The sequence below is a fragment of the Ponticoccus sp. (in: a-proteobacteria) genome (assembly GCF_048381735.1).
Genome location: NZ_JBLXGL010000007.1, coordinates 107179 through 189196, shown reverse-complemented (window position 1 = coordinate 189196; position 82018 = coordinate 107179). Strand labels below are relative to the sequence as shown.

The window sequence follows — 82018 nt, the reverse complement described above, 5'->3', positions numbered from 1 at the left end:
GACCCGAACCTGTCCTCCGTCTACGGCCTGCCGGTCACGGTTGAAACCACCTCTTCGGGCCGCAGGGTCTGCCTGCCGTCGCTGTCTCAGTCCGCGCCGACCATGACGTCCGACGCCTTCACGATGGCGTAGGCCGTCTTGCCGATCTCAAGCCCCATCTCCTCGACCGAGGCATTGGTGATCATCGCCGTGACGATCACCGCCCCGCCAAGATCGATCTGGACGGTGGAATTGACCGAGTCCTTCTCGATGCCGACAACGGTTCCGGCCAGCTTGTTGCGCGCGCTGATTTTCATGGGCTTTCCTCTGTTGCTGAAATTGTCTTGCCTTCAGGGTATGATGCGGCGACGCGATTTCAACGGGGCAAATGGCCATGGGTGATCCGCGAGGACATGCATTCCGCCTCGGCCTGCGCGAGGCCAACGGGGCCCTGGGCGACATCGGTACGCTGCTGCCGCTGGGCCTTGGCGCCATCGCGCTTGCCGGGCTGTCGCCGCAGATGGTGCTGCTGGGCTTTGGCCTGTTCTACATCGCCACGGGGCTTGTCTACCGCCTGCCGATCCCGGTGCAGCCGATGAAGGCGATTGCGGCGGTGGCGCTGCTGGGGGTCGCCTCGCCGACCGAGATCGCCCTGAGCGGGGTGCTGATCGGGCTGGTCTTGCTGGGGCTGGGTGGCACCGGGCTGATCGACCGGATCAGGCGGCTGGTGCCGCAATCGGTGCTGTCGGGTCTGCAACTGGGGCTGGGGCTGTCGCTGGCCTGGGTCGCGGTCGGGCTGATGCGGGAACACTGGCTGACCGGCGCGCTGTCGCTTGGGGTCGCTCTGGTTGCGCTGCGGGTCGGAACCCATGCGGCCATGCTGACAATTGCCACCGGCGTCGGTGCCGGGATGATGCTGGGCCTGCCCGAGGCGCCCGCGCTGGCCGCCGCGCCCTGGCCCATGGGCATCCCCGATGCGCAGGAACTGCGCCGCGCGGTCACCGACATGGCCCTGCCGCAGCTGGCCCTGACCCTGACCAATGCGGTCTTCCTGACCTCGCTGGTCGCGGGCGATCTGTTCGGCGCGCGCGCGGCCCATGTCACCCCGCGCCGGCTGTGCCTGACCTCGGGGCTGGCCAATCTGCTGCTGGCGCCGCTGGGGGCCCTGCCCATGTGCCACGGCGCGGGCGGTGTCGCGGCGCATCACCGCTTCGGTGCCCGCAGCGGCGCGGCGCCCTGCCTGATCGGGGGCCTGCTGCTGGTCGTCGCGCTGCTGCCCGCCCAGATGCAGGGGGCGGTCCTGTCCGCCATTCCCACCGCGACGCTTGGCGCCCTGCTGCTGATCGCGGCATGGGATCTTGCCGTCAGCCGCCGCCTGATCGACGCGCGGCCCTCCTGCCGCCCGGTCATCGCGGCGACGGCTATGGCCACGGTCATGGTGAACCCGATGCTGGGGCTTGTCGCCGGCACCCTGGCCGAGCTGATCCGAAAGGCCCTGCTTTCGAGGCGCATCGCGCGACAGGGATAGGCCGGGCCGCCCCATCGCGGCAAAAAAGGGGGCAGGGCGTTCAGGGACCGATTTCGGGCCAATAGGCAGCCCTCGCAGGTCGGATGCCCCGGCTCAACCGTATTGATCCAAAAGAAAAAGGCCCGCAGGGGGCCTTGTCTTTGTGTCGCCAGAAGTATGGCGGAGAGGAAGGGATTCGAACCCTCGAGACGGTTCCCCGCCTACACACTTTCCAGGCGTGCGCCTTCGACCACTCGGCCACCTCTCCGTCGACGCGTTTAGCAAAACGTCGCAGGAAGGTGCAAGCAGATTTCCGAACATCCTTTCCACCGGCGCATTTATCGCAGTCGTCAGCACCGTGGGCGCTGCGCGGGCGGCGGCGTCCCCCATGCGGCAGGACGGGTCAGGGCCGCCGCACCGACGGGATACCGGCGGTGCCGGGCGTCAGCTGGCGACCTGTTCGCGCAGGATCGAGGCGGTCAGCGAGATCATCAGGTAGATGCCGCCGAAGATCAGGAAGGCGAGGATCGTGTTCTCGAACTTGCGCGGGTAGCTCGGGTCTTCCGAGGCCACCGGCACCACCGAGGTGGTCAGGTAGCGGGCCTGGCTGTCGGCGTCGCGGCGGGCCTGCTCCAGCCGTTCCAGCGCGGTCTGCAGCATCAGGTCGCGGGTGGCGAGATCGGCCTCGGCCAGCTTGATCTGGATCGCCTTCTCGGCCAGCGACCCTTCGCCCTCGGCGGCCTGCGTCATCTGCGCGTTCAGGTCCGCAAGCAGGGCCTCCAGTCGCCGGACGTCGCCGCTGGTGCCGTCGACCTTGGCCCGGTTCGGGCGCGCGTTGTCCAGCAGGGCCTGCAACTGCAACCGCTTTTCCTGCAACTGCAATTCATAGGTGCTGATCTGCTGCCGCAGCGAGGCGATGCGCGCCTCGGGGTCGACGATATTGCCCTCTTGCTGCATGCGCACCAGAAGCTCCTGCGCGGCGCGGCGGTCCTCTTCGGCGGCGATCAGCCCGGCCTCTGCGTCCTCGACCGCGTTCGACCGCTTGCGCAGCGACAGGGTATCGACCCGCTCTTCGGCGTAGCCGATCAGGGCGCGGCTGAATTCGGCGGCGGTTTCGGGGTCGGCGGCCATGATCTCCATCTTGATCACGCCCTCGGTCGGATCATAGCCGATCTCGATGTTCTTCTTGTAAACCTTGTAGGCCGCTTCGTTGGTGGGCTCCTCGGACAGGCGCTGGATCGGGTCGATCCAGGCCTGCGTGTAGTGCGATTTGAAGCCCACGTCCTGATCCAGCCGCAGCATCGCGTCCTTCGAGGTCAGGTAGGATTGCACCGCGATGGCGTCCTGGTTGGTGGCGAACTGGGTGCCCGAGAACAGAGAGCCCATGGCGCCGCCCGAACTTTCCGCCTTGAGGATCAGGAACTCGGACTTCGTCGAATACATCGGCGTGGCGACGGCGTAGTAGTAGTACCCGGCCAGCACCGTCGGCAGCAGCACGAAGGCGGCCAGACGCACCAGCAGCAGCAGGCTTTTCCTGCGGCGGCGCGCGGCAAGGTCGCGCTGGATGCGCTGGATTTCCGCGGCGCGGCGTTCGGCAGGAGAGACCGTCTCTGTCGAGGGCAGCTGGTCCTTCTTGACGGCGATGGTCTGCGGCAGCTGCACCCTGGGCTCGGGGCGCTTGTCCGGGTCCGGCGCCTGCTCGGGCTGGACGAGTTCCAGCGTGTTGGCGCGCTGGAACGGGTCGATGCCACGGGCGCGCAACAGGCGCACCGCGTCGAAATCCGAGGTCGGCGCAAGGCCGTGCTTCTGCGCCACGCGGCGCGCCATGCGCAGCTGGCGGCCGGTCAGCCCCTCCTTGCGGATTGCGTCCATGTCGGTTTCCCCGGCGACCTGCCGGGCGGTGTCCACCGCGCCGCTGCGGGGCGCGGTCTCGGGCGTGGGCGCGGCCTTCGGCGGCGCGGCGCGGGAGCCCGCAGGCGCCGCATCCGGCGCGGCAGGGGGCGGCTGGTTCGCGGCAACACCGGCGGGCGCCGCCTTGGCAAAACTGGGGCGGGGGCGGGGCGTCTCGTCCCCGGACGGACGGCGGATGCGGAATTTCTTAGCCTTGGGTTTCGTAGTCATAGAGCCGTTTCGCTTCTTCCAAGGTGTCGAACATATGCAGCTTGCCATCCATCAGGACGGCGGCCTTGCGGGCGAATTTCTCGAGGATCTGCGGCTGGTGGCTGACGATGATGATCGTTGTCGTGCGCAGCCGTTCCGCCAGCAGGTCGCCGGCCTTCTTGTTGAAATTCGCGTCGGTGGAATTCGGCATGCCCTCGTCGATCAGGTACATGTCGAAGTCCAGCGCCAGCATCAGCGCAAAGGTAAAGCGCGCCCGCATGCCGGAGGAATAGGTACCGATGGGCTGGTCGAAATATTCCTTCAGGTCGCAGAGCCAGCGACAGAAGCTTTCGACGTAATCGGGGTCAAGCCCGTAGAGCCGCGCGATGAAGCGCGCGTTCTCCTTGGCCGAGATCTTCGACACCACCCCACCCATGAAGCCCAGCGGGAAGGAGATGCGGCAGCCGCGCCGGATCTCGCCCTCGTCGGGTTTTTCCAGTCCGGCCATCATCTTGATCACGGTGGTCTTGCCGGTGCCGTTGGGGGCAAGGATGCCCAGCGACTCGCCCAGGTCCACGCGGAACGACACACGGTCAAGGATCACCTTGCGCTGGGTGCCGGTCCAGAAGGACTTGCTGACCATGTCGAATTCCAACATCCGGGGTGCCCCTTGGTGTTCGTGTTCCCCGTATTTGGGAACCGGGCCGGTCTAGAAAAGAACTTGGGCCACATTATGACCCGGGGGGGCAACAAAGACAACGCGCGCCCCCGGTTGGGGACGCGCGCTCGACAATGCGGATTTTGCCCGAATTGTTCGTTAAAGCTCGTGTTTTTCGACGCGGGTGATCTTGCCCGCGGCGATGGCGGCCACGGCGGCAAAGAAGGACAGAAGGGCGCCCATCTTGGCGGCATCCTGCACCTCACCCGGCCCGAAGGCGACAGAGGCCACGAAAAGCGAGACGGTGAAGCCGATGGCCGCGACGAAGCCGATCACCACGAGGTCGACCAGCCGCATGCCCTGCGGCATGCCCAGTTTCAGCGGCACGGCGGCGATCCAGCCGAAGAGGAAGATCCCGATGGGCTTGCCGATCAGCAGGCCCGCCAGAACCAGCCAGGTGGCGGCGCCCATCGAAGAGAACTGCACCCCCGCGTTGAGCAGGCCGAAGAAGAACAGCACCACCTCGACAGGGTATTTCAGCCCGTGTTCGATGTGGTTCAGCAGGTCGGTCAGGTGTTCCTCGGCGGCGGCGAAGATGCCGAAGGCGCGGTCGGCATGGGGGATGGCCGGGACCACCGGCAGCAGGCCCAGGGCCGGGTGCAGGCCCGACATCATGAAGCCGTACCACGACAGGGCGCCCGCCAGCGCATAGGGCCAGAAGCCCAGGACCTCGCGCACCCAAGTCGAATTCGGGCGGTCCTGCTTGCCCCGGTCCATGCGGCGCGGCAGCCAGTTGGCCAGCAGGAACACCCCCACGGCGGCGCCCACCGACAGCAGCAGCCATTCCGGCGCCAGCTCCCCGGAGGGGTAGAAGATCGCAAGGATGATCAGCCCCGCCGCGTCGTCGGCGATGGCCAGAAGCAGCAGGAAGCGCACCGCCGGGTGACCGGCGCCAAAGACGATGCGCCCGACGAGGTAGGAGAACGCGATGTCGGTGGCGGTGGGGATGGCCCAGCCGTTGGCGACCGCGTTGTAGGTTTCCGAGCCCAGAACGGCGGCGAGGCCCAGGTAGACCGCGATCGGGCCGAACATGCCACCGGCGGTGGCGAACAGCGGTGTCGCCGCCTTCTTGCCGCGCAGCGACCCGTTTTCAAGGATGACCGCCTCCCAGACTTCCTTGGCGGCGATGCCGAAGAAGAAGGCCATGAGGATGTCGTTGACGAGATAGTGGAAGGTCAGCGTGCGGTAGCCTTCGCCCAGCACGTATTCGTGCCCCTCGGCGTCAGTCAGAACCTCCGCCCCGCCCGCGACCAGGTCGGCGAAGGTCGGGTCAGAGGCGGCGATATGCGCGGCATGCCAGTGCCCGATGGGGGCGTGGTCCCAGATCACGAACTCGACGAAGTTGTGATAGGTGTCGGCCCAGTAATGCGGATTCCCGGCGACCGGGGCGATCACGTCCAGATTGGCCCAGACCAGCGCCGCGAGGGCGCCGAAGATAAGCAGCAAAGAGTAGCTGGCCAGAAAGTTCCAGACGCGATACATAAGCCCCCCTGTCGGAAAATAGTCTCTTGTTCTTCCGTTCTTCCCTCAGGTGTAACGGATGGAAACCTGCCGGGCAACGCGCCAGAGCGGGGGATGGCGCTGCCTTTTTGTCGGTTTGGGGCGCAGGGTGGCGGTGTTCGGCCCTTGGGGGCGCCTCGGGTCACCGTTCAGGGCGCGTGGGGTCGCCACGGTCCAGAGGGGGGAGGCGCCCCTTGCGGGACGCCCGGTGCCGCCGCGCATTACCGCGCCGGACACTGTCGGTCACTGCCGGGCAAGGGCGGCGGCGGTCAGGCCACGGCGCCCCAGGCCAGCCCGGCGATCAGCGCCCCGGTCAGCGCGAAGCCTGCGTAGGCCGCGAAGATCCGGGGCTTGACCAGTGCCCAGACCGCGACGGCGGCGGGGATGCAGCTGACGCCGCCCGCGATGACAAAGCTCATGGCCGCCCCCGGAGCCATGCCCTGTTGCAGCAGGGCGTCGACCAGCGGCACGGCGGCATAGCCGTTCAGGTAGGCCGGCGCCCCGACAAGGGCCCCCATGAGCACCGGCCACAGCCCGGTGCCGCCCAGCACCCCGGCGATGGTCTCTGCCGGGATATAGCGCAGCATCACCGCTTCGATGACATAGGCCAGCGTCAGCCACTTCAGCAGGAACAGGCCATTGGTCAGCGCCGTTTCGCGGAAGGTCTCGCGCCGGGCCGGATCCTGCCAGAAGCGCCAGACCGGCTGCCCGCCGAAGGGTTTCTGCACCGCGCAGCAGCCGCCGACCTTGGGCTGCGCGCGCAGCGGGTCGCGGAAGACCACGGTGCCCGCGAAGGCCCGGGTGCCGAAGCCGCCCAGCAGCCCCAGCCCGATGGCGGCCAGCGCCTTGGCCAGCGCGAAGTCCAGCCCCAGCGTTCCGGCGGTGATCGTGAACATCGCCGGGTCCATCAGCGGCGAGGCCAGCCAGAAGGCCATGACCGCGCTCAGCGGCGCCCCCACCGCCAGCAGGGCCGCGATGAAGGGGATGACCTCGCAGGAACAGAAGGGCGACAGCCCGCCCAGGGCCGCGGCCATCACGATCATCCGCGTTTCGCGCCCCTCGAAGGCGCGCGCCAGCAGGGATTCCGCCCCCGAGGCTTTCAGGAAGGCGACGGCGAAGACGGCGAAAAGGATGAAGGGCGCGGTATGCAGCAGGGCGTTCGCGGTGAAGGTGACTGTCGGCCAGGCCTGCGGCGGGTCCAGCAGCGCAACCGCGCCAAGGATCAGGGCCGAGGTAAGCCAGGCCTTGGGCAACCGGGGCAGGCGGGACGCGGTGGCGGCGGATGTCTCAGCCATGATCGTGAACTCCGGAGGGGCGGCCGATATCGGCGCAGCAATGTTGCAGAAGGTAATCGGAGAGCGCCCGGACTTCCTCAAAATCGGCGCCCGCGCAGATGGTGGACCGGCCCTGCCGCTCTTGCCGGACCAGACCGGCGGCGGCGAGGATCTTCAGGTGATGGGTCAGCGTCGAGCCGGTGATGCCGCAGCGCTGCCCGAGGTCGCCGATGCTCAGCCCCTCGGGGCCGGACCGGACAAGGGCGTGCAGGACGGCAAGACGTTGTTCGGACCCAAGCGCCGCGAATTTCGAGGCGGCGGTCGACAGGGTCAGCAGGGCGGGGGGCGAGTCATTCATTTTCATGATTCTAGATTTCTAGAAATGTGGCTGCGTGTCAACTCTCGTTTCAAGGTTTGTCGAAGTATCGGCCTTTCACCGGCGCGCGCCTTGCCCTACCTTCTGGCCGATGACGGATCTTGCCACACGCATCCGCGCCTGCACCCTTTGTGCCGAGCGCTTTGCCGCAACCGAGACGGCCCACCACCCGCGCCCGGTGCTGCGGGTCGCGCCGACGGCGCGGCTGCTGATCGCCGGGCAGGCGCCGGGCGCGCGGGTCCATGCCTCTGGCACACCCTTCACAGACCCCTCGGGCGACCGCCTGCGCGACTGGCTGGGGCTGGACGAGGCCGCCTTCTACGACAGCAGCCGCGTCGCCATCCTGCCCATGGCTTTCTGCTTTCCCGGCTACCGCAGGGGCGCCGACCTGCCGCCGCCGCCGATCTGCGCGCGGACCTGGCGGGCGTCGGTGATGCAGGGCCTGCCCAACCTGCGCCTGATCCTGCCGATCGGCGGCCCGGCGCAACGCTGGCATCTTGGCACCCGCGAGGGCGTCACCGCCACCGTCCTGCGCTGGCGCGACTTTCTGCCCGGGGCGATCCCCTTGCCGCATCCGTCCTGGCGCAATACCGGGTGGCTGAAGCGAAACCCCTGGTTCGCGGCAGAGCTTCTGCCGGTGCTCCGGGCGCGCGTGGCAGAGGTGCTTTCATGACGACGACCCCGCTCGATACGGCGCATGCCGCGATGGAAACCACGGGCAGCGATGCCGCCCGCTTGCGGTTCTACGATACGCTCGCGGGCGCGGAGCTCTTCCTGATGCTGACGACGGAGCCACAGGGCGCGGATATCGCCCCGGAGGTCTTCGAGATCGAGGGCACGCAATACGTGCTGGCCTTCGACCTAGAGGACCGCCTGGCGGGCTTTGCCGGGCGCGCCGTGCCCTATGCCGCGCTGTCCGGGCGCGCGCTGGCGGGGATGCTGGCGCCGCAGGGTTTCGGGCTGGCGCTGAATCTCGAACAGGGGGCCTCTCAGACGCTTCTGCCGCCCGAGGCGCTGGTCTGGCTGGTCGAGACGCTGGGCACCGGCCCCGAGGCTGCGGAGGCGCGCGCCGAAGAGTTTTCCGCCCCGCAGGTGCCGGAGGTGCTGGTGACGGCGCTGGATGCAAAGCTGGCCGGGGCCGCCGGGCTGGCACGGCGCGCCTACCTGGCCGCCGTGGTCTACGAAGGCGGCGGTCGCGGGCACCTGCTTGGGATCACCGGCGTGCGTGAGGGCGCCGAGCGCGCCCTTGCGGGGGCCGTCAACGAGGCGCTGGTCTTTTCCGGGCTGGACGCGGGTGTGCTGGACGTGGCCTTCTTGGCGGACAGCGATCCGCTGACCGCCGCGCTGGCGCGGGTGGCATTGCGCTTCGACCTGCCGGAACCCGAAACGCCGAAGGTCGCGGTCGAACGCGCCGCGCCGGGCAGCGACCCGGACAAGCCGCCGAAGCTGCGGTAGCCCCGGCAGGCGGCGGCCCGTGTCGCGGTCCCGTGGAAGGGGCCGGGCAAGCGCGCGCCCGGTCAACGAAATGCTGAGGAAACGTCCCTCTCCCTACCGCCCTCCATCCTGAGGCGATTCGGTTAAGCACGGGTTCATGAGTTCATGGGGGCACGCGTTCATGCGTTCTCCGTTTCCCGCAGTCCCGGCGCTGGCGAAGGTCGGTCCCAAGCGGCGCGCCTGCGCCCAGGCCGGGGTGACGCTGCGCCCAGGGCTCTCCGCTCGGCAGGGTCAGCCCGCCAGTTCATCGCGCAGGCAGGGCAGGGGGTCGCCCGGGGCGGGCGTCGCCTCCCACACGGCGCGGGCGATGGCGCGGGCAAGGCACAGGCTGGCCGCATGGCCCGCCTGCGCCAGTTGCGCCGCCGGGTCTTCCAGCCTGCGCGACCCCGTGCCAAGCGCGAAGACCAGGTCCCCGTCCATCGGCGTATGCGAGGGCACGATGGCCCGGGCCAGCCCGTCATGCGCCGCCACCGCCAGCCGGTGACACTGCGCCTTGTCCAGCGCGAGATCGCATCCCACGATGGCGATCGTCGTGTTGCCCTGCATCGCCATGGCCTGCGCCTTGCGGCTGGGCGGCATCGGGGCAAAGCCCGCCGGATCGGGGCCGAGCCCGCCGAATTCCGTGCCGAACTCGAAGGGGGCCGCCCAGAAATGCCGCCCGGAGGGCGTGGTGACGCTGCCGATGGGGTTCACCGCCACCAGCGCGCCCACCGTGGTGCCGTCGTCGAGGATCAGGCTCGCCGATCCCAGCCCGCCCTTGTGCATCGCCGTCTGCGCGCCGGTCCCGGCGCCGTGGCTGCCAAGGGCGAACCGCGTTGCCGCCTGTTGCAGCGCCGCCCGGCCAAGCGCCGGGTAGGGGTTGTCGGACCAGTCCTTGTCGCCGCCGTTGAGCAGGTCGAAGAGGATCGCGGCGGGCACCAGCGGTACCCGGGCCGACAGCACCGGGAAGCCGCGCCCCATGGCATGCAGCGCATCCATCACCCCCTGGGCCGAGGCAAGGCCGAAGGCGCTGCCGCCCGACAGCACGAGGGCATCGACGCCGGGCGCCATCTTGTCCGGCGCCAGAAGGTCGGTTTCGCGTGTGCCCGGCGCGCCGCCGTGGACCGCGACCGAGGCCACGAAGGGCGCATCGCCGAGCAGCACGGTGCAGCCCGACTTCAGCGCGGCATCCTGGGCATTGCCGACGCGCAGGCCCGGAATATCGGTGATCAGGTTCTGGGGTCCGGGGTGCATGGCAGGCTCCTGTGTCGTGCGCCAGACTCGGGCGCGCGGCGGGGAAAGACAAGGGGCGCCGTGGTCCGTGCGCCGGGTGCATCCGGGATGCCTCCGCGACCGGTGTGGGCGTGCGACAGGTTCCGTCCGGGTCGGCGGGGCACCGCAGGGTCGGGGTCACGCCAGCGTGCACCGGGCGTCCCCGTGTGGGCTGGGTGGAGGCTGTCCCCGCCGGTCTTCTCCGCGCCCTGCCCCTGCCGCAAGCCCCCCACGGTGCAGACGATCAGCCCGCCCGGCGTCCCGGCAGGCGCGGCGTGGCGGCCAGAAGGGCGCGGGTGTAGGGGTGCTGCGGGTCGGAAAAGACCTGCTCTGCCGGGCCGTCCTCGACGATCTGTCCGGCCCGCATCACCAGCACCCGGTCGCAGATGGCGCGCACCACCGATAGGTCGTGGCTGATGAACAGCCAGCCCAGTCCGGTTGTCCCGGCCAGCGCCGCCAGCAGGTCGAGGATCTGCGCCCGCACCCGCACGTCCAGCGCCGAGACCGCCTCGTCGAAGACGATCATCTCGGGGCGGATCATCAGCGCGCGGGCGATGGCAAGGCGCTGCCGCTGCCCGCCCGAGAAGGCATGGATGTGGCGGCCCAGCATATCCGGCGACAGGCCCACGGCCGTCAGCGCCTCGGCCAGCGCCTGATGCCGGGCCTCGCCCCGGGGCGGGGTGCGGCGCAGGTGAAAGGGCTCGCCCAGCAGCCGCGCGACCCGGTGGCGCGGGTTGAAAGAGCCGTAGGGGTCCTGAAACACCGCCTGAATGCGCCGGTGCCGATGCGGATCGCCATCCGCCAGCGCGATCCGGCCCTCTGCCGTCGGCTCCAGCCCCAGTATGGCGCGGGCGAGGGTGGACTTGCCGCAACCGGATTCGCCCACCAGACCGACCCGCTCGCCCGCATGCAGCGTCAGCGAGACCGAACGGACCGCCTCGAACACCGGGGCGCGGGCCAGCGGGTGCGGGCGCGGCAGCCGGTAGTGGCAGGATACCCGGTCCAGCCGCAGGAAGGGCGCCCCGGGGCGCGGCGGCGGCAGCGTGGCCGTATGGGTCGAGGCCGCCAGAAGGGCCTGCGTGTAGGGATGGCGCGGCGCGGCCAGAAGCGTGGCGGCCGGTCCCTGTTCGACCACGCGCCCGGCCTGCATGACGGCGATGCGGTTGGCCATTCCGGCCACGACGGCAAGATCGTGGGTGATCATCAGAAGCGCCATGCCCTCGGAGCGGGTCAGCGACTTCAGCAGGTCGAGGATCTGCGCCTGCGTGGTGACGTCCAGGGCCGTGGTCGGCTCGTCGGCGATCAGCAGGCGCGGGCGGTTGGCCACCGCCATGGCGATGACGACGCGCTGCCGCTGACCGCCCGACAGCTCGTGCGGATAGCGCGAGGGCGGCACCGACAGGCCGACGCGGTCGAGCAGGGCGCGCACCCGGGCCCGGGCCTCGGCGCGCCGGGGCGGCACATGGCCGGGGCGGGGCAGGCGCAGCACCTCTTCGATCTGGTCGCCGATGGTCTGCACCGGGTTCAGCGCGCTCATCGGCTCCTGAAAGACCAGCCCGATCTCCGACCCGCGCAGGGCGCGCATGTGCCGGTCCGGCAGGCCGCGCAGATCGCGGCCCCGGAACAGCACCGCGCCCCCGGCCTCTGCTACCGGCGGCAGCAGGCCCATGACCGCCAGCGCCGTCAGGCTCTTGCCGGACCCGGATTCGCCGGTCAGCGCCAGCGTCTCGCCCTCGGCCAGCGTCAGGTTCACCCCGTCGACCGCCGCCGTGCCGCCAAAGCGCACCGACAGGCCCTGCACCTGCAACAGCGTCATGCCCGCAGCGCCCGCATTCGGGGGTCCAGCGCGTCGCGCAACCCGTCGCCCAAGAGGTTCAGCCCCAGCACCATGGCCATGATCGTCAGCCCCGGCACCACCGCCACATGCGGCGCCAGCGAGACCAGCGTCTGCGCATCCGCCAGCATCCGCCCCCAGCTGGGCACCGGCGGCTGCGCGCCAAGGCCGACGTAGGACAGCCCCGCTTCGGCCAGAATGCCCAGCGAGAACTGGATGGTGCCCTGCACGATCAGCAGGTTCATCAGGTTGGGCAGGATGTGCTCCGCCCCGATGCGCGCGCCGCGCTTGCCCGAGAGCCGCGCCGCCTTGACGAAGTCGCGCTGCCAAAGCCCCATGGCGGCGCCGCGCGTCAGCCGGGCAAAGACCGGCACGTTGAAGATGCCGATGGCGATGATCGCGTTGACGGCGCCGGGGCCGAAGGTGGCGGTGATCAGGATCGCGATCACGAGGCTGGGGAAGGCAAAGACCAGATCTGCCGAGCGCGAGATCACCTCGTCCAGCCAGCCGCCGGCATGGGCTGCCGCCGTCAGGCCCAAGGGCACGCCGAGGCCCATGCCGATGCCCACCGCCACCAGCGCCACGGCGATGGTGGTCCGCGCGCCGACCATCAGCATCGACAGGATGTCCCGCCCGAAATGGTCCGTGCCCAGCCAATGCGTGCCCGAGGGCGGCAGAAGCCGGTCGGGGATCGCCATGGTCGTGACGTCTCCGGGCGTCCAGACGAAGGACAACGCCGCGGCGGCAAGAAAGACCGCGGTGATCGCGGCGCCAAGGATCAGCGGGCGGTTCATCGCCGCCGCCTCAGCCGGGGATCGGCCACCGCATAGGCGAGGTCGGTCAGGAAGGTCACGGCGATGACCGCGAAGACCAGCAGCATCACGGTGCTTTCCACCACGATCAGGTCGCGCTGGCCGATGGCCTGAAAGATCAGCCGCCCGAGGCCGGGCAGGTAGAAGACCTGTTCGATGATGATGGCCCCCGCCAGCAGGAACGAGAATTGCAGGCCGATCAGCGTCAGCACCGGGATCAGGGCATTGCGCAGCCCGTGCCGCCACAGAGCCTGAAAGGGCGACAGCCCCTTGGCGCGGGCGGTGCGGATGTAATCCTCGCCCAGCGTGTCGATCAGCGAGGAGCGCAGGACGCGGGTCAGGATTGCCGCCTGCGGTAGCGCCAGCGCCACGGCGGGCAGGGTCAGGGCGCGCAGCGCCTGCAGGGGATCGTCCCAGCCCGGGAAACCGCCCGAGGGGAACAGCCGCCAGGTGATGGCGAAGCCCAGCACCAGCAGCATGGCGAACCAGAAGTTGGGCACCGCGATGCCGACCTGCGTGGCGGCGAGCACGCCCATGTCGGCGCCCCGCCCCCGGCGCGCGGCGGCAAGGATGCCCGCGGGCAGCGCCATCAGAACCGCCAGCGCCAGCGCATAAAGCGTCAGCGGCAGCGAGACCCAGAGCCGGTCCGCGATCATCCCGGCGACCGGCGTGCGGTAGGTGTAGGAGGTGCCGAAGTCTCCGCCCAGCATGCCCGTGACCCATGTGGCGTAGCGCGCCAGCCGCCCCTGATCGAGCCCCAGCTCGGCCCGCAGCGCGGCGACCGTGTCGGGCTGCGCGTTCATGCCCAGCATGTAGGCGGCGGGATCGCCCGGCACGACCTCGATGGCGAGGAAGATGACCACCGAGGCGACCGCAAGGCTGAGGATCAGCGAGACAAGACGGCGGGTCAGGTAGGTCAGCATGGCGTCCCGTTCAGGCGTTCCGATGCCGCTTGAACCACAGCCGCGCGGCGATGTCACGCATGGCTGGCGCGGGGCCGGTCGCTGCGGGTCCACGGCGGGCGGTGGGCCGCAGGCCCGCCCTGCGGGCCGTCACGCTGCCAGGATCGGGCGGCTGTCGGGCCTGCGCGCCCTTGCCGCCGTCGCGGTGCGAGAGGCGGGGGCGAGGCGCCCCGCCCCGGCAGGGCGCCGCAGGGATCGATGCGCCGGAGCGTCCGGGCCGATCACTCGGCCCAGCTGACCCCGGTCAGGTCGGTCGCCTGCGTCGGCTGGTTCTGCCAGAGGCCCTGAAGCCGCGCGTCCGCCACCGTCGGGAAGGACAGCTGGAAGAGGTAGGCGTTGACGTGGTCCTCTGCGATCATCTCCTGCGCCTGCTTCAGCAGGGCAGAGCGTTCGTCCGGGGCGGCCGTGGCGGTCAGATCGGCCATGAGCTGCCGGAACTCGGGGCGGGCGTAGGAGAAGTAATAATCCTCGCGGGCGTAGATGTTGATGTCCATCGGCTCCGTATGGCTGACGATGGTCAGGTCGAAGTCCTTGCCGCGAAACACCTCTTCCAGCCACTGCGCCCATTCGACATTGGTGATCTGCGTCTCGATCCCGACCTGCCGCAGCTGCGCGGCAATGATCTCTCCGCCCCGGCGCGCGTAGGAGGGCGGCGGCAGTTTCAGCGTCAGGGTCAGCCCCTCGGCGATCCCGGCCTCGGCCAGAAGGCGCTTTGCCTCTTCCGGGTCGTAGGCGGAGCCTGCCGTCAGGTCGACGTAATCCGGGTTGTGCGGGGCGAAATGCGTGCCGATGGGCGTGCCAAGGCCGAACATGGCGCCGTCGATGATCGCCTGCCGGTCGATGGCATGGGAAATGGCCGCGCGCACCTTGGGGTCATCCAGCGGCGCCTTGGCGTTGTTCATGGCAAGGATGGTCTCGCCCTCGGTCGAACCCAGCAGCACCTGAAAGCGCGGATCCGCCTGAAATTGCGGGATGTTCTCGGGGGCGGGGAAGCCCGCGAAGGCGTCGATGTCCTGCGCCATCATCGCGGCGAAAGCCGCCGTGGGGTCCGAGATGAACTTGAAGGTCGCCTCTGACAGGGCCGGTTTCTCGCCCCAGTAGCCCTCGTATGCGACCAGCGTGATGCTGTCGCCCTGCACCCAGTCGCGGAACAGGAAGGGGCCGGTGCCCACGGGCGTCTGCTTGATGCCGTCGATGCTTTCGGGCGCGACGATCACCGCGTCGCCCCATGCGAGGTTGAACAGCAGCGCGCCGTCGGGCTCGCGCAGCGCGATGGCCACGGTGTCGGGGCCGGTGGCGGTGACGCTGTCGATCCCCTCGTACAGCGCCTTCTGCGCGTTGGTGCTGTCCTCGGCGCGCGCGCGGTCGAGGGTGAAGACCACGTCCTCGGCGTCGAATTCGGTGCCGTCGTGGAAGGTCACGCCCTCTTGCAGGGTGAAGGTATAGGTCAGCCCGTCCTCGGAAATCTCCCAGCTCTTGGCCAGCGCGGGCACCACCTCGCCGGTTTCGGTGAAACGGGTCAGCCCCTCGAAGACATTGGCATAAAGCACCGAATCGATGGCGCCCGCGGCGGCGGAGGTCGGGTCGAGATGCGGCGGCTCCAGTTGCAGGGCGATGGTCAGGTCGGTCTGCTGGGCACTGGCTGCGGTGGCGGCAAGCGCCAGAGAGGCAAGGGCGGCACGGAGGGGCATGGCGGAACTCCTGTTGCGGTCCGCCCGACTGTCGCCGGTTTCCCGGGCCGCTTCAAGGTGCCGTGGCGGGGCGGCCACAATCGGCCACTGGCGCCGCGCCGCAGCATCTGCTATTTCCGCGCAACATTATTGCGCGGAGGAGGCGGCAATGAGTGCGACGGCAAGGAAGACGGCCCCGATGCCCATGGATATCCGGGCCCGCAAGGGGGGCGCGCCCCTCGTCAGCCTGACGGCCTATACGACGCCGATGGCACAGTTCATGGATGCCCATGTGGATTTCGTGCTGGTCGGCGACAGCGTCGGCATGGTGCTGCACGGGCTGACCTCGACGCTGGACGTGACGATGGAGATGATGATCCTGCACGGGCAGGCGGTGCGGCGCGGCCTGAGCCGGGCGATGATGGTCGTCGACCTGCCCTTCGGCGCCTACGAGGAAAGCCCCCAGCAGGCCTTTCGCAACGCCGCGCGGCTGATGCGCGAGACCGGGGCGGGCGCGGTGAAGCTGGAAGGCGGGATGCAGATGGCCGAGACCATCGGCTTTCTGACCCAGCGCGGCGTGCCGGTCATGGCGCATATCGGCCTGACGCCGCAGGCGATCCACACGCTGGGCGGCTACAGGGTGCAGGGGCGCGGCGAGGATGCCGCGCAGATGATGGCCGATGCCCGCGCGGTGGCGCAGGCCGGCGCCTTTGCCCTGGTGCTGGAGAAGGTGCCCGAGCGGCTGGCCGACCGCATCACCGCAGAGGTGGCGATCCCGACCATCGGCATCGGCGCCTCGGCGGGCTGTGACGGGCAGATCCTCGTGGTTGACGACATGCTGGGGCTGTTCACCGCCTTCAAGGCCAAGTTCGTGAAACGCTTCGCCACGCTGGGCGAGCAGGCCGAGGCGGCGATTGCCGAGTACGCGGCGGCGGTGCGGGCGCGCGAGTTCCCGGCGGCAGAGCATGTGTTCTCGGACAAGGCGCCGGAGGGCGGGGCATGATGGCAGGGGCAAGGATCGTCGGGCAGGCGCGGCCCCCGGTGCTGCGGTCGAAGGCGGCCCTGCGCGAGGCGGTGGGCCGCTGGCAGGCCGCCGGAGAGGTCGTGGGCCTGGTGCCGACCATGGGCGCCCTGCACGAGGGGCATCTGAGCCTTGTCCGCGCAGCAGAGGCCAGCTGCGACCGCGTGGTGGTGACGATCTTCGTGAACCCGGCGCAGTTCAACAGCCCCACGGACCTCGAAAACTATCCGCGCACCGAAGAGCGGGACGCCGAGACGCTGGCGCGCTGCCGGGTCGATGCGATCTATGCGCCGCCGGTGTCCGAGATCTACCCGCAGGGCTTCTGCACCACGGTCTCCGTGGCGGGGCTGACCGATGTCCTGTGCGGCGCGCACCGGCCCGGGCATTTCGACGGGGTGGCCACGGTGGTGACGAAGCTCTTCACCCAGACCCGGGCGGACCGGGCCTTCTTCGGTGAGAAGGATTTCCAGCAGTTGCAGGTGATCCGCCGGATGGTCCGCGATCTGGATCTGGAGGTCGAGGTGCTGGGCTGTCCGACAATGCGGGAAGAGGACGGCCTGGCCATGTCCTCGCGCAACCTGCTGCTGTCGGATCGTGCGCGCGCCAGGGCCCCGGCGTTGCACGCCGCCCTGCAGGAAATGGCCGAGGGGCTGCGCGCCGGAGGCAAGGCTCCGGCGCTGGCAGAGGCTGCCCGGGCGCGGATGCTGGCGGCGGGCTTCACCGAAGTCGATTACATCGACCTGCGGGCCTGCGACGACCTGTCGGTGCTGGAGAGGCCCGGGCGCGAGGCGCGGCTGCTGGCCGCGGCCTGGCTGGCGGGGGTGCGCCTGATCGACAATATCGCGGTCTGAGCGGTTTCGCCCCGCCTGCAGCGGGGCGCCCGGCCGGGGGGCCTTGCCCCCCGGACCCCCCTAACCCCTTGTCTTGTTTGTCATGCCTTGCATGACAGGGGGGCTTTGCCCCGCTCGCTGCGCTCGCCCCCCAAGGGTATTTTCGGACCAAAGAAGCCGGGGGTGGTCTGTTGCCGGGGCCCGGGACACCGGGCATGGACCGGTGCGCACCTGCGGTGGCGGGCGCGTCTCGGGTCAGTCCCGGCGCAGGCGCGGGGCGGGGCCGAGGGGGATCATGCCGAAGCGCATCTGGCCCCGGTCGATGGTCAGCGGAATGTCGAGCGTGTCGGGGCGCCCGGACAGGCCTGCGGCGAGGGACAGGGCGTCCTCGACGGCATCGGTGAAGCTGTCGGGCAGCATCCCCGCCGCGCGGGCGCGGTCGATGAGGCTGCGCCAGTTCACCGCGCGCAGCGTCATGGTGCCGTCGAGGCGGCCCGCATCGTCCACGGTGACGTGTCCGGCGGCGTGCAGTTCGAGCCCCTCGACCCGGTATTCGGCCCGGGCGAGGTCGATCGCGCGCGGCATCGGCGCAGGCCCGGCGAGGTCGGCCAGCCGCAGCGGCTCTGCGAAGCTCAGCAGGGCCTGAATCGCGACCGCCTCGAGCCTGCCGTCGGTGAGCGGGCCGTCGCGGCCTGCGACGCTTTCCACCTGGATGGCGAGGCGCTGGTCCGTCGGGCTTTCGGCCCGGTGCAGGCCGGCGGTCAGCCCGGCCAGCGCGAGTGCCGTCTCTGGCCCGGCGATGTTCAGCACCTCGGCCTCGGCATTGCTGCGCAGCAGCGCCCCGTCGGCGGGATCGTGGATCACCGAGGCGCGCAGGCCCTGGGAGGTCACCGTCACGGGGCCGTCGGGCGTCTGCCAGCGCTGTTCGTCGGCAAAGGCCAGGATGTGGTGGCCGGGCTGATAGGTCAGCCCGAGGATCTGCAGGAAGGGCGCCTGCCAGCCGAAGCCGGTTTCGGGGTTGCCCAGGCGCGGTTCCTCGATGGTCACGTCGAGGCGGCTGGGAAAGCCGCGCACGCGGATCGCGGCGTAGTCCGCCTGCCAGCCTTCTTCGGCGCGCGCCTCGAACCAGCCGCGCAGGTCGGCGCGGATCGCCGAGGCCTGCCAGAACCAGAAGCCCGCCCAGCCCAGGGCCGCCAGAAGACAAGCGCCGATCAGCCGTTTCATGCCCTGCGCCCCTTTCGCTGCCGCACGGTCTGGTGTTTACAGGCGGCACCCGGAAAGGACCAGCCATGACGCTTTGGGTGTTCGGATACGCCTCTCTCTTGTGGAACCCCGGCTTTGCCGTGGCCGAGGCCGTGCCCGCGCGGCTGCACGGCTTTCGCCGCAGTTTCTGCATGTACTCGATCCACCACCGGGGCACGGAGGCCCAGCCGGGCCTGGTGCTGGCGCTTGACCCGCACGAGGGCGAGCATTGCGACGGCCTTGCCCTGCGCGCCGAAGCCGGAACCGAGGCCGAGGCGCTGGCCTACCTGCGCGACCGCGAACTGGTTTCTTCTGCCTATCTGGAGCAAACCGTGCCGCTGGCGCTGAACGACCGGCGGCGGGTCGAGGCGGTGGCCTATGTGATCGACCCGCATCACGTGCAATATTGCGATCTGCCGCTGGAGGAACAGGCGCGGCTGATCGCGCGCGCCCACGGCGGGCGCGGGCCGAATACCGAATACCTCTACAACACCGCGCAGCACCTCGAAGAGATGGGCGTGCCGGATGCCGACCTGCGCTGGCTGGTGCGTGAGGTGCGCGCCCTGACCGCCCCGGGCTGAGCGCCGCGCGGGGGCTGTATCAAATTCGCGGCATCTGCCCGCTGGCGGGGCGGAGATCCGCATAACGCCTTGGCTCTGCGGTGCCAAACCCGTAGGGATGAGACAGCGAAACCACAGGACTAGGGACGCGATGGACCTGCCCGACCGCGAGGCCGCGCCGCATTTCAGCCAACCCGTGCGCCAGGTCGTCCTGATGCTGGCCGTGATCGGGCTGTCGGGTCTTGGCGCCTTCCTTGCCCTGCCCAGCGTGCTGCCGGTCTTTGAAGCGAACCCCTACCTGAACGGCTTCATCCTCTTCGTCTTCGCCCTGGGTGTGCTGGCCTGCTTCTGGCAGGTCGTGCAGCTGATCCATTCGGTCCGCTGGATCGAGCGCTTCACCGCCAAGGGCGATCAGGGCGTGCGGGCCGAGGCGCCGACCATGCTGGCGCCGCTGGCCGCCCTGCTGGGGCGGCGCCGCGACAAGCGGATGCAGATCAACACCACCTCGACCCGATCGATCCTCGATTCCGTCGCCACCCGCATCGACGAGGCGCGCGACGTCACGCGCTACATCGTCTCGCTGCTGATCTTCCTTGGCCTTCTGGGCACCTTCTACGGGCTGGCGACCACCGTCCCCGCGCTGGTCGAAACCATCCAGTCGCTGGCGCCGTCAGAGGGCGAAAGCGGCGTCGCGGTCTTCGGGCGCCTGATGACCGGGCTGGAAAGCCAGCTTGGCGGCATGGGCGTGGCCTTCGCCTCGTCGCTGCTGGGCCTTGCCTGTTCGCTGGTCGTGGGCCTTCTGGAGCTGTTCGCCGGTCACGGCCAGAACCGGTTTTACCGCGAGCTGGAGGAATGGCTGTCCTCGATCACCAAGCTGGGCTTTTCGTCCGACACCGAGGGGCCGGATCTTGGCGCGGCGGGCATCGTGCTGGACCAGATGGCCGAGCAGATGGAACGCCTGCAATCGCTGTTCGTCGAAAGCCAGCAGGGCCGGGCCGAGGTTGACGAACGGCTTGCCCAGCTGGCCGACAGCGTCGAGCGCCTGACCGAGCGGATCGAGGCGACCGCGCCCTCTGCCGCCTCTCTGGCGCGGATCGCGGACGGGCAGGAAAACCTTGCCGATGCCATCCGCGAGAAGGAATCGACCGAGGGGCTGGATGCGGAAAGCCGCATGCGCCTGCGGTCCATCGATGTGCAGATGCTGCGCATCCTCGAGGAAATCAGCGCCGGCCGGCAGGAAAGCATGGCCGAACTGCGCACCGACATCGCGGCGCTGACGCGCGCGCTGGGGGTCACCCGGAACACGCGTCCCCGCGGAGAGGGGTAGGCCATGGCCCTGTCCCGACGCACCGGCGCGCGCTTTCAGGCCAATATCTGGCCGGGCTTCGTCGATGCGATGACGGGGCTGCTGCTGGTCCTGACCTTCGTGCTGTCGATCTTCATGGTGATCCAGTTCGTCCTGAACGAGACGATCTCGGGGCAGGAAACCGAGCTGAATTCCCTGTCGGACGAGCTGGCCGCTCTGGCAGAGGCGCTGGGCGTGCAGGAACGGCGCAATACCGCGCTGAACTCGGAACTGGGCAGCCTGCAATCGACGCTGGACGACCGCGACACGCGGCTGACCGAGGCCGAAAGCCTGATCGCCGCGCTGACCGCGACGCGCGACCGGCAGGCGGCGGAACTGGATGCGGCCTCGGCGCGGATCGACGACTTCGAGGCCCGCGTGGCGGCCCTGCTGGTGGAACGCGACAGCGCGCAGGCCGACCTTGCCGATGCCGCCGCCGCCCACGATGCGCTGGCCGCCGAGCGCGACTCGCTGAATGCCGCGTTGGCGCAGGCACAGGGGGAAATCGACGCGCAGGAAGAGGCCGCGGCCCTTGCCGCCGCGCGCCGCAAGGCGCTGGATGCGCTGGTTGCCGACCTGCGCGCCCGGAACGCCGACCGCGAGGCCCGCATCGGGGCGTTGAGTGCAGAGGTCGATGACCTTCAGGCCGACCTGACCGAGGAGGAAGCGCAGCGGCTGGCCGAGGCCGAGGCCGCCAAGGCCCTGCGCGCAAGGCTTCAGGACGCGAATGCCGAACTGACCGCCATGACCATGGCGCTGGAGGAAGAGCGGGCGCGGGCGGAAGAGACGCTGACCCTGCTGGCCGCCGCCCGCGAGGCCGAGGACGACCTGAACGCGCAGCTGGCCGCCGCGCTTCTGGCGGGCCAGCAGGAGGGCACCGCCCTGCAATCGCGCATCGACGCGCTGGAGGCAGAGCTGGCCCAGGCCCGCCGTGCCGAGGCCGAGGCCAATGCCCGGCTGGCGGATACGCTGGAGGAGGGCGAGGCCGAGGCGCAGGATCTTCAGACGCAACTGGACGGGGCGACCGCCCGGATCATCACGCTGGAGGCCACACTGGCCGATGCCCGCTCCGAAGGGGCGGTGGCGGATGAGCGGATGTCGGACCTGCGCTCGGAACTGGAAGCGGCCCGCGCCGGACAGCGCGCCGTCGAGGCCGAGCTTGCCGCCGAGACCCGCGCGCGCGCGGCGTCAGAGCGCGATCTGGCCGCCCTGCGCACCGATGCGGAGGCACGCGAAACCCGGCTGACCGACCTTTCGGCGCAACTGGCGCAGGCCCTGGCGCGGATCGCCGAGGCAGAGGCGCTGGAGACCGAACTGGAGGCCTTGCGCGCCCGCAACGCGGCGCTTGTCACCCGCCTGTCGAACGCCGAGGGACAGGCCGCTGACCGCGCCACCCTGCTGGACGACCTGAGGGCAGAGCGCGACCGGCTGGACAGCCAGTTGGGCGTGGTGCGCGGCGCGCTGGCCGATGCCCGCGCCGAGGCCGAGACCGCGCAGGACCGGATCGCGGGGCTGAGCGCGCAGCTTTCCGCGGGTGACGACCGCGAGGGTGCGCAAAGCGACCGCATAGAGGCGCTGCGCGGCGAGGCGGCCCGTCTGCGCGCGCAGCTCGACGCCACGCAGAAGCGGGCCGAGGATCGCGGCGCGCGGATCGAACGGCTGCAGGCGCAGAACGACGCGCTGTCGGCCGATCTTGCCCGCATGGGGGGCGCCGAGGCGGAACAGGAGGCGGTGAAGTCCGCGCTGGAGGCCTCGCGCATGCGGCTGGCCGAGCTGCAGGAAGAGGTCGACGGCCTGCGCGATCGCGACGCGCGGCGCGACGGGCTGGTGGCCGACCTGCGCCAGCGCCTGGCCGAGGCCGAGGCCCGCGCCAGCGCCAATGCCGACGACAGCCGGTCATTGGAGGAACAGCTTGCCTCGGCCCTTGCGGCGCGGCTGGCCGCCGAAACCGATGCCCAGACCGTGCGCGACGACCTGACCGCCGCGCTGGCCGCGCAGAAGGCGGCAGAGGTCGCCGCCGAAGACCGGCTGGAGCGCGCCGAGGCGCGGCAGGTGTTGCTGGCAGAGGCGCGCGAGAAGCTGGCGCAATCCTCCGAACGCGCGACCAAGGCGGAGTTGCAGGTCGAGGCGCTGAACCAGAACGTGTCGGAACTGCGCCGCCAGCTTGGCCAGTTGCAGGCGCTTCTGGACGATGCGCAGGCCCGCGACGCGGCGGCCAAGGTGCGGCTGGAGAACCTCGGGTCGGAACTGAACGCGGCCATTGCCCGCGTCGCACAGGAAGAGCGCCGCCGCCGCCAGCTGGAAGAGGAACGTGCCCGGCGGCTGGAAGAGGAAAAGCGCGACCTCGAACGCTATCGCTCGGAGTTCTTCGGGCGGCTGCGCGAGGTGGTGGGCGACCGCGAGGGCCTGCAGATCCAGGGCGACCGCTTCGTGTTCTCCTCCGAGGTGCTGTTTGAGCAGGGCTCTGCCGACCTGTCCGCGGCGGGGCGGCGCGAGATTGCCAAGGTGGCGAATATCCTGCGTGCCATCGCCTCTGACATCCCCGAGGGCATTGACTGGGTGATCCGGGTGGACGGCCATACCGACGACCTTCCCCTGCGCCCCGGTGGCGATTTCCAGGACAACTGGGAGCTGTCGCAGGCGCGCGCCCTGTCGGTGGTGCGCGACATGATCGACAGCTACCGCATCGACCCGCGTCGGCTGGCGGCGAACGGCTTTGGCCAGTGGCAGCCGGTGGCCGAGGGCAGCAGTGCTGCGGCCCGCGCCCAGAACCGCAGGATCGAGTTGAAGCTGACAGAACGCTGACAGAACGCGGACCGGCCTGGGTTCTTGCCTGCCGGCGGGCAGGGCAGGGCGGCGGCGTGAGCACGGCAGGGCAGGGCGCAGGGGCCCCTGTTTTCGCGGACCTCTGCGGGCAGCGTGACAGCGGTCGCCGCAAAGGAAGTCGCCGCAAAGGAAAAGGGGCGCCCCGGAAGGCGCCCCTTTCTGAAAAGGTCGGGATCAGTCCGCCGTCAGCAGCGGCGGCTTCTTCGAGCTGAGGCGCGGGTTGTCCGGCCCTTCGAGGTTCAGCACCAGCTCGCCGTCCTTGACGGCGACCTTGACGACGCCGCCCTTGGTCAGCTTGCCGAAGAGCAGTTCCTCTGCCAGCGGCTTCTTGATGTTTTCCTGGATCACGCGGCCCAGCGGACGCGCGCCCATCTTCTCGTCGTAGCCGCGTTCCGCCAGCCATTCCGCCGCCGGTTTGGTCAGCTCGATGGTCACGTTGCGATCCATCAGCTGCGCTTCGAGTTGCAGCACGAACTTCTCGACCACCTGCAGGATCGTGTCCTTGGGCAGCGGCTGGAAGCTGATCACCGCGTCCAGGCGGTTGCGGAATTCCGGCGTGAAGGTCCGCTCGATGGCGGCGGTATCCTCGCCCTCGCGGCGGTCGCGACCGAAGCCGATGGCGGCCTTGGCCATGTCGGCGGCGCCCGCGTTCGAGGTCATGATCAGGATCACGTTGCGGAAATCCACGGACCGCCCGTTGTGGTCGGTCAGCGTGCCGTGGTCCATCACCTGCAACAGGATGTTGAACACGTCCGGGTGCGCCTTCTCGATCTCGTCGAGCAGGAGCACGCAGTGCGGATGCTGGTCCACGCCATCGGTCAGCTGGCCGCCCTGGTCGAAACCGACATAGCCCGGAGGCGCACCGATCAGGCGGCTGACGGCGTGCTTCTCCATGTACTCGGACATGTCGAAGCGCAGCAGTTCAACCCCCAGGGTGGAGGCCAGCTGCTTGGCCACCTCGGTCTTGCCGACGCCGGTCGGACCCGCAAACAGGTAGTTGCCGATGGGCTTCTCGGGCTCGCGCAGACCGGCGCGGGCCAGCTTGATCGCGCTGGACAGGGCGGTGATCGCCGGATCCTGCCCGAAGACCACGCGCTTCAGCGTGACCTCGAGATCCTTCAGCACCTCTGCGTCGTCCTTGGACACGTTCTTCGGCGGAATGCGGGCGATCTTGGCCACGACGGCCTCGATCTCCTTGGTGCCGATGGTCTTGCGGCGCTTGCTTTCGACAACCAGATGCTGGGCCGCACCGGCCTCGTCGATGACGTCGATGGCCTTGTCCGGCAGCTTGCGGTCGTTGATGTAGCGCGCCGAAAGCTCCACCGCGGTCTTCACCGCCTCGGCGGTGTATTTCACGCCGTGGTGATCCTCGAAATAGGGCTTCAGGCCCTTGAGGATCTTGATCGTGTCCTCGACCGTCGGCTCGTTCACGTCGATCTTCTGGAAACGGCGCGACAGGGCGCGGTCCTTCTCGAAGTGCTGGCGGAACTCCTTGTAGGTGGTCGAGCCCATGGTGCGCAGCTTGCCGCCCTGAAGCGCGGGCTTCAGCAGGTTCGACGCATCCATGGCGCCGCCAGAGGTCGCGCCGGCGCCGATCACGGTGTGGATCTCGTCGATGAAGAGCACCGCGTCGGGGTGTTCCTCAAGCTCTGTCACCACGGCCTTCAGCCGCTCTTCGAAGTCGCCGCGGTAGCGGGTGCCGGCCAGCAGCGCGCCCATGTCGAGCGAGTAGATCGTGGTCTGCGACAGCACCTCGGGCACCTCGCCGGTGACGATCTTGCGGGCCAGCCCCTCGGCGATGGCGGTCTTGCCGACGCCCGGGTCGCCCACCAGAAGCGGGTTGTTCTTGCGGCGGCGGCACAGCACCTGGATGCAGCGCTCGACCTCGAGCGCGCGGCCGATCAACGGATCGACCTCGCCCTTCTCCGCCTTCGCGTTCAGATCCACGCAGTACTTGCCCAGGGCCGATTCCTTGTCGCTGCCGGGGGCCGCGGCCTCTGCCGGTTGCGCGTCTTCCTCCGCGTCGGTCGAGCCCTGCACCGGGCGCGCCTCGCCATAGGCGGGGTTCTTGGCCACGCCGTGGGCGATGAAGTTCACCGCGTCGTAGCGGGTCATGTCCTGTTCCTGAAGGAAGTAGGCGGCGTTCGACTCGCGCTCGGCGAACATGGCGACCAGCACATTGGCGCCCGTCACCTCGGTCCGGCCAGAGGACTGCACGTGGATCGCGGCGCGCTGGATGACGCGCTGGAAGGCGGCGGTGGGCACCGCCTCTGACCCTTCGATGTCGGTCACGAGGTTGGACAGGTCTTCGTCGATGAAATCGACGAGGGTGCCGCGCAACTCTTCGGTGTCGACGGAACAGGCCTTCATCACCCGGGCGGCGTCCGGTTCGTCGATCAGCGCCAGAAGCAGGTGTTCCAGCGTTGCGAATTCGTGGCTGCGCGAGTTGGCCAGCGCCAGCGCAGAGTGAATGGCCTGCTCAAGAGTGTTCGAAAATGACGGCACGGGAGTGCTCCTCTTGTCTGCGCTGTTCCCTGAGGATCAGCATTGCCTCATAGGGTTAAGGTTTGGTCGATTAGGGCCAGTCTTCAAGTTTTTTCTGGAATGACCCACATCACAAATCACCAAAGCACCGCAACCTGCCGTGAGGTTGGTCAGAAGTTGTCCTTCCTTTTCCGGATTTCGGCAAACACCTGAACGTCGCTGGCATCGGGCATGCCGACGGCGGCTTTGACGTCCGGATGACCGGCGCGCAGGAAGGGGTTCGTGTCAAGTTCAAGGGACAGTGGAACCTGGGCGGTTGGCTCGCCCTTGGCGCGGGCCTTCGCGATCGCCTCTGCACGAGAGATAAGCGCATTGTTGCCGGGTTCAATGGTCAACGCGAAGGCCGCGTTCGAGGTGGTGTATTCGTGGCCCGAGTAGACCATGGTCTCGGGCGGCAGGGCGGCCAGCTTGGACAGGCTGTCCCACATCATTTCGGGCGTGCCCTCGAACAGCCGACCGCAGCCCAAAGCCATCAGGCTGTCGGCGGTAAAGACCGCCTTGGCGCGCGGAAAATGGAAGGCCATGTGCCCCAGCGTATGGCCGGGCACGTGCAGCGGCTCGGTGTAGCCCACACCCTCGCCGCCGTTCATGCCTTCCTCCAGCGCCATGTCCAGCGGCGGCAGCTTGTGTTCTTCGGCGCGCGGACCCATGACCTTGCAGCCGTATCTGGCGCGCAACTCCTCGACGCCCTGGACGTGGTCGGGGTGGTGGTGGGTGATCAGGATCGTGCCCAGCGACCAGCCGCGCCGGTCCAGCGCGTCGATGATCGGACCGGCCTCGGGGGCGTCGATCAGGCAGACACCGTCCGGGCCCTTGGCGATATAGGCGTAGTTGTCCGACAGACAGGGGACGGTGACGATCTCGAGGGCCATGGCATTTCCTTCAAGGCTTTGACAGGATGCGGCCAGACTGACGCATCCACCGGGAGACAGCAATGCATCTGGATGTGCAGGTGTTGCGCGATTTCTATTACCGCAGCGCGCTGGGGCGCGCCGCGCAGAAAATCGTGCGCGATCAGCTAGAGACCTTCTGGCCGGTGGCAAAGGGGCACACGGTGGTGGGCTACGGTTTTGCCACGCCGCTGCTGCGCCCCTACCTGACGGAATCGCGCCGGGTGATCGGGCTGATGCCCGCGCCGCAGGGGGTCATGTCCTGGCCCGCCGGTCTGCCGAACGTGTCGGTGCTCTGCGAGGAAACGCTTTGGCCGCTGGAAACCGGGCATGTGGACCGGCTGGTGGTGATGCACGGGCTGGAGACCTCGGAGCGGCCCTCGGAGCTTCTGGACGAGGCTTACCGCGTGCTGGGTCCGGGCGGCGAGGCGGTCTTTGTCGTGCCCAACCGCACCGGCCTGTGGGCGCGGGCCGACTGGACGCCCTTCGGCTACGGCAGGCCCTATTCGCTGGGCCAGCTCGAAGCGCAGCTGAAGCGCCACGACTTCGTGCCCGAAGCGCAGGTTTCGGTGCTGTTCCAGCCGCCCTCTACCCGGCGGTTCTGGATGAAGACCGGCCCGGTCTGGGAGAAGGTGGGCCGCGCGATCCCGGCGGTCATGGCGGGCGGCGTGATGATGGTGCTGGCCTCCAAGAAGCATCCGCCGACGCGGCGCGGTGTCGGACGGGCCGCCCGCGTCCTGAACCCGCTGGACGTGCTGACCCCGAAGCCCACCGCCGGCCGCGCCAAGCCGGTCTGACCGCCGAAACGGCGCGAAAACCGGCGTTCCGGGGGCCGCGCGGGCGATCCCGTGCAGGGGCCGGATCGACCCGCCCGGGGGCAAATCGGGCCGCCTTCGGCCCGCCGCGGACAGGGGAATCGCGGAAAGCTGCGGAAAAGTGACATTTTTCATGCCTTTACTTTGGGCGCAGATGGTCGCACCCGCCGCAACCCCCTGAAAATCGGACGTTTACCGCCAACGGTATTTGTTCTTGAAGATGTTGCGAGGTTCGGGAGGCTCTGCTACATCCGCCGCGATCCATAAGCCTTGGCACCAATCAAGGTCAGCACATGCCCTCGGACGCCCGGCAGCATCGCCCCGCGTCACGGGGGCCGCATATCGGAAGGGTGGACGTGTCTGAATCAGCATCGATTTCCTCTGGCATAGCCGAACGCTATGCCACTGCCGTCTTCGAGATCGTGAAAGAAAATAACGAGCTTGCCGCGCTCGAGTCCAATCTCGACGATCTTTCTGCCGCAATCGCCGACAGCCCCGAGCTGCGCGATCTGCTGGCCAACCCCGCTTACTCGCGCGCCGAGCAGCAGGCCGCCATCACCGCCGTCGCGGAGAAGATGGGCCTGACCACCGTGCTGCGGAACACGCTGGGCCTGATGGCATCCAAGCGCCGCCTCTTCGTGGTGCCGCATATGGTGACGCGCCTGCGCGCCATGATTGCCGACGCCAAGGGCGAAGTGACCGCGGAGGTGACCTCGGCGACCGAGCTGAGCGCCGCGCAGCGCCAGCAGCTGGCCGACACCATCAAGTCCAAGTTCGGCAAGGACGTGAAGATCAATACGACCGTCGATGAAAGCCTCATCGGCGGTCTTGTCGTCAAGGTGGGCTCGAAGATGATCGACACCTCGATCCGCTCGAAGCTCAACTCCCTCCAGAATGCAATGAAAGAGGTCGGATAAATGGGTATCCAAGCAGCGGAAATCTCCGCGATCCTGAAGGACCAGATCAAGAACTTCGGCGAGGAAGCCGAAGTCGCCGAGATCGGTCGCGTGCTCTCGGTGGGTGACGGCATCGCCCGCGTCCACGGCCTCGACAACATCCAGGCGGGTGAAATGGTCGAGTTCCCGGGTGGCATCATGGGGATGGCGCTGAACCTCGAGACCGACAACGTCGGTATCGTGATCTTCGGCTCCGACCGGGACATCAAGGAAGGCGACACCGTCAAGCGCACGAACTCGATCGTGGACGTTCCCGCGGGCCCCGGCCTGCTGGGTCGCGTCGTCGACGGTCTGGGCAACCCGCTGGACGGCAAGGGCCCGATCCAGTTCGAAGAGCGCCGCATCGCCGACGTCAAGGCACCGGGCATCATCCCGCGTAAATCCGTGCACGAGCCCATGGCGACCGGCCTGAAGGCCGTCGACGCCATGATCCCGGTTGGCCGCGGCCAGCGCGAGCTGATCATCGGTGACCGTCAGACCGGCAAGACCGCGCTGGCGCTGGACACCATCCTGAACCAGAAGTCCTACAACGATGCCGCCGGCGACGACGAAAGCAAGAAGCTGTTCTGCGTCTATGTCGCCATCGGCCAGAAGCGCTCGACCGTGGCGCAGCTGGTGAAGAAGCTCGAAGAAACCGGCGCCATCGAATACTCGATCGTCGTGGCGGCAACCGCCTCGGACCCGGCCCCCATGCAGTTCCTGGCGCCCTACGCCGCGACCGCCATGGCCGAGTACTTCCGCGACAACGGCAAGCACGCGCTGATCATCTACGATGACCTGTCCAAGCAGGCCGTGTCCTACCGCCAGATGTCCCTGCTGCTGCGCCGCCCGCCGGGCCGCGAAGCCTACCCGGGCGACGTTTTCTACCTTCACTCGCGCCTGCTGGAGCGTTCGGCCAAGCTGAACGAGGACAACGGTGCGGGCTCGCTGACGGCCCTGCCGATCATCGAAACGCAGGGCGGCGACGTGTCGGCCTTCATTCCGACCAACGTGATCTCGATCACCGACGGCCAGATCTTCCTTGAAACCGAACTGTTCTACCAGGGCATCCGCCCCGCCGTGAACACCGGTCTGTCGGTTTCGCGCGTGGGCTCCTCGGCCCAGACCAAGGCGATGTCCTCGGTTGCCGGTCCGGTGAAACTGTCGCTCGCCCAGTACCGCGAGATGGCGGCCTTCGCCCAGTTCGGTTCGGACCTCGACGCCGCCACCCAGCGCCTGCTGGCCCGTGGTTCGCGCCTGACCGAGCTGATGAAGCAGCCGCAGTACTCGCCGCTGACCAACGCCGAGATCGTCGTGGTCATCTTCGCGGGCACCAACGGCTTCCTCGACAAGCTGCCGCTGTCGGACGTGAAGCGCTTCGAATCCGAACTGCTGAGCTTCATGCACACCAACAAGTCCGACATCATGGACTGGATCACCAACGAAGATCCCAAGATCAAGGGTGACGCAGCCGACAAGCTCAAGGCAGCCATCGACGAATTCGCCAAGAACTTCGCGTAAGAGGGGGGAAACATGCCCAACCTCAAGGACCTGAAAAACAGGATCGCGTCGGTCAAGTCGACCCGCAAGATCACCAAGGCCATGCAGATGGTCGCGGCCGCAAAACTGCGCCGCGCCCAGGATGCGGCCGAAGCGGCCCGCCCCTACGCGGAACGCTTCAACGGTGTGATGGCGTCGCTTGCCGCCTCGGTCGGAGACAGCGCGTCGGCGCCCCGCCTTCTGGCGGGGACCGGCAAGGACGACGTGCACCTGCTGGTGGTCATGACCGCCGAACGCGGGCTGTGCGGCGGCTTCAACTCGAACATCGTGAAACTGGCCCGCGCGCGCATTGCCAAGCTGAAAGGCGAAGGCAAGACGGTGAAGATCCTCACCGTCGGCAAGAAGGGCCGCGAGCAGCTGAAGCGGGACAACGGCGACCTCTTCGTGGGTCACGTCGACCTGTCCGAGGTCAAGCGTCTGGGCTACAACAACGCGCAGGACATCGCGCGCGACGTGCTGGGCCGCTTCGATGCCGGTGAGTTCGACGTGGCGACGATCTTCTTCGCCAAGTTCAACTCGGTCATCAGCCAGGACCCGACGGCCCTGCAGATCGTGCCCGCCGCCTACGAGTCGACCGGTTCCGAGGAAGAGGGCGCATCGACGCTCTACGACTACGAACCCGACGAAGAGGCGATCCTCGCGGACCTGCTGCCGCGCGGAGTGGCAACGCAGATCTTTGCGGCTCTGCTGGAAAACGCGGCGTCCGAGCAGGGCGCGCGGATGTCCGCCATGGACAACGCGACCCGCAACGCCGGCGACATGATCGACAAGCTGACGATCGAGTACAACCGTTCGCGTCAGGCCGTCATCACCAACGAGCTGATCGAAATCATTTCGGGCGCCGAGGCGCTCTAAGGAACCGGAGACGAAACCCATGACAGCACAAGGCAAGATCACCCAGGTGATTGGCGCCGTGGTCGACGTGCAGTTCGACGACCACCTGCCGGAAATCCTCAACGCGCTGAACACCGAGAACAACGGCAAGAAGCTGGTGCTCGAAGTCGCTCAGCACCTCGGCGAGAACACCGTCCGCACCATCGCCATGGACGCGACCGAAGGTCTGGTCCGCGGTCAGGAAGTGGTCGACACCGGCGCGCCGATCTCGGTGCCGGTCGGCAACGCCACGCTGGGCCGCATTCTCAACGTCATCGGCGAGCCGGTGGACGAGGGTGAGCCGATCAGCGCGGACGAGTACCGCCCGATCCACGCACCTGCCCCCGCCTTCCAGGAGCAGTCGACCGAGTCCGAGATCCTCGTGACCGGCATCAAGGTCGTCGACCTGCTGGCCCCCTACTCGAAGGGCGGCAAGATCGGCCTCTTCGGCGGTGCCGGCGTGGGCAAGACCGTTCTCATCATGGAACTGATCAACAACATCGCAAAGGTGCACTCGGGCTTCTCCGTGTTCGCCGGTGTTGGTGAACGGACCCGTGAAGGCAACGACCTCTACCACGAGATGATTGAATCCAACGTCATCAAGCCCGACAACCTGGCGGAGAGCCAGGTGGCGCTTGTTTACGGTCAGATGAACGAGCCTCCGGGTGCGCGTGCCCGTGTCGCCCTGACCGGCCTGACGCTGGCCGAACAGTTCCGCGACCAGTCCGGCACCGACGTTCTGTTCTTCGTGGACAACATCTTCCGCTTCACGCAGGCCGGTTCCGAGGTGTCCGCACTTCTGGGCCGTATCCCTTCGGCGGTGGGCTACCAGCCGACGCTGGCCACCGACATGGGCGCGATGCAGGAACGCATCACCTCGACGAAGAACGGCTCGATCACCTCGATCCAGGCCGTCTACGTTCCTGCGGACGACCTGACCGACCCGGCGCCTGCCACGACCTTCGCCCACCTCGACGCCACGACCGTTCTGTCGCGTGCGATTTCGGAACTGGGCATCTACCCGGCCGTGGACCCGCTGGACTCGTCCTCGCGTCTCATGGACCCGCAGATCGTCGGTGAAGAGCACTATCAGGTGGCGCGTGACGTGCAGGGGATCCTGCAGCGCTACAAGTCGCTTCAGGACATCATCGCCATCCTCGGGATGGACGAACTGTCCGAAGAGGACAAGCTGACCGTGGCCCGTGCCCGCAAGATCCAGCGCTTCCTGTCGCAGCCCTTCGACGTGGCAAAGGTCTTCACCGGCTCGGACGGCGTTCAGGTCCCGCTGGAAGACACGATCTCGTCGTTCAAGGCTGTTGTGGCCGGTGAATACGACCACCTCCCCGAGGCGGCCTTCTACATGGTCGGCGGCATCGAGGAAGTGAAGGCCAAGGCCGAGAAGCTGGCCGCCGAAGCCGCGTAAACCCGGGCAGCGGGGTGGGTCACGGACCCGTCCCGCGCCTGCCATCCCGTGCGGGGCGGGCCTGACCCGCCGCGCACGACCAAGGAGTTCACATGGCAGATACGATGCAATTCGACCTCGTCTCGCCCGAGCGCAAGCTGCTCTCGGCGCAGGTCAAATCGGTGCAGATCCCCGGAGCGGCTGGCGACATGACCGCCATGCCGAACCACGCGCCGACGATCACCACGCTGCGTCCGGGCATCCTGACCGTGGAGACCGAAAACGGCACCGAAGAGTTCGTCGTGACCGGCGGTTTCGCCGAAATCGGCGACTCGCTTTCGGTTCTCGCCGAACGCGCCCTGCCGCGTGGCGACGTGGATCAGGCCACCTACGAGTCCATGGTGGACGAGGCCCACGCCGCCTACGAGAAGACCAAAGAGGCCTTCCCGAACGAGCCGGGCCCCGTCGACGAAGCGGTGAAGCTGCTGATGGACATGGTTGCCGTCGGCACGCACATCGGTCTGGATCCGAAACAGCCGTCGATCTGACGGCCCGCCGGACCAAAAGACTTTCTGAAAGCCCCGCCCCTTCGGCGGGGCTTTCGCGTTCCGGGCGGGCGTGTCCGGCTTGGTCCCCGCTGGAACGCGCCGGGGAACGCCCACCGGGGCGGCCGGCAGGCGCGCGGTTTCCCTGCGGGGCAAAACGCCCCGCGCGGCAGCGGCCCTTCGCCGCTCTTGCCAACTTTGCCGGCATAACCCATTTCATCCATAGGCGTCCCGCGTTACCACGGACGCACCCCCCTGAATCGGCCTTCTGACGCAAGGATTGCGCCCTTGGACCTCACTGCCCTTCTGCGTGAACTCGTGACGTTGTTCGTGGTCATCGACCCGATCGGCTCTTTGCCGGTGTTCTATTTCGCCACCGCCTCGGTCCCGGCGGCGCTGCACTGGAAGTTCGCCCTGCGCGCGGTGATCGTCGCGTGGATCGTGCTCATGGCCTTCCTGGTCGGGGGGCAGATCCTGCTGGAAGGGCTTGGCCTGCGCTTCGGGTCGTTCCAGATCGCGGGCGGGGTGATCCTGTTCCTCTTCGCGCTGACCATGATCTTCGGCGATAGTAAGCCCGAGCGCGAGATGGCAGAGGCGGAACGCGATCACCTTTCGGGCGCGGTCTTCCCGCTGGCGATGCCCTCGATCGCCTCGCCCGGTGCCATGCTGGCCATCGTGGTGCTGACCGACAACCACCGCCATTCCGTATCCGAGCAACTGGTCACGGCGGGCCTGCTGACGCTGGTGCTGGTCCTGACGCTGCTGCTGCTGCTGGCCGCCGCGCCGCTGAAGCGCGTGCTGGGCAATACCGGCGCGGGCGTTGTCAGCCGGGTCATGGGCATCATCCTGGCCACCGTCGCGGTCGACGCCATTCTCGGCGGCCTGAACGCGGTGGGCGTGCTGTCGGTCGACGGCAGCAGCGGGCCGCTGTAGCCACCGGGCCTGAGCCGAAGCACGATATGGCTTCCGGTGCCATGGCCTGGGCCCGCTGCTTTAAGGGCTGCACGCGCGGGTTGCATGGGCTATAGGCAGGAAAACGGCCAAGAGGGGCAGATGCGGAAATTCACGGGTGCGCTGATCGGGGTCGCACAGGGCAACGAGGAACTCTTCTCGGATTTTGCCTCTGGCGGCGAGATGTGGACCGGCTCGGGCGCCCGGGAACGGCGCAAGGCGATCCGCTTTGCAGAGCCCTTCCGCACACCGCCCGCCGTGCAGGTCGCGCTGTCGCTGTGGGACATGGATCAGGGCGCCAACGTGCGCGCCGATATCGCCGCCGAGAACGTCACCACAACCGGCTTCGACCTTGCCTTCCGCACCTGGTCCGACACCCGCGTCGCCCGGGTGCGCATGAACTGGCTGGCCATCGGGGAGGTCGCGTCAGAGGACGATTGGACGCTCTACTAGAGCATCTCAGGTCTGGCGTGCCGTTTCTTCGACTGGAAATGGCCCGGGAATGCTCGGGGGGCCGGGTCTGCGCGCCGCCCGGTGGACCCGAAGCCCCTTAAGCCGCCGCCCGCGCGTCGCGGTCACAGGTCCCAGCCATCGTTCTGCAAGACCACGCGCCAGCCTTCGGGGTCTTCGAAGGTCGCGCCCTGCCGGTCCCAATATGGGTTGAGCGCGGCGACCGGCGCAAAGCCCGCCGCCCGCATCCGCGCCACGGCGGCCTGCCATTCGGCCCCATCGGGCAGGTACAGCACCAGCAGGTTGTCGCGGCTTGGCGCGCGTGGGGCAGGGTGCTCCGAGCGGGTGAACTCCAGGTGCCAGGGCGCCTTTGCATGCCCCAGCATCAGTCCGTCAAAGCCGTCGTGCCCTGTGAAGCGCGTCAGCACCTCCAGCCCCAGCCCTTCGACGTAGAAGGGCAGCAGCGCGTCCAGATCCGCCGACGGGCGGGCGACGCGCAGCCTGGGTGTCACAGGATGCCTTCGTAGATCGGGCCCAGCGTTTCCGTCTCGAAGAGGGAAGACACGGAGGTGCCGTTCCAGATGTTCAGGATCGACTGCGCGAACATCGGCGCGGTCGGCAGCACGCGGATGTTCGGCGCGTCCGAGACTGGCCCGGTGGGCTGGATCGAATCGGTCAGCACCAACGTCTTGAGCACCGATTTCGTGATCCGCTCGACCGCAGGGCCCGACATGACCCCGTGCGAGATATAGGCATGCACCTCGGTCGCGCCGTGGTCCATGATGACCTCTGCCGCCTTGCAGAGCGTGCCCGCCGTGTCGCACATGTCGTCGACGATGATGCAGCGCTTGCCGGTCACATCGCCGATCACCGTCATCTCGGCCACTTCGCCCGGCTTCTCGCGGCGCTTGTCGACGATGGCCAGCGGCGCGTTGATCCGCTTGGCCAGTTCACGGGCGCGGGCCACGCCGCCCACGTCGGGCGAGATCACCAGCACGTCCGACAGGTCGTCGAACTGCTTCTGCACGTCCAGCGCGAAGATCGGCGAGGCGTATAGGTTGTCGACCGGGATATCGAAGAAGCCCTGGATCTGCGCCGCATGCAGGTCCAGCGTCAGTACCCGCTCGATCCCGGCGGTGACCATCATGTTGGCCACCAGCTTTGCGGAAATCGGGGTGCGCGCCTTGGTGCGGCGGTCCTGCCGGGCATAGCCGAAGTAGGGGATCACCGCGGTGATCCGCGCCGCCGAGGACCGGCGCAGCGCGTCGGCCATGATCAGCAGTTCCATCAGGTTGTCGTTGGCGGGGTTCGAGGTCGGCTGGATGATGAACATGTCCTCGCCGCGCACGTTCTCGTAGACCTCGACGAAGATCTCGCTGTCGTTGAACCGCTCGACCCGGGCGTCCACCAGACCCACGGACATGCCACGATACAGCGACATCCGCCGCGCGATGGCCTGGGCAAGCGGCTTGTTGGCATTGCCGGAAATCAGCTTCGGTTCGATGACGGTGGGCATAGGAGGGGCTCCGGTGAGTGACGGATTCGTGACGTTGCAGCCCCGTTAGCATGGCCTTAACGTGCAGACCAGCAACACAGCAGGACGCGCGACAGATGGCCCATATCGACTATTATTTCGCGACCCTGTCGCCGTTCACCTATTTTGCGGGCACCGGTCTGGAAGAGATCGCCGCCCGCCACGGCGCCACGGTCACCTACAAGCCGCTGGATATCCTCGGGCTCTTCTCGCGGACCGGCGGCACGCCCCCGGCGCAGCGCCACCCCTCGCGGATGGACTATCGTGCGCAGGAACTGACCCGGCTGGCGAAGAAGACTGGGATGCCGTTCAATCTGAAGCCCGCCTTCTGGCCCTTCAACGCCGCGCCCTCGTCCTACGCGGTGATCGCGGCGCAACAGGCGGGCGGCGGCGACATGGGCGCTCTGGTGCATGGCATCCTGCGCGCCTGCTGGGCAGAGGAAAAGGACGCCGCCGACGATGCGGTGATCCGCGCCTGCCTCGCCAGTGCCGGCTTCGATCCGTCGCTGGCCGACAGCGGCCTTCTGCTGGGCGCCGAGACCTACGCCCGCAACCTCGAAGAGGCGGTCGAGCGCGGCGTCTTCGGCGCGCCCTTCTACATCACTGACAGGGACCAGCGGTTCTGGGGGCAGGACCGGCTGGCGGATCTCGACGCGCATCTCTCCGGGGATCTCTGAATGCCGCGTGACGAGGCGGCCCTGCCGCCGATCTTCCACCGCAGCTTCGACGGCGGTGCGGCGCGGGTTCTGGCCCTGCATTGCGGACTCGGGCAGTCCGGCATGTGGAAAGCCGTGGCGGCAGAGCTGGCGCCGCTGGCGACCCTCATCGCCCCGGACCTGCCGGGCCATGGCCGCAGCGGCGCCTTCCCGGAAGGCCGCGATGTGCATGATGTCGCCACGCAGGCCCTGCGGCCTTTTCTGGCGCCTGGCATGCATCTCGTCGGGCACAGCTTCGGCGCCACCGTTGCCCTGCGCCTCGCGCTCGAGGCGCCGGAACCGCCCGCCTCGCTCACCCTGATAGAGCCTGTCTTCTTCGCCGCGGCCCGGGGCCACCCGCTGCACGACAGTCACCGGGCGCAGGAACAGGCCTTCCTCGATACCTTCGCAAGCGGTGACATGATCGAAGCGGCCCGCTGCTTCAACCACCTCTGGGGCGGCGGGATGCCCTGGTACAGCTTCCCCGAGAAGGCGCGGCAGGACATGGCCGCGCGCATGCCCTTTGTCGCCGCGACAGAGCCCAGCCTCTGGCAGGACAGCCAGGCCATGCTCGCGCCCGGGCGGCTCGAAGCCCTCAACTGCCCGGTCGCCCTGATCCGCGGCGCCGGGACCGTTCCCGTCATCGCCGCGATCCACGCGGGCCTCGCCTCCCGCCTGCCAAGGGCCCGCGATATCACGATCCCCGGCGCCGGCCATATGGTGCCCCTGACCCACCCGAAAGACGTGGCCGCCGCGATCTCCGGCATAGCGGGGTTTTCCTGACCGGTCCCTGACCGGCCCGGGACCGGCCTGCGCCGGGAACGCCGCCGAGATGAAGGCTATCCCTGCCTCTGGTTCAATCCGGAACCCCTTGGCCAGGACAGCCCCGCCCCTGAGACCCCGGCCCGTACGGCAGGCCCCGTCCGCCCTTCTTCGGTCTGGCAAATACCCTCGGGGGGTGGCCGCAGGCCGGGGGGCAGAGCCCCCCTGCGCCCGCGCCACGCAGGGCACCCGGGCGGAGAAACACCCGTCACCGCGCCCGAAGGACGCGCCGGTCGCGCGCGTCAGCGCGCGAAACCCCGCGCCATGGCCCCGCAGGGGCCGTCACAGGGCAGGCCCATCCGGCCAGCCCCGTCAAGCGAAGCCGTTACTTCTGTCCGATCCGGGGTTCCGTCCCGGCCTTCAGCCGCTTCAGGTTCTCCCGGTGCCGCCAGAAGACCAGCACCGTCAGGAGGGTGCCGGTCAGCAGCAGGTCCCAGCGCGCGAAGGCAAACATCCAGACCGTCGAAGAGGCCGCGCCCACCAGCGCTCCCACCGAGGAAATCCGCGTCACCAGCGCCGCCAGCAGCCACATCGCGCAGCAGGCCAGTCCGACGGGCCAGCTCAGCGCCAGCACGACGCCAAGGAAGGTCGCCACGCCCTTGCCGCCCCGGAAGCGCAGCCAGACCGGGTAGCAATGGCCGATGAAGGCCGCCAGTCCCGCGATCTGCATGGCGCCGCTGTCGCCGGTCACCCAGCCTGCCAGCAGCACCGCCAGCGCGCCCTTGACCCCGTCCAGCAGCAGCGTTGCCGCCGCCGCCGCCTTGTTTCCGGTGCGCAGCACATTGGTTGCGCCGATATTGCCCGACCCGATGCTGCGCAGGTCGCCCAGCCCCATGGTCCGGGTGATCAGGATGCCGAAGGGCACCGACCCCATGAGGTAGCCCAGCACCACCCAGGTTCCGGCGATCAGCAGCGGAGTGTCGAACATCCTGCCCTCCTCAGGCTTCGAAGACGCGGGTGCCGGAAACCCATGTCCCCAGCACCTTGCCCTGCAGGCGGGCATTGTCGAACGGCGTGTTCCTCGACTTCGAGCGCAGCGCGAAGCGGTCCAGCACCACCGGCTTGTCCGGGTCGAAAAGCACCAGGTCGGCGGGCGCGCCCGCGGCCATCCGCCCGGCGCCCAGCCCCAGCCGCTTCGCCGGGTTCAGCGCCAGCGCCCGGAACAGGCAGGGCAGGCTCAGCTCGTCGGCGTGATACAGGCGCAGAAGCACCGGCAGCATGGTCTCCAGCCCCACCGCGCCAGAGGCCGCCTCTTCGAAGGGCAGGCGCTTGGATTCCTCGTCCTGGGGGGTGTGAAAGCTGCCGACGATGTCGATCAGCCCGGTGCGCAGGGCTTCGACCACCGCCTTGCGGTCGTCCTCCGAGCGCAGCGGCGGCGTGACCTTGAAGAAGGTCCGGTAGTCGGCGAGATCCATCTCGTTCAGCGTCAGGTGGTGCATCGAGGTGCCCGCCGTCACGTCGAAGCCGTTGGCCTTGGCCCGCTCCAGCGCCGGAAGGGCGCGCACGGTGGTGATCTGGTCGGCGTGGTAACGCACGCCCGTCATCTCGACCAGCGCGATATCGCGGTCCAGCCCCATGCGCTCGGCCATGGGCGAGACCGCGGGCAGCCCGCGCAGCGAGGCGAACTTGCCCGAGGTCGCCGCCGCCCCCGCAGACAGCCCCGGCTCCTGCGGGTGGCCGATCACCAGCGCGCCCAGCGAGCGCGCGTAGGTCAGCGCGCGGGACAGAACCTTGGTATCGCGCACCACCCGGTCGCAATCGGTGAAGGCCACGGCGCCCGCGTCCATCAGGAAGCCCAGCTCGGTCATCTCGCGCCCGTCGCGGCCCTTGGTCAGGGCGGCCATGGGCAGCACATGCACCGGCGCCTCGTCCACCGCGCGGCGGCGGATGTAGTCCAGCGACTCGGGGGTGTCGATGCAGGGCTGGGTGTCGGGCCGCGTCACGATGGTCGTGACCCCGCCCGCCGCCGCAGCGGCCCCGGCGGTGCCATAGCTTTCCTTGTGGCGCTCTCCGGGCTCTCCGACCTTGACGCCGATATCCACGATCCCCGGGGCAAGGCACTTGCCGCCACAGTCCACGCGGATCAGCTCCGCGCGCGGTCCGCCCGCGCCCTCGGCGGCGAGCTGGCGTTCAAGCGCTGCGGCCTCTGCAAAGATCTCCCGGATCACGCCATCGGCGACAAGCACCGCCGCCCCCTCGACCACGCGATCTGCTTCGGGGTCGATCAGGCGGGCATTCAGGAAGGCTGTCTGGGTCATGTGAGGTCCGGAAATCGGCTGCGGTTCGGCGCGGTTCCCCCTTCCTCTAGGGCATAACGGCGACCGGGAAAAGCCGCAGCGCACGACCCGCGCGGGACACCGCGCCGGAAAGGCCTCGCGGGGTGGCCCGCGTGGGCCGGGGCGGGATCCTGCGCAGGTCGCCGCCAGAGTGCCGCGAGGCCGCTTCAACGCGGACAGAGGGGGCCTGCGGTGGGCTTGCCCCTGCGCCGTCCCTGTCGCCGCCCCGTCGCGGCGGCTTCGCGGGGTTTGAGCCGGGCGGCTCGCCCCTGTGTCGCCCGCGTCGTTCCGGGGGCGGCGCCGGTGGTCCATAGGCCCGTTTCGTGCCGGAGGGCCGGGAAAACCGTCAGGATCCCCCGGATGACGCCCTGTCGCGGGCGCTATGGGCGGAAGGCGGGGGCGTGGCCCGGGCGGCGCTGCCAGACCGTCGCGCCGGGATCGAGGATGCGGCTCCGGCCGGGGCGCGGTGTCATCGCAGCGCCAGCAGGACGACCAGCAGGATCAGGACCCCAAGGCCCGCCAGCAGCAGTTTCAGCAGGGTCGAGCCGCCCCGGCCCGAGGTGTCGGGGGTGCCCTGCGCAAGCTGCCCCCGGGCGGCATCGCTGCGCAGCGGGGCGCCGCGCCCCGGCGCGGGATGCGCGCCATAGGCGCCGACATGGGACAGCGGTGCGGCGGGCGACAGGCGTTGCGAGGTATTGTCGAAGGCCTGCGGCGGCAGGATCACCACGTGCCCGGTCAGCGCGTCGAGCGTCGCACGATCCGCCGCCAGCGTCTTTTCGGGCAGATTGTGCGCCTCTGCCAGGTAGCGCGACAGCGGCATCGGCCCCAGATCGCCGATGCGCAGGGTCTCGACGAAGGCAGGCCGCAGCGCCGTGGCCCCCAGCGCGTATTTCAGCGGCCATTCGCCGGTGCCGGCCATGGTGGTGAACCGCTCGACCGCCTCGGGCGGCAGGTCGAGGTGAAACAGGTGCAGGGTCTCTGTGTCCGAGCCGTTGATCTCGACCTGTGTCATGCGGTCCCTCAGGGCATTGGAAAGGGGTCTTGGTAGACTATCGTGGCAGAGCCGGGAAAGGTTCCCGCGCATGTCTTGACGCGCGGAAACGTCCTCAGGCCATGACCTCTTTGGGATGTGCGCGCAGGTTGCGGGCAAGAAGGTCCATGGCGGCCATGCGCACGGCAACACCCATTTCCACCTGGTCCTGAATGACCGAGCGGTTGATGTCGTCGGCGATGGTGCCGTCGATCTCGACCCCGCGGTTCATCGGCCCGGGGTGCATGACGATGGCGTCGGGGGCGGCGCAGGCCAGTTTCTCGGCGTCCAGCCCGTAGCGGTAGAAATACTCGCGCTCCGAGGGGATGAAGCCGCCGTCCATACGTTCCTTTTGCAGGCGCAGCATCATGACCACATCGACGCCCTCCAGCCCCTTGCGCATGTCGTCGTAGACCTCGACGCCGAAGTCGGCGATGCCCGCGGGCATCAGCGTGGCGGGGCCGACGAGGCGGATGCGGTTCTCCATCTTGCCCAGCAGCAGGATGTTCGAGCGGGCCACGCGGGAATGCGCGATGTCGCCGCAAATCGCGATGTTCAGGCGGTGCAGGCGACCCTTGGCACGGCGGATGGTCAGCGCGTCCAGCAGCGCCTGCGTGGGGTGTTCGTGCCGCCCGTCACCGGCGTTCAGCACCGCGCAGTTGACCTTTTGCGCCAGTAGATCGACTGCGCCCGAATGCGGATGACGGACCACCAGCAGGTCGGGGTGCATGGCGTTCAGCGTCATGGCGGTGTCGATCAGCGTCTCGCCCTTCTTGATGCTGCTGGCCTGCATCGACATGTTCATCACGTCCGCGCCCAGCCGCTTGCCGGCGAGTTCGAAACTGGCCTGCGTGCGGGTCGAGTTCTCGAAGAACATGTTGATCTGGGTCAGACCGGCCAGCGCGGCGCCGTGTTTCTCGCGGCGGCGGCCATGGGCGGCATAGCGGTCGGCAAGGTCGAGGACGGTGGTGATCTCGTCCGGGCGCAGGGGTTCGATCCCCAGCAGGTGGCGTTGGTCGAAGCGCATGGGCGTCCCCTTGGGTCGGTTGTGGCTTTCATAGGAAGCGGGGCTTCCGGGGGCAAGGGCGGTGCGCGCGGCGGGCGGAGCGCGCGGGTTGGTGGCGGGGCGCCTGTGGCTGCGGAGCACAGAGGTATTTGGACCAAGAAGAAGCACGGGGGGCAAGAGAAGGGCGGCGTGGGGCGTGATGTGGCGGCGGGTTCGGGGGATTTGCGCGAGGGTGGTTTTGCATCGGCGGCGCGGGGCGTAGGGTAAGGGCCATGGAATCGGAGGACGGCATGGCGCTGGACTGGCACGTGGCACGGGCTTTGCTGGAATGGCAGCTCGAGATGGGGGTGGACGAGGCGCTGGCAGAGGCGCCCGTCGACCGCTTTGCCGTCGAGGCGGCGGCGCGCGAGGCTGCGGCGCAGCGCGAGGCGGCCCCGGCGCGGGCCGCGGTGCCGGTGCGGCAGGCCGCGGTGGATCCGGTCGCCGAAGCCGAGGCGCTGGCGCGCGCGGCGGTCGATCTGCCGGCACTGCGGGCGGCGATGGAGGGTTTCGACCATTGCCAGCTGAAGCGCGGCGCGCGGCGGCTGGTCTTTGCCGATGGCGTGGCCACGGCGCGGGTCATGGTGGTGGGCGAGGCCCCGGGCCGCGACGAGGATATCGAGGGGCGGCCCTTTGTCGGGCGTGCCGGGCAGTTGCTGGACCGGATGCTGGCGGCGGTGCAGCTGTCGCGGGCCGAAAGCGTCTATATCACCAATGTCTTGCCGTGGCGGCCGCCGCAGAATCGCGACCCGCGCCCCGAGGAGATCGCGATGATGCTGCCCTTCCTCAGGCGGCATATCGCGCTGGTCGATCCGGCGCTGCTGGTGATCGTGGGCAATATTTCCTGCCAGGCGCTGCTGGGGCGGCGCGGCATCACGCGGCTGCGCGGCCAGTGGACAGAGGCCGAGGGGCGGCCCGCCCTGCCGATGCTTCATCCCGCCTACCTGTTGCGCCAGCCGCTGGCCAAGCGCGAGAGCTGGGCGGACCTTCTGTCGCTGAAGGCGCGGCTGCGCGACCTGCCCGCGCCGGGCTGACGCCCTGGGCAGCGCGCGGTGGGACCGGGCGGAGCCCCGGGCCGTGGCGGTGTTCCCTCCCCTGCGCAGGCCTGCTGGCACAGGGGGCAGGGCGGCGGCCTCTGCGGCTCTCTGTGCCCTTCCCGGGGGCGGGGCGGGGCGCTAGGCTTTGCCGAGTGACACCCGTGAGAGAGGCCCCATGTCCCGCATCGACGAAACGAGAGAGTTCATCCCGGTCCGGATCGCCGTCCTGACGGTGTCGGATACGCGCTCCATGGCGGAGGACCGGTCCGGCCAGACGCTGGTGGACCGGCTGGAGGCGGCGGGGCATCGTCTGGCCGCTCGCGAGATCGTGAAGGACGAGCGCGACGGGATCGCCGCCGTGCTGCGCCGCTGGATCGCCGATCCGGCGATCGACGTGGTGATCTCGACCGGCGGCACCGGGCTGACCGGGCGGGATGTCACCGTCGAGGCGCACCGCGACGTCTACGAGAAGGAGATCGACGCCTTCGGCACTGTCTTCACCCATGTTTCCATGCAGAAAATCGGCACCAGCGCGGTGCAGAGCCGGGCCACGGGCGGCGTCGCCGGGGGCACCTATCTCTTTGCGCTGCCCGGCTCTACCGGGGCCTGCAGGGACGCCTGGGACGAGATCCTGTCGCTGCAGCTGGACTATCGCCACCGGCCCTGCAACTTCGTCGAGATCATGCCGCGGCTTGAGGAACACAAGCGACGGAAATGATCCGCAGGCGCGTATCATCGCGTAGGTTATGGAAGAGGTCCGGTTCCCGGCGGGGGCCGGGCGGAGGATGCCGATGCGATTTCTGCGAAAGAGCCTGACCGGGCTGTTCCTGCTATCCCTGACGCTGGGCCTTCTGGTCTATGCGGGCGTCCTGGTGCGCGACGCGGTGCAGCACGCCATGACCCAGGAGCCGCGGATGCCCAACGCCCGCGAGCGGGTTTTTACCGTCAATGTCGTCGAGGCGCGGCCCGAGGCGCTGCGCCCGATCCTGCAGGCCTTCGGCGAGGTGCAAAGCCGCCGCACGCTGGAACTGCGGGCGGCGGCCTCTGGCGCGCTTGTGGATCTAGCGCCGGATTTCGTCGAGGGCGGGCAGGTCGTGGCGGGGCAGCTGCTGGCGCGCATCGATCCGGCCGGCGCGCAGCTGGCGCTGGACCGGGCCGAAAGCGACCTGCTGGACGCCCGCGCCGAGCAGCGCGAGGCCGAGCGCGCCATCGTGCTGGCCCGCGACGAGCTGACCGCCGCCGAAGAGCAGGTGGCCCTGCGGGCGCAGGCGCTGGAGCGGGCGCAGGGCCTGCTGGACCGGCGCGTCGGCACGGCGGCCACGGTGGAGGATGCGGAACTGGCGCTGTCCTCGGCGCGGCAGTCGGTGCTGACAAGGCGGCAGGCGGTGGCCACCGCCGAGGCGCGGATCGATCAGGCCGCGACGGCCCTGCGGCGCGGCGAGATCGCCGTCGCCGAGGCGCAGCGCGCGCTGGACGACACCGAGGTGCGCGCGGCCTTCGCCGGAACGCTGTCGGATGTGACGGTGGTGGCGGGGCGGCTGGTTTCGGCCAACGAGCAGCTGGCGCAGCTGGTCGACCCGCAGGCGCTGGAGGTGGCCTTTCGCGTGTCCACCCAGCAACATGCGCGGCTTCTGAGCGATGCGGGCCGGGTGCAGGAAATGCCGGTGACCGCGACGCTGGACGTCTTCGGCACCAATCTGGCGGCGACGGGCCATGTCTCGCGCGATGGGGCGGCGGTGGGCGAGGGGCAGACCGGGCGGCTGCTGTTCGCGACGCTGGACGCGCCGCGCGGTTTCAAGCCCGGCGATTTCGTCACCGTCGCCATCGAAGAGCCCGAGGTGCGCGACGTGATCCGCCTGCCTGCCACGGCGCTCAATGCCGCCAGTCAGGTGCTGGTGCTGGGCGAGGGCGCGCGGCTGGAGGCGATGACCGTCAACCTTGTGCGCAGGCAGGGCGACGCGGTGCTGGTGCGGTCCGCCGCGCTGGACGGGCGGCAGGTGGTGGCCGAGCGCACGCCGCTGCTGGGCGCGGGCATCAGGGTAGAGCCGGTGGGCGAAGCCGCCGCCGTGGCAGAGGCCCCCGCCATGGTGGCGCTGTCGGACGAGCGGCGCGCCCGGCTGGTGGCCTTCGTCGAGGCCAATAGCCGCATGCCCGAAGAGGCGCGCAGCCGTCTGCTGGCGCAACTGGCGCAGCCCGAAGTGCCCGCCGAGACGGTGGCGCGCATCGAGCAGCGGATGGGGGGCTAGGCCGTGGTGCGCCCCCTGAACCGGGCCGCCGGCGGTGTCTTCGGCTATTTCACCCGTCACCCGACACTAGCCAACCTGCTGCTGGTGATCCTTCTGACCTCTGGCGCCATGGCGATCCCCAACATGCGGGCGCAGTTCTTTCCCGACGTGGTGGTGGACGAGGTGCAGGTCTCTGTCAGCTGGGACGGCGCCGGGGCCGAGGATGTCGACAGCGCCATCGTGCAGGTGCTGGAACCGGCGCTTCTGGCGGTCGAGGGCGTCGAGGCGTCAGAGGCCACCTCGCGCGAGGGATCGGCCCGCGTGGCGCTGGAGTTCGAGCCCGGCTGGGACATCGCCCGCGCCGTGGACGACGTCCAGCAGGCGGTGGACGCGCTGACCACCTTGCCCGAAGAGGCAGACGATCCGCGCGTCAGCCGCGGCGGCTGGAGCGACCGGGTCACCGATCTGGTGATCACCGGGCCGGTGGGGGTGGACCAGCTGGCCCGCTTCTCGGACGAGCTGATCGTGCAACTGTTTGCCGAAGGCGTGACGCAGACGACGATCCGGGGCCTTGCGGCGCCGCGCACGGTGGTCGAGGTGCCCTCGCAGAACCTCGTGGGTTTCGACGTCACGCTGGCCGAGATTTCCGACGCCATCGCCGCCGAGGTCGACGCCGATCCGGCGGGCGACGTGGGCGGCGGCGGGGCGCGGGTGCGCACGGGGGTCGAGAAACGCTCTGCCGACGACATCGCGGGGATCGTGCTGCGCTCGAACCCGGACGGCTCCAAGCTGACCGTGGGCGAGGTGGCGCATATCCGGGTCGAGGGCGTCGACCGCGACCGCAGCTATTTCGTCGGCGACAATCCGGCCATCTCGATCCGGGTCGACCGCTCGGCGCGCGGCGATGCCATCGGCATCCAGCGCACCGTCGAGGAGGTCGCGCGCCGCTATCAGGCCTCGCTGCCCGAGGGGGTGACCATCGACCTGATCCGCACGCGGGCCGAGGCGATCACCGGGCGCCTGAACACGCTGCTGGACAACGCGGCCTCTGGCCTGCTGCTGGTGGTGGTGCTGCTGTTTCTCTTCCTGAACACGCGGACCGCCTTCTGGGTGGCGGCAGGCATCCCAACCGCGATGCTGGCGGCGATCGCGCTGATGTATGCCTTTGGGCTGACGATCAACATGATCTCGCTTTTTGCGCTGATCATCACGCTGGGCATCGTTGTGGACGACGCCATCGTGGTGGGCGAGCACACCGACCACCTCGCCCGCAGGGGGCTGGACAGCTACGACGCGGCGGAAACGGCGGCCCGGCGCATGGCGCTGCCGGTCTTCTCGGCCACGCTGACCACGGTGATCGCCTTCTTCGGGCTGACCGCCATCTCTGGCCGCTTCGGCGAGATGATCGCCGATATCCCCTTCACGGTGATCGTGGTCCTGCTGGCCAGCCTCGTCGAATGCTTCCTGATCCTGCCCAACCACATGGCGCACGCGGTCAGGCATTCGGCGCATGAACATTGGTACGATCTGCCCTCGCGGCTGGTGAACCGGGGTTTCGTCCGGGTGCGCGAGACGCTCTTCCGCCCCTTCATGCGGCTGGTGATCGCCGGACGTTACGTCGTGCTGGCCGGGGCGGTGGTGCTGCTGGCGGCGAATGCGGCGCTGCTGATCCGGGGCGATGTACCATGGCGCTTCTTCAACTCGCCGGAACAGCCCTCGGTCTCGGGCAACTTCGCCATGGCCCCCGGGGCCACGCGCGCGGATACCATTGCCCAGATGCGGCTGTTGCAGCAGGCGACGGACGAGCTGGCCGCCGAGTATCAGGACCGCTACGGCCTCAGCCCGCTGACCTACGTCATGGCGGAAATCGGGGGCAACTCCGGTCGCGGGCTGGCCGGGACCGACACCAAGGAAAGCTGGCAGCTGGGCGGCATCTCGATAGAGCTGATCGAGGCGGACCTGCGCCCCTATTCCTCTTTTGCCTTCGTCGGGGAGTTGCAGGAGAGGGTGGAACGGCACCCCATGGTCGAGACGATTTCCTTCCGGGTCTGGCGCGGCGGGCCGGGCGGCGACGCGCTGGACGTGCAGTTCTTCGGCGCCTCGGCAGAGGTGCTGAAACGCGCCTCGGAAGACCTGAAAGAGGCCATGGCCCGCTTCCCCGAGGTTTCGGCGGTCGAGGACAACCTGTCCTACGACAAGGACGAGATGATCCTCGAACTGACGCCGCAGGGGCAGGCGCTTGGCTTCGACACCGACGGCCTGGGCCGCGTGCTGCGCAACCGGCTGAACGGCATCGAGGCGGCGACCTATCCCGACGGACCGCGCAGCGCCGAGATCCGCGTCGAACTGCCCGAGGACGAGCTGAAGGCGGATTTCCTCGAAACCACGCTGATGCGCACGCCGGACGGGGCCTATGTGCCGCTGGCCGATATCGTCAGCGTCCAGCAGCGCACCGGTTTTTCCACCGTGCGGCGCGAGAACGGCGTGCGGCTGATCTCTGTCACCGGCGACATCTCCGAGGACGATCCGGCCCGCGCGACCGAGGTCATGACCGCCCTGCAGGAGGAAATCCTGCCCGCCATCGCCGCGCGCCGTCAGGTGGATTACCTTCTGTCGGGCCTGTCCGAGCAGGAAGACCGCTTCCTGAACGACGCGCGCATGGGGCTGACGCTGGTGCTGCTGGGCATCTACCTCGTGCTGGCCTGGGTCTTTGCCAGCTGGACGCGGCCCTTCGTGATCATGGCGATCATCCCCTTCGGGCTGGTGGGCACCATCTACGGCCATAACCTCTGGGACGTGCCGATGAGCATGTTCACGGTGGTAGGCCTGCTGGGCATGACGGGGATCATCATCAACGATTCCATCGTGCTGGTGACGCAGATCGACGAATACGCCCGCGAAAGGGGGCTGATCCCCTCGATCATCGACGGGGCGGCGGACCGGCTGAGGCCGGTCTTCCTGACCACCGCCACCACGGTGCTGGGGCTGGCGCCGCTGCTCTACGAAGGCTCTGCCGATGCGCAGTTCCTGAAGCCCACGGTGATCACGCTGGTTTACGGGCTGGGCTTCGGCATGCTGCTGGTGCTGCTGGTGGTGCCCGCGCTGGTCGCGGTGCAGCACGACCTTGCGCGCTTCGGCGCTTCGGCCCGGCGGGGCCTGCGCTTTCGCGTCGGTCGCGTGCGGGCGCTGATGGGGCTTGCGGCGCTGGCGGTGCTGGGCTGGCTGGCGGCCACCCTGGGCCATGTGGCGGTGACCGGCGCGCTGCCGCAGATGTTGCAGGGCGGTGCGCTGGCGGGGGCCGGGGCGCTGAACGCGGCGCTCTTGCTTTTTGCGGGCGGCGTCGCGGCGCTGGTGGCGGTGCTCTACGGGGCAGGGGCGCTGGCCCTGGCCCTGGGGCGCCCGCGGCGGCAGAAGGCGGCCTGAGGCTGGATTGTCCCCACGGACAGGGGCGCGGTTGTCGGCACAAAGGGGCGGAGCGGATACGCGGGGCCCGCGCGGGCGGCCTGCAACAAGGGTCAGAGACGGATCGCAAGCCGGGCCTTCAGCGCCCCGGCCCGCGCCGCGAAGGCCGGGTGATCAGCCGGTGCAGCCCTTGATCTCCACCGGCATGCTGCCGCCCAGAACGGTGATGCGCAGCGCCGAGCGGTCCAGCGCGATGGCCCCGCCAGAGGCGTGCCGCACGGTGGTCCGGGCCACAAGGCGCCCGCCGCTCCAGCCGGTATCCGGGTCGGCGACCCAAAGCGCCGGGTCCGGCGTTTCGATCACCGTTTCCTCGCGCCCGGTGCCGCGCGGCATATCGATGGCGACCTCCAGACCCACGCCCTTCTTCGCCGGGGCAATCCGGCAGGAGACGCCGCGCACCCCGGCCTCGGCGCCCGGGAAGGGCAGGTTGGCAAGGGCGGCGGCGATCACCGGGTCTGGCCGGGTCGCCTTGGCGGGCAGGTCGACGGATACGCGGACCCGGTGCGGCATGCAGACATCCTTGCAGATGCCGATATCGACCACGCCGCTCAGCCGCGCGTCGCCGCGCGCGTCCTTCAGCGAGACGCGCAGGGGCAGCACCAGCTCTCCCTTGTAGCCGATCGAGCGCATGCCGGATTGCCAGAAGACCACCGGCGCCGGCCATTGCGGCGTGATGGCCCGCGTGTTGCGGGTGCCGCGCCATTGGAATTCCGGTGGAATGCCCGCTTCTCCGGGGCTGCGCCAGTAGGTCTTCCAGCCGGGCGCAAGGCGCAGGTGCAGGGCGGCCATGTGATCGCCGTTCGGCAGGCGCCAGCCGGGGCGCAGCTCGGCCTGCACGACGTTGTCATAACTTTCGGCCCGCGCCGGGGCGGTCATGGCCGCAAGGCTCAGCAGCATTGCGAAAAGGGTCAGAAGGCGTGTCATCCCTTTCAGATGGCGAGTCGGGGCTGAAATGAAAAGTCACGCTTTGGCGATGCTGCCGTGTCCGGGCAGGGCGGTGGCATGACGGACACGGCCACCCTTGTCAGTCTGCGCGCGGGTCGCCATGTTTGAAGCATGACAAGACTGCAAGAGGCGCGGGGCAGCGCAGCCATGAAGACAACGGCGCCGACCAACCTGACCGGGCATATGCTGATCGCCATGCCGGGCATGGGAGACCCGCGTTTCGAACAGAGCGTGGTGTTTCTCTGCGACCACTCTGACGAGGGCGCGATGGGGCTGATCGTGAACAAGCCCAATACCGACATCGAGATGAAGGCCCTGCTGGAGCAGCTGGATATCGCCGTCGATGCCGACCTTGCCGGGCGGCAGGTGCATTTCGGCGGCCCGGTCGAGATGGGGCGCGGCTTCGTGCTGCACACGCCGGATTACGAATCGGTGGTGACGACGCTGGAGGTCCGCGACGACATCCACATGACCGCCACGCTCGATGTGCTCGAGGATCTGGGCCGCGGCGACGGCCCGGACAAATGGCTGATGCTGCTGGGCTACGCGGGCTGGGGCCCGGGCCAGCTGGAGCGCGAGATCGCCGAGAACGGCTGGCTGGTCTGCGAGGCCTCGACGGGGCTGGTCTTCGACGCGGGCGACATGGACAAGTGGACCGCCGCGCTGCAGTCCATCGGCGTGGCGCCGGTGGCGCTGTCCTCCGAGGGCGGCCGCGCCTGACCGGCGACGGCGCCCCGCCCGGACCGCCCATCTTCTTCTTGGATCAAATACCCTCGGGGAGCGCGAGGGGCAGCGCCCCTCGTTCCGGCCCTCTCGACGGGCGCAGCGGCTGCCGGTGCCCTAGCGGTCCGCCGCCGCCCGGCTCAGGCGGTCATTGATCGCCACGCCAAGCCCCAGATGCGGGATCGGCGCCACGGCGATCACCCGTGCGCCCTGCGCGTCCAGCCGGTGCAGGTATTCGAACAGGTTGGCCGCCGCCTCTGTCAGGTCCTCGGTTTCGGACAGGTTCAGGTCGCAGTCGGTGTCCCCGAAACCCAGCCGCGCCTCGCCCTCCTCGAAATCCACCGCGTTCAGCCGCACCCGCGCACGCGGCGCGTAATGCGAGCGCGTCTGCCCGGGGGCGCTGATGTGGTCGGTCTCGCGCCGGGTGGCGACGCGGGTGTTCAGCACCTCGGCCAGATCGTCCATCGGCACGCCGCCGGGACGCAGCAGCGTCGGCGGCCCGGCCAGCCCGAGGATCGTCGATTCCAGCCCGACCGCACAGGGGCCGCCATCCACCACCGCCTCGATCCGGCCGGTCAGCCCTTCCAGCACATGGCGGGCGCGCGTCGGGCTGATCTGTCCCGACAGGTTCGCCGAGGGCGCCGCCACCGGCCCGCCGATCTCGCGCAGCAGCGCCTGTGCGACGGGGGCCGCGGGCATCCGCACCGCCAGCGTGTCCAGCCCCGCCGTCACCAGTTTCGACACCGGCGCGCCGTCCCGCAGCGGCAGCACCAGCGTCAGGGGGCCGGGCCAGAAGGCCTCTGCCACGCGCTCGGCAAGGTGGTTCCACTTCACCAGCGCCTTGACCTCTTCCAGATCGGCCAGATGCACGATCAGCGGGTTGAAGCTGGGCCGGCTCTTGGCCTCGAAGATCCGGGCGACGGCGCGGTCGTTGCCCGCATCGGCGCCCAGCCCGTAGACGGTTTCCGTGGGAAAGGCGACAAGCCCGCCCCGTGCCAGCAGGTCGGCGGCGCGCGACAGGTCCCGCGCGCTGGCGCTCAGATGTTCGGTGGTGATCTCGACCATGTCCCCTCGTGACGCGGCGTTTCGCTGGGCAGGTTGCGGCAAGCGCTTACCCTTTCGTAAAGGTTTGCTACAAGAGACACAGTGCATTGCCAAGAACAAGGGAGGCCCCATGCCCTATCGCGCGCCTTTGGAGGATTTCCGCCGGATCCTGACGGATGTGGTGGGATACGAGCAGGTCTCCGGTACCGATCTCTACGCCGAGGCCGGGATGGAGACGGTCGAGGCCGTCCTGACCGAGGCCGGGAAGATGTGCGAAGAGGTGCTGGCGCCGCTGAACCGCAATGGCGATCTGGACCCGGCGCGGCTGGAAAACGGACGCATGCGCACGCCCAGGGGCTTTGCCGAGGGCTACAAGGCGATTGCCGAGGGCGGCTGGGTGGCAATCTCCGCCGCACCCGAAAGCGGCGGCATGGGTCTGCCCATGGCGGTCACCACCTGCGTGAACGACATGATGGGCTCTGCCTGCCTGGCGCTGCAACTGAACCCGCTGATGACCCAGGGCCAGATCGAGGCGCTGGAGCACCACGCCAGTGACGAGCTCAAGGCGCTGTACCTGCCCAAGCTGGTGACCGGCGAATGGCAGGGCACCATGAACCTGACAGAGCCGCAGGCCGGGTCGGACGTGGGCGCGCTGTCGACCCGGGCCGAACCGCTGGAGGATGGCACCTATGCCATCACCGGGCAGAAGATCTACATCACCTGGGGCGACAACGACTTTACGGAAAACGTCTGCCATCTGGTGCTGGCGCGGCTGCCCGACGCGGTGCCGGGGACCAAGGGCATCTCGCTCTTCCTCGTGCCGCGCAACATCCCCGACGCGGACGGCAACCCGGGCGTGGCGAACGACCTCAAGGTGGTCAGCCTCGAACACAAGCTGGGGATGCACGGCTCTCCGACCTGCGTGATGCAATATGACGGCGCCAGGGGCTGGCTGGTCGGCAAAGAGGGCGGGGGCATGCGCGCCATGTTCACCATGATGAACAACGCCCGCCTCGGCGTGGGCGTGCAGGGCGTGGCCATCGCAGAGGCCGCGACGCAGGCGGCGCTGGCCTATGCGCAGGAGCGCAGGCAGGGCCGCACGCCCGAGGGCACCATCATCGGCCACGCCGACGTGCGCCGGATGCTGGCCACCATGCGCGCCGATACCTTCGCCGCACGCGCCATCGCGCTGGCGCAGGCGGTGGCCATCGACATGGGCCGCGCCACCGGCGAGGCCGACTGGCAGGCCCGCGCGGCGCTCTTGACCCCGATCACCAAGGCCTTCGGCACCGACACCGGCATCGCGGTGGCGGACATGGGCGTGCAGGTGCACGGCGGCATGGGCTACATCGAGGAAACCGGCGCGGCGCAGTTCCTGCGCGACGTCCGGGTGACGGCGATCTACGAGGGCACCAACGGCATTCAGGCCATGGACCTCGTGGGCCGCAAGATGATGGACGGCGGCGAGGCGGCCTACCGCCTGCTCGACGAGATCGAGGGCTTCGCCGAAACCGCGCGCGGCCAGATGCCCGAGCTTGCCACCCGGGTCTGGGAGGCCGCCGAATCGCTGCGCGAGACCACAGAGGCGCTGGTGGCGACCGAGGTCGCGGACCGCTTCGCCGGGGCGGTGCCCTACCTGCGCGGTTTCGCCCGGGTGCTGGGCGGCTATTTCCACCTGCGCGCCGCCATGGCCCAGCCCGAGGGCGGTGCCGCGCGGCTGGCCCGCTTCTACATCGAACGCCTGCTGCCGGAACACACGGGCCTGCTGGTCCAGGCCCGGGCCGGTTCGGACGCGGTCATGCAGATCACGGCCGACGACCTGGCGGCGTGATGGACGGCGGCCGCTCTCCCATCGCCTATCCCTTCGATGCGCCTCCGGCGCCGGGCGAGGCCGTCGAAGTGGCCGAGGGCGTGCTCTGGCTGCGCCAGCCGCTGCCGATGAAGCTGGACCATGTCAATGTCTACGCGCTGGACGACGGCGACGGCTGGACGCTGGTCGACACCGGCTTTGACACCCGCAAGAGCCGCGCGATCTGGCAGCAGGCCCTCGCCGGCCCGCTGAAGGGCAAACCGGTGCGCCGCGTCATCGCCACGCATCACCACCCCGACCACATCGGCCTTGCCGGCTGGTTCCAGACCGACCACGGCGCCGAACTGGTCACCACCCGCACCGCCTGGCTCTTTGCGCGGATGCTGACGCTGGACGTGCAGGACCGGCCCGCGCCCGAAACGGTGGCCTACTGGAAGGCGGCGGGCATGGCGCCCGAGATCCTCGAGCAGCGGCTGGCAGAGCGCCCCTTCAACTTTGCCGATTGCGTGGCGCCGATGCCGCTGGGTTTCACCCGCATCCGTCAGGGCGACAGGATCCGCGCGGCGGGCCGCTCCTGGGAGGTCCATATCGGCAACGGCCACGCGCCGGACCATGCGACGCTTTGGTCCCAAGACGACAATCTCGTGCTCTCCGGCGACCAGATCATCGCCTCGATCAGCTCGAACCTGGGCGTCTACGCCACCGAGCCAGAGGCCGACCCGGTGGGCGACTGGCTGGAGGCCTGTGAAAGGCTCGCCACACTGGCCCGTCCCGATCACCTCGTGCTGGGCGGCCACAAGCTGCCCTTCACCGGCCTGCCCGCCCGCATGGCGCAGCTGATCGACAACCACCACGGCGCGCTCGACCGCCTGCATGGCTTCCTCGACACGCCCAGAACCGCCGGAGACTGCTTCCCGCCGCTCTTCAAGCGCAAGATCGGCGCGGGCGAATACGGCCTCGCGCTGGTCGAGGCCATGGCGCATTGCCTGCACCTCTGGCACCAGGGCCGCGCCAGCCGCGAAAGACGCGCCGACGGCGCCTGGCTCTTCCGCGCCCGCTAGGGCCCAGCCCCCCGGGCCCCCGCGCGGCGCCCGGGGCCCCAATACCCCGGCGCACCCTCTCTGCCACCACCCGGCCGGAAACAGGGCGCGGTCACACCACGGCCTGCCCCCCACGCAGCCCCCTGTGCCTCTTCCTGGCCCAAACACCGCTGGGCCCCCGCCGCCACGACCACGCCGCCCGCGGCAGGGTGGCGTCACAGCAAGGCACCCCACGCCGCCCCCGGGGCGCGGCCCCTTGTGTTTCTTCTTGGTCCAAATACCTCTGCGCGCCGCCGCCACGACCATTCCGCCCGCGGCAGGGCGGCGTCGCAGCAAGGCACCCCGCGTTGCCCCCGGGGCGCAGCCCCCGCGCTTCTTCTTGGTTCAAATATCCCGGAGCCAGGCAGCCGCCGCCGCAGCGCCTGCGCTTAATCGGCAGTGTCCATCCAGATCGTCACCGGCCCGTCATTGACCAGCGACACCGCCATGTCCGCGCCGAACCGCCCGGTTGCGACGGCCAGCCCCTGCGCCTGCATCTGCGCGGCAAAGTATTCGTACAGCCGCTCGCCCTCTGCCGGGGGCGCGGCGGTGGAAAACCCGGGCCGGTTCCCGCGCGCGGTATCCGCCGCCAAGGTGAACTGGCTCACCACCAGCGCGGCTCCGCCGACATCGAGCACCGAACGGTTCATCCGCCCCTCCTCGTCGCGGAAGATCCGCAGCTTGGAAATCTTGCTGGCCAGCCGCTCGGCCTCGGCCTCGGTATCGCCCTGCATGGCGCAAATCAGGATCAGCAGCCCCGGCCCGATCTCTCCGATGACCGCGCCCTCGACCGCGACCCGCGCCTGCGTGACGCGCTGGATCAGCGCCCTCACAGCTCGTCGGCCCAGGGGGGATTGGCGCCCGCGCGGCCAACCGTCACCGCCGCCGCGGCGACGCCCAGCTCTGCCGCCGCCTCCAGCGCATCCAGCGGTGCCGAAGCCAGAGCCTGCCGCGACAACAGCCCTGCCTTGTGCAGCCCTGCCAGAAGACCGGCGTTGAAGGTATCGCCCGCGCCGACCGTATCGACCACCGTCACCCGGCGTGCCGCGACCCGCCGCGTGCCGGCGCGCGTGACAAGGTCCACGCCCTCGGCGCCACGCGTCACCGCCACCAGCGCCGCGCCGCCGGTCAGCAGCGCCTCGGGCGCGGTGCCCAGCCAGTCCATGTCCTCGTCGGAGACCTTGACGATATCGGCCCGTCCCAGCATGGCTTCCAGCCGGGCGCGATAGCGCGCCTCGTCGGTGATGAAGCCGGGGCGGATGTTCGGGTCGATCATCACCGGGCGATCCCCGGCCTGCGCGCAGAAGGCCGCGTAGCTTTCGGCCTGCGGCTCGGACACCAGGGAAATGCCCCCGAAGAACAGCGCATCGATGCCCGGGGCCTGCAGCGGCAGCTCTGCCTCGGTCAGCATCCGCCCCGCCGTGTTCTCGTCGTAAAAGGCATATTGCGCATGGCCGCCCGTCAGCGTCACGAAGGCCAGCGTCGTGGGTCGCGCCGAGCGCGGGCAGAAGTGGTGGTCGACGCCGGAGGCCTCCAGCTCGGCGACCAGCATCCGCCCGAAGAGGTCCGAGGACAGCCCGCCGAAATAGCCCGAGGGCGCCCCCAGCCGCCCCAGCGCGATGGCGGTGTTGAAGACCGCGCCCCCCGCGTAGGGCGCAAAGGCCGGCTCTCCACCGGCGCTCTCGCGCGGCAACATGTCGATCAGCGCTTCGCCGCAACACAGGATCATGGCCGGACCTCCCTCTGGTGGCCCCGTGTTTGCGCTAGCTGCCAGGCAAAGGCAATCCTCACTGGTTCTGCGCGATCAGGTAGCCAAGCCCGCCCGCCAGGATCAGGCCCAGCACCACGGCAATGGCGATCTTCGCCGCCGACCACGGGCGTTCCCCCTGCACGCGGCCCGTGCGCCCGTTGACGACGAAACGATAGCTCTTGTCGCGATACTTGTAGGCGGCCATCCAGACCGGCAGCAGCACATGCTTGAAGGTCACGTCGCGCAACTCGGTCTCGACGTGGTGGATGCGCTGGCGGTCGCCGCCGATGTCGAACTTCACGTCGCGCTGGATGACGCGGTCCATCTTGACCCGCGCCTCCTGAAAGCCCTCGTCCAGATCGACCTGATAGCCCTCGGCCCGGAACCCGGCCAGGAACTCGGGGCGGTAGGGCTCCATCGCCGACAGGTCCCAGGGCTCCAGCGCGTCGGTATAGCGCTTGGGCAGCGCCTTCGAGGCCAGCACCAGCACATCGTCGAAGAAGCGCGTCACCCGCCCCGAGACCCCGCGCCAGCGGATCTTCTGCACCTGCTGCTGCGTGGGTTTTCCGTCGCGCATCACGGTGCGGGTCTCGTAGTAGATGGTGCCGCGCTCGCCGCGATAATCCGAGGTCGTATCGGCGTCGAAGGTCCAGTAGGGCACGTAGATCCCGGTCAGCTTGCGCCCCTTGCGGGCATAGTCCTGCAACCCGTTCGGCGCGAACCAGAGCTTGCCCAGCCAGTCGACCATGGCGGCGCGCGCCTGCGCCTCGTCCATGGCGAAGGGCAGAAGGCCGCGCGGCTTGATATGGCGGTGTGTGCCGGTGTCGGTGACCACGGGCGTGGCGCAGAAGGGGCATTCCGAGGCATGGACGTCGGGGTCGAACTCCACCTGCGCGCCGCAATTGGGGCATTGCGCGACGCGGGTCTCTTCCATCTCCTGCAGGGGCAGCAGGTTGTCGATCGCCGCGCGGAAATCCAGCTCCCTGACCCCACCGTCCCAGGGACCGGCCTGCACCATCTCCTCGGTATTGCCGCAGTGGTCGCAGACCAGCTTGCCCACATCCGGGTCGAAGCGCAGGTCGGACCCGCAGTTGTCGCAGGGAAAGCGGTGCTCTTCCCTGGGGTCCGTGGCCGCCGGGGGCGGGGGCAGAGTGGTCATGCGGTTCTCCCTCGGGTCGCTTCGGCGCGAGTGTTCCCGCTGCGCCATCCGGGGTCAAGGCAGGCGGTCCGGCGGGTTTTCCCCACTTGAGACCCGCGCCCGCGCCGCTATCTTCCGCAGCGCAGCAACAGGAGCGCCCGCATGATCCGCGCCACCATCCTCGCCCTCTGCCTCGCCGCCCCGGTGCAGGCCTCCGAACTGAGCTACAGCTTCCACTGGCAGGGCGCAGGCGGCTACGCGCTGCGCGGCGCCCTGTCCTACGACGCGTTTTTCGGCACCGGCGAGATCCTGCGCGAGGATGAACTGACCTGCTTTGTCATCGAGGGGCTGAAGGACGGCGACCCCATCGGCCGCTGGGCCCTGGGCGACCTGACAGAGGACACCTCGTGGAGGCTGACCTTCGATCCCGCCCGCCCGGCCTTCGTGGTCGAGGGCGAAGGCGTCGACATGCCGCAGGCCTGGAACATGGACGGCTTCGGCACCGACTGCGGCGCAGGCGGCTTCGGCTTCAACATCGGCAACGCGGCGCAGGACATCTGCCTGGACGGCGCGCTGATCGTCGAAAGCCAGGTCGACCCCTACCGGCCCTTCCCGGTCTCTCCCGCCCCGGGGTTCGACTTCCCGCGCGATGCCTGCCGCGGCCCGGACCTGCTCAGCCTGCTGGCAGACTGACCCGGTCCGTCCGCGACCCGACGGAGTGGATTGCGGCAAAACCGGTGGCAAAACGACCGCACCGCCAAGCGCACAGACCCTCAGCTGCCGCGCCCGCCCGGCCATGAGTGCGCCCGGCCCCCCTTCTTCTGTCCGGAAAATATCCCGGGGCTCGGGGCAGAGCCCCGAAACGGGGGTCCGGGGGCGCAGCCCCCGGGAGTGAATGCGCGCCGAAGGCGCTCAATGGGGTCGATCGCCGGATAGGGGCGCGGGTCAGACGCCCGGCGGCGGGGGCGGCGGCATGACGGTGAAAAGCTGCGCCAGTTCGACCACCGCGCCCGCCTTCTTCCAGCCGTCCTGACCCTGTGTCCAGACGTGGGTCTCGCGGGTCAGCTCCTGTGTCGCGACCATCTTGCCAAGGTCGGCGCGGCTGAAGGGGCCGGAGGTCTGGCCGTCCTTGGCGATGTGCCAGACATGTTCCACCGGCGGCGGCGGCGGCGAGGCCATGGGCGCGGCGGCGGGGGCGGGTTGCGGCTGCGCAGGCGCGGCCCCCCAGGGACCCTGCTGGCCCATGGCATTGGCCATCTGCATGCCCATCCCGGCGCCGAAGCCCATGCCCATGGACTGGTCCATCGCGCCGCCCTGACCCATGGCCTCGGCGGCCTTCCACTTCATGTGATCGTCGAGGTTGCCCGCCAGCCCGCGCGAGGTGCGCGCGTCCAGCGCCTTTTCCACCGCCGGCGGCAGCGAGATGTTCTCGATGTAAAGCTCGGGCAGGGACAGGCCATATTGTGCGATCACCGGGTCGATGGCCTTGGCGATCAGCGCGCCGACCTCGCCGGTATTGGCGGCCATGTCCAGAACCGGGATGCCCGACCTGGCGATGTCCTTGGAGAACTCCTGCACGATGATGTTGCGGATCTGGAAAGAGATCTCGTCCATGGTGAACTCGCCGTCGGTGCCGACGATTTCCGACATGAAGAGCGCCGGGTCCACCACCTTGATCGAATAGGTGCCGAAGGCGCGGATGCGGGTCGGCCCGAATTCCGGGTCGCGCAGCATGATCGGGTTCTTGGTGCCCCACTTCAGATTGGTGAAGCGGTTGGTGTTGACGAAGTAGATCTCGGATTTGAAGGGCGACTGGAAGGCGTGGTCCCAGTGCTGCAGCGAGGTCATGATCGGCATGTTGTTGGTCTCGAGCATGTAGAGACCGGGGGTGAAGACATCCGCCAGCTGGCCCTCGTGAACGAAGACGGCGGCCTGCCCCTCGCGGACCGTCAGCTTGGCCCCGTATTTGATCTCGTGGCCCTCACGCTCGAACCTGTAGACCAGCGTGTCGCGGGTGTCGTCGGTCCAGTGGATGACGTCGATGAATTGTCCGCTGAGAAAATCCCAAATGCCCATGGCGCCCTCCTTGGCCGGATGCCTGCCGGTCCGGACGCGCGGGGCCTTGCGGCGGCCCGCGTGGTCCGGGGTATCCGGCAGGCTGATTGCCAAAAGAGGTAACAACGATGCTCGCGCAGGCCAAGGGTGCAATCGCCCCGGTGGCAGGGGGAAAAGGGGGCGGCATGCATCGCCGGGCGGAGGGGGGCGGGGGCAGTGGCGGTCGGGTTTCGCCTGCCTGGGGCAGGCGCCCGGCCGGGGAGGCTCTGCCTCCCCGGACCCCACCGGGATATTTTCAGACAGAAGAAGAGCGGGGCGTGCTATGCGGCCTGTTGTGCGGGTCGCCCGGTCCCCTCCGGCGCGGTGCGGCGGGGCTTGAGGCGATCGGGCAGGGGCGCGATCCGGGGTCCGTCTTCCTGGGCCCAAGGATGTCCGGTTGTCAGGACGGCCCGCCGAGCATTTCGCCAGCGCGCTTCTGGACCACGGGCAGGGCCTCGCGGGCGGTCATGCCGGGGGTCAGGGCCGGGTCGTAGAGGATCTTCAGCAGCATCTCGTCCTGGCGCGTCAGCAGGGCGAATTCGTCGTCGTCGTTGAAGATCGAGGGGCGGGCGCGCGGATCGTCGTTGCCCAGCCCCATGCCCTGCGCCACCTCTTCGTGGATGCAGGACTGGCGCAGGAGATCGGGGTGTTCCGAGCGGATCACCGCGATGGCGGTGCCGTAGTTGTAGCCTCCGGGCGTGTCAGAGAAGGCCACGACAAGGCAGTGGATGCTGCGCGGCAGGGAGTTGAACAGACGCAGGGACGCGGGGTTCACGTCGGGCACCAGCTGGCGGATGCGCGGCGCGATGAGGTCGGTGTCGTCCTCGCTCATGAACAGCACGTGGAAGTTCGCGCCGCTCTCGACCATCTGGATCGGATGGCCGGAAACCCGCGCCAGGCGCGCGGCGTAGGATTTGACCTGCGCGCGGTCCCAGTCGATCTGGTCGCGCGGCACATTGGGGCCGAACTCGACCGCCATGCGCACCGGCTGGGTCCATTTCTTGATCGCGCTGGCGCCGCCCGCGGAGGGGCGCAGCCCTTCGCCGCGCACGTATTCCTCTTCGAGGGCGATCTTGACGAAATTGCGCACCAGCATGGTGTCGGTGAGGGGGGTGTCCTCGCCGCCGCCGTCGGTGCGCAGAAGCCCGCGCGCCAGCAGGTCGCGCTGCACCTTGCCGTAGTAGCGTTGCAGGGCGAGGCTGTTCTCGGAGGGGGGCCTGGGCGTGGGGGCGGGCATCGCCGCAGGGGTCACCGTCTCGGGCTTCGGCCCGACAGAGTCGGGCCGGGCAGCGGGTTTGACCGCAGAGGCCCGCGGGGCAAGCGCATTGCTGTCGCAGGCCGCAAGGCCAACGAGTCCGACCAGCGCCGCCGTGGCGGCTGTCCACAGGCCCGGCTTTGCCATGATCAGGCCGGAACCGAGCCGCCGGCGTTCTCGCCGGTGCCGTCGCGGCGGGCCTTCGCAGAGGCCAGGGTGTCGCGCAGTTCCGTTTCCATCTTCTTCAGTTCCTCTTCGGCCCTGGCGCGCCGCGCCTTGCCTTCGTCCGCGATCTGGAGGCTTTCCTGAATCGTGCCGATCAGGTCGGCGTTGGCCTGCTTGACGGCCTCGATGTCGAACACGCCCCGCTCCATCTCTTCGCGGATCACCTTGTTGCTTTCCCGCAAATTCGCCGCGTTCGACGTCAACAATTCGTTGGTCAGGTCGTTGGCGTCGCGCACCGCCGCCGCCGCCGCCCTGGACCGCTGAATCGTCACCGCCTGCGCAAGCTGCGTTTCCCATAGGGGCACGGTGTTCACAAGCGTCGAGTTGATCTTGGTCACCAGGCTCTTGTCGTTTTCCTGCACCAGCCGGATGGAGGGCAGGGATTGCATCGTCACCTGCCGCGTCAGCTTCAGGTCGTGCACGCGGCGTTCCAGATCGTCGCGGGCGGCGCGCAGGTCGCGCAGCTCCTGCGCCTTCATCACCTGATCGCCCTCGGGGGCGGCGCCGACCTCGGCCTCTTTGGCGGGGATCGTCACGGTGTCCAGCTCTTCGAGCTTTTCCTCGCCCGCCGAGATGTAAAGCGCCAGCTCGTCGTAGAACTGCAGCGTCTTTTCATAGAGCATATCGAGCGACTTGATGTCCTTCAGCAGCGTGTGCTCGTGCTTCAGAAGATCGTCGGTGATCCGGTCGATCTGGCCCTGCACATCCTCGAAACGCGCGGTGAACTTGGCGAAGGGCGCGGCGCGGCCCAAGAGCTTTTCCCACCACGAGCGTTCGCGGCGCACGTCCAGCTCGGACACCGAAAAGCCGCGGATCGTGGTGACGATGTTGCGCAGGGAATCGCCCGCCGGGCCCACGTCCTTGTTGCGCACATCCGTCAGCATCGCCTGGGAAATCGTCTGCAATTCCGCCTGCGCGGCAGAGCCGAAGGACACGATGGAATTCGTGTCGGACATGTCCAGCTCTTCCATCCGGGTGCGGATTTCCTCGGACAGCGCCGGGTCGGCCTGCTTCAGCGGCACCACGGCACTGGCCTCTTGCGGGTCGGGCAGGACAACGGCGTTGACCTCGTCGACCAAGGCAACGGTCTTCTCGGCTTCCTGGCGGGTCTGTTCAGACATGGTTTCGGTATCCCTTTTTGGAAAGTCTTAACCCGTGGTGTCGAGATGCACGCCTTCGCGCCGCAAGCGGTCGCGCAGGACCTCGATTTCCACGGAAAGGTCGGCGTTGTTGTCCAGAAGCAGCTTGTCGATCTTCTTGTCGAAGGTCTCTTCGAGATCGGTGAGCAGCATCATGAAGTCGCTCTTGGCGGCCCGGGCGGGTTTGCGGGCGTTGATGTCCGAGAACTTCACCGCCGCGTCGCGGGCGCCCATCAGGTAGACGCCGAGGAACTTCTTGGCGGCGGTCAGGTCGCGGGGGTCTTCCTCGACCGTGCGGATCATCTCGCGCACCTTGACGGTGAAGCGTTCGACCCGGGCCTCGACCTGCCGGTCGTCGGCGCGGCGCACGGCGTCCTTCATCGCGGCGAGGTATTTCTCGGCCTCGTCCACGACGCGGGCGACGCGGTCCTGCTGGAAGGTGTCGACACCCTCCATGCCCTTGTTCTTCATGGGATCGATGCCAAAGGCGCCGATGTGCAGAACCCCGGCGGCGGTGCCGAAGATCAGCGGCGCCAGAAGGCCGGGCTCCGAGGTCCAGGCGGCGATCGCGGTGCCGATGCCACAGGCCACGGCGGCGAAGAGCTTGCGCGGGATGGCGGGGCGGCGGGCGATCTTGCGGGCGTCATAGGCGGCCTGCGCCTTCAGCCCGTCGCGCAGCAGCCAGGCCCCGAGGATGAGCATCCCGGCCCCGGCCAGTCCCATGGCCAGCCCAAGGGCACCGCCGCCCAGCGACAGCGCGGCCAGCACGATGCCGGGGATGAACATGACGTTCGAGCGGGCGCCCACCGGCGTCACCTGCGCGCCCTTGTAGGCGGGGGTGCGGTCGGGCGTCTGCGGGTCGGATGATCCGTCGGGGCTGTACTTGCCGCCAAAGCGCTGCGCCATGGCTCAGAGCCCCCCGAGCCAGCCGGTCGCCACTCCGAACAGAAGCACGATCAAGAGGACGTAACAGACCTTCTGCAAGGCGTTTGCGGACATGACGGACCCCTGTCCCTTTACCCTTCCGGTTGGAACTTAAGGGCAAAATGCTGCGCTTGCTAGGGGGAAGCAGGCGGGCTTTCGCTCAGGCGGCGGATTCGCGGGGCATCCGGTCCAGCAGGCGCCGGGCTTCTTCGTCGAAGGCATCGGTGCGGGAGGGGCCGGCCAGCTTCAGGGCGCGGCTGTCGAAGGTTTCGGAGAGCGTCTCGACCTTCGCGAGGAAACGGCGGCGGGCAAAGCTGTAGCCGGGGCCACCCTGCGCGGTCAGCAGGCGCGGGGTCTCGGTCTCGAGCAGCACGGCGATCCGGTCGGAAAGCGCCAGAACCCGGTCGAAGCGGTGCTCCTGCCCGAATGGGGCGGCCAGCTGCCGGGCCACGGACAGGCGCAGGGCCTCTGCGCGGCGCAGCAGCTCGGCGTCGGCCAGCGGGTCAAGCAGGTCCGAGACGGCGAGCAGGCGGTCGTCGAGGGTCTGCGCCTGACGTGTCTCGGTGTCGTCCCGCGAGGGTTCGGCACCGGGACTGGCCTTGTCGATCAGCGGGTCCGTGCCGAAGGCGGTCAGGCTGAGGGCGGTCGCCAGAACCCCGCAGGCAATCGGCAGAAGCAGGGCGTCGAATCGGTGCCCGGCAAGGACAAAGGCCACGAGGCCCAGCAGGGCAGAGCCGAGGATCTTGCGCGGCAGGCGGGGGCTGCGGGCATCGCGGGCAAGGTCGTAATCGCGGTGGATGCGTTGCCCGGCCGCGATCAGCCGCAGGGCCACCGACAGCAGCCAGATCATCGCAAGGCCGGTGGCGATCCCGGTAAACGACCCCTGGAAGACCCACAGCAGCAACGGCAGGGCGGCCAGAAACAGGATGCTCAGGCCGGAATCGAGGGGCCGGAGGTCGGAGAAGCCGCTGGGAAGGTTGTGGTCCGGGCGGGTCATCGTCGTCATACCGTGTAGCTGAGGCCGAAGATCAGGAACCAGAGGGCGACGAAGGCCAGCCGCCTGTGAAGCGTTCCCGAGGCGCGGGCGCGGGTGGTGCAGCCGGTCACCACCGACAGCGTGTCCCGGGTGACCATGCGCAGGCTGCCCACCGCGACAAGGGCGGAGCCGGCCAGGATGGAAAAGGCAATGAGCGTGATCATCATGCCTGCGAGGATTCCGCCGGAACGGGGCGAAATCGCGGCAAGCAGCGGGAATTTTCGGGAAGGCTTAACGCTGGGTAAAAGGCGCGGGGCCCCTCAGCGCCGCTTGCGCGTCACGTTCCGGGGCTTGGCGGGGCCGGGTTTGCCCGCCTTGCCCTTGCCTGCCTTGCCCGAAGGTCCGGGGCGTGCCGGGGGCTCCTGCGCGGGCGAGGGCAGGCCCAGCTGGTCGCGCACGATCCGGCCACGCACCTCCTGCACCTCGCCGGGCTTCATCTGGCCCAGCTGGAACGGCCCGTAGGACAGGCGAATCAGGCGGTTCACGGTCAGCCCGATGTCGGCCATCGCCCGCCGGACCTCGCGGTTCTTGCCCTCGCGCAGGCTGACCGTCAGCCAGGCGTTGGCGCCTTGCTGGCGGTCGATGGCTACGGTCATCGGCTGGAAGGTCTGGCCGTCGATGGTCAGGCCCTCGCGCAGCGGGGTCAGCATGGCGTCCGTGGGGCGGCCATTGACGCGCACCCGGTAACGCCGCAGCCAGCCGGTCGAGGGCAGCTCCAGCTTGCGCTTCACGGCACCGTCGTTGGTCAGCAGCAACAGCCCTTCCGAGTTGAGGTCCAGCCGGCCCACGCTCATGACCCGGGGCAGGTCGTCCGGCAGGGCGTCGAAGATCGTCGGGCGGCCCTGCTCGTCCTTCGTGGTCGTCACTAGGCCCGCGGGCTTGTGATACAGCCAGATCCGCGCGGCTTCGGGCGCGTCGAGCGGCTTGCCGTCCACCTCGATCCGGTCGCGATCGGTCACGTTGAGGGCGGCGCGGTCGATGACCGCCCCGTTGACGGCGACGCGGCCCTCTTCGATCATGCGCTCTGCCTCGCGGCGGCTGGCAAGTCCGGCGCGGGCGATGACCTTGGCGATGCGGTCGCCCTCGGGGGTGGGTTTGGTGCTCATGGCCCCGGCCATAGCCGATTGCGCGGGGCGTGGGAACAGGGCAACGCGACCCGGCGCGCGCAGGCGTCACGGTATTTGCGGCGCTGCCCCGCCCGACCGCCTTCGCGATTCCGGTGAGACGGTGCAGATTGCGCGAAAGAACCCGGCCTTCACCCCGCGAAATTGCAAAGAGGGCAGCTCTGGGGCATCGATGTCACCGCATGGCCGCGATCTTCGGCGGGGCGCAGGAAACCCGGCAAGCCGACACAGGACCGGGGCAGGCCCATGCCTGCGCGCCGGGCTGGCGCGGCGATTGTGCCGCCCCGGCCTGCGGATTCTCCGAGCGGCCCCGGCGGGCGGCGGTCTTGCCTGTTCCGGTTCCGGGGAGGATCCGCTATCAGGGCGCGACGCGAGACCGGAGCGCCCATGACCTTTCGCAGCCACATGCAGACCGCCCTTGCCGAGGCCCGGGCCGCCGCCGCCCGCGGCGAGGTGCCGGTGGGTGCCGTCGTGGTCTCTGCCTCCGGGGCGGTGATCGCGCAGGCGGGCAACCGCACGCGCGAGACCAACGACCCCACCGCCCATGCCGAGATCCTCGCCATCCGCGAAGCCTGCCGGGTGGCGGGGGCGGAACGGCTGCCCGACCATGACCTTTACGTCACGCTGGAGCCCTGCCCGATGTGCGCCGCCGCGATTTCCTTCGCGCGCATCCGGCGGCTGTACTACGGCGCCGCCGATCCCAAGTCCGGCGGCGTCGCGCAGGGGCCGCGGGTCTTCAGCCATCCGCAGGCCCATCACCGCCCCGAGGTCTACGACGGCATCGGCGCGGAAGAGGCCGCGCGGCTGCTGAAGGCTTTCTTCGAGGCGCGGCGATGACACGGGTGATCCTGTTCAACAAGCCCTTCGGCGTGCTGTCGCAGTTCACCGACAAGGGCACCGAAGGCAGCCCGCGCCCGACCCTGTCGGGATTTGTCGATGTGCCGGGCGTCTACCCGGCCGGGCGGCTGGACCGCGATTCCGAAGGGCTGCTTGTGCTGACCGACAACGGGCGGCTTCAGGCGCGCATCGCGGCGCCGAAATTCAAGCAGCCCAAGACCTACCTCGTGCAGGTCGAGGGCATCCCGGACGACCGCCAGCTGGCGGAGCTGCGGGCGGGGGTGGTGCTGAAGGACGGCAAGACCCTGCCCGCGACATGCGAGCAGATCGACCCGCCCGGCCTGTGGCAGCGCGATCCGCCGGTGCGCTTCCGCAAGACGGTGCCGGATTCCTGGCTGTCGCTGACGATCCGCGAGGGCAGGAACCGGCAGGTGCGGCGGATGACGGCCCATGTCGGCCTGCCCTGCCTGCGGCTGGTGCGTTGGTCGGTCGGCGACTGGACGCTGGAGGGGCTGGCGCCGGGGACATGGCGGGACGCCTGAGGCGCCGGGGCCTGCGACTGTCGCGGTGACCGGCAAGACCGGGGAGCGGGGCCGCTGTCCGTGAAGCCAGCCGCGCGGTTGGATGTTTCAGGCGCAGGGCAGTGGCGCGCAGCGGGCGGGCCGGGCGCGGCTGGGCCGCGAAGAGGGGGGCTCTGCCCCCGCCTGGGGCTCCCCCGGGATACTTGCGGACAGAAGAGGCGGGGCCCAGGCGCCTGGCCTGGGGGTCAGACCCATTTTGCCAGAGGCGGCAGGCTCATGAGGACGGCGTTGGCGTCATGGCCGGTGGCGAGGCCGAATTTCGTGCCGCGGTCGTAGACGAGGTTGTATTCCGCGTAGAGGCCGCGGTGCACCAGCTGGGCCTCGCGTTCGGGCTTGCCGAAGGGCAGGGGGCGGCGTTTCTCGATCAGCGGCAGGAAGGCGGGCAGGAAGGCGCGGCCGATGTCCTGCGTCAGGGCGAAGTCGGCCTCCCAGTCGCCGGAATTGCGGTCGTCCATGAAGATGCCGCCGACGCCCCGGGCGCGCTTGCGGTGCGGGATGTAGAAGTATTCGTCCGCCCATTCCTTGAGGCGCGGGTAGAGGTCGGCGCCGTGGGGCGCCAGATGCGCCTCTTGCGTGGCGTGGAAATGCGCGGTGTCCTCGGCGTATTCGAGGCAGGGGTTGAGGTCGGATCCGCCGCCGAACCACCAGGCCCCCGGGGTCCAGAACATCCGCGTGTTCATGTGGACGGCGGGGCAATGCGGGTTCTGCATATGGGCGACGAGGCTGATGCCCGAGGCCCAGAAGCGCGGGTCCTCGGCGATGCCCGGCACGCCGCGCGCCGCCATGGCCTGCTGCGCCGCCGCGCCCAGCGTGCCGTAGACCGTCGAGACGTTCACGCCGACCTTCTCGAAGACCCGTCCGTCGCGCATGACGCTCATCAGCCCGCCGCCCGCGTCCGCGCCGTCGTCGGCGTGGCGGGTGGTTTCGCTGACGTCGAAGCGCCCGGGGGCGAGGTCGCGGAGCGGGCCCCTGTGATGGCTGTCCTCCAGCCCCTCGAAGGCGGCGACGATCTGGTCGCGCAGGGTGCTGAACCACGCGCTTGCGCGGGCCTTTTCCTCTGCCATGGGTGCGGTCACGGGCGCCTCCTTCTTCAATGCGCGGGGGCGGCGACCGGGTCGAGCAGGGTGCGCCCGCCGTCCACGGTGATAATCTGCCCGGTGACGAAGCCCGCCCCGTCGCAGGACAGGAACTGCACCGCCTCGGCCAGCTCTCGCGGTGCGGCGATGCGGCCCAGCGGCGTGTGGTCCTCGATGTCCGAGCGGTAGGTCTTGTGGGTCTTCAGGGAATCCTTGAGGCTGGCCGACATGACCGAGCCGAAGGCCACGGCGTTCACCCGGATGCGTTCCGGCGCCAGCGCCACGGCCATGGAGCGTGTCATCTGGTCCAGCGCCGCGCAGCTGACCGAGTAGCCCAGCAGGTCGGGGTGCGTGCGCCGCGCGGCGATGGACGACAGGTTGACGATGGCGCCGAGCTGACCGTCGTCGCCGTCCTGTTTCTCGGCCTGCTTGATCATCCGCCGGGCCACCAGCTGCGACATGCGGTAGGCGGTCATCAGGTTCTGGTTCAGCAGCTGCATCACCGTGTCGTCGCTGCAGTCCAGCGGGTCCGAGGGCAGCATCTGCCGCGAGCCGTTGACCAGAATGTCGACCCGGTCAAAGGCGTCCAGCGTCGCCGACAGCAGGTTCGCCATGGTCAGCTTTTCGCGCAGGTCGCCGGCGTAATAGCGGATCTGGCTGTCTTCGTCCGCATTGTCGCATTCCTGCGACAGGCGCTCTTCGTCGATGTCCGCCAGCATGACGTTGGCGCCCTTGTTCGCGAAGTGCCGCGCGATGGCGAGGCCGACGCCATTGGCCGCGCCGGTGATGATGGCGGTTTTGCCTGCGATGGAGAAGCTCATGCGAGGGGCCTTTCGCCGCTAGGGTGGGTCAGCGCCGCTTGCGCGCTGCGTGCAGGATCTTGAAGCGGGTGTCGCCGCCGATCTCGGTCGTGTCACGGAACAGCGTGTCCAGCGCGGTCTCGTATGGCAGGTGGCGGTTGGCCACAAGCCAAAGCTGCCCATGCGGGGCAAGAACGCGGGCGGCGGCCTCGATGAAGGCGCGGCCGAGGGCCGGGTCGGCGCGGCGCCCGCTGTGGAAGGGCGGGTTCATGATCACCGCATCCAGCGGTGCGGCGGGCGCCCAGCGAGTGGCATCGGCCCAGTGGAAGGCCGCGCGCCGGTCGGTGACATTGGCCCGGGCGCAGGTCAGGGCGCTGTGGTCGGCCTCGACAAGGTCCAGCGATGTGACGCCGGACCGGGTCAGGATCTCGCGCGAGAGCCAGCCCCAGCCCGCGCCAAGATCCGCGATGCGGCCCTTCAGCGTGGCAGGCAGCACCGCGGCCAGGGCGACAGAGGCCGGGTCGGCCCCGTCGGCGGAAAAGACGCCGGGCGCGGTGATGCCGTCCGGGGTGTCGAGCCTGTCGGGGCGCCGCCAGCCGGACAGCGCCTGCGCGGCGCCGGGGGCGCGGAACCACAGGCATTTGCCATGGGCCTTGGAGACCTGACCCAGCACTTCCACCCGGCTGCGCAGGGCCTTCGCGATGGCCTCTATGCCGTCGGTCTTTGCCCCGTCGACCACCACGAGGTCGGTGGCAAGGGCGGCTGCGCGGGCGATGCGGTCCTCTGCCAGATCGCGGGCGCGGGGCAGGGTCACGATGACGGCGGCGGCCTTGTCGGGCAGGGCAGGAGAGGCCGGCAGCCCCCGGGCCTCCCATGCCTCGACGTCTGGGCGGAAGCCCTGCACCACCCGGGCGCGCTCTGCCGCGACCGGCAGGTCGGCGTCGCCGGGCGCACCGTACAGAACGACCGGGCCGCTGTCGGGCAGGACAAGGCCGCCGGAGGCGACGGCGTAGGAGAGGCGTGAACTGCTCATGGCCGAGGGCAGGCGCGGGGGCCTATTCCTTTTCCATCGTGCATTGCAGCGGGTGCTGGTGGCGGCGGGCGAAGTCCATCACCTGCCCCACCTTGGTTTCCGCGATTTCGTGGCTGAAGACGCCGACCACAGCGACGCCCTTCTTGTGGACGGTCAGCATGATCTCGAAGGCCTGCGCATGGGTCATGCCGAAGAAACGCTCCAGCACGTGGACCACGAATTCCATCGGCGTATAGTCGTCGTTCAGCAGCAGCACCTTGTACAGCGGCGGGCGCTGGGTCCTTGTGCGGGTCTTGACGGCAATCGAGGCATCCCCGTCGTCATCGCTGCCGCGGGGCGGCATCGCGCTGACGGTCAACGATAGGGTCCGGGGCGTCTGTGGATCGGTCATGGGGATATTGGCACTTTGCGTTTCCGGAATTGGCCTCAGTATATAGCCTATGCGCCCCGGGCGAAAAGGGGGGCAAGGGCTTTGGGGGCATTATGACGGACAAACTCCTGACAATCGGTTTCGACGCGGACGATACGCTCTGGCACAACGAGCGGTTTTTCGAGATGACGCAGGCCCTGTTCACGTCGCTGCTGCGCGATCACGCCGACGGCGACCACCTGCAAGAGCGCCTGATCGCGGCAGAGCGGCGCAATATCGGCAGCTATGGATTTGGCGTGAAGGGATTCACCCTGTCGATGATCGAGACCGCCATAGAGGTGACCGGGGGCCGCGTGCCCGCCAGCGTGATCTCGGAAATCCTCGCCGCCGGGCGCGAGATGTTGGACCATCCGGTCGAGCTTTTGCCGCATGCCGCCGAGGCGGTCGAGGCGCTGGCCGCAAGCCACCATCTTGTGCTGATCACCAAGGGCGACCTGCTGCACCAGGAGCGCAAGCTGGCGGCCTCTGGCCTGGGGGATCGCTTCGACGGGGTCGAGATCGTGTCCGACAAGCGGCCCGAGACCTACGCTCGCATCTTCGGCGGCACGCCCGGCGGGGTGGCGGGGGCGATGATGGTCGGCAATTCGATGAAATCGGACGTGGTGCCCGCGGTCGAAGTCGGCGCATGGGGCGTGCATGTGCCCTTTTCGCTGGTCTGGGCCCTGGAAGAGGCCGAGGCCCCGGACGCGCCGCGCTATCGCGAGATCGCCGATCTGGGCGCCTTGCCGGGGCTGGTCGAGGCGCTGTCCTGAGTCGCGGGCCTTCGCCGCATTTTTGCCGCAATTCGACACAATCGCGACACATTCGCCCCCATGGTGCCCGAAGGGTGGCAGCGCCCAACATCTGGACGCGAAGTTTACGCGAATACCGTTTCTGGTCAGCCGATTGCAGTCTTCTCTTGAAGTCGTTGTCGTGCTAACCTTCGGTGAACCAAGCTGGGCAGAAGATCCGGCTGGCAGAGAATAAAGACGCCACCCGGAAAACCGGGGGTCCGAGGCAGAAAGGCGGAATATCGTGACGGGACGTCGCAGGCAGTCGCACGGGCGCAATGCGCTCTATCTATTCACGCTCATGTGGTTTGCGGTCATGCTGCCGCTCAGCGCCTTCGCGGCGCCCTATGCGGCCATGGTGATGGATGCGCGATCTGGAAAAGTCCTGCACGCGCAGAACGCGGATACACGCCTGCACCCGGCCTCCCTGACCAAGATGATGACGCTCTATATCGCCTTCGAGGCGGTGCAGAACGGCGAGCTGTCGATGGACACCTATGTGACCATCTCGAAGAATGCCGCGGCCGAGCCGCCGTCGAAGCTGGGTCTGAAGCAGGGGCAGAAGATCCAGTTGCGCTACCTCGTGCGGGCTGCGGCGATCAAATCGGCCAACGATGCCGCCACCGCCATCGGCGAGGCCATCGAGGGCTCTGAAGCGGCCTTCGCGCGCCGCATGAACCGCACGGCCAAGGCCATGGGGATGACGCGCACGACCTTCCGCAATGCCCACGGCCTGACCGAAGAGGGGCACCTGTCCACGGCGCGCGACATGTCGATCCTCGGGCGGCACGTGATTTACGACTACCCGATGTATTACAACCTCTTCGCCCGCCAGACCGCGGATGCCGGTGTGCGCACCGTGTCGCATACCAACCGTCGGCTGCTGCAGGACTACAGGGGCGCCGACGGCATCAAGACCGGCTACACCAGCGCGGCGGGCTTCAACCTGACCGCCTCCGCCGAGCGGGGCAGCCAGCGGGTCATCGCCACGGTCTTCGGCGGTCGCTCTACCGCGACGCGCAATGCCAAGGTGGCGGAACTGCTGGATCTTGGGTTCCGCGAGGCGCCCAGCCGGGTCGCCCTGCGTGCCCCGGGCAAGCCGCCTTACCTTGGCCGTGGCGCCGGGGCCGGGGGCATCGCGGTCGCGAACAACTCTGACCCGGCGCCGGGCACCCGGGCGAAATCGGTGCGCGTGGCCTCTGCGGCGGTGACCCGCAGCCTGCGCCCGAAACAGCGCCCCGGGACCGGTGCCGCCGATGTGGCGCCTCTGGTGGCAGAGGTGCGCGACGACATCGACATGGTGCTGAAAGAGGTCACCATGACCGCCGCCGTCGTGGCAAAAGAGGCCTCGGCCCCGACTCCGGCCGCCGTTGCCGCGCCCATGGGCGTGGTCAAGCCCGTGCGCCGCCCCGAAACGGTGGTCGCCGCCGCAGCGCCCCCGCCGCGGGATACGCCGACCCCGGCGCGCGCCGCCGAGGTGGTGACCCGCGTCTCGACCTCGGGCGGGCGGCACTGGGGCATCAACCTTGGCCGCTACCCCAGCCGTTACCACGCAGAGAAAGTGCTGCTGAAGACCGCGCTGGCAGAGACCGCCACGCTGGACGGGTCGCTGCGCAAAGTGGTGCATAGCAACCGTGGCTTCGACGCGAACTTCATGGGGCTGACGCGGGAGACGGCAGAGCTGGCCTGCAGACGGCTTCAGGCGCGCCAGGTCACCTGCTTCATGATCGGGCCGAGCTGACCCCCCCCCCCGGTGCAACGGCAGGGCGGCCTGATGCGGGTATGATCCCGCGACGGGCGTCAGGTCAGCGTATCAGGGATGGTGCGCCGGTAAAGCGGGCTGGTCGCCGCGTTCAGGTCAGGCGGATGGCCATGGCCGTCGGGCGGATGCCCCTCTCGGGGGGGGGGGCGCATTCAGGGGATCGGACCGCCTGCGCGCGGGGGTGGCGGGACGCAGGCCGCGCCCCGTCCTGCCGTCTGAAGCCGCGTCAGGCGCGCCCGTAGGCCTCGGCGATCGCGATCTGCAGGGCGTCCTTCACCGACTTGTCGGTATAGACCATCAGCTGAAACGCCGGGTAATAGCGTTCCGCCGACATCACGGCGGCGCTGATCATCGTGTCGATCTGCTCGGGCGAGGCGATATTGCCGCCCGCCAGCACCAGCCCGTATTTGTAGACCATCAGCTTGGGTTCCGCCCAGTAGCTGAAGGCACCGGCCCAGCACTGGTCGTTGACCGCGTTCAGCCCCTCGTAGAGCGCCGGAAGCCGCTCGACCGGGGGTTCCATCTCGAAGGTGCAGATCATGCGCAGGGTTTCGTCGCCGCCGGACCAGGCCAGCGTGATCGAGTAGGTGCGCCACTGCCCCTCGACCGCCATGGCGATCTGGTCGTCCGCGATGCGGTCGAATTCCCAGTCGTTGAACTCGGCGATGTGCTCGACGATGTCGATGGGATGCACGTCTTCGGTCAGATACTGCTCGGACAGGGCCATGCCTTCACCTCTTTGGTTCGTAGCGCAAGGGCTGCTCAAACCCCCCAAGCGCTTGCCGCCTGCTCTAGGGCCTGCGGAGCTTCCCCCGCGCCCTTACAAGATATGGTGCCTGTGCCGCAGGTGCCCTGTAAAGCGAAATTTTGTTGATAACTCCAATAATCTGTGGACCAATCCGATTCGTGTTCAAGATATGGGTAAAGCTTCGGCTGCCTCCTTCAGGGCCCGGGCAAAGAGCTGCTGGGACCGGCTTGGCGCGGCTTCCGGGCGGGTCATCAAGCCCACCGGTCCGGCGGTCAGGCCAAGGTCCAAGGGCAGCGCGGTCAGGCGCCCGTCGGCGCGGTCCTGCGCCACCACGCCCTCGGATATGAACCACAGCGCGTCGGTCATGCGCAGGTAGCTGCGCCCGAAGGCGCCGGACACGCAGTCGATCCGGTCGGCGAAGCTGGTCAGCCCCTGCGCCATGCACCAGCGGTCCACCAGCGGCCGGATCGCGGCGCCCTCGGGCGGGTAAAGCACCGGCCAGCGGGTCAGCGCCTCGGCGGCCGGGGGGGCGCCCTCCAGTGGATGGCCCGCGCGTGCGACCAGCACCACCCGCTCCTGGTGCAGCTGCATGAAAGAGACGCCCTGCATCGTCTCGGCGGCGCCCATGCGCCCGATCACCATGTCCAGCCGCCCCTCCCGCAGGTCCGCGGTCAGGGCCCCATGCGCGCCGTCGCGCAGGTGCAGCCGGGTGTCGGGCGACAGGGCGCGGAACCGCAGCACCGCCTCGGGCATCAGCCGCGCCGCGACCGAGGGCAGGGCGCCCACGCGCAGGGCCTCGCCGCCGCCCTGGCGCAGTTCCGCAACCCCGTCCAGCCCGCGCCGCAGGGCGGCAAGGCTTTGCCCGGCGAACTCATGGAAGACGCGGCCTTCCGCCGTCAGCCGCACACCGCCCCGGTCCCGGGTCATCAGCGCGGCGCCCAGCAGGTCCTCCAGTTCCTTCAGCGTCTTCGAGACGGCGGGCTGCGTCAGGTTCAGCTCGGCGCAGGCGGCCTTCAGGCTGCCCAGCCGCGCGATGGCCAGAAAGCACTCCACATGCCGCAGCTTGATCCGCCGGTCTATCATATGACTTTCCATTTTGGTTAAGTAAGTGGCCTGATATCTCATTTTACATCTGCATTCCAGACAGTATCTACTGGCGCAAAGGGAAGGAGATCTTCATGCGCACGCAGGTCTGTATCATCGGCGGAGGGCCGTCCGGGCTGCTTCTGGGCCAGCTTCTGCACCGTCAGGGCATCGAGACGGTCATCCTTGAACGCAAGACCAAGGACTATGTCCTCGGCCGCATCCGCGCGGGCATCCTCGAACGCGGCACCGTCGGGCTGATGCGCGAGGCCGGTGTCGGCGCGCGCATGGACCGCGAGTGCTTTGTCCATGACGGCACGGTGATCTCCTACGGCGACGACCAGTTCCGCATCGACTTCACCGAGCACACCGGCAGCCATGTCGTGGTCTACGGCCAGACAGAGATGACCCGCGACCTCTACGAGGCGCGCGAAGCGGTCGGAGCGCTGATTGTCTACGAGGCCGAGGGCGTCACGATCCACGGCGCCGACAGCGACGCGGCCCATGTGACCTATGTGAAGGACGGGACCGAGCACCGGATCGACTGCGATTTCATCGCCGGCTGTGACGGTTTCCATGGCGTCAGCCGTCAGGCGATCCCATTGAGCACCCGGCGCGAATACGAAAAGATCTACCCCTTCGGCTGGCTGGGCGTGCTGTCGGAAACGCCCCCCGTGCACGAGGAACTGATCTACGCCGGGTCAGAGCGCGGTTTCGCGCTGTGTTCCATGCGCAATGCCAACCTCAGCCGCTACTATATCCAGTGTTCGCTGTCCGACAGCCCCTCGGACTGGACCGATGCCGCCTTCTGGCAGGAACTGAAGCGCCGCATCCCCGGGGAACACGCCGATGCGCTGGTCACCGGCCCCACCATCGAGAAAAGCATCGCGCCGCTGCGGTCTTTCGTGACCGAGCCGATGCGCTGGGGTCGGCTGTTCCTCTGCGGTGACGCCGCCCATATCGTGCCGCCCACCGGCGCCAAGGGGCTGAATACCGCGGCCAGCGATGTACACTACCTGTATACCGGGTTGACGCAGCATTATCAGGGCGATGACGAAGGGCTTGAGCGCTACTCGGAACGCGCGCTGGCGCGGGTCTGGAAGGCCGAACGCTTCAGCTGGTCGATGACCAACCTGCTGCACCGCTACCCGGACATGTCGCCTTTCGACATCAAGATGCAGCAGGCCGATGTCGCCTTCCTCAGGTCCAACACGCAGGCGCAATCGGTTCTGGCCCAGAACTACATCGGCCTGCCATACTGACCCCCGGAGGAGACCCATGACCAACCGTTTCGATACCGGCATGACGGTGCGCCGCCGCGTTCTCGGCGAGGCCCATGTCGACCGCGCCGAGGCCGCGAAGACCGACTTCGACGCGCCTTTCCAGGAAATGATCACCGAAAGCGCCTGGGGCACGGTCTGGGCCTCGGACCGCATCTCGGACCGCGAACGGTCCATGCTGACGCTGGCGCTGCTGGCGGCGACCGGCAATTTCGAGGAAATCCCGATGCACATCCGCGCCACCGCCCGCACCGGGGCGACGAAGGCCGATGTGGCCGAGGCCTTCCAGCATGTCGCCATCTATGCCGGTGTGCCGCGCGCCAACCACGCGCTGAAGCTGGCGAAACAGACCTACGCCGAGATGGAACAGGACTAAGCCGGGAAACGCGCAAGACCCCGGACCCGAGGAGGACCCGATGACCAACGGATACACCGCGCGCGACCGCGCATGGCACCCGCCTGCGCTGACGCCGCTCTACAAGACCAGCGTGGCGCGCTCGCCGCGCTTCGCGCCGCTGGGCCACGCGACCTCGGCCTCGGAAGAGACCGGTCCGGTCTTCGGTCACGACATCCTCGGGCCGAAGGACAACGACCTGATCACCAACTTCGCGGCGCCCGGCGAGATGGCCATCGGCCCGCGCATCGTGGTGCAGGGCCATGTGCGCGATGAATTCGGCCGCCCGGTGCCGCATACGCTGGTCGAGGTCTGGCAGGCCAATGCGGGCGGGCGCTATCGCCACAAGAAAGAGGGCTACCTCGCGCCGCTCGACCCGAACTTCGGCGGCTGCGGTCGCTGCATCACCGACGAGAACGGCTTCTACGAGTTCCTGACGGTCAAGCCCGGCCCCTATCCCTGGCCCAACGGCCCGGACGACTGGCGGCCCGCGCATATCCACCTCTCGGTCTTCGGCCATTCCTTCGCGCAGCGGCTGATCACGCAGCTGTACTTCGAGGGCGACCCGATGATCTGGCAATGCCCCATCGTCGGCACGATCCCCTCGAAAGAGGCCATCGAAGGCCTGATCGCCCGGCTCGACCGCAGCAATTCCCTGCCGATGAACGCGCTCTGCTACCAGTTCGACATCACCCTGCGCGGCCGCCGCCAGACCATGTTCGAAAACCGCCCGGAGGGACTGTGATGACCCGCGCCAAGGAAACCGCCTCGCAGACCGCCGGACCCTATGTCCACATCGGCTGCACCCCCAATTTCCTCGGGATCGAGGGCATCTTCCCCGAGGATCTCGGCACGCGGATGATCACCGGCGAGCCTGCGGGCGAACGCATCACCGTGACCGGATCGGTCATCGACGGTGCGGGCAACGTGCTGAAGGATGCGCTGGTCGAGATCTGGCAGGCCGATGCGGCGGGGAAATTCCCCGGCCAGGGCGGCGCCGAGGGTTTCACCGGCTGGGGCCGCAGCCCCGGCGACATGGAGACCGGCGAGTTCACTTTCGAGACCCTGAAACCGGGCCGCGTCGCCTGGCACGACGGTCGCCCGCAGGCGCCCCACATCACCGTCTGGGTGGTGGCGCGCGGCATCAACCTCGGCCTGCACACGCGGATCTACTTCCCCGACGAGGAAGCCGCCAATGCCGAGGATCCGATCCTGCAACGGGTCGAACACCGACAGCGCATCAAGACCCTGATCGCCCGGAAGACCCCGGAAGGCTATCGCTTCGACATCCGCCTTCAGGGCGAGGACGAGACGATCTTCTTCGACATCTGATCCCCGGTGTCCCACGGCAGGGGGATGCGCGCCCCCTGCTTCTTCTTGGCCCAAATACCTCCTGCAACGCGGCCCCCAACGCCCGGCCCGCCCCCCTTGCACCCCGCCCGCATCCGCCGCAGGGTGCCGCCCAAAAACGAAGGAGCGCCCCTATATGACCAAACCCTGCATCATCTGCGTTGCCATCACCGGCTCTGTCCCCCGCAAGTCGGACAATCCGGCGGTGCCGGTGACGATCGAAGAGCAGATCGAAAGCACGCAGGCGGCCTTCGAGGCGGGCGCCTCCATCGCCCATTGCCACGTCCGCGACGAGGACGAGACCCCGACATCCGACCCCGAGCGTTTCGCCCGTCTCAAGGAAGGGCTGGAAAAGCACTGCCCGGGCATGATCGTGCAGCTGTCGACCGGTGGCCGCTCCGGCGCCGGTCAGGCGCGCGGCGGCATGCTGCCGCTGCGGCCCGACATGGCCTCCCTGTCGGTCGGGTCGAACAACTTCCCGAGCCGCGTCTACGAGAACCCGCCGGATCTGGTGGACTGGCTGGCCGCCGAGATGAAGACCTATGAGGTCAAGCCCGAGATCGAGGCCTTCGACCTCAGCCACATCTTCAAGGCCGCCGAGATGAACCGCGACGGGCGCATTCCCGGCAAGCTCTACGTGCAGTTCGTCATGGGCGTGAAGAACGCCATGCCCTGCGACCGCGAGGTCTTCGACTATTACATCAAGACCGTGCAGCGGCTGGTGCCGGATGCGGAATGGTGCGCCGCGGGCATCGGGCGCCACCAGGTCGAGGTCAACGAATGGTGCATCGCCGCCGGCGGCCACACCCGCACCGGGCTGGAGGACAACGTGCGCTGGGACAAGCAGACGCTGGCTCCGTCGAACGCGGCGCTGGTGCAGCGCGCGGTGGACCTGTGCGAGAAATACGAGCGCCCCGTGGCCACATGGCAGCAGGCCCGCGAGATCCTCGGACTGCGGGCGGTCTGACAGCGCTTGGCGCGCCTTTCCGCATCGACGGAAAGGCCACCTTTCCCGGATCGCGGGCGCCCCTTGGCGGCGGCGGAGGGGGCTCTGCCCCCGCTGCGCTCCCCCGAGGGTATTTGGACCAAGAAGAAGCAGGGGCGGGCGCGCAGGTCTGCCCGGGCCGGTGTGGCGCGCGCGGGTTAACGCAATGGTAACCTGGGTGATGCAGCATGGGGCATGCGACTGGTTTCTCTCCTGTTGTGCCTCGGTCTCGCCGCCTGCGATGCGGCGGAGCCGGGGTTTCGCGGCGCCGAGAGGGTGGTCAGCCGGGTCGAAGGCAGCACCTTCACCCTGCGCATTCGCGGCGACATGGCCGAGGCGATCCGGACCTCGCCCGAGGCCTTCCCGCTGTTCCGGACCGTGGCGCGCAGGGCCGCCATCGCCGCGCAGGTGAAGACCGGCTGCCGCGCCGACTGGGTGCAGGGCGACCCTGCGATGATGCTGATCGGGCTGGCCTGCGAGGGGCGCAGGCCACCCAAGATCCCGAAGGCACGCCGCGACCTCTATTGCGACCTCAGCGCCTTTACGCTGCGTGACGGGATCGGCAGCGGGGCGCTGGCATGTCAGAGGGTATAGCCCCCACGCGTGGATGTGACCGCGATATCTTGTGGAAAAGCCGTGATTGGCCGCCAGATGCGCCCCCGGTGCCGTTGACAGCTTCGGCCCGAATCCGCACCCTGATCCGAACCGAGGGAATCGGAGCAGGCAGGTGCAGTTCACAAAACTCCGGCTTACGGGCTTCAAGAGCTTCGTCGATCCGACGGACCTGATCATCGCGCGCGGGCTGACCGGCGTGGTCGGGCCGAACGGCTGCGGCAAGTCCAACCTGCTGGAGGCGCTGCGCTGGGTCATGGGCGAGACCCGCGCCAAGGCCATGCGCGGCGGCGGGATGGAGGACGTGATCTTTGCCGGGGCCGCGACCCGGCCCGCCCGCAATTTCGCCGAGGTCTGCCTGACCATCGACAATGCCGACCGTCTTGCCCCCGCCGGGTTCAACGAGACCGACCAGCTGGAAATCGTGCGCCGCATCACCCGCGACGTGGGCTCTGCCTACAAGGTCAACGCCAAGGACGTGCGGGCGCGTGACGTGCAGATGCTCTTTGCCGATGCGGCGACGGGGGCGACCTCTCCGGCGCTGGTGCGGCAGGGGCAGATCTCGGAACTGATCAACGCCAAGCCCAAGAACCGCCGCAAGGTGCTGGAGGATGCTGCCGGGATCGGGGGCCTGTATCAGCGCCGCCACGAGGCGGAGCTGAAGCTGAACAGCGCCGAGCAGAACCTCTTGCGCGTCGATGACGTGGTCGAACAGCTGGCCGCGCAACTGGCGCAACTGGCGCGGCAGGCCAAGCAGGCGGCGCGCTACCGCGCCATCGGCGAGGAGTTGCGGCAGGCCGAGGGCTTGTTGCTGTACCGCCGCTGGCGCGAGGCCGACGAGACGCGCTCGGCCGCCGAGGCCGCCCTGCGCGAGACCATCACCGCCGCCGCCCGGGCCGAGACCGCCGCCCGCGAGGCCGAGACCCTGCGCGCCACGCAGGAAGAGGCCCTGCCGCCGCTGCGCGAGGAAGAGGCCATCGCCGCCGCCATCCTGCAGCGCCTGACCGTGCAGCGCGACGCGCTTGGCGATCAGGAAAGGCAGGCGCAGGACCGCATTGCCACGCTGACCAAGCGCATCGAGCAGCTGGCCCGCGACATGGAGCGCGAGGCCGGGCTGAACCGCGACGCGGGCGAGACCATCGAGCGCCTCGAGTGGGAGGCGAAGGGGCTGGCCAAGGCCGCTGACGGCCACGACGACCGGCTTGCCGAGGCGCAGGAGATGGCGTCGGACGCGGCGACGGTGCTGCACGAACGCGAGGCGGAGCTTTCGGCGCAGACCGAGGACGTGGCCCGCCTTGCCGCCCGCCACCAGTCGGCGCAGCGCTTCCTTGCGGATTGCCGCAAGACGCTGGATCGGACGGAAGCCGAGGCCGCCAAGGCCCGCGCCGCCGTCACGCAGGCCCGCGAGACGCTGGAAACCGGCACCGAGGCCGCAGAGCGCGCGCATTTTGCGCAGGAGCATGCCGCCGAGATGGCCGAGCAGGCCGAGGTTACCCTGTCCGAGGCCGAGAGCGCCCGCGCCGAGACGCAGGGGTGCGAGGCCGAGGCGCGGGGCGAGAGATCCAGCGCCGAGGGCGAGCTGAACGCGCTCTCCGCCGAGGTGACGGCGCTGGCGCGGCTGTTGGATCGCGACACCGCCGAGGGCGGGCAGATCCTCGACCGGTTGCAGGTGGAACAGGGCTTTGAAAAGGCGCTGGGGGCGGCGCTGGCCGACGATCTGCGCGCGCCCGAGGTGGCCGGCGACGGCCCGACCGGCTGGCTGGTGCTGCCCGCCTACGATGCCTCGCAGCCGCTGCCGCAGGGCGTGACCGCGCTGACGCAGCATGTCTCGGTTCCCGATGTGCTGCAGCGGCGCATGTCGCAGATCGGTCTTGTCGATGCCGAGGCCGGGCCGCGCCTGCAACCGCTTCTGCAACCCGGGCAGCGGCTGGTCTCGCTGGAGGGCGATCTCTGGCGCTGGGATGGCTTCCGCGCATGGGCCGAGGATCAGCCCTCTGCCGCCGCGCTGCGGCTGGAACAGCTGAACCGGCTGGAGGCGCTGCGGCAGGAAATGACCGAGGCCGAGACCCGGCTGGAGGGCGCCCGCTCGGCCCACGAGGCCTTGGTGGCGCGGCTGGCCGAGCTGACGCGCGCCGACAGGGATGCCCGCGACGCCCGGCGCAGCGCCGATCAGGCCCTGACGGAGGCCACCCGCGCGCTGAACCGCGCCGAGAACGATCGCGATCTGGCCGAGAGCCGCCTGGAGAACGCCACGCTGGCGGTGAAACGCTATGAGGACGAGGCCAGCGCCGCGCGCGGGCAATTGCTGGAGGCCGAGCGCGCGCAGGCGGGGCTGGAGGATCTGGACGAGGCCCGCGCCCGCGCCGAGGACGTCAAGCTGACGGTCGAGGCGGCGCGCATGACGATGATGGCCCGCCGCTCTGCCGCCGACGAGTTGCGGCGCGAGGGCGAGGCCCGCAAGGGCCGGTCGCAGCAGGTGACGAAAGAGCTTTCGGGCTGGCGCCACCGTCTGGAGACCGCCGAGAAGCGCGCGCAGGAACTGGCGGAGCGCAAGGCGGGCGCGGAGGACGAGCTGGCGGCGGCCTCGGAGGTGCCCGGGGAACTGGCGGCGAAGCGGGCCGAGATGTCGGACTCGATCGCCGAGGCCGAAGAGCGCCGGGGCGTCGCCGCCGATGCGCTGGCCTCTGCCGAAACGGCGCTGCGGGCCACCATCGCGACCGAGCGCGACGCAGAGCGGCTGGCCGGTGAGGCCCGCGAGGGGCGCGCCCGCGCCGAGGCCCGGGCCGAGGCCGCGCGCGAGACCGTCGCCGCCGCCGCCGAGCGCATATTCGAGGAGATGGAGGTCACGCCCGCGCAGCTTCTGGAAAAGCTGGACGTGGACCCGGACCAGACGCCGCCCGCCGATGCGATGGAGCAGGAGGTCAGCCGCCTGAAGCGCCAGCGCGACGCCCTGGGCGCGGTCAACCTGCGCGCCGAGGAGGACGCCCGCGCGGTGCAGGAAGAGCATGACGCGCTGGTTGCCGAGAAGGCCGACCTGGAAGAAGCGATCCGCACCCTGCGCAATGGCATCGCCTCGCTGAACCGCGAGGGCCGCGAGCGCCTGCTGACCGCCTTCGAGCAGGTGAATTCGAATTTCACCATGCTGTTCACCCACCTCTTCGGCGGCGGCGAGGCGAACCTTGTCATGGTCGAATCCGACGATCCGCTGGAAGCCGGGCTGGAGATCATGTGCCAGCCGCCGGGCAAGAAGCTGTCGACGCTTTCGCTGATGTCGGGCGGCGAGCAGACGCTGACCTGTCTGGCGCTGATCTTCGCGGTCTTCATGGCCAACCCCTCGCCGATCTGCGTGCTGGACGAGGTCGACGCGCCGCTGGACGACGCCAACGTCACGCGCTTCTGCGACATGCTGGACGAGATGTGCCGCCGGACCGAGACGCGCTTCCTGATCATCACCCACCACGCGGTGACCATGGCGCGGATGGACCGGCTGTTCGGCGTGACCATGCAGGAACAGGGTGTGTCGCAGCTGGTCTCGGTCGATCTCAAGCGGGCCGAGAGACTGGTGGCGTGACGGGCGGCCCTGACGGGCCGAAGCCAGG

Annotated in this window: 75 protein-coding genes and 1 tRNA gene; 37 read left to right on the top strand and 39 right to left on the bottom strand. The window is 69.0% G+C overall.

All coding sequences use genetic code 11. From position 1 onward, the window contains the following. Positions 1-86 precede the first annotated feature (86 nt). The gene (locus ACN5KJ_RS13900; RefSeq protein WP_418594659.1) at positions 87-296 is read right to left on the bottom strand and encodes a TOBE domain-containing protein; all 210 of its coding nucleotides are present in this window, start codon (positions 294-296) and stop codon (positions 87-89) included. Between the two features lie 77 nt (positions 297-373). On the opposite strand from ACN5KJ_RS13900, the gene ACN5KJ_RS13895 reads away from it, so the two are divergent. Beyond that, positions 374-1507, top strand: coding sequence for a molybdate transporter family protein (locus ACN5KJ_RS13895; RefSeq protein WP_418594658.1), 1134 nt, complete (start codon positions 374-376; stop codon positions 1505-1507). 157 nt (positions 1508-1664) lie between these two features. On the opposite strand, the gene ACN5KJ_RS13890 is transcribed toward ACN5KJ_RS13895, so the two are convergent. The 6 genes from ACN5KJ_RS13890 to ACN5KJ_RS13865 form a co-directional block, all read right to left on the bottom strand. Further along, positions 1665-1754, bottom strand: a tRNA-Ser gene (locus ACN5KJ_RS13890). A 176-nt stretch (positions 1755-1930) separates the two neighbouring features. After that, complete coding sequence (locus ACN5KJ_RS13885) at positions 1931-3607, bottom strand: capsule biosynthesis protein (protein WP_418594657.1); 1677 nt, start codon at positions 3605-3607, stop codon at positions 1931-1933. Next, entirely contained in the window at positions 3585-4244 is a 660-nt protein-coding gene (locus ACN5KJ_RS13880; RefSeq protein ID WP_206563060.1) for an ATP-binding cassette domain-containing protein, read from the bottom strand. Before ACN5KJ_RS13880 ends, ACN5KJ_RS13885 begins: the two co-directional genes overlap by 23 nt. Positions 4245-4403: 159 nt before the next feature. Beyond that, the gene (locus ACN5KJ_RS13875) at positions 4404-5786 is read right to left on the bottom strand and encodes a Na+/H+ antiporter NhaA (RefSeq protein ID WP_418594656.1); all 1383 of its coding nucleotides are present in this window, start codon (positions 5784-5786) and stop codon (positions 4404-4406) included. 287 nt (positions 5787-6073) lie between these two features. Next, positions 6074-7099 (bottom strand): permease, encoded by a 1026-nt coding sequence (locus ACN5KJ_RS13870; protein WP_418594655.1) that lies wholly within the window; start codon positions 7097-7099, stop codon positions 6074-6076. Then, entirely contained in the window at positions 7092-7442 is a 351-nt protein-coding gene (locus ACN5KJ_RS13865) for a metalloregulator ArsR/SmtB family transcription factor (RefSeq protein WP_206563063.1), read from the bottom strand. The genes ACN5KJ_RS13870 and ACN5KJ_RS13865 overlap by 8 nt, the downstream gene beginning before the upstream one ends. A 103-nt stretch (positions 7443-7545) precedes the next feature. On the opposite strand from ACN5KJ_RS13865, the gene ACN5KJ_RS13860 reads away from it, so the two are divergent. Next, entirely contained in the window at positions 7546-8127 is a 582-nt protein-coding gene (locus ACN5KJ_RS13860; RefSeq protein ID WP_418594654.1) for a uracil-DNA glycosylase family protein, read from the top strand. Further along, complete coding sequence (locus ACN5KJ_RS13855) at positions 8124-8909, top strand: SseB family protein (protein WP_418594653.1); 786 nt, start codon at positions 8124-8126, stop codon at positions 8907-8909. Before ACN5KJ_RS13860 ends, ACN5KJ_RS13855 begins: the two co-directional genes overlap by 4 nt. Before the next feature lie 270 nt (positions 8910-9179). Here ACN5KJ_RS13855 and ACN5KJ_RS13850 read toward each other — a convergent pair whose 3' ends face one another. The 5 genes from ACN5KJ_RS13850 to ACN5KJ_RS13830 all read right to left on the bottom strand — a co-directional run bounded on the left by ACN5KJ_RS13850 (position 9180) and on the right by ACN5KJ_RS13830 (position 15498). Further along, a complete protein-coding gene (locus ACN5KJ_RS13850; RefSeq protein WP_418594652.1) occupies positions 9180-10181 on the bottom strand; it encodes a P1 family peptidase in 1002 nt (333 codons plus the stop codon). A gap of 262 nt (positions 10182-10443) precedes the next feature. Then, on the bottom strand, positions 10444-12015 hold the full coding sequence (locus tag ACN5KJ_RS13845) for an ABC transporter ATP-binding protein (protein ID WP_418594651.1): 1572 nt from the start codon (positions 12013-12015) through the stop codon (positions 10444-10446). Then, positions 12012-12827, bottom strand: coding sequence for an ABC transporter permease (locus ACN5KJ_RS13840; RefSeq protein WP_347166526.1), 816 nt, complete (start codon positions 12825-12827; stop codon positions 12012-12014). The genes ACN5KJ_RS13845 and ACN5KJ_RS13840 overlap by 4 nt, the downstream gene beginning before the upstream one ends. After that, positions 12824-13768: an ABC transporter permease gene (locus ACN5KJ_RS13835; protein WP_418594650.1), complete on the bottom strand. Its 945-nt coding sequence runs from the start codon at positions 13766-13768 to the stop codon at positions 12824-12826. The genes ACN5KJ_RS13840 and ACN5KJ_RS13835 overlap by 4 nt, the downstream gene beginning before the upstream one ends. 260 nt (positions 13769-14028) lie before the next feature. Further along, the gene (locus ACN5KJ_RS13830; RefSeq protein ID WP_418594649.1) at positions 14029-15498 is read right to left on the bottom strand and encodes an ABC transporter substrate-binding protein; all 1470 of its coding nucleotides are present in this window, start codon (positions 15496-15498) and stop codon (positions 14029-14031) included. 148 nt (positions 15499-15646) lie between these two features. Between ACN5KJ_RS13830 and panB the strand changes: the two genes are divergently transcribed. Next, positions 15647-16480, top strand: a complete 834-nt coding sequence (gene panB, locus ACN5KJ_RS13825) for a 3-methyl-2-oxobutanoate hydroxymethyltransferase (RefSeq protein WP_418594648.1) — start codon at positions 15647-15649, stop codon at positions 16478-16480. Further along, on the top strand, positions 16480-17349 hold the full coding sequence (panC, locus tag ACN5KJ_RS13820) for a pantoate--beta-alanine ligase (protein WP_418594666.1): 870 nt from the start codon (positions 16480-16482) through the stop codon (positions 17347-17349). Before panB ends, panC begins: the two co-directional genes overlap by 1 nt. Before the next feature lie 234 nt (positions 17350-17583). On the opposite strand, the gene ACN5KJ_RS13815 is transcribed toward panC, so the two are convergent. Continuing rightward, on the bottom strand, positions 17584-18552 hold the full coding sequence (locus ACN5KJ_RS13815; RefSeq protein ID WP_418594647.1) for a DUF2125 domain-containing protein: 969 nt from the start codon (positions 18550-18552) through the stop codon (positions 17584-17586). A 65-nt stretch (positions 18553-18617) separates the two neighbouring features. Here ACN5KJ_RS13815 and ACN5KJ_RS13810 point away from each other — a divergent pair, with 65 nt between their 5' ends. The 3 genes from ACN5KJ_RS13810 to ACN5KJ_RS13800 all read left to right on the top strand — a co-directional run bounded on the left by ACN5KJ_RS13810 (position 18618) and on the right by ACN5KJ_RS13800 (position 23280). Continuing rightward, positions 18618-19151: a gamma-glutamylcyclotransferase gene (locus ACN5KJ_RS13810; protein ID WP_418594645.1), complete on the top strand. Its 534-nt coding sequence runs from the start codon at positions 18618-18620 to the stop codon at positions 19149-19151. Between the two features lie 130 nt (positions 19152-19281). Next, positions 19282-20457 (top strand): biopolymer transporter ExbB, encoded by a 1176-nt coding sequence (locus ACN5KJ_RS13805; RefSeq protein WP_418594665.1) that lies wholly within the window; start codon positions 19282-19284, stop codon positions 20455-20457. A gap of 3 nt (positions 20458-20460) precedes the next feature. After that, positions 20461-23280 (top strand): peptidoglycan -binding protein, encoded by a 2820-nt coding sequence (locus tag ACN5KJ_RS13800; protein WP_418594643.1) that lies wholly within the window; start codon positions 20461-20463, stop codon positions 23278-23280. A 195-nt stretch (positions 23281-23475) separates the two neighbouring features. On the opposite strand, the gene clpA is transcribed toward ACN5KJ_RS13800, so the two are convergent. Together clpA and gloB are read right to left on the bottom strand one after the other, a co-directional pair. Beyond that, positions 23476-25806 (bottom strand): ATP-dependent Clp protease ATP-binding subunit ClpA, encoded by a 2331-nt coding sequence (gene clpA / locus ACN5KJ_RS13795; protein WP_418594642.1) that lies wholly within the window; start codon positions 25804-25806, stop codon positions 23476-23478. A gap of 149 nt (positions 25807-25955) precedes the next feature. Beyond that, entirely contained in the window at positions 25956-26717 is a 762-nt protein-coding gene (gene gloB, locus ACN5KJ_RS13790) for a hydroxyacylglutathione hydrolase (protein ID WP_347166534.1), read from the bottom strand. 62 nt (positions 26718-26779) lie between these two features. On the opposite strand from gloB, the gene ACN5KJ_RS13785 reads away from it, so the two are divergent. The 8 genes from ACN5KJ_RS13785 to ACN5KJ_RS13750 all read left to right on the top strand — a co-directional run bounded on the left by ACN5KJ_RS13785 (position 26780) and on the right by ACN5KJ_RS13750 (position 34269). Next, complete coding sequence (locus tag ACN5KJ_RS13785) at positions 26780-27532, top strand: class I SAM-dependent methyltransferase (protein WP_347166535.1); 753 nt, start codon at positions 26780-26782, stop codon at positions 27530-27532. Between the two features lie 368 nt (positions 27533-27900). After that, entirely contained in the window at positions 27901-28467 is a 567-nt protein-coding gene (locus ACN5KJ_RS13780) for a F0F1 ATP synthase subunit delta (RefSeq protein WP_347167996.1), read from the top strand. Further along, the gene (gene atpA / locus ACN5KJ_RS13775) at positions 28468-30006 is read left to right on the top strand and encodes a F0F1 ATP synthase subunit alpha (protein WP_418594640.1); all 1539 of its coding nucleotides are present in this window, start codon (positions 28468-28470) and stop codon (positions 30004-30006) included. Between the two features lie 12 nt (positions 30007-30018). Next, positions 30019-30900, top strand: a complete 882-nt coding sequence (locus ACN5KJ_RS13770; protein WP_206563085.1) for a F0F1 ATP synthase subunit gamma — start codon at positions 30019-30021, stop codon at positions 30898-30900. A gap of 19 nt (positions 30901-30919) precedes the next feature. After that, positions 30920-32341, top strand: coding sequence for a F0F1 ATP synthase subunit beta (gene atpD / locus ACN5KJ_RS13765; RefSeq protein WP_206563086.1), 1422 nt, complete (start codon positions 30920-30922; stop codon positions 32339-32341). A 92-nt stretch (positions 32342-32433) separates the two neighbouring features. Then, positions 32434-32868: a F0F1 ATP synthase subunit epsilon gene (locus tag ACN5KJ_RS13760; RefSeq protein ID WP_347166537.1), complete on the top strand. Its 435-nt coding sequence runs from the start codon at positions 32434-32436 to the stop codon at positions 32866-32868. A gap of 285 nt (positions 32869-33153) precedes the next feature. Next, entirely contained in the window at positions 33154-33798 is a 645-nt protein-coding gene (locus ACN5KJ_RS13755; protein ID WP_347166538.1) for a MarC family protein, read from the top strand. A gap of 120 nt (positions 33799-33918) precedes the next feature. Further along, complete coding sequence (locus tag ACN5KJ_RS13750; protein ID WP_347166539.1) at positions 33919-34269, top strand: H-type lectin domain-containing protein; 351 nt, start codon at positions 33919-33921, stop codon at positions 34267-34269. Positions 34270-34391: 122 nt separating this feature from the next. On the opposite strand, the gene ACN5KJ_RS13745 is transcribed toward ACN5KJ_RS13750, so the two are convergent. Together ACN5KJ_RS13745 and ACN5KJ_RS13740 are read right to left on the bottom strand one after the other, a co-directional pair. Beyond that, a complete protein-coding gene (locus tag ACN5KJ_RS13745; protein ID WP_418594637.1) occupies positions 34392-34778 on the bottom strand; it encodes a VOC family protein in 387 nt (128 codons plus the stop codon). Next, positions 34775-35782, bottom strand: coding sequence for a ribose-phosphate pyrophosphokinase (locus ACN5KJ_RS13740; RefSeq protein WP_347166541.1), 1008 nt, complete (start codon positions 35780-35782; stop codon positions 34775-34777). The genes ACN5KJ_RS13745 and ACN5KJ_RS13740 overlap by 4 nt, the downstream gene beginning before the upstream one ends. A 95-nt stretch (positions 35783-35877) precedes the next feature. Here ACN5KJ_RS13740 and ACN5KJ_RS13735 point away from each other — a divergent pair, with 95 nt between their 5' ends. Beyond that, positions 35878-36477, top strand: coding sequence for a 2-hydroxychromene-2-carboxylate isomerase (locus tag ACN5KJ_RS13735; protein ID WP_418594635.1), 600 nt, complete (start codon positions 35878-35880; stop codon positions 36475-36477). Then, on the top strand, positions 36478-37278 hold the full coding sequence (locus ACN5KJ_RS13730) for an alpha/beta fold hydrolase (protein WP_418594633.1): 801 nt from the start codon (positions 36478-36480) through the stop codon (positions 37276-37278). It abuts the gene before it with no gap. 364 nt (positions 37279-37642) lie between these two features. On the opposite strand, the gene plsY is transcribed toward ACN5KJ_RS13730, so the two are convergent. The 4 genes from plsY to ACN5KJ_RS13710 all read right to left on the bottom strand — a co-directional run bounded on the left by plsY (position 37643) and on the right by ACN5KJ_RS13710 (position 41650). After that, positions 37643-38245, bottom strand: coding sequence for a glycerol-3-phosphate 1-O-acyltransferase PlsY (plsY, locus tag ACN5KJ_RS13725; protein WP_347166544.1), 603 nt, complete (start codon positions 38243-38245; stop codon positions 37643-37645). A 10-nt stretch (positions 38246-38255) separates the two neighbouring features. Then, positions 38256-39575, bottom strand: a complete 1320-nt coding sequence (gene pyrC / locus ACN5KJ_RS13720; RefSeq protein ID WP_418594632.1) for a dihydroorotase — start codon at positions 39573-39575, stop codon at positions 38256-38258. 487 nt (positions 39576-40062) lie between these two features. After that, positions 40063-40605 (bottom strand): aspartate carbamoyltransferase catalytic subunit, encoded by a 543-nt coding sequence (locus ACN5KJ_RS13715; protein ID WP_418594630.1) that lies wholly within the window; start codon positions 40603-40605, stop codon positions 40063-40065. A gap of 94 nt (positions 40606-40699) precedes the next feature. Beyond that, the gene (locus ACN5KJ_RS13710; RefSeq protein ID WP_347166548.1) at positions 40700-41650 is read right to left on the bottom strand and encodes an aspartate carbamoyltransferase catalytic subunit; all 951 of its coding nucleotides are present in this window, start codon (positions 41648-41650) and stop codon (positions 40700-40702) included. Between the two features lie 251 nt (positions 41651-41901). Here ACN5KJ_RS13710 and ACN5KJ_RS13705 point away from each other — a divergent pair, with 251 nt between their 5' ends. The 4 genes from ACN5KJ_RS13705 to ACN5KJ_RS13690 all read left to right on the top strand — a co-directional run bounded on the left by ACN5KJ_RS13705 (position 41902) and on the right by ACN5KJ_RS13690 (position 48353). Then, on the top strand, positions 41902-42702 hold the full coding sequence (locus tag ACN5KJ_RS13705; protein WP_418594628.1) for a uracil-DNA glycosylase: 801 nt from the start codon (positions 41902-41904) through the stop codon (positions 42700-42702). Positions 42703-42880: 178 nt separating this feature from the next. After that, positions 42881-43423 (top strand): molybdenum cofactor biosynthesis protein B, encoded by a 543-nt coding sequence (gene moaB, locus ACN5KJ_RS13700; RefSeq protein ID WP_347166550.1) that lies wholly within the window; start codon positions 42881-42883, stop codon positions 43421-43423. A gap of 73 nt (positions 43424-43496) precedes the next feature. Continuing rightward, positions 43497-44951: an efflux RND transporter periplasmic adaptor subunit gene (locus ACN5KJ_RS13695; protein ID WP_418594626.1), complete on the top strand. Its 1455-nt coding sequence runs from the start codon at positions 43497-43499 to the stop codon at positions 44949-44951. Positions 44952-44954: 3 nt separating this feature from the next. After that, positions 44955-48353: an efflux RND transporter permease subunit gene (locus ACN5KJ_RS13690; RefSeq protein WP_418594624.1), complete on the top strand. Its 3399-nt coding sequence runs from the start codon at positions 44955-44957 to the stop codon at positions 48351-48353. A gap of 153 nt (positions 48354-48506) precedes the next feature. Here ACN5KJ_RS13690 and ACN5KJ_RS13685 read toward each other — a convergent pair whose 3' ends face one another. Further along, complete coding sequence (locus tag ACN5KJ_RS13685) at positions 48507-49316, bottom strand: protein-disulfide reductase DsbD domain-containing protein (protein WP_418594623.1); 810 nt, start codon at positions 49314-49316, stop codon at positions 48507-48509. Between the two features lie 168 nt (positions 49317-49484). Here ACN5KJ_RS13685 and ACN5KJ_RS13680 point away from each other — a divergent pair, with 168 nt between their 5' ends. Further along, positions 49485-50057: a YqgE/AlgH family protein gene (locus ACN5KJ_RS13680; protein WP_418594621.1), complete on the top strand. Its 573-nt coding sequence runs from the start codon at positions 49485-49487 to the stop codon at positions 50055-50057. Positions 50058-50177: 120 nt separating this feature from the next. Here ACN5KJ_RS13680 and ACN5KJ_RS13675 read toward each other — a convergent pair whose 3' ends face one another. Then, a complete protein-coding gene (locus tag ACN5KJ_RS13675; RefSeq protein ID WP_418594620.1) occupies positions 50178-51125 on the bottom strand; it encodes an L-threonylcarbamoyladenylate synthase in 948 nt (315 codons plus the stop codon). Positions 51126-51234: 109 nt separating this feature from the next. Between ACN5KJ_RS13675 and ACN5KJ_RS13670 the strand changes: the two genes are divergently transcribed. Together ACN5KJ_RS13670 and ACN5KJ_RS13665 are read left to right on the top strand one after the other, a co-directional pair. After that, the gene (locus ACN5KJ_RS13670) at positions 51235-52935 is read left to right on the top strand and encodes an acyl-CoA dehydrogenase (protein ID WP_418594618.1); all 1701 of its coding nucleotides are present in this window, start codon (positions 51235-51237) and stop codon (positions 52933-52935) included. After that, the gene (locus ACN5KJ_RS13665) at positions 52935-53975 is read left to right on the top strand and encodes an MBL fold metallo-hydrolase (protein ID WP_418594664.1); all 1041 of its coding nucleotides are present in this window, start codon (positions 52935-52937) and stop codon (positions 53973-53975) included. Before ACN5KJ_RS13670 ends, ACN5KJ_RS13665 begins: the two co-directional genes overlap by 1 nt. A 407-nt stretch (positions 53976-54382) precedes the next feature. Here ACN5KJ_RS13665 and dtd read toward each other — a convergent pair whose 3' ends face one another. Genes dtd through ACN5KJ_RS13650 form a run of 3 tightly spaced genes read right to left on the bottom strand, consistent with a single transcriptional unit; the run spans position 54383 to position 56902 of the window. Next, a complete protein-coding gene (gene dtd / locus ACN5KJ_RS13660) occupies positions 54383-54826 on the bottom strand; it encodes a D-aminoacyl-tRNA deacylase (protein WP_347167997.1) in 444 nt (147 codons plus the stop codon). After that, on the bottom strand, positions 54823-55722 hold the full coding sequence (locus ACN5KJ_RS13655; protein ID WP_418594616.1) for a carbohydrate kinase family protein: 900 nt from the start codon (positions 55720-55722) through the stop codon (positions 54823-54825). Before ACN5KJ_RS13655 ends, dtd begins: the two co-directional genes overlap by 4 nt. 58 nt (positions 55723-55780) lie before the next feature. Beyond that, positions 55781-56902, bottom strand: coding sequence for a TFIIB-type zinc finger domain-containing protein (locus ACN5KJ_RS13650; protein WP_418594615.1), 1122 nt, complete (start codon positions 56900-56902; stop codon positions 55781-55783). 141 nt (positions 56903-57043) lie between these two features. Here ACN5KJ_RS13650 and ACN5KJ_RS13645 point away from each other — a divergent pair, with 141 nt between their 5' ends. After that, a complete protein-coding gene (locus tag ACN5KJ_RS13645) occupies positions 57044-57574 on the top strand; it encodes a hypothetical protein (RefSeq protein ID WP_418594614.1) in 531 nt (176 codons plus the stop codon). 252 nt (positions 57575-57826) lie between these two features. Here ACN5KJ_RS13645 and ACN5KJ_RS13640 read toward each other — a convergent pair whose 3' ends face one another. The 7 genes from ACN5KJ_RS13640 to ACN5KJ_RS13610 all read right to left on the bottom strand — a co-directional run bounded on the left by ACN5KJ_RS13640 (position 57827) and on the right by ACN5KJ_RS13610 (position 64660). Then, positions 57827-58957, bottom strand: a complete 1131-nt coding sequence (locus ACN5KJ_RS13640) for an SPFH domain-containing protein (RefSeq protein ID WP_418594613.1) — start codon at positions 58955-58957, stop codon at positions 57827-57829. A 418-nt stretch (positions 58958-59375) separates the two neighbouring features. Beyond that, complete coding sequence (locus ACN5KJ_RS13635) at positions 59376-60377, bottom strand: DUF2927 domain-containing protein (protein ID WP_418594612.1); 1002 nt, start codon at positions 60375-60377, stop codon at positions 59376-59378. Between the two features lie 2 nt (positions 60378-60379). Continuing rightward, positions 60380-61576: a toxic anion resistance protein gene (locus ACN5KJ_RS13630; protein WP_418594611.1), complete on the bottom strand. Its 1197-nt coding sequence runs from the start codon at positions 61574-61576 to the stop codon at positions 60380-60382. A gap of 27 nt (positions 61577-61603) precedes the next feature. Continuing rightward, positions 61604-62500: a 5-bromo-4-chloroindolyl phosphate hydrolysis family protein gene (locus ACN5KJ_RS13625; protein WP_418594609.1), complete on the bottom strand. Its 897-nt coding sequence runs from the start codon at positions 62498-62500 to the stop codon at positions 61604-61606. Between the two features lie 178 nt (positions 62501-62678). After that, positions 62679-63524 (bottom strand): hypothetical protein, encoded by an 846-nt coding sequence (locus ACN5KJ_RS13620; protein ID WP_418594608.1) that lies wholly within the window; start codon positions 63522-63524, stop codon positions 62679-62681. Continuing rightward, positions 63521-63721 carry a hypothetical protein gene (locus tag ACN5KJ_RS13615; protein WP_347166564.1) on the bottom strand — a complete coding sequence of 67 codons (201 nt, stop codon included), beginning with the start codon at positions 63719-63721 and terminating at the stop codon, positions 63521-63523. The genes ACN5KJ_RS13620 and ACN5KJ_RS13615 overlap by 4 nt, the downstream gene beginning before the upstream one ends. Positions 63722-63814: 93 nt before the next feature. After that, positions 63815-64660: a pseudouridine synthase gene (locus ACN5KJ_RS13610; RefSeq protein ID WP_418594606.1), complete on the bottom strand. Its 846-nt coding sequence runs from the start codon at positions 64658-64660 to the stop codon at positions 63815-63817. Between the two features lie 405 nt (positions 64661-65065). Between ACN5KJ_RS13610 and ACN5KJ_RS13605 the strand changes: the two genes are divergently transcribed. Next, positions 65066-65515 carry a nucleoside deaminase gene (locus ACN5KJ_RS13605; RefSeq protein ID WP_418594604.1) on the top strand — a complete coding sequence of 150 codons (450 nt, stop codon included), beginning with the start codon at positions 65066-65068 and terminating at the stop codon, positions 65513-65515. Further along, positions 65512-66057, top strand: a complete 546-nt coding sequence (locus ACN5KJ_RS13600) for a pseudouridine synthase (protein ID WP_418594602.1) — start codon at positions 65512-65514, stop codon at positions 66055-66057. Before ACN5KJ_RS13605 ends, ACN5KJ_RS13600 begins: the two co-directional genes overlap by 4 nt. Before the next feature lie 224 nt (positions 66058-66281). On the opposite strand, the gene hemF is transcribed toward ACN5KJ_RS13600, so the two are convergent. Genes hemF through clpS form a run of 4 tightly spaced genes read right to left on the bottom strand, consistent with a single transcriptional unit; the run spans position 66282 to position 69348 of the window. After that, entirely contained in the window at positions 66282-67160 is an 879-nt protein-coding gene (gene hemF, locus ACN5KJ_RS13595; protein WP_418594663.1) for an oxygen-dependent coproporphyrinogen oxidase, read from the bottom strand. 26 nt (positions 67161-67186) lie between these two features. Further along, positions 67187-67993 (bottom strand): SDR family oxidoreductase, encoded by an 807-nt coding sequence (locus tag ACN5KJ_RS13590; RefSeq protein WP_206563120.1) that lies wholly within the window; start codon positions 67991-67993, stop codon positions 67187-67189. A gap of 28 nt (positions 67994-68021) precedes the next feature. Beyond that, entirely contained in the window at positions 68022-69005 is a 984-nt protein-coding gene (locus tag ACN5KJ_RS13585; protein WP_418594600.1) for a class I SAM-dependent methyltransferase, read from the bottom strand. Positions 69006-69027: 22 nt separating this feature from the next. Next, the gene (gene clpS, locus ACN5KJ_RS13580; protein WP_023851182.1) at positions 69028-69348 is read right to left on the bottom strand and encodes an ATP-dependent Clp protease adapter ClpS; all 321 of its coding nucleotides are present in this window, start codon (positions 69346-69348) and stop codon (positions 69028-69030) included. 140 nt (positions 69349-69488) lie between these two features. On the opposite strand from clpS, the gene ACN5KJ_RS13575 reads away from it, so the two are divergent. Together ACN5KJ_RS13575 and ACN5KJ_RS13570 are read left to right on the top strand one after the other, a co-directional pair. Continuing rightward, positions 69489-70187 carry an HAD family hydrolase gene (locus ACN5KJ_RS13575; protein ID WP_418594598.1) on the top strand — a complete coding sequence of 233 codons (699 nt, stop codon included), beginning with the start codon at positions 69489-69491 and terminating at the stop codon, positions 70185-70187. A gap of 319 nt (positions 70188-70506) precedes the next feature. After that, positions 70507-71946, top strand: a complete 1440-nt coding sequence (locus tag ACN5KJ_RS13570; RefSeq protein ID WP_418594662.1) for a D-alanyl-D-alanine carboxypeptidase family protein — start codon at positions 70507-70509, stop codon at positions 71944-71946. Positions 71947-72193: 247 nt separating this feature from the next. On the opposite strand, the gene ACN5KJ_RS13565 is transcribed toward ACN5KJ_RS13570, so the two are convergent. Further along, positions 72194-72694, bottom strand: a complete 501-nt coding sequence (locus tag ACN5KJ_RS13565) for a YbjN domain-containing protein (protein ID WP_023851179.1) — start codon at positions 72692-72694, stop codon at positions 72194-72196. Positions 72695-72877: 183 nt separating this feature from the next. Further along, positions 72878-73798: a pca operon transcription factor PcaQ gene (pcaQ, locus tag ACN5KJ_RS13560; protein ID WP_418594597.1), complete on the bottom strand. Its 921-nt coding sequence runs from the start codon at positions 73796-73798 to the stop codon at positions 72878-72880. 95 nt (positions 73799-73893) lie between these two features. Here pcaQ and pobA point away from each other — a divergent pair, with 95 nt between their 5' ends. The 7 genes from pobA (at position 73894) to smc (ending at position 81990) form a co-directional block, all read left to right on the top strand. Continuing rightward, positions 73894-75060, top strand: a complete 1167-nt coding sequence (pobA, locus tag ACN5KJ_RS13555) for a 4-hydroxybenzoate 3-monooxygenase (protein ID WP_418594595.1) — start codon at positions 73894-73896, stop codon at positions 75058-75060. A 16-nt stretch (positions 75061-75076) separates the two neighbouring features. Then, positions 75077-75454: a 4-carboxymuconolactone decarboxylase gene (gene pcaC / locus ACN5KJ_RS13550; protein ID WP_206563126.1), complete on the top strand. Its 378-nt coding sequence runs from the start codon at positions 75077-75079 to the stop codon at positions 75452-75454. A gap of 40 nt (positions 75455-75494) precedes the next feature. Beyond that, a complete protein-coding gene (gene pcaH / locus ACN5KJ_RS13545) occupies positions 75495-76217 on the top strand; it encodes a protocatechuate 3,4-dioxygenase subunit beta (RefSeq protein WP_418594593.1) in 723 nt (240 codons plus the stop codon). Next, positions 76217-76804, top strand: coding sequence for a protocatechuate 3,4-dioxygenase subunit alpha (gene pcaG, locus ACN5KJ_RS13540; RefSeq protein WP_418594591.1), 588 nt, complete (start codon positions 76217-76219; stop codon positions 76802-76804). Before pcaH ends, pcaG begins: the two co-directional genes overlap by 1 nt. 154 nt (positions 76805-76958) lie before the next feature. Next, entirely contained in the window at positions 76959-77789 is an 831-nt protein-coding gene (locus ACN5KJ_RS13535; RefSeq protein WP_206563129.1) for a 3-keto-5-aminohexanoate cleavage protein, read from the top strand. Positions 77790-78002: 213 nt separating this feature from the next. After that, entirely contained in the window at positions 78003-78401 is a 399-nt protein-coding gene (locus tag ACN5KJ_RS13530) for a hypothetical protein (RefSeq protein WP_418594589.1), read from the top strand. Positions 78402-78534: 133 nt separating this feature from the next. After that, positions 78535-81990 (top strand): chromosome segregation protein SMC, encoded by a 3456-nt coding sequence (smc, locus tag ACN5KJ_RS13525; protein WP_418594587.1) that lies wholly within the window; start codon positions 78535-78537, stop codon positions 81988-81990. Positions 81991-82018: the final 28 nt, after the last annotated feature.

Bases quoted from the DNA above. Each gene is read 5' to 3' on its own strand.
- ACN5KJ_RS13850 (WP_418594652.1), bottom strand. From the start codon at position 10,181: ATGCACCCCGGACCCCAGAACCTGATCACCGATATTCCGGGCCTGCGC.
- ACN5KJ_RS13800 (WP_418594643.1), top strand. From the start codon at position 20,461: ATGGCCCTGTCCCGACGCACCGGCGCGCGCTTTCAGGCCAATATCTGG.
- ACN5KJ_RS13805 (WP_418594665.1), top strand. From the start codon at position 19,282: ATGGACCTGCCCGACCGCGAGGCCGCGCCGCATTTCAGCCAACCCGTG.
- ACN5KJ_RS13880 (WP_206563060.1), bottom strand. From the start codon at position 4,244: ATGTTGGAATTCGACATGGTCAGCAAGTCCTTCTGGACCGGCACCCAG.
- ACN5KJ_RS13770 (WP_206563085.1), top strand. From the start codon at position 30,019: ATGCCCAACCTCAAGGACCTGAAAAACAGGATCGCGTCGGTCAAGTCG.
- pcaH (WP_418594593.1), top strand. From the start codon at position 75,495: ATGACCAACGGATACACCGCGCGCGACCGCGCATGGCACCCGCCTGCG.
- ACN5KJ_RS13870 (WP_418594655.1), bottom strand. From the start codon at position 7,099: ATGGCTGAGACATCCGCCGCCACCGCGTCCCGCCTGCCCCGGTTGCCC.
- ACN5KJ_RS13530 (WP_418594589.1), top strand. From the start codon at position 78,003: ATGCGACTGGTTTCTCTCCTGTTGTGCCTCGGTCTCGCCGCCTGCGAT.
- ACN5KJ_RS13610 (WP_418594606.1), bottom strand. From the start codon at position 64,660: ATGAGCACCAAACCCACCCCCGAGGGCGACCGCATCGCCAAGGTCATC.
- ACN5KJ_RS13895 (WP_418594658.1), top strand. From the start codon at position 374: ATGGGTGATCCGCGAGGACATGCATTCCGCCTCGGCCTGCGCGAGGCC.
- ACN5KJ_RS13865 (WP_206563063.1), bottom strand. From the start codon at position 7,442: ATGAAAATGAATGACTCGCCCCCCGCCCTGCTGACCCTGTCGACCGCC.
- ACN5KJ_RS13885 (WP_418594657.1), bottom strand. From the start codon at position 3,607: ATGACTACGAAACCCAAGGCTAAGAAATTCCGCATCCGCCGTCCGTCC.
- ACN5KJ_RS13730 (WP_418594633.1), top strand. From the start codon at position 36,478: ATGCCGCGTGACGAGGCGGCCCTGCCGCCGATCTTCCACCGCAGCTTC.
- ACN5KJ_RS13605 (WP_418594604.1), top strand. From the start codon at position 65,066: ATGACCTTTCGCAGCCACATGCAGACCGCCCTTGCCGAGGCCCGGGCC.
- hemF (WP_418594663.1), bottom strand. From the start codon at position 67,160: ATGGCAGAGGAAAAGGCCCGCGCAAGCGCGTGGTTCAGCACCCTGCGC.
- ACN5KJ_RS13570 (WP_418594662.1), top strand. From the start codon at position 70,507: ATGTGGTTTGCGGTCATGCTGCCGCTCAGCGCCTTCGCGGCGCCCTAT.
- ACN5KJ_RS13630 (WP_418594611.1), bottom strand. From the start codon at position 61,576: ATGTCTGAACAGACCCGCCAGGAAGCCGAGAAGACCGTTGCCTTGGTC.
- ACN5KJ_RS13535 (WP_206563129.1), top strand. From the start codon at position 76,959: ATGACCAAACCCTGCATCATCTGCGTTGCCATCACCGGCTCTGTCCCC.
- atpD (WP_206563086.1), top strand. From the start codon at position 30,920: ATGACAGCACAAGGCAAGATCACCCAGGTGATTGGCGCCGTGGTCGAC.
- ACN5KJ_RS13715 (WP_418594630.1), bottom strand. From the start codon at position 40,605: ATGACACAGGTCGAGATCAACGGCTCGGACACAGAGACCCTGCACCTG.
- clpS (WP_023851182.1), bottom strand. From the start codon at position 69,348: ATGCCGCCCCGCGGCAGCGATGACGACGGGGATGCCTCGATTGCCGTC.
- ACN5KJ_RS13615 (WP_347166564.1), bottom strand. From the start codon at position 63,721: ATGATGATCACGCTCATTGCCTTTTCCATCCTGGCCGGCTCCGCCCTT.
- ACN5KJ_RS13620 (WP_418594608.1), bottom strand. From the start codon at position 63,524: ATGACGACGATGACCCGCCCGGACCACAACCTTCCCAGCGGCTTCTCC.
- ACN5KJ_RS13645 (WP_418594614.1), top strand. From the start codon at position 57,044: ATGATCCGCGCCACCATCCTCGCCCTCTGCCTCGCCGCCCCGGTGCAG.
- ACN5KJ_RS13835 (WP_418594650.1), bottom strand. From the start codon at position 13,768: ATGCTGACCTACCTGACCCGCCGTCTTGTCTCGCTGATCCTCAGCCTT.
- ACN5KJ_RS13680 (WP_418594621.1), top strand. From the start codon at position 49,485: ATGAAGACAACGGCGCCGACCAACCTGACCGGGCATATGCTGATCGCC.
- ACN5KJ_RS13640 (WP_418594613.1), bottom strand. From the start codon at position 58,957: ATGGGCATTTGGGATTTTCTCAGCGGACAATTCATCGACGTCATCCAC.
- ACN5KJ_RS13830 (WP_418594649.1), bottom strand. From the start codon at position 15,498: ATGCCCCTCCGTGCCGCCCTTGCCTCTCTGGCGCTTGCCGCCACCGCA.
- moaB (WP_347166550.1), top strand. From the start codon at position 42,881: ATGTCCCGCATCGACGAAACGAGAGAGTTCATCCCGGTCCGGATCGCC.
- ACN5KJ_RS13785 (WP_347166535.1), top strand. From the start codon at position 26,780: ATGCATCTGGATGTGCAGGTGTTGCGCGATTTCTATTACCGCAGCGCG.
- ACN5KJ_RS13575 (WP_418594598.1), top strand. From the start codon at position 69,489: ATGACGGACAAACTCCTGACAATCGGTTTCGACGCGGACGATACGCTC.
- gloB (WP_347166534.1), bottom strand. From the start codon at position 26,717: ATGGCCCTCGAGATCGTCACCGTCCCCTGTCTGTCGGACAACTACGCC.
- ACN5KJ_RS13855 (WP_418594653.1), top strand. From the start codon at position 8,124: ATGACGACGACCCCGCTCGATACGGCGCATGCCGCGATGGAAACCACG.
- ACN5KJ_RS13635 (WP_418594612.1), bottom strand. From the start codon at position 60,377: ATGGCAAAGCCGGGCCTGTGGACAGCCGCCACGGCGGCGCTGGTCGGA.
- ACN5KJ_RS13750 (WP_347166539.1), top strand. From the start codon at position 33,919: ATGCGGAAATTCACGGGTGCGCTGATCGGGGTCGCACAGGGCAACGAG.
- ACN5KJ_RS13815 (WP_418594647.1), bottom strand. From the start codon at position 18,552: ATGAAACGGCTGATCGGCGCTTGTCTTCTGGCGGCCCTGGGCTGGGCG.
- pcaQ (WP_418594597.1), bottom strand. From the start codon at position 73,798: ATGATAGACCGGCGGATCAAGCTGCGGCATGTGGAGTGCTTTCTGGCC.
- ACN5KJ_RS13705 (WP_418594628.1), top strand. From the start codon at position 41,902: ATGGAATCGGAGGACGGCATGGCGCTGGACTGGCACGTGGCACGGGCT.
- ACN5KJ_RS13675 (WP_418594620.1), bottom strand. From the start codon at position 51,125: ATGGTCGAGATCACCACCGAACATCTGAGCGCCAGCGCGCGGGACCTG.
- ACN5KJ_RS13625 (WP_418594609.1), bottom strand. From the start codon at position 62,500: ATGGCGCAGCGCTTTGGCGGCAAGTACAGCCCCGACGGATCATCCGAC.
- ACN5KJ_RS13585 (WP_418594600.1), bottom strand. From the start codon at position 69,005: ATGAGCAGTTCACGCCTCTCCTACGCCGTCGCCTCCGGCGGCCTTGTC.
- ACN5KJ_RS13565 (WP_023851179.1), bottom strand. From the start codon at position 72,694: ATGGCCCTGTCCGAGCAGTATCTGACCGAAGACGTGCATCCCATCGAC.
- ACN5KJ_RS13810 (WP_418594645.1), top strand. From the start codon at position 18,618: ATGACGCTTTGGGTGTTCGGATACGCCTCTCTCTTGTGGAACCCCGGC.
- ACN5KJ_RS13845 (WP_418594651.1), bottom strand. From the start codon at position 12,015: ATGACGCTGTTGCAGGTGCAGGGCCTGTCGGTGCGCTTTGGCGGCACG.
- ACN5KJ_RS13665 (WP_418594664.1), top strand. From the start codon at position 52,935: ATGGACGGCGGCCGCTCTCCCATCGCCTATCCCTTCGATGCGCCTCCG.
- pcaG (WP_418594591.1), top strand. From the start codon at position 76,217: ATGACCCGCGCCAAGGAAACCGCCTCGCAGACCGCCGGACCCTATGTC.
- plsY (WP_347166544.1), bottom strand. From the start codon at position 38,245: ATGTTCGACACTCCGCTGCTGATCGCCGGAACCTGGGTGGTGCTGGGC.
- ACN5KJ_RS13670 (WP_418594618.1), top strand. From the start codon at position 51,235: ATGCCCTATCGCGCGCCTTTGGAGGATTTCCGCCGGATCCTGACGGAT.
- ACN5KJ_RS13685 (WP_418594623.1), bottom strand. From the start codon at position 49,316: ATGACACGCCTTCTGACCCTTTTCGCAATGCTGCTGAGCCTTGCGGCC.
- ACN5KJ_RS13875 (WP_418594656.1), bottom strand. From the start codon at position 5,786: ATGTATCGCGTCTGGAACTTTCTGGCCAGCTACTCTTTGCTGCTTATC.
- ACN5KJ_RS13860 (WP_418594654.1), top strand. From the start codon at position 7,546: ATGACGGATCTTGCCACACGCATCCGCGCCTGCACCCTTTGTGCCGAG.
- ACN5KJ_RS13900 (WP_418594659.1), bottom strand. From the start codon at position 296: ATGAAAATCAGCGCGCGCAACAAGCTGGCCGGAACCGTTGTCGGCATC.
- ACN5KJ_RS13655 (WP_418594616.1), bottom strand. From the start codon at position 55,722: ATGATCCTGTGTTGCGGCGAAGCGCTGATCGACATGTTGCCGCGCGAG.
- panC (WP_418594666.1), top strand. From the start codon at position 16,480: ATGGCAGGGGCAAGGATCGTCGGGCAGGCGCGGCCCCCGGTGCTGCGG.
- ACN5KJ_RS13710 (WP_347166548.1), bottom strand. From the start codon at position 41,650: ATGCGCTTCGACCAACGCCACCTGCTGGGGATCGAACCCCTGCGCCCG.
- ACN5KJ_RS13735 (WP_418594635.1), top strand. From the start codon at position 35,878: ATGGCCCATATCGACTATTATTTCGCGACCCTGTCGCCGTTCACCTAT.
- ACN5KJ_RS13740 (WP_347166541.1), bottom strand. From the start codon at position 35,782: ATGCCCACCGTCATCGAACCGAAGCTGATTTCCGGCAATGCCAACAAG.
- panB (WP_418594648.1), top strand. From the start codon at position 15,647: ATGAGTGCGACGGCAAGGAAGACGGCCCCGATGCCCATGGATATCCGG.
- ACN5KJ_RS13695 (WP_418594626.1), top strand. From the start codon at position 43,497: ATGCGATTTCTGCGAAAGAGCCTGACCGGGCTGTTCCTGCTATCCCTG.
- ACN5KJ_RS13760 (WP_347166537.1), top strand. From the start codon at position 32,434: ATGGCAGATACGATGCAATTCGACCTCGTCTCGCCCGAGCGCAAGCTG.
- ACN5KJ_RS13600 (WP_418594602.1), top strand. From the start codon at position 65,512: ATGACACGGGTGATCCTGTTCAACAAGCCCTTCGGCGTGCTGTCGCAG.
- pcaC (WP_206563126.1), top strand. From the start codon at position 75,077: ATGACCAACCGTTTCGATACCGGCATGACGGTGCGCCGCCGCGTTCTC.
- pyrC (WP_418594632.1), bottom strand. From the start codon at position 39,575: ATGACCCAGACAGCCTTCCTGAATGCCCGCCTGATCGACCCCGAAGCA.
- pobA (WP_418594595.1), top strand. From the start codon at position 73,894: ATGCGCACGCAGGTCTGTATCATCGGCGGAGGGCCGTCCGGGCTGCTT.
- ACN5KJ_RS13590 (WP_206563120.1), bottom strand. From the start codon at position 67,993: ATGAGCTTCTCCATCGCAGGCAAAACCGCCATCATCACCGGCGCGGCC.
- ACN5KJ_RS13840 (WP_347166526.1), bottom strand. From the start codon at position 12,827: ATGAACCGCCCGCTGATCCTTGGCGCCGCGATCACCGCGGTCTTTCTT.
- ACN5KJ_RS13650 (WP_418594615.1), bottom strand. From the start codon at position 56,902: ATGACCACTCTGCCCCCGCCCCCGGCGGCCACGGACCCCAGGGAAGAG.
- atpA (WP_418594640.1), top strand. From the start codon at position 28,468: ATGGGTATCCAAGCAGCGGAAATCTCCGCGATCCTGAAGGACCAGATC.